This is a genomic window from Streptomyces sp. NPDC017056 (genome assembly GCF_044332485.1).
Classification (GTDB): Bacteria; Actinomycetota; Actinomycetes; order Streptomycetales; family Streptomycetaceae; genus Streptomyces.
The window spans coordinates 166,884-263,488 of sequence record NZ_JBIRPD010000012.1 but is presented as its reverse complement, the minus strand read 5'-3'; the positions used below and the strand labels follow the sequence as shown (position 1 = coordinate 263,488).

Genomic DNA, 96,605 nt, shown 5'->3' with positions numbered 1-96,605 from the left:
GGCTTCCGGTGAAGGAAGCTGTCGGTTCGAATTCGAATCCGATTCCCCGTCGGAGGGGGTTGTTCGCGCCTTCCGGCGTGATCACTACTTTAGCGGTTTCGCCCGGTGACTCATAATCGAGTCGGCGGTTCGAATTCCGGCATGCCGAAATTGTTCCCGTTCGGGAGTCGTGCAGTAGTGATTGTGCCGCCGGTGCGGCGTGAGGGGCTGTCGCGGTGCCTGTCGGCGCCGTGGCAACTCGGAGAACACTACACGAGGGCTCGGAGCGCTTCAAACCCGTGCGCGGGGGGCGGCTCGGGGCGTAGCGTGGTCCGCATGACCTCGCATGCGCTCGTACAGCAGTGGTGGCCCGCCTGACGGCGGCCGCCCCCCAGTGCATGCAGACGACGGCCGCCGCTTTCGGCGGCCGTTTCGCGTATCTCCTCGCAGCCGGCCGGCGGGTGCGGCGGTCCCGGGACCAGTTCGGGAGACGAGAGATGACGCGGATCTTCAGTGGTGTGAAGCCGACGGGGCACCTGACCCTGGGGAACTACCTGGGGGCCCTGCGCCGCTGGGCGGACGAGGACCAGCACCGGGCCGAGGCGCTGTTCTGCGTCGTGGACCTGCACGCGCTGACCGTGGACCACGATCCGGCGCGGGTGCGCAGGCTCAGCCGGCAGGCCGCCACGCTGCTGCTCGCCGCGGGCCTGGATCCGCGGCTGTGCACGTTGTTCGTGCAGAGCCATGTCGACGAGCACACGCGGCTGGCGTATCTGATGGAGTGCACGGCCTCCGACGGCGAGATGCGGCGCATGATCCAGTACAAGGAGAAGGCGGAGCGCGAGCGGGCGCGGGGCGGGAGCGTACGGCTGTCGCTGCTGACGTATCCGGCGCTGATGGCCGCCGACATCCTCGCGTACGGGACGCACGAGGTGCCGGTGGGTGAGGACCAGACGCAGCACGTGGAGCTGACGCGGGACCTGGCGGTGCGGTTCAACCAGCGGTACGGGCAGACGTTCGTCATTCCCAGGACGACGCACCCGAAGGTGGCCGCGCGGGTGATGGATTTGCAGGACCCGACGTCGAAGATGGGGAAATCGCACGCCCGTACCGCGGGGATCGTCTATTTGCTGGACGAGGCAGAGGTGGTGCGGAAGAAGGTGATGCGGGCCGTGACGGACGCGGGGGCGGATGTCGTGTACGACCGGGCGGAACGGCCGGGGGTCGCGAATCTGCTGGATGTGCTCGCGGCGTGCGTCGGGGGTGACCCGGTGGGGCTGGCCGAGGAGTACGACTCGTACGGCGCGCTGAAGAAGGACGCGGCCGAGGCGGTCGTGGAATTGCTGCGTCCGGTGCGTGAGCGGCATGCCGAGCTGGTCGCGGACCCGGGATATGTGGACTCCGTCCTGCGGGACGGGGCCGAGCGGGCCCGGGCCATGGCGCGGCCGCGGGTGGACGCGGCGTACCAGGCGGTGGGGTTGCTGCCGGCGAATTGAAGGGACGGCCGGAGGTGTGGCCACCGGCGTGTGGGGGTGGCACGTCGGTGGCCGGGAGGCGTGCGGCGCGGGTCAGCCGTTGCCGGAGGCCAGTTCGCGGCTGCGGTCGCGGGCCGCTTCGAGGGCGGCGATGAGGGCGGCCCGTACGCCGTGGTTCTCCAGCTCGCGGATGGCGTTGATGGTCGTGCCCGCGGGTGAGGTGACGTTCTCGCGGAGGGTGACCGGGTGCTCGCCGCTGTCACGGAGCATGGTGGCGGCGCCGATGGCGGCCTGCACGATCAGGTCGTGGGCCTTGTCGCGCGGCAGCCCGAGCAGGATGCCGGCGTCGGTCATCGCCTCGACGAGGAAGTAGAAGTAGGCGGGTCCCGAGCCGGACAGGGCGGTGGCCGCGTCCTGCTGGGTCTCCGGGACGCGGAGGGTCTTGCCGACGGTGGCGAAGATTTCCTCGGCGCGGGTGAGGTGGGCCGCGGTCGCGTGGGTGCCGGCCGAAATGACGGACATGGCCTCGTCGACGAGGGCGGGGGTGTTCGTCATGACGCGTACGACGGGGGTGGCGTCGGGCAGCCGCTCCTCGAAGAAGGCGGTGGGGATGCCGGCGGCGCCGCTGATGACGAGGCGGTCGGCGGGGGTGTGCGGGGCCAGCTCGGTCAGCAGCGTGCCCATGTCCTGCGGTTTGACGGTCAGGATGAGGGTGTCGGCGGACTTGGCCGCCTCCGGGTTGGTGACGGGGGTGACGCCGTAGCGGGTGCGGAGCGCTTCGGCGCGTTCGGGGCGGCGGGCGGTGACCATCAGGTCGGAGGGGGCCCAGCCGCCTCGGATCATGCCGCTGAGGAGGGCCTCGCCGATTTTTCCGGTGCCGAGTACGGCGACCTTCTGGGTCATGTTGCGGTTCACCTCGCCGGTGGGGCTGCGGATACGGGCGGCCGGGCGGGCCGCTGGATGCCCGGTCATCCTCGCATCGCGGGGTGGCGGAGGGCGGGGGCGTTCACGTTGTGGGCACGGCGGAGGCGAACGGGGCGGGGTCTTACGAGGCGGGGGGCCTATGGGGTGCGGCGGCGGAGGGTGGTGGTGCCGAGGGCGAGGACGACGAGGGCGCAGGCGGTGACGATGAGGATGTCGCGGAGGAAGGCGCCCGTGGGGGCTGGGTGGGCGAGGATTTCGTTCATGGCGTCGACCGCGTAGGACATCGGGAGGACGTCGGAGACCGCCTTGAGGACCGGCTGCATCGTGTCGCGCGGGGCGAAGAGGCCGCACAGGAGGAGCTGCGGCATCAGGACTGCGGGCATGAACTGGACGGCCTGGAATTCGGACGAGGCGAAGGCCGAGACGAAGAGGCCGAGGGCGGTGCCCAGGAGGGCGTCGAGGACGGCCACCAGGAGGAGCAGCCAGGGGGAGCCCGTGACGTCCAGGCCCAGCAGCCAGACGGACAGGCCGGTGGCCAGGGCGGACTGGACGATGGCGAGGGCGCCGAAGGCCAGCGCGTAGCCGCCGAGGAGGTCGGCCTTGGCCAGGGGCATGGCGAGGAGGCGTTCGAGGGTTCCGGAGGTGCGCTCGCGGAGGGTGGCGATGGAGGTCACCAGGAACATGGTGATCATCGGGAAGACGCCGAGGAGCGCGGCGCCGACGCCGTCGAACGTGCGGGGGTGCGCGTCGAAGACGTAGCGGAGCAGGGCGGTCATCACGCAGGGGACGGCCAGCATCAGGGCAATGGTGCGCGGGTCGTGGCGCAGTTGGCGCAGCACCCGGGCGGCGGTGGCCAGGGTGCGGGCCCCGGAGACGGGAAGTTCCGCGGGGGTCATGGGGTCGGCTCCGGGGAGTGAGGGGTGGCATTTTCGGCGGCCCGGGCCTCGTCGACGAGGCGGAGGAAGGCTTCCTCGACGGTGTCGGTGCGGGTGCGGGCGCGCAGCGCTCCCGGGGTGTCCTCGGCGAGGATGCGGCCCTCGCGCAGCAGGACCAGCCGGTGGCAGCGCTCGGCCTCGTCCATGACATGGGAGGAGACCAGGAGGGTGGCGCCGCGGTCGGCGGCGAGGCGGTGGAAGAGCTGCCACAGGTCGCGGCGGAGGACGGGGTCCAGGCCGACGGTGGGTTCGTCGAGGACGAGGAGTTCCGGGGTGCCGAGGAGGGCGACGGCCAGGGAGACGCGGCTGCGCTGGCCGCCGGAGAGGTGGCCGGCGAGGGTGTCGGCGTACGGGGCGAGGTCGACGTCTTCGACGGCGCGGCGGACGCTCTCCCTGCGGCCGGCGCGGGCGGCCCGGCCGGGGTGCAGGACCGCGGCGAAGTAGTCGAGGTTCTGGCGGACGGTGAGGTCGTCGTAGACGGCGGGTGCCTGGGTGACGTAGCCGATACGGGGGCGCAGGCGGGCGTGTCCCGCGGGCCGTCCGAGGACGTCGAGGGTGCCGGTGGCCTTGGCCTGGGTGCCGACGACGGCGCGCATCAAGGTGGACTTGCCGCAGCCGGAGGGGCCGAGGAGGCCGGTGATGCGGCCGTGCGGGACGTCGAAGGTGAGGTTGTCCAGGACGGTGCGGCGGCCGCGTACGACGGTGAGGGCGCGGGCCCGGACGGCGGGGTCCGTGGTGTCGGCGGGTCTGGCGGGGGTGGCCGGTTCCGCTGGTCCGGCCAGGCCGCGACCATAATTCATCATGTGTTGAATATGGCGCCGTACGCCTGGGCGCGTCAAGGCGTACGGCGCGCTCCGGCGACCGCCGGGGGGACGGGAACCGACCGCTCCCCTTCGCTGACTCAGCGTTTACATGACGGTTACACAGAGGCTCGCTCAATTCCCTGTCCTCCTGGACACAATGAAGTTGACTGCCCAACCACTGCCGGAGGGGGCCGACGTCATGCGCCGCGTGCTGCTGTTCGTCATGGCAGCGCTGCTGGCGTTCCCGGTCCGCTTCGACGGGGCCCACGGGCAGGCGGCCGGCGTCGGGGCCTCGGCACGGGTCGGCGCGCACGCCGCGAGCGCCGTCGTCCCGTACGCGCACGACGACCGCGATTCCGCCGACACGGCGACCGAGCGCTGCCCGACCGGACGCAGCGCACGCTCCGCGACCGGCATACCGGCCTCCCACCCCGGCGGCGACCAGACCAGGTGCGCGACCGACCCCACCGTCCCGCCGGCCGCCGCCCCGCACCCGACGGCCCCGGTCACCGGGTGCCGCGCCGTACCTCTGACGCGCTCGGGCCAGCTCCCCATAAGCCATCGCGTCTTCCGCTGCTGACCGACACCGGCACCGGTGCCGACGCCGGCACCCACGCCGCCGAGAGGTCTCCCGGCGGCGCCTGACCGCAGGCGCCCCCGGGCGGTCCCCCGTGCCCGCACGGCACACGGTTCACGGATCGCACGGATCGATCCGGGAATCCGCCTTCCCCGCCCGGCGCAGGTCAGCGCCGCGCGGTCCACCGCAACGCGCCGGAGGCATTCCCATGCAGAAAATCACCGATATACGCGCGGATTTCACCGCGTCCCTCGTCGTCTTCCTCGTCGCCGTCCCCCTGTGCGTGGGCATCGCCGTCGCCTCCGGAGTACCGGCCGAACTCGGCCTCGTCACCGGGATCGTCGGCGGCCTGCTCACCGGTTTCCTGCCCGGGAGCAGCCTCCAGGTCAGCGGGCCCGCCGCCGGCCTGACCGTCCTCGTCTACGAGGCGGTGCGGGAGTTCGGGCTCGGCGCCCTGGGCGCGCTGGTGCTCGCGGCCGGCGCGCTCCAGCTGGCCATGGGCGCGCTGCGGCTGGGGCGCTGGTTCCGCGCCATCTCGGTGGCCGTCGTCCAGGGCATGCTCTCGGGCATCGGGCTCGTCCTGATCGCCGGGCAGCTGTACGCCCTGACCGACGCCAAAGCGCCCGGCACCGGGCTCGCCAACCTCGCGGGCCTGCCGGAGCTGGTGGTCGACACGATCTGGTCGGACCAGGCGCTGACCGCGGCGGCGATCGGTGTCGGCACCATCGCCGTCCTGGTGCTGTGGCCCCGCTGGCGCCGCGCGGCCCGTGTACTGCCGGCCCCGCTGGCGGCCGTGGCGCTGGCCACCGCCACCGTGGCCCTCCTCGGCCTGCCGGTGGCCAGGGTCGAGGTCGCGGGGCTGGTGTCGGCCGTGCAGCCGCCGGGCGGCGCGGACTTCGCCCGGCTCCTGGAGGTCGGCGCGGTGGGCACCGTGCTGGCCTTCACGCTGATCGCGTCGGCGGAGTCGCTGTTCAGCGCGGCGGCCGTGGACCGGCTGCACGCCGGGCCGCGTACGGACTACGACAAGGAGCTGATGGCGCAGGGCGCGGGCAACGCGGTGTGCGGGCTGCTGGGGGCGCTGCCGATGACCGCGGTGATCGTGCGCAGCGCCGCGAACGTCCGGGCGGGGGCCAGGACGAAGGCGTCGCGGGTGTTGCACGGCGTGTGGCTGCTGCTGTTCGCGGCGGCGTTCCCCGCGGCGCTCGGCGTCGTGCCGCTGGCCGCGCTGGCGGGGGTGCTCGTGCACGCGGGTTTCAAGCTCATTCCCGTACGGGAGTTCGGGCCGCTGTGGCGCGAGCACCGGGGCGAGGCCGTGGTGTTGGCGGGGACCGCGGTGGCGATCGTGGCGACGAACATGTTCGAGGGGGTCGTCGTCGGCCTGCTGATGGCGGTCGCGAAGTCGGCGTGGGAGACCTCGCATGTGCACCTGGAGGTGTCGGGTCCTGAGGGCGGGCCCCTGTACGTACACGCTCTCGGCAACGCCACGTTCCTGCGGCTGCCCCGGCTGCTGGACCAGCTGGAGGCGCTGCCGCACGACCGCGACGTCGTGCTGGACCTCTCGGGGCTGCGGCATCTCGACCGTGCGTGCGCGGCGGCGCTCGGCAGTTGGGCGGAGCGGCGGCGGCCGGCGGACGAGCCCGGTGCCGGAGCCGCAGCAGTCCGGACATAAGGGTGGATAAGTACCGTTAAGTGGAAGGGGGCGGCGTTGCGGGGTCAAAGGGCCGTAGGGTCGGGGAGCTTGATCCACCCGCCCTACGACCCTAGGAGCCCCGTGATCCGCCGGCCTCTCCGCTACTGCGGTGCGACCGCCGCGCTCTCCGTCGCCCTGCTGCTTTCCTCCTGTACGAGCGCGTCCCGCCTGGACGGCACGCACGGCGCGGGCAGCGTGCAGGACCCGCTCTTCCGCGCCCTCGGCAACGGCGGCTACCAGGTCGGCCACTACGGACTCGACCTCGACTACGACGTACGCGGCGGCACCCTGGACGCCACCGCCGAGATCAGCGCCACGGCGCAGGCCGACCTCGCCTCCTTCAAGCTGGACCTCCAGGGCATGAAGGTGCACGGCGTACGGGTGGACGGCAAGGACGCCGAGTTCACCCGCAAGGGGCACAAGCTGACGGTCCGCCCGCAGGAGACCGTGAAGAAGGGCGCCACGTTCCGTACGACGGTCGAGTACGACGGCGAGCCCGAGGAGATGACGGACCCGGACGGCGCCACCGAGGGCTGGGTGCGCACGGAGGACGGCGCGTTCGTCGCGGGCCAGCCGGCCGGGTCCATGACGTGGTTCCCCGGCAACAACCACCCGGGCGACAAGGCCGCGTACGACTTCAAGATCACCGTGCCGGACGGGTACACCGCCGTCGCCAACGGCGAGCTGCGCGGCAGGAAGAGCGACAAGGGCCGGACCACCTTCGAGTGGCACAACGCCGAGCCGATGGCCACCTACCTCGCCACCGCGACCATCGGGAAGTTCACCGTCAAGGAGTCGCGCACGAAGGACGGGCTGCCCGTCTACACGGCCGTGGACCCGGCGGAGGCCAAGGAGAGCGCCGGGCCGCTGGGCAAGCTGGACGAGATCCTCGACTGGTCGGTGAAACGGTTCGGCCCGTATCCGTTCTCCTCCGCCGGGGCGATCGTCGACCACACGCCCGAGCGCGTCGACTGGGGCGCCCTGGAGACGCAGACCAAGCCCGTCTACGCCGGCGCGCCGGACGAGGGCACGGTCGTGCACGAGACCGCCCACCAGTGGTTCGGCGACTCGGTGACGCCGAAGACCTGGAAGGACATCTGGCTCAACGAGGGGTTCGCGCAGTACGCGGAGTGGCTGTGGGAGGAGGACAAGGGCGGCCGGACGGCGCAGCAGCAGTTCGACGCGCTGTACGCCACCGACGAGGACGACGAGGACATCTGGGGCTTCCCGCCCGCCGACCCCGGCAAGCCGGAGAACGTGACCGGCGACCCCGTCTACAAGCGCGGCGCCATGGTCCTCCAGCAGCTCCGGAAGGCCGTCGGCGACAAGGTCTTCTTCGGCATCTTGAAGGACTGGCCGAAGGAGCACCGCCACGGCAACGCCGACACCCGGGAGTTCGTCGACTTCTGCCAGGACCGCACGGACGTCGACCTGGAGGACCTCTTCGACGACTGGCTGTTCGGGGACGGAAAGCCGGACTGGGAGTACTGACCGGGCCGGAAGAACCGGGGACGTCCGGCCGCGGGTGGGACCGGCCGCCCCTCCCCTCACAGCGCGTCGAAGTCCAGGTGCGCCAGCTTGTCGGGGTTGACGACCGCGTCGGCCTCCGTGATCCGGCCCTCGTGGACCGTGAAGGCGATCACCGCGGTCTGCTCCCCCACCGGGTCGACGAAGACCAGGCCCGGCGCGCCGTTGACGTCCCGTACGAACAGCCGCATCGTCTCCGGGTCGAAGTTCCTGCCGACCAGCCCGCACGTGTACCGGGCGACCTTGTCGCGGCCCAGTACGGGGCGGCGGGCCGCGGTGACCCGGCCGCCGCCGTCCGTGCGCCAGATGACGTCCGGGTCCAGTACGGACATCAGCGCGTCCAGGTCGCCGGCGGTGACGGCGGCGAGGAACGCCTCGACGGTACGGCGGTGCTCCGCGCGGTCCACGGTGCGGCGCGGGGCGTCGGCCCGCACCCGCTTGCGGGCGCGCGAGGCGAGCTGCCGCACGGAGTCGGGCGTGCGGCCCACCACGTCGGCGATCTCCGGGAACGGGACGGCGAAGACGTCGTGCAGGATGAACGCGGTCCGCTCGGCCGGGGTGAGCCGTTCCAGGACGGTGAGCAGCGCCAGGCCGACGGACTCGTCCAGGGTGACCCGGTCGCCGACCGCGTCGTCGGCGCTCCCGGCGACGACCGGCTCCGGCAGCCACGGGCCGACGTACGTCTCGCGGCGGGCCCGCGCCGAGCCCAGCAGGTCGTAGCAGACCCGGCTGACGACGGTCGTCAGATAGCCCGCCGGGCTGGCCACTTCCGTGGTGCCGGGCAGGGCCTGCCAGCGCAGCCACGTCTCCTGCACGGCGTCGTCGGCGTCCGTGACCGTACCCGTGATCCGGTATGCGACCGCCCACAGCCGGCCCCGCTGCTCCTCGAACCGCGCGAGCCGCTCGTCCCTCGCCGCCTGCGTCACGTCGTCACTCCTTGTCCGTACGGGCCGCCGTGTACGGGCCCCCTGAGTCAGACGGTCCGGCGGGCCGGAGTGTGACAGTCACGTCGAGGGCGTACGGCTCCTCGACCGTCCCGTCCGGGAAGAGCTCCAGCAGTGCGGCGCGCTCGGCCTCCAGGACGGGGCGGGCCGCCTCGGGCCCGATCGCGGCGAAGTACGAGCGGCTGCCGAGCATCGCGAGGTGGGTCTCCAGCGGCACCCGGCGGGTCCAGGCCAGCTCGCGCGACTCGGGTTCCAGGCCGAGGCCGAGACCGCGGATCAGGTCCGGGGCGCGGGGTGCGACGCGGTCCACGTGGTAGCCGGGCAGCGCGCGCTCGATCCGGGCCTCCTGCTCCCGGCACCAGGCCACGCGCGGGTCCGGAACGTTCCACCAGACGGCGAGCGCACCGCCGGGCCGCAGCACCCGCATCGCCTCCGGGACCGAGCGGGCCGGCGCGGTCCAGTGCCAGGACTGGGCGTACGTGACGAGGTCGAAGCCCGCGCCGCCGGCGAAGGGCAGCGCGTCGCCGAGGGCGCGCACGAGAGGGGTGCCGGGGCCTGCTGCACGCAGCTCGGACGCCATCGCGGCGCCCGGCTCGACAGCCGTGACACCCGCGCCGCGCGCCGCCAGCAGCCGGGTCGCGATGCCCGTACCGGCGCCCACGTCGAGCACCCGGGCACCGGCGAGCGGCCGGCCGGCGAGCTCTTCGAGGGCGTCGAACAGCGCGGGCGGGTAGCCGGGGCGGGCGGCGGCGTACTGCGCGGCGACGGCATCGAAGGACCGGGCGAGGACCGGGCGCGTCGGCCGGTGGAGCGGCGGCTGCGGCATGCGGGCATGGTGCCTCGCGCGGCGGGGGCGCGGGTGGGATTTTCCGACGGTTTACCGTTCCCGGCACCCGGCGGCACGGTCCGCATGCCAAGCGCGGCGCGACCCGGCGGTACCGCGCACCGGCGCTGCTAGGCGCGCTTCTTCTTCGACGCCTTCGGTGTCTTCTTGGCTGCCGGGTTGCCCGTGCGGGTGCTGCGGCGGCGCTCGTGGCGCTCGCGTTCCGCCTCGTACTCGGCGCGCCGCACCGCCTCTCCCGGTGCCTCGACGAGGCTGCGGCAGAAGTAGGCGAGCAGCGAGCCGATGAAGCCGATGAGCAGCAGGCTCTGCCCGGACCTGTCGGCCGGGCGGTCGGCGGGCGCGTCGGCGGCGGCGCGGGTCAGGCGTTCCCAGGTGCGGCGGAACGCGACCGCGCTGCACACCGCGAAGCAGACCACGACCAGGACGTTGAGGAACGAGCCGACCTCGGCGATCTCCAGGCCCTGGAAGGCGAAGCGCAGCACCACCGCGCCCGCGGCGGCGAGCGCCAGGGAGCCGGCGGCGACCCCGGCCCGGCGCAGGCCGTAGCCGCCGTCGTGGTGCACCCAGGTCGTCCCGAAAAAGCGGATCGCGGCCGGCTCGGGTCCTGTCCGGTCCGGGGCGGGCCGTGTCTCGTCGCTCATGGTGTCGATTATCCCCGGCGGGCCCCGGCGGCCGTACGGCGCGGCCGCCGGGCCGGTCAGTTCGCGCAGAGCGGGGCCACGAAGCCGTCGCTGCCGGTGCGGACGTAGCTGTCCGAGACGTACTGGCCGGGGGCGATGCAGTCCCAGATGTCGTTGGTGCCGTACGGGCCGCTGACCTGCTCGCCGTGGCGCTGGCAGCGGATGGCGACCCGCGCCCCGTACGGGAGCTGCCGGACGAGGGAGGCGCGGCTGCTGGGGCCGCTGCGGACGTTGAGGCGGTAGCCGGGCGCGACGGGGTAGGTCACCGCGGCCGTGGCGGCGGCCGTGACCTCCTCCGTGCCGGCGCCTTCGACCGTGCCGACGGCGTTCTCCTGCGTGCTGGTCATGGTGTGCTCCCCCGTGGTGTCGTCCGGTGGCCCGAAGCGGCCGGTGCGCGGCCGCGGCCGTGCACCGCGCACGCTAGCAAGCCTCACCTGTCTCGTACGCACCATCGACTAGGCTCCGTGCGTCGCATCTGCGGCCCATGACACGGGGGTGGGGAGATGCCGCCGCTGCGCGGTTCCGGGGCGGACCCGGAAGCGGAACGTCCGCAGTACGCGGGCCGGTACCGCCTTGACGCGCGCCTGGGCTCCGGCGGGATGGGCGTCGTCCATCTGGCGCGGTCGTCGTCCGGGCTGCGCCTCGCGGTGAAGGTCGTGCACGCCGACTTCGCCCAGGACCCCGAGTTCCGCGGCCGGTTCCGGCAGGAGGTGGCGGCGGCACGGCGGGTGAGCGGCGCGTTCACCGCGCCCGTGGTGGACGCCGACCCGGATGCCGCCCTCCCCTGGATGGCGACCCTCTACATCCCGGGCCCGACCCTCGGCGACCACGTGAAGCGGAACGGCCCGCTGCCGCCCGGCGAGCTGCGGCGGCTGGCCGCCGGCCTCGCCGAGGCGCTGCGCGACATCCACCGGGCCGGCGTGGTGCACCGCGACCTGAAACCGGGCAACGTGCTGCTCGCCGCCGACGGCCCCAAGGTCATCGATTTCGGTATCTCGCGGCCCGCGGACAGCGAGATGCGCACCGAGACCGGCAAGCTGATCGGTACGCCGCCGTTCATGGCGCCCGAGCAGTTCCAGCGGCCGCGCGAGGTGGGCCCCGCGGCGGACGTCTTCGCGCTGGGTTCCGTGCTGGTGCACGCGGCGACCGGGCGGGGCCCTTTCGATTCGGAGAGCCCGTACATCGTCGCGTACCAAGTGGTGCACGACGAGGCGGACCTGACGGGCGTCCCGGAGGACCTGGCGCCGCTGATCCGCACCTGCCTGGCGAAGCGGCCGGCCGACCGGCCGACGCCGGACATGCTGATGCGGCTGCTGAGCACCGAGCTGCCGACGGAGGTCCACGAGGAGGCGGCGCAGGAGGCGGCGGCGTACGCCGGTCCGCCGGCGGCCGCCGAGGCCGTCGTGCCCGCGCAGGTTGCCGCGCCGCCCGGGCAGGACGGGACCACGCATGTACGGGGCCGGGAGGCCGCGCCCCCTGCGGAGAAGGCCGCCTCCGCTCCCCGCCGCCGCTGGGCGGTCTGGTCGGCCGTGGCCGCCGTGCTGGCCGGCGCGGGTGCCTTCGCGGGCGTACGGGCCCTGGGCTCCGAGGACGCCACGGCGCTCCAGACGCGTACGGCCGGCGCCACGGCCGCCGCCTTCCGCCCCTGGCACACCCCGCTGGTCGAGCGGCCCGCCGGCCACCCCGCCGAGATGCCCTTCTGCACCTACGGCGGGTCCGCCCTGTTCTGTGTCGAGCGGGGCCTGAAAGCCGGGCGGGTCGATCCGGAGAACGGCACCGTGTCGTGGCGGAAACCAGGCGAACCGGTGCGCAAGGGTGACACCCCGCCGGGCGCGCCGGTGTTCTCCGGCGGGCTGCTCTACGTGCGCTCCCCCGACGGCAAGCGGCTGGAGGCGCTCGACCCGTCGGCCGGCGGGAAGGGCGCGACGCGCTGGAGCAAGGACCTGACGGGGTACGACGCCGACATCCGGTTCGTGGGCGGCGCCCTTTTGCTGACCGCGCGCGACGGCATGGTCACCGCCCTGGACAGCGCCACCCACCGGGAGCTGTGGCACCACCGCTACCCGGCCCAGCCGCTGGGGCAGTTCACCGCGTACGGGGACGGCCGTACCGCGTACGCGGCCACCGTCGCGGCGGACGGCGCCACCACCATGGTCACCGCGATCGACCCGGCGCACGGCACGCTGCGCTGGGAGCGGCGGCTGCCGGGCTCGCTCACCCTGGCCGGTGCGGGCACGTCCGGCTCGGTCTACCTCACCGCGGCCGACCCGCTCGTCGTCACCCGTACCGCGGCCGTCGTCCGCTACGACCCCGGCACGCACCGGGTGCGGCGGCTGCCGCTGGGCGCGCCGGTGGACGACGCGGCGGCCGTGGTGCGCGGCGAGACGGTCTATCTGCTGGCCTCCGGCGGCACGCTCCAGGCGGTCGGCGACCGGCGCTGGAGCGTGGAGACGTCGGTGAGCCGGGCGTCGGCGCCGGTGCTCGACCCGAAGGGCGAGCGGCTGTACTTCACGGGCGCCGACGGCCGGCTGCTGGCCGTGGAGACCCGGCGCGGCGCGCTGCTCGGCCAGACCCCGCCCCGGCTGGCGACCGGCCGTACCGGCTACCTGGAGAAGCTGCCGGCGCCGCTGCCCGATCCGCGGCACGGCCGGGTGTACGCGGCGGCGCCGGACGGCACGGTGTTCGCCGCCGACACGGAGAACCCCGCCCGCTGGTGAGGCGGGCGGGGTTCCCGGCGAGCCGCCGGAGCCCGTGTCAGCCCAGTTTCGTCACGTCGCGCACCGCGCCCTTGTCGGCGCTGGTCGCCATCGCCGCGTACGCGCGGAGGGCCTGCGACACCTTGCGCTCGCGGTTCTTCGGCGCGTACACGCCGCCCAGCGCCGCGCGGCGGGCCGTCAGCTCCTCGTCGGCCACGAGCAGTTCGATCGAACGGTTCGGGATGTCGATGCGGATGCGGTCGCCGTCCTCGACCAGGGCGATGGTGCCGCCGGAGGCCGCCTCGGGCGAGGCGTGGCCGATGGACAGGCCGGAGGTGCCGCCGGAGAAGCGGCCGTCGGTGACCAGCGCGCACGCCTTGCCCAGGCCGCGCCCCTTGAGGAAGGACGTCGGGTAGAGCATCTCCTGCATGCCGGGGCCGCCCTTGGGGCCCTCGTAGCGGATGACGACGACGTCGCCCTCCTTGACCTGCTTGCCGAGGATCTTTTCCACGGCCTCCTCCTGCGACTCGCAGACCACGGCCGGGCCCTCGAACGTCCAGATCGACTCGTCCACGCCCGCGGTCTTCACCACGCAGCCGTCCTCGGCGATGTTGCCCTTGAGGACGGCCAGGCCGCCGTCGGCGGAGTAGGCGTGGGCGAGGTCGCGGATGCAGCCGCCCGCGGCGTCCAGGTCGAGGGTGTCCCAGCGCTCGGACTGGGAGAAGGCGGTGGCGGAGCGCTTGCAGCCGGGGGCCGCGTGCCACAGTTCGACGGCTTCGGGGGACGGCGACCCGCCCCGTACGTCCCAGGTCTTCAGCCAGTCCGCCATCGAGGAGCTGTGGACGGTGTGCACGTCCTCGTTGAGCATGCCGGCCCGGTACAGCTCGCCCAGGATGGCGGGGATGCCGCCGGCCCGGTGCACGTCCTCCATGTAGTACGTGCCGCCCGGCGCGACGTTCGGCGCGACCTTGGCCAGGCAGGGCACCCGGCGCGAGACCGCGTTGATGTCGTCCAGGTCGAACCCGAGACCGGCCTCCTGGGCGGCGGCCAGCAGGTGCAGGATCGTGTTCGTGGAGCCGCCCATGGCGATGTCGAGGGCCATGGCGTTCTCGAAGGCGGCGCGGGAGCCGATGCTGCGCGGCAGCACGGTCGCGTCGTCCTGGTCGTAGTACCGCTTGGTGATCTCCACGACCGTACGGCCGGCGTTCTCGTACAGGGCGCGGCGGGCGGTGTGGGTGGCCAGTACCGAGCCGTTGCCGGGCAGCGACAGGCCGATGGCCTCGGTCAGGCAGTTCATCGAGTTGGCGGTGAACATACCGGAACAGGAGCCGCAGGTCGGGCAGGCGTTGTCCTCGATACGGAGGATGTCCTCGTCCGAGACGTTCTCGTCGACCGCGTCGGAGATCGCGTTGATCAGGTCCAGCTTGCGGACGGTGCCGTCGACGAGGGTGGCGCGGCCGGCCTCCATGGGGCCGCCGGAGACGAAGACGGTGGGGATGTTCAGGCGCATCGCGGCCATCAGCATGCCCGGGGTGATCTTGTCGCAGTTGGAGATGCAGATCAGCGCGTCCGCGCAGTGCGCCTCGGCCATGTACTCGACGGAGTCGGCGATCAGGTCGCGGGACGGCAGGGAGTACAGCATGCCGCCGTGGCCCATGGCGATGCCGTCGTCGACCGCGATGGTGTTGAACTCGCGGGCGATGCCGCCGGCCTCCTTGATCGCCTCGCTGACGATCCGGCCGACGGGCTGGAGGTGGGTGTGCCCCGGCACGAACTCGGTGAAGCTGTTGGCCACGGCGATCACGGGCTTGCCGAAGTCCTCGCGCGCTACGCCCGACGCCTGCATGAGCGCGCGGGCGCCGGCCATGTTGCGGCCATGGGTGACGGTGCGGGACCTCAGCTCGGGCACGTGGATCCACTCCCTCGGGTGCGTGTACGTCTTTCGTACGCCCAGTGCGCGTACGTACGTGAATCAGTCGAGACTACGCCCCGGCTCCAAGATCTGGACAGCTTCTCCGGAATGTGAGACGGGTGACCGCTGGGCGGACACCGGCGGCGGGCGCGTCCGCCCGGGTCAGGGCCCGGTCAGATGCTGCTGCACCACCGGCGCCACCCGGGCGACGATCCGCTCCGGGTCGGCCGACGCCAGCGGCTCCAGCTTGATCACGTACCGCAGCATCGCCGTCCCCACCAGCTGCGCCGCCGCCAGCTCGGCCCGCAGGTCGGCGTCCGGGACCGCCAGCTCGGCGGCGATCCGGCGCAGCAGCTGGCGGGCGACGAGCTTGCGGAAGACCGCGGCGGCGGCGTCGTTGTTCAGGGCGCTGCGGACGATCGCCAGCAGCGGCTCGCGGGTGACCGGGTTCTCCCACACACCGAGGACGAAGCGGGTGAGCCGCTCCCCCACACCCTCCAGACCGCCTTCGAGGACGATTTCAGGCGCGCTCAGTGCGGGCGCGAAGGACATCTCCACGGCCGCTTCGAAGACCTGCTCCTTCGTGCCGTAGTAATGGTGGACCAGCGCCGGGTCCACCTCCGCCGCCTTGGCGATGCCGCGGATCGACGCCTTCTCGTACCCGCGCGCGGCGAACTCGGCACGGGCCGCGGTCAGGATGCGCTCACGGGCACCGGGGCCGTCCACGGCGTCCGTACGGGCCGGGCGGCCGCGCCTGCGGGCCGGGCCCGCGGGCCCGGCACCGGTACTGCCGCTCGTCACGACCCGGGCACCCACGTCGGCGACGCGAGGTGCAGCCGCGTGAAGGCCAGCGCCTCCGCGAGGTCCGCCTCCCGCTCGGCCGCCGACAACGCGCGCCGGGTGTTGACCTCCACGACGATGTGCCCGTCGAAGCCGGTGGCGGCCAGCCGCTCCAGCAGTTCGGCGCAGGGCTGCGAGCCGCGCCCCGGCACCAGGTGCTCGTCCTTGTTGGAGCCGTTGCCGTCGGCGAGGTGGATGTGCGCCAGGCGCTCGCCCATCCGGTCGACCATGTGCAGCGCGTCGCTGCGCGAGGTGGCGGTGTGCGAGAGGTCGACGGTGAAGTGCCGGTAGTCGTCCTTGGTCGGGTCCCAGTCCGGGGCGTACGCGAGCATCTCGCGGTCCCGGTAGCGCCACGGGTACATGTTCTCGACGGCGAACCGTACGTCCGTCTCGCTCTCCATCCGCCACACTCCGCGCACGAACTCGCGGGCGTAGTTGCGCTGCCACCGGAAGGGCGGATGGACGACCACCGTCGAGGCGCCGAGCTTCTCCGCGGCGTTGCGTGCGCGCTGCAGCTTCACCCAGGGGTCCGTGGACCACACCCGCTGCGTGATCAGCAGGCACGGCGCGTGCACGGCCAGGATCGGCACCCCGTGGTAGTCGGAGAGCCGGCGCAGCGCCTCGATGTCCTGGCTGACCGGGTCGGTCCACACCATGACCTCGACGCCGTCGTAGCCCAGGCGCGCGGCGATCTCGAAGGCCGTCGCCGTCGACTCCGGATACACCGAGGCCGTGGACAGGGCGACCTTCGCATCCGGGATGCGCACCACTGGCTCCGTCACGAGGGACAGGGTACGGGCCGCCGCCGGAGGGCGTCGGCCTCGCCCCTATCCCGGAGGCAGGTGGTCCAGGCGGCGCAGGATGACGCCTTCGCGCAGCGCCCAGGGGCAGATCTCCAGCGTGCGCACGCCGAACAGGTCCATCGCGGCCTCCGCCACCAGCGCCCCCGCCAGCAGCTGGGAGGCGCGCCCCTCGGAGACGCCGGGCAGCTTGGACCGCTCGGCGCCGGTCATCCCCGCCAGCCGCGGCACCCACTCCTCCAGCGCCTTGCGGTCCAGCTCACGCTGCGCGTAGAGGCCCTCGGCCGAGCGGGCGGAGCCGGCGATACGGGCCAGCTGCTTGAAGGTCTTGGACGTGCCGACGACGTGGTCGGGCGTACCGAAACGCGTGAAATCGCTCACCACCCTGGCGATTTCGGCCCGCACCCGCTTGCGCAGGGCCCGTATGTCCTCCGCCTCCGGCGGGTCGCCGGGCAGGTCGCCCGCGGTGAGCCGGCCCGCGCCCAGCGGCAGCGACACCGCCGCGTCCGGCTCCTCGTCCAGCCCGTACGCGATCTCCAGCGAGCCGCCGCCGATGTCCAGGACCAGCAGCCGCCCGGCCGACCAGCCGAACCAGCGGCGGACCGCGAGGAACGTCAGCCGGGCCTCGTCCTCGCCGGACAGCACCCGCAGCTCGACGCCGGTCTCCCGGGCGACCCGGCGCAGCACCTCCTCGCCGTTGGCCGCCTCCCGGATGGCGGAGGTGGCGAACGGGAGCACGTCCTCGACGCCCTTGTCCTCGGCGACCTCGACCGCCGCCCGTACCGTCGCCACGAGCCGTTCCACGCCCGCGTCGCCGATCGCGCCGTCCTCGTCGAGGAGTTCGGCCAGCCGCAGCTCCGCCTTGTGCGACCAGGCGGGCAGCGGACGCGCTCCCGGGTGCGCGTCCATCACCAGCAGATGGACCGTGTTCGAACCCACATCGAGGACTCCGAGTCTCATACGTTGAACCTACTGCGACCTGGCCGGGAACCGACGGCGAGCCCACCGCCCGGAAAGAACTTCGGCAGGTGCCGGTCGCTTTAGGCTGGAGTAGTGGCTAAGACGAACAAGGCGAAGCAGGAAAAAGCCCTGAAGAAGGCAGGAAAGCAACGCGCTCGGGAGGCGCGTGCGGCGCAGGAGGCGCAAGGGGCTCGGGCCGACGAGGTCGGCGGCCTGGACTTCGCCCGCGCCTGGGTCACCTTCCCCGACCCCGCCGACGACGAGCAGGTCTTCCGGTGCGACCTGACCTGGCTCACCTCCCGCTGGACGTGCATCTTCGGCAGCGGCTGCAAGGGCATCGAGGCGGGGCGCGCGGACGACGGGTGCTGCACGCTCGGCGCGCACTTCTCCGACGAGGAGGACGAGCAGCGGGTCGCGGAGCACGTGGCGCGGCTCACGCCCGACCTGTGGCAGTTCCACGACGTCGGCACCTCCACCGGCTGGACCCAGGAGGACGAGGACGGCGACCGCCAGACCCGGCGCTGGAAGGGCTCGTGCATCTTCCAGAACCGCCCCGGCTTCGCGGCCGGCGCCGGCTGCTCGCTGCACATCCTCGCGCTGCGCGAGGGCCGCGAGCCGCTGGAGACCAAGCCGGACGTCTGCTGGCAGCTCCCGGTCCGGCGCACCTACGACTGGATCGACCGCCCCGACGACACCCGCGTCCTCCAGGTCACCATCGGCGAGTACGACCGCCGCGGCTGGGGCCCCGGCGGCCACGACCTGCACTGGTGGTGCACGTCGGCGACCTCCGCACACGGCGCGGGCGAGCCGGTCTACGTGTCCTACGGACCCGAACTCACCGAGCTGATGGGCAAGGAAGGCTATGCCCGCCTGGTGGAACTCTGCGAGGAGCGCCTGGCGGCCACCCTGCCGATGGCCCCGCACCCGGCGGACCCGGGCCCGGCGGGGGGCGCCTGCCGGTAGCCGGTGCCCCGGCGCCGCCCGGCGGGCCGGGGACGGTCATCCCGGCGGCTCCGGCGCGCTCGGCGAGGGGCTCGGGCCCACCGTCGGCTCCCCGGTCGTGGGCGCGGGCGTCGGCGAGGCCGGTGGCGTGGGCGGCTGCGACGGCCCGCTCGTCGGCGGGACCCCGGTCGGATCGGGCCGGGGCCCCGGCCCCGTCGGTCTTCCCGGGCCGGGACCGGGGTCCTCGCCCCCCTTGCCCCATCCCTCCAGCGTCACCACGGTCCCTCCGGGCGCCAGGAGAATCCGGGCGTTCCAGTACCCGTCGGGCTCCCGCTCGTGGTCCACGGACACCACGACCGTGGCGGTCTGCCCCGGCCGCAGCACTCCGGCGGTGGCGCTGAGCCGCAGCCACGGCGCGCCGGGCCGCGCCGACCAGTGGACCGGTGTCCCGCCGGACGCGGTGAGCGTGACGAGCGTGCTGCCGCCGCGCGGCTGCGCCGTGACGGTCAGCCGTCCGGGCCCGCTGCCGGAACGGTCGGTCTCGCCGGGCCGCAGGGGCGCGCCGTCGGCGCCGACGACCTGGACGGAGAGGTCGTGCCAGCCGCTCGCCGCGGCGAGGTACGGGGCGGGGGGTGTCCGGGCGCTGCCCGTGTTCTCGTACGGGTCGCCGCCGAGCGGTCCCCCGCCGTCCGATTCGTGCGCCGTCACCGCCGGGCCTTCGCGGCCCTCGCCGGTGAGGGGCGCGCCCCGGTAGGCGGCCCACAGGGCGAGCACCGGCGCGGCCAGCACGGTGGCGACCACGGTGGTGGTCACGGCGCGGGTGCGCAGCCGGCGCCTGCGGGTGCCGGGGTCCTTGGGCCCGACGGGGAATCCGCGCCGGTCGTAGCGAGGAGAACCGTTTACGCCGCCCGTGCGCCCCGTACGCCCCGAGCGCGGGAAGAGGCCCGCGCCCGCCCCGCGCTCGGCACGCCCCGAGCGCGCTTCCCGAGCCGCCTCCAAGGCCGCACACACCGCGGCGCGCGGGGCGGTGACCAGCGGTAACGTGCCGTGGTCGGCGGGCGCCGTACCGGGCCAGGGCCCGTGCGCGGTGGCCCGCTCGGCCGTACGGCGGCACTCGGCGCAGTCGTCCACGTGCCGCACCAGCTCCCGGCGCAGCGCGACACCCAGCAGCATCTGGGTGTCGCCCGCGAGCTGGGCGACGTCGGGACAGCGGCCGAACTCGACGACGGCGAGCGCGGCGCGGGTGCGCTCGACCTCGCAGGCGGCGGCGGCCAGGAGGGTGCGGGTGGCGACGAGGTCGCCGCCGAGGACCGCGGCGACCTCGTGGGGCGCCAGGCGGTGACGCACCGACAGCTCCAGCGCCTCGCGCTGCTCGGGTGTCGTACCGGCGGCCTCGGGCCAGGCCAGTGCGGCCAGTTCGCGCTGGCGGCGGGTGCTCAGGGCGGCCGAGGTGCCCGTGCCGAACGACGTTGTTTCCGGCGACGTTTCCGACGACGCTTCCGGCGACGTTTCCGCGCCGGGCGGGGACGCGCCGGACGGCGTCCCCCCGCCCGCCCCGGGGTACGCGCCGCTCCGCGGCGTCTGCTCCGCCAGCTGCCGCAGGCAGGCCCACCGGGCGAGCGCGTACAGCCAGGGCCGGTACAGCCCGTCGTCCGGCGGCCGGCGGCCGTGGTGCCGCTCGGCGACGGCGAGCACCTCGCCGAGGACGGCGGTCGCCGCGTCGTGCTCGCACAGGACGGACAGGCAGTAGGTGAACAGCCCGTCGAGGTGGGGCTCGTACCGCTCGGGGAGCGGCGGCCTGCCGGGCCGCGGGTCGCCGTCGAGCGCCCGGTGCGCGCCGGTGTCGTGCGTGGGGTGATCGGACCTGCTGCTCATCACCCGGCGACGGTAGGCGGATGATGCAGGCACTATCGCGCCGCACGGACACTTTTAATCCATACGGGTGACGTTCTCCCTCAAAAGGGGACAGTAAACCCCGCTTTCGCCTTCGATTCCCCTCACCACACCCCGCTCAGGGCGCCGACACGCCGCGCCCCCCCGCGTACCGCGCCCCTGCCCGCGGCGGCCTCCCGCCCGCGCTGTCACACCCCGCCACTACGGTGAACACCATGGCGACTCGTAAATCCTCGGCCAAGGAGCGGCCCTCGTACCGCTGCACCGAATGCGGCTGGACCACCGCGAAGTGGCTCGGCCGCTGCCCCGAGTGCCAGGCGTGGGGCACGGTCGAGGAATTCGGCGGCGCGCCCGCCGTCCGCACGACCGCGCCGGGGCGGGTCACCACCGCCGCGCTGCCCATCGGCCAGGTCGACGGCCGCCAGGCCACCGCCCGCTCCACCGGCGTCGACGAGCTGGACCGCGTGCTGGGCGGCGGCCTGGTGCCCGGCGCCGTGGTGCTGCTGGCCGGCGAGCCGGGCGTCGGCAAGTCCACCTTGCTGCTGGACGTCGCGGCGAAGGCGGCGAGCGCCGACCACCGCACGCTGTACGTGACGGGCGAGGAGTCCGCGAGCCAGGTCAGGCTGCGCGCCGACCGTATCCACGCCATCGACGACCACCTCTACCTCGCCGCCGAGACGGACCTGTCCGCCGTCCTGGGCCACCTGGACTCGGTCAAGCCGTCCCTGCTGATCGTGGACTCCGTGCAGACCGTCGCCTCCCCCGAGATCGACGGCGCGCCCGGCGGCATGGCGCAGGTCCGCGAGGTCGCGGGCGCCCTCATCCGGGCCTCCAAGGAGCGCGGCATGGCGACGCTGCTGGTCGGCCACGTCACCAAGGACGGCGCCATCGCGGGCCCCCGCCTCCTGGAGCACCTGGTCGACGTCGTACTGAATTTCGAAGGGGACCGGCACGCCCGGCTGCGCCTGGTGCGCGGTGTGAAGAACCGCTACGGCACCACCGACGAGGTCGGCTGCTTCGAGCTGCACGACGAGGGCATCACCGGCCTCGCCGACCCGTCCGGCCTCTTCCTGACCCGCCGCGACGAGCCCGTGCCCGGTACGTGCCTGACGGTCACCCTGGAGGGCCGCCGCCCCCTGGTCGCCGAAGTGCAGGCGCTGACGGTCGACACGCAGATCCCGTCGCCGCGGCGGACCACCTCGGGGCTGGAGACCTCCCGCGTCTCGATGATGCTGGCCGTCCTGGAGCAGCGCGGCCGGATCGCCGCCCTCGGCAAGCGCGACATCTACAGCGCCACGGTCGGCGGCGTGAAGCTGACCGAGCCGGCCGCCGACCTCGCCGTGGCGCTCGCGCTGGCCAGCGCCGCCAGCGACAGCCCACTGCCGAAGAACCTGGTCGCGATCGGCGAGGTGGGCCTGGCGGGCGAGGTCAGGCGGGTGACGGGCGTACAGCGCCGGCTGGCCGAGGCGGCGCGGCTCGGCTTCACCCACGCCCTGGTCCCGAACGACCCCGGCAAGATCCCGGCGGGCATGCGGGTGCTGGAGGTGGCCGACGTCGGCGAGGCGCTGCGCGTGCTGCCCAAGCGGCCGCGCCGCGAGGCACCGCGCAAGGAGGCCCCCGTCGAATAGCGCGGTCGCCGGTAGACTTTGCCCCGGTCTCGCCTGTCAACGAAAGTCATGCCGTCGGCCCGCGCAGCTCACCGGCTGCGTGACCAAGGCATCTGCCGGGCGGCCTGCGGCACCGACAGACCTTGCGACTAAGGAGTGCAGTGGCAGCCAACGACCGGGCATCGTCGTCTGGTGGCAGGTCCGGTTGGGGGCCGCCCACCCGGAGGTCGGGCGAGAGCGGCACGGAGGGCCTGATGCGGGCCTCGCTGAGCGCCGTGGCGCCCGGCACGGCCCTGCGGGACGGCCTGGAGCGCATTCTGCGCGGCAACACGGGCGGCCTGATCGTCCTGGGTTTCGACAAGACCGTCGAGTCGATGTGCACCGGCGGCTTCGTGCTGGACGTGGAGTTCTCGGCGACCCGGCTGCGCGAGCTGTGCAAGCTGGACGGGGCGCTGGTCCTGGACAAGGACATCACCAAGATCCTGCGGGCCGGTGTGCAGCTGGTCCCGGACGCCTCCATCCCCACCGAGGAGACCGGCACCCGCCACCGGACCGCGCAGCGCGTCTCGATACAGGCCGGGTTCCCGGTCGTCTCGGTCAGCCAGTCGATGCGGCTGATCGCGCTGTACGTGGACGGTGAGCGCCGCGTCCTGGAGGAGTCGGCGGCGATCCTGTCCCGCGCCAACCAGGCCCTGGCGACCCTGGAGCGCTACAAACTCCGGCTGGACGAGGTCGCCGGCACCCTGTCGGCGCTGGAGATCGAGGACCTGGTCACGGTCCGGGACGTCACCGCGGTCGCGCAGCGGCTGGAGATGGTGCGCCGCATCGCGACCGAGATCGCCGAGTACGTGGTCGAGCTGGGCACGGACGGCCGGCTGCTCTCCCTCCAGCTGGACGAGCTGATCGCGGGCGTCGAGCCGGAGCGCGAGCTGGTCGTGCGCGACTACGTGCCCGAGCCGACGGCCAAGCGGTCCCGTACGGTCCAGGAGGCGCTGTCCGAGCTGGACGCCCTCAGCCACGCCGAGCTGCTGGAACTGCCCATCGTGGCCCGCGCGCTGGGCTACAGCGGTTCGCCCGAGACGCTGGACTCGGCGGTCTCGCCGCGCGGCTTCCGGCTGCTGGCGAAGGTGCCGCGGCTGCCGGGCGCGGTCATCGACCGGCTCGTCGAGCACTTCGGCGGGCTGCAGAAGCTGCTCGCGGCGAGCGTGGACGACCTCCAGGCCGTGGACGGCGTCGGCGAGGCCCGCGCCCGGTCCGTGCGCGAGGGCCTGTCCCGGCTCGCGGAGTCCTCGATCCTCGAACGGTACGTGTAAGGCGGGCCGCGTAAGCCCGGTCATGCCGGGAATCCCGGAGTGGCCGGCGTGCCCTCCGACGTGCGGGGGCGGGGTGCCTTTCGGCAAGGGGCGACGCTGGGTGGCTCTACACTCACAGCGTTCTGTCTGATCGTCACTCAGAGAAGGCACCTTCCTTGCGTATAGCTCGCATAGCCACGGTCCTCGGTGGTATGACCGCCGCGACCCTGCTCACGATCGGCAATGCCTCGGCCGTCATTTTCAGCGTCGAGAAGGCCGACGACGGGCCGTGGCCGACCAGTCCTTCCTCCCTGTCGTGCGTGCACAACTCCGTCGGGAAGGCGTGCTTCCGCAAGGACGGGGACTGGTTCGAGATCGTCGACGAGAAGAAGGACGGGCACGCGACCCTCGTCGCCTGGCGCAGTATTTATCCCGAGTCCCAGGCGACCATTCGGCAGGGAACCATCTGGAACACAGCCGGTTACCAGACGTATCGGTACAAGAACAAGAAGTTCGAGAACGGCTGGGTCCTCGAGTTCCGGATCTGCGCGGGCGAGTGGGGCAACAAGCACGTGATCGACAGCACCTGCAGTGGGTGGAAGACGACCAAGTCCTGAACCGCGCGCCGCGGTGAGCCCGGGCGGCCGGGAACCGCAGCCGTGCGCGGGCCTCGCGAGCGGGGCCCGGTTCCCGGGCCCCGGCACGCCTCACAGCTCCCGCAGGAACGCTTCCTCACGCTCCGGTGCCAGCCCGGTCGTCTTGCTGTCGGTACGCAGCGGCGCCTCGCCGCCGAGTTCCCGCAGCCACTCCCAGGTGGCGGCCACCGTCTGCGCCACCGGCCGGCAGCGCAGTCCCGCGCCGTGGACCTTGGCGGCGTTGCCGCAGTGGATGGCGTCGTACAGCTCGCCCGGCGGCAGCCAGACGGGCAGTTCCGTCCAGGGCGCGAGGCCGGCCGCGAGGATCTTCTCCGGCTCCGCCCAGCGCAGTTCGGCGTCGGACCCGGTGACCTTGACGCAGGACTCCAGCAGTTCGCCCATCGTGGCGTGGCCCGGCTCGCTGATGAGGTTGTACGGGCCTGACAGCCCGGTCTCGACCGCGTGCAGAATCCATTCGGCGAGGTCGCGGACGTCGATGTACTGAAGCCCCAGGTCGCGCGGGCCCGGCGCGAGCACGGGGCCGCCGCGGGCGATGCGCGTCAGCCACCAGGGCAGCCGGCCGAGATTCTCCCCGGGGCCGAGGATCAGCCCGGCGCGGGCCAGCAGCGTCCGGTCCTCGCCGAAGGCCGCCAGCGCGGCCAGTTCACCGCCCCGCTTGTCCTCGGCGTACGCCACCGAATCCGCGTCCGGCGAGCCCTCCACCAGCCGGCTTTCCTCGGTGTGCCCGGGGCCGGCCGGCGGCGCGTACACCGACCCGGTGGACACGTACACATACCGCCCGGCCCGGTCGGCCAGCAGCCGGGCCGCGTCGCGTACCGCGGTCGGCGCCCCCTTCCAGGTGTCCACCACGACGTCCCACGTGCCGTCGGCGAGCGCCCCGAGGGTGGCCGCGTCGGTGCGGTCGCCGTGCAGGACCGTCGTGCCCGGCGGCGCCGCGTGCTGCCCGCGGTGGAACACCGTCACCTGCCAACCGCGCGCCAGGGCCGCATCGGTGACCGCGCGCCCCACGAACTCCGTTCCGCCCAGCATCAGTAGCCTCATACGGCCGACTGTGCCCGATCATGGACGGACGGAAAACGGCTGCACGCTCACAGCGCAATCGCGGACCGGGTACCCGTCAGCTTTCGGCCAGCGTGAAGGGCGTGCGCACCGAAGCCAGGCCGCCCACCTTGGCCTCGGCGACGTACGCGCCCGGCCCGACCGGAGCGGCGTTCGGCGTCGCGCACTCGGAGTCGCTGGGCCTGCGGTCCCACTCCACGGTCCGGGTGACCGAGCCGCCCGCCGGCACCTGCACCAGCGCGGTGCTGCCCGCGCCCGGCGGGCAGTCGCCGGAGGCCCACACCCGTTCGTCACCGGACTTCGCGGTGATCGTGAGCGCCGCCGACCCGCGGCCCAGGTCCACCTTGCAGGTCTGGTCGCCGGAGTTCTCGACCGTGACCTCGAACTTCGGCCGCTCGCCGGGCGCGTAGGTGCTCTTGAGGCTGCGCAGCTTCAACTCCGTGTCGGATTCGACGCAGTTCGGGAGCGCCGCGCCGGCCGGTACGGTGACGGCGCCGCCGCCCTCGCCCAGGGCGGAGCCGCCGCCGGACCTCGCGGACCCACCGCTGCCGCCCGTGCCGGCACCCGAGCCGCCGGATCCGCCCGAACCGCCGGAGCCCGTGCCGGACCCGCCGCCGCTGCCCGACTCGTCCCGGCCGCCGGGTTTTTGGTCGATGCCGGAGTCCGTCGCGTTCGGCCCCGGGGTGATGGACGTCGCGGGGCCGGGACCGCCGGGCCCCTTGCCCTCGGCGCCGGTCTCCCCGTCGCCGCCGCTCCAGTTGAGGGCCCAGACCACCAACAGGACCAGCAGGGCGAGGACGGCCAGCGCAACGGCCCTCCGCCGCCAGTAGATGGAGGAGGGAAGCGGCCCGATCGGATTGCGCAGAGATCCCACGCGGAAACTCTACGAGAGATCACCTGTCACACCGGCCAGTACCCGCCGCACGAAGCTGCAACTTTTAGCATCATCAGCCTGGAAGGGGGGCGCTGCGGGGCCGCGCTCTGTGATCACTTCGTGATCCACTGCGGTTCCCGGCCGCGCGCGGGCCCGGATTCCGTCGGGATACGCCCCTTCTGGTCATCCAGGTGCGGCTTTCCCGTAACAGTCCGTACCGTATGCGTTCATGTACAGCACCGATCTCTATCGCGACGTCACCGACTTCGCGCACGACACACCCGGCTGGATTCATTCGCTGGCCGCCGGCGGTACGGAGGGCGGCATCCTGCTGCTCATGGCGCTGGCCGTCCTGGGCTGGTGGCGCTCCCGCAAGGGGGAGGAGCGGCTGGTCGCGCTCGCGGTCCTGGTGCCGGTGGCCACGGCGGTCGCCTACCTGGTGAGTGAGGTCGTCAAGAGCTTCGTGGACGAGGAACGGCCCTGCCGGGCCGTGGCGGGCGCCGCCGCCTCCATAGTCCAGTGCCCCCCGCAGGGCGACTGGTCCTTCCCGAGCAACCACTCCACGATCGCGGCGGCGCTGGCCGTCGGCATCGTGTTCGCGTGGCGCGCGGCGGCCTGGCTGGCGCTGCCGGTCGCGCTGCTGACGGGCTTCTCGCGGGTCTTCGTCGGCGTGCACTACCCGCACGACGTGGTGGCGGGCCTGGCGCTGGGCACGCTGACCGCCACGCTGTGCGTCACGCTGCTCGCCCGGCCGCTGACCACGGTGGTGGAGCGCATGAGTACGGGGCGCTGGAAGATCCTGGTGCGCGCATAAAACGTTTCTTCGGTGGACCTCCGGCGACTCCGGCAGGTCCCCGGCAGGCTGGGGGCGTCCTACGGGATGCCCCCGTTTCGTTTCCCTCGTACTGCTGCCCCCCGTACCGCTTGCCGCCTGTGCCGCTAACCTTCGCGCCCCTCCGGCGCGTGCCACTCCTCCTTGTGCCCGAACCCGCGGCCGTTGTCGATCAACCTGAGCCAGTCCGGGCGCACTTCCCACAGCGCGGTGCGCTCCAGCGCCGCGCCGAGCCGTTCGTCGGCCGCGACGAACGGGAAGCGCTCCAGATACGTACGCCAGCCCGCCGCGCGGTCCGCGCCCGCCAGCGGCCGGACGACGCCCCGGCCCTGCACCCCGGTCAGCCCGGTCCACTCCTGCCCGTCGCGCTGGGCCGTGAAGGCGACGCGGGCGCCGGGGCCCGCCTCCGACGCGCGGGCGAACGCCCGGCCGTGCCGGGTCGACTCCGCGGTGACCAGGACGAGCGCGGGCAGCGGCCCGTCCGCTGTGGCGTAGAGCACGGCGCACGCCTGCGGCCCTTCGGCGTCGGTGTACGCGAGCGTCAGCGTCGTGTGCACCGCCAGGGCCCGGCGGATCGTGTCGGGACAGTCGCTCGCCGTGGTCATCGCCGCTCTCCCGCAGGTCCCGTCGTCATCCACACCATGGGGACATCCTCGCCCCCGCCGCCGCGCGGGACGCGGACGCCCCCTTCCGCGCCCTGGTGGGCGCGCCGGGACGTTCCCGCGAGCGGGTGGGCGCATCGTGGCGCGGGCCCGGCGCGTTTCACGGCGGAGCGCCGCCGTGCCAGGATCGGCCATGCCATGACTTCCACTCCTGCTGCCTCCGCCGCCACCGCCGCCGCCAACGAAGCAACCGAAGGGGCCCGGCTGCACGGCCCCGTCACCGACTGGTTCGACGAGCACGCCCGCGATCTGCCCTGGCGCCGCCCCGAGGCGGGCGCCTGGGGCGTGATGGTGAGCGAGTTCATGCTGCAGCAGACGCCGGTCAGCAGAGTGCTGCCGGTGTACGAACAGTGGCTGCAACGCTGGCCGCGCCCCGCGGACCTGGCCGCCGAACCGCCAGGGGAAGCAGTACGCGCCTGGGGCCGTCTCGGCTACCCGCGGCGCGCGCTGCGCCTGCACGCCGCCGCCTCCGCCATACAGGAGCGCCACGGCGGTGACGTGCCGCGCGAGCACGGCCAGCTCCTCGCGCTGCCCGGCGTCGGCGAGTACACGGCCGCGGCCGTCGCGTCCTTCGCGTACGGGCAGCGGCACGCGGTGCTGGACACCAATGTGCGCCGCGTGTTCGCGCGCGCCGTCGAGGGCCGGCAGTACCCGCCGAACGCCACCACGGCCGCCGAACGCAAGCTGGCCCGCGCGCTGCTGCCGCAGGACGAGGAGACCGCGGCGAAGTGGGCTGCCGCCACGATGGAGCTGGGCGCGCTGGTGTGCACCGCCCGCGGCCCCGAGTGTGTGCGCTGCCCGATCTCCGCGCAGTGCGCCTGGCGGCTGGCGGGCTCGCCCGCGCACGACGGCCCGCCGCGCCGCGGCCAGACGTACGCCGGTACGGACCGCCAGGTGCGCGGCAAGCTGCTCGCCGTGCTGCGGGAGGCCGTCGGTGCCGTGCCGCAGGCCGTGCTGGACGCGGTCTGGGACGAGCCGGTGCAGCGGGCGCGGGCACTGGACGGCCTGGTCGCGGACGGCCTGGTGGAGCCGCTGCCGGGCGGCTCGTACCGCCTGCCGCTCGGCCGGAGCACGTCCTGATGACGGCACCGTGACGGCGGGCCGGGCGCCGAACGCCCTGCGCACAGGGCCATAGCCCTTCCGGCCGCCCCCTGCTGTCCCCCGGGAGGATGACCCCGTACGGCCCTTGTCCGCCGGAGGTACGACCCCCGGCGGGCTGTTACACAACCGACGGTTTTCCGTGCACTCCCTGTGGGGCCCACGCACACTACGCCGCAACACCCCCTCCGTAGCGTCTTCCCCGTGCTGGAGATGACTGCCAGCGCGGTCAACGTGGGGAACGCAAGCGGATCGGAGGCGTCGGGATGGCGACCAGCGGCGGCAAGGTACTGGACTTCGAGGAGTACGTGCGGACGCGGCAGGAGGCCCTGCTGCGCAGCGCCCGGCGCCTGGTACCCGACCCGGTCGACGCCCAGGACCTTCTCCAGACGGCCCTGGTCCGCACCTACGGGCGCTGGGACGGCATCGCGGACAAGTCCCTCGCCGACGCCTACCTCCGCCGTGTCATGATCAACACCCGTACGGAGTGGTGGCGCGCCCGCAAGCTGGAGGAAGTGCCCACCGAGCAGCTCCCGGACGCGAGCGTCGACGACGGCACCGAGCAGCGCGCCGACCGCGCGCTCCTGATGGACATCCTCGGCGTGCTCGCGCCCAAGCAGCGCAGCGTCGTCGTGCTGCGACACTGGGAGCAGATGAGCACGGAGGAGACCGCGGCGGCGCTCGGCATGTCCACCGGTACGGTCAAGAGCACGCTGCACCGGGCCCTGGCCCGGCTGCGCCAGGAGCTGGAGAATCGCGACATCGACGCGCGCATGCTGGAGCGCGGCGAGCAGGAGCGGGAGCGGTGCGCGGCCTGACCGGCTGCGGTACCGGCGGCTTAGCCAGAGGGACTGTGAGCGGGAGCGGTTTGACCAGGAACAGGTTGGCCGGCGGCAGTACGGCACGGTTCCGGTCCGCACGGACCGGAACCGGACACGTGAAGAGCGGAGCGGCCATCGCCGGGGTGGCCGCCGTCTCGCTGCTGCTGGCCGGCTGCAACCCGGGCGGCGAGGGCGTAAGGACCGAGGGCACGGCGAGCAGCACGCCCGCGCCCACGGGCCGGTCGGCCCACGCGCCGTCCCCGTCGCCCTCGGCGTCGGTCGCGTACGAGAAGGTCGACGCGGTCGAGCTGATGAAGCACGACCCGAAGGTCGGCGCGGACGTCAAGAAGTCCCTGGCGAAGCCGTGCGCCGCGGACGAGTACCCGGTCGAGGTCACGTACGCGCCGCTCACCCACGGCAAGGACCCGGACGTCGTCGTCAACGTGATGACCTGCGCGGATTCCGTCGGCATCGGCTCGTACGTCTACCGCAAGAACGGCTCTTCGTACGACAATGTCTTCACCAACGAACAGCCTTCGGTGTACGCGGGCGTCAACAAGGGCGAGCTGGAGGTCTCCAAGCAGACCTACGACTCCGGCGACAAGGTGTGCTGCGCTTCCGGCGAGGATGTGATGACCTACCGCTGGACGGGTAGCCGGTTCGTCGAGTACGCCCGCTACCACACCGACTACAGCAAAACCGGGAGCACGGAATCCGCGTCCCCGGAACCGGCACCGGAGGATTGAGAACACCGCATGGCCGATACCCATGTGCTCTTCGTCGAGGACGACGACGTCATCCGCGAGGCGACGCAGCTCGCCCTGGAGCGGGACGGCTTCGTGGTCACCGCCATGCCCGACGGGCTGGCGGGCCTGGAGGCGTTCCGGGCCGACCGTCCCGACATCGCCCTGCTCGACGTGATGGTGCCGGGCCTGGACGGCGTCAGCCTGTGCCGCCGCATCCGCGACGAGTCGACCGTGCCGGTGATCATGCTGTCGGCGCGGGCCGACTCCATCGACGTGGTGCTGGGCCTGGAGGCGGGCGCCGACGACTACGTCACCAAGCCCTTCGACGGCGCCGTGCTGGTCGCCCGGATCCGCGCGGTGCTGCGCCGCTTCGGGCACGCCTCGGGCCCCGACGGCGCGGGCGCCGCGGCCTCGGACGCCCCCGAGCCGGCCGAGGCCGTGCTGCGCTTCGGTGACCTGGAGGTCGACACGGAGGGCATGGAGGTGCGCAAAGGCGGCCAGCCGGTCGCGCTGACACCGACCGAGATGCGCCTGCTGCTGGAGTTCTCCAACTCGCCCGGCACGGTCCTCTCCCGCGACCGGCTGCTGGAGCGGGTCTGGGACTACGGCTGGGGCGGTGACACCAGGGTCGTGGACGTCCACGTCCAGCGGCTGCGCGGCAAGATCGGACAAGACCGGATCGAGACCGTCCGCGGCTTCGGTTACAAGCTGAGAGGCTGACTCCTGCGGTGGTCAGGCTCGCCCTGCGTACCGGGCTGCGGTGGAAGCTCAGCGCCGCGATCGCGCTCGTCGGAGCGCTGGTCGCGATCGCGCTGAGCCTCGTCGTGCACAACGCCGCCCGCGGCTCGATGCTGGACAACAGCCGCGACGTGCAGACCGAACGGCTCAACTTCACGCAGAAGATCTACGAGTCCACGCACCAGCTGCGCTTCGGCGCGAAGCTGGACGACCCGGCGCTGCCGAAGGAGCTGCGGGACGAGGTCGCCAAGGGCAAGCGGGCGACCTACCTGGAGGACACCGGCCAGACCACGCCCAAGGTGTGGGCCGCCGCGCCGGTCGCGGGCGGCCGGGTGCTGTCCATCCAGGGCTACTTCCCCGACCGGTTCGCCGTCCTGGACGACCTCGACCAGGCGCTGCTGATCGGCTCGACGGCGGTCGTGGTCGGCGGCTGCGCGCTCGGCGTGCTGATCGGCGGGCGGCTGTCCCAGCGGCTGCGCAAGGCGGCGGCCGCGGCCGGCAAGCTGGCCGACGGCGACACCTCCGTACGCATCCGCGACGAGGTCGGCGGCCGGATCCGGGACGAGACGGACGACCTGGCGTGGGCGGTGGACGCGATGTCCGACGCGCTCCAGAAGCGCATCGAGGCGGAGCGCCGGGTGACCGCCGACATCGCCCACGAGCTGCGCACCCCGGTCACCGGGCTGCTCACCGCGGCCGAACTGCTGCCGCCGGGACGCCCGTCGGAGCTGGTGCGGGACCGGGCGCAGGCGATGCGCACGCTCGTCGAGGACGTCCTGGAAGTGGCCCGGCTGGACGGCTACGCGGAGCGCGCCGAGTTGCAGGACGTGGCGCTCGGCGAGTTCGTCACCCGGCGGGTGCGGGCCCTGAACCCCGACATCAAGATCGAGATCCTGCGGGACGCCGAGGTCTCCACCGACCCACGGCGCCTGGAACGCATCCTGGGCAACCTCATCGCGAACGCGGCCCGGCACGGCAAGCCGCCGATCGAGGTGACCGTGGAGGGGCGGGTCGTGCGCGTACGCGACCACGGCACGGGCTTCCCCGAGGCCCTGCTGCGCGAGGGCCCCAGCCGCTTCCGCACGGGCAGCAGCGACCGGGCGGGCCGCGGCCACGGGCTCGGCCTGACCATCGCCGCGGGCCAGGCCAGGGTCCTGGGCGCCCGGCTCACCTTCCGCAACGCCGACGAGCTGACGGACGGGTCCACGGGCGCGGTGTCCGTGCTGTGGCTGCCGGAGAACGCTCCCACGAACACGGGCAGCTTCCCCGTCATCCAGCTGCCGGACCGGTGAGGGACGGCGGCCACCCGGCCGTCCGGGGCCGCCGCGCCCGGCCCACCGCCCTCGGCGCGGTGGCTACTCCACGCACTCCCCCCAGTCCTTGCCCAGGTCGAGCTGCTCGTTCTGCTGGGTCAGCGAGAACCAGTTGCCGGAGTCGTCCCGGAAAATCGCCTCGGTGCCGTACGGGCGCTCCTGCGGCTCCTGGAGGAACTCCACGCCCTTGGCCTTGAGCGCGGCATAGTCGCCCCTGACGTCGTCCGTGGCCAGCACCCCGGCGCCCATCAGCCCCTTGCCGACCAGCTGCCGGAGCGCCTCGCCGGACTCCGGGTCCATGCCGGGCGGGCCGGGGACCATCAGCGTCAGCTCCATGTCCGGCTGGTCCTTGGCGCCGACGGTCAGCCAGCGCATGCCGTCCTCGCCGCCCATCCGCATGTCCGTGCGGACCTCCAGCCCGAGCTTCTGGGTGTAGAACTCCTTCGCCCGGTCCTGGTCCAGGACCCAGACGGTGGCGATGGCGAGTCCCTTGATCATGGCGTGCCTTCCGTTGTCTTGCGCGGTCCTCTTCACCGTAGGCAGCCCGTCCGCTACCCGCCTTCTTGAGAATTGCGGTCCTCCCGGCCCGCCCCGCCCCGGTCCTCGAAGCCCCGGCCCTCGAAAGACTTGGACCCGCCGGACCACAGCAGCGCATAGCAGCCCGGTATCAGCCCGGCGCCCTGTCCCACATGCCGCCGGCGGTACGCGCTCGGCGTCAGCCCCGTCTGCTCCTTGAAGCGGGCGGAGAAGGTGCCCAGGCTGCCGAAGCCGACCAGCCAGCAGATCTCCGTGACGGAGAGATCGGCCGTACGCAGCAGCTCCTCGGCCCGTTCGATCCGGCGGCGGCTCAGATACTGGCCGGGGGTCAGGCCGTACACCTGCTTGAAGGCCCGGATGAAGTGGAAGCGTGAATACCCGGCGTGGGCCGCCACCGCGCCCAGGTCCAGCGGCGAGGCCCAGTCGCGGTCCATGGCGTCCTTCGCCAGCCGCAGCTGGCGCAGCCGCGCGGGCGGCACGCGGGACACCGGCGGCACCGGGGCCGCGCCACCGCCGCCCGCGCGCCCGTCCCCCCGCTCGTCCCGCACCCCGTCACCGTTCACATTCCGATGCTGGCACGCGCCACTGACAACGGCCCGGCGGCAGCCTGCCGGCGGACACGGCAGCGGCCCCCGGCACGTACGCCGGGGGCCGCTGGCCAGGGAATTTCAGTGCCGGATCAGACGGCCTCCACCATAGGAGCCTTGCTCGCCTGGACCTCGCCGCCGTCCTGCGACCCTTCGGCCGGCTTGGCCGGGCCGCCGCGCAGCGGCACCTCCTTGAGGAACCAGGCCGCGGCGAAGCCGATGACGCTGATCAGCGCGCCCCACACGAAGACCTGGTGGGTACCGCCGGAGACCGCGTGCATGTAGGCGTCCCTGACCGCGGCCGGCAGCTGCGCCAGCTTCTTCGGGTCCATCTGGGCGCCGCCCGCGGTCGCGCCCGCACCCGCGGAGCCGAGCCGCTCGGTCATCACGTCCGTCACCCGGTTGTTGAAGATCGCCCCGAAGATCGCGACACCGAAGGAGCCGCCGATCGTACGGAAGAGGGTGGCGGACGAGGAGCCGACGCCCATGTCCTTCATCTCGACGCTGTTCTGCGCGATCAGCATCGTGGTCTGCATCAGGAAGCCCATGCCGGCGCCGAGCACCGCCATGTACACACCCGAGGTGAAGCGGGTGGTTTCGGTGTCCATCAGGGACAGCAGCGCGAGCCCCGCGGTGATCAGCGCGCCGCCGCCCACCACGAACATCTTGTACTTGCCGGTGTTGGTGGTGACCCGGCCCGCGACCAGCGAGACCGCCATCATCGCGAGCAGCATCGGCAGGAGCAGCAGGCCCGAGTTGGTGGCCGAGGCGCCCTGCACGGTCTGCTGGAACAGCGGCAGGAAGGTCATCGACCCGAACATCACGAAGCCGACCAGGAAGCCGATGACCGTGACGAGGCTGAAGTTGTTGTTGCGGAAGATGTGCAGCGGCAGCACCGGCTCGCGGACCTTGGTCTCGGTGAAGACGAAGGCCAGCAGGGCGACGACGCCGACCGCGCCGAGCCCGACGATCTGGGCCGACAGCCAGTCGTACTCGGTACCGCCCCAGGTGGTGATCAGGACCAGCGAGGTGATGCCGACGGTGAGCAGTACGGCGCCCACGTAGTCGATGCGCGCCTGTGCCCGCTTCTTGGGCAGGTGCAGTACCGCGGTCACCATGACCAGGGCGATCGCGCCCAGCGGCAGGTTGATGTAGAAGCTCCAGCGCCAGCCGAGGTGGTCGGTGATGGTGCCGCCGACCAGCGGCCCACCGATCATCGCGACGGCCATGACGCCGGCCATCATGCCCTGGTACTTGCCACGCTCCCGCGGCGGGATCAGGTCGCCGATGATCGCCATGACGCCGACCATCAGACCGCCGGCGCCCAGGCCCTGTACGGCGCGGAAGCCGATCAGCTGGCCCATGTCCTGGGCCATGCCGGAGAGCGCCGAGCCGATCAGGAAGATCACGATGGACGCCAGGAAGACGCCCTTACGGCCGTACAGGTCGCCCAGTTTGCCCCAGATCGGGGTGGAGGCGGCGGTCGCGAGCGTATACGCGGTCACCACCCAGGACAGGTGGCTCAGCCCGCCCAGTTCGCCGACGATCGTGGGCATCGCGGTGCCCACGATCATGTTGTCCAGCATCGCGAGCAACATCGCGATCATCAGCGCGAACAGCACCACGCGGACGCTGGCCGGCTGCTTCCCCCCGGCGTTCGCCGGTTCGGTCATGTCCCCCGTTGGGGTCGCTTTCTGTTGCGACATCCCCATCTCTGCTTCTCCCACTTACTTGCCGCCCGGCTAGTTGAGTACAGTGAAGAAGGTAAGCAACCAACTAGCCGGGCGTCAAGTAAGTTAATGGCGTCCGCCGGCCGGGACGACCGACGCAGGAGAACAGCAGCATGGGCACACCGCACGCGCGCAGGGGCAACACCCGCCAGCGCATCCAGGACATCGCCCTGGAGCTGTTCGCCGAACAGGGTTACGAGAAGACCTCGCTCCGCGAGATCGCCGAACGGCTGGACGTCACGAAGGCCGCGCTCTACTACCACTTCAAGACCAAGGAAGACATCGTCATCAGCCTGTTCCAGGACCTGGCGCGGCCGATCGACGAGCTGACCGAGTGGGCCGACCGGCAGCCGCGCACCCTGGAGACCAAGCACGAGATCCTGCGCCGCTACAGCGAGGCCCTGCGCACCGCCGAGCCCCTCTTCCGCTTCATGCAGGAAAACCAGGCGACCGTGCGGGACCTGAGCATCGGGGAAACCTTCAAGCAGCGCATGGTCCGGCTCACCGGGCTGCTCAGGGAACCGGAGGCGCAGCTGACGGACCAGGTGCGCTGCATCACCGCGATCTTCTCGATGCACGCGGGCCTGTTCGCCATGCAGACGCTCGAAGGCGACCCCGAGGACAAGCGCAAGGCCATCCTGGAGGTCGCCACCGAACTGGTCACCGCGGCCCAGCCGGGCCACGGCTGACGGCACCGGCGGCGGGGATCACACGCCGTCGCCGCGCGCCTTGAGGAAGCCGGTCGGCTCGACACCGGAGCCGTAGTCCGGGCCGGTACGGACCTCGAAGTGCAGGTGCGGGCCGGTCGAGTTGCCGGTGCTGCCGGACTTGGCGATCTCCTGGCCGGTCTCCACCTTCTGGCCCGGCTTCACCTCGGTGCTCGTCAGGTGCGCGTACTGGGTGTACGTACCGCTGTCGTGCTTGATCACGACCGCGTTGCCGTACGCGGGGCCGTCGCCGCCGCCGTTCGGGCCCGCCTTGATCACGGTGCCCCCGTGCACGGCGTGCACGGCGGTGCCGCTCGGCACCACGAAGTCCTGACCGCTGTGGTTGTGCGACCAGTGCTTGCCCGCCAGGCCGAACGTCATGCCCAGCGTGTAGTCGTCCACCGGCTTGACCCAGGAGCGGGCCTTCTCCTCGGCCGCCTTCTTGGCCTTCTCGGCCTCCTGCCGCTCCGCCTCGGCGGCCTTCTTCTGCGCGTCGGCCTGCGCGCTCACCGAGGAGCCGAGGTCCGCCGTCAGCCCGTCCAGGGCGAGCGACCGGTCGTCGCCGCCCGCCGCCAGCGCCACTCCGGCACCCATGGCCGCGGAGACGCCCAGGCCCGCCGCGAGCACGGTGGCGCGGGTACGGAGAACGGACTTCTTCGACAGGCGGTGCAGGGGGTGGTGCTTCGTCATACGGGAACTACCTCCGGGAAAGGGCGGGAAAGAGCGAGTCCCGGCCGTCGACCGGGAGCGCCCCACCTTGGTAACCCGAATCCGACAAGCTGCCAATAGGCGTTACTACTACCTCATCCCGTACCAAAAGCCGGGGAAATAAACCACACCGACTACCCTCGGCCCCAGGTCTCAAACCTCGCGCCCGCCGCCCCTTCCGGGCCGCCAGGCGACTCCCCCACCGGGCCGCTGACCTGTGCCTTTGCCCTCCTCCGGCAGGTGATCCCGTACACCGGGACCGTGCCCGTCCCCGGCCCGTGTCCACCGCACCCGCGATGCCCCGCCGTTTCCCGCAAAGCGTCCACTATTCCGCGTAGTGGGCACGGATCGCCCTGTGCGGCATGTCACCGGGCCCCGGGTTCCTTCCGCTTCCGCGCGGGTCTTAAGAGTGTCCGTATCGGGACCAATGGCCTCCCGAACGCAAGAAAGCGAAAAGAAGCCGACACCGCCCTCACCGGACGGTGGTTCCCCCGGCAGCCCAGGCCCCCGGAGGCCCTGTCTCCCCTAGGCTTGAAGCCCACAACGCGCGGCCCGGCCGGCGTTGCCCAGGTGATGGGGGATCACCGATGGACCCGATGATCGTCACTGCCCGCCTCGCGCCCAAAGTCGTCGCCCCGCTGGTCAAAAAGCTGTTCGTCCGCGAAGGGCCCGGCGCCGCACTCGTGGACAAGCCCGTACGGATCTCCGGCCTGCTCTCCTTCAAGGGCGAGAAGCGCACCCTCGGCGAACGGGACGTACGACGGCTCGCCGCCAAGCTGGTCGAGCGGGCCGTCACACCACCAGACCACGGCACGAACGGGCACGAGCGGCCCGTCGCAGCCGACGAGGAACGGGCGGTGACGGACGCGCTCACCCGCACGCTCTGGGCCCTCGGCGAGATCGACATGGACGTCGCCCAGGCCGCCCGCCTGGAAGCCGCCGACTTCGCCCGGCAGCTGTGCCGGGCGGCCCCGGGCGCCACCCGCGAGCTGACCCACGACGGCACCGAACTGCACGCCATCCTCGTGGGCACCGCCGCGCTGCACATCCTGCACTTCTTCAGCCAGCGCGCCGCCTTCGTCCCCCGCACCCTCGTCGAGCAGAGCCGGCAGCTCGCGGACATCGGGGACACCCTCGGGGCGCTGAGCGACCGGCTGCCCTCCAGGTCCGCCGAGGACGCCGCCTTCGAGGCCCGCTACGCCCACGACACCGCCGTCCTCCACAACCACCTCACCATCTTCGGCATCGACCTCGCGCACTCCCCGGACAGCTGGCCGCTGGACGCCGCCTACCTGGGCCTGCGCTGCGAAGCCGAGCCGCAGAGCGCGGAAGGCGGCACCACCCCCGAACCGGCCGTCCCCGCGGAGCAGGCGCTCTGCGGCCTGTGCCGGATCCTCATCCGGGGCGTGGCCGGCTCCGGCAAGACCACGCTCCTCCAGTGGCTGGCCGTCGCCACCGCCCGCGACGAGCTGCCCGCTTCGCTGCGCCGCGCCCTGCACGGCCGCGTCCCCTTCCTGCTGCCGGTACGCCGCTTCGCCCGCGACGGCTTTCCCAGCCCCGGCACCTTCCTGGCCGCCGTCGGCTACCCGGGCGCCGAGGCCCAGCCGCCGGGCTGGGCCGACCGCGTCCTGCGGGCCGGGCGCGCCCTGCTGCTGATCGACGGCGTGGACGAGGCGCCGGAGGACGAGCGCGAGGCGCTGCGCCGCCTGCTGCGCGACTGGACCGCCCTGTATCCGGGCAACGTCTGGATCGTCACCTCCCGCCCCTCCGCCGTACGCGCCGACTGGCTGACGGACGACGGCTTCGCCGAACTGTCGCTGGCCCCGATGAGCCGCGAGGACATCGCCGCGTTCATCCAGCGCTGGCACCGTGCGGCGGCCCAGCAGGAGCCGGAGGACCTCGACTGCCTCGCGGGCTACGAACACACCCTGCTCAACGCCGTACGCATCACCCGGGACCTTGGCAGGCTCGCCACCAACCCGCTGATGTGCGGCATGCTCTGCGCGCTGCACCGCGACCGCCGCGGCTATCTGCCCAACGGCCGCAAGGAGTTGTACGACGCGGCCCTGTCGATGCTGCTGGAACGGCGGGACCGGGAGCGGGCGATGGGCACCACGGACGGCATCGACCTGCCGCGCCAGCCCAAGATCCAGCTGCTCCAGAAGCTGGCCCACTGGATGCTCGTCAACGGGCGCTCGGAGATGGACCGCGCGATCGCCGTGGACACGCTCGCCCAGCACCTGCCCGCCATCCCGGACGCCGCCCGCCAAGGCGGCCCCGAGGAGATATACCGCCACCTGCTGAACCGGACCGGGCTGCTGCGCGAACCGTCCCCGGACACCGTCGACTTCGTGCACCGCACGTTCCAGGACTTCCTGGCCGCCCGCGCCACCGTCCAGCGCCACGACTTCGGGCTGCTCCTGAACCACGCCCACCTCTCCGAGTGGGAGGACGTCATCCGGATGGCCGTCGCCCTGGCCCGCCCCGACGAGTGCGCCGCGCTCCTCAACGGCCTGCTGGCCCCGCGGCCCGGCATCCGGGCCGCGGAGGCCCGGCACCGCAAGCTGCTCGCCGCCGCCTGCGTGGAGCACGCCACCGAACTGGACCCCGAGGTACGCCACCGGGTGCGGCGCTTCACCCGCGACATGGTCCGCCCCAGCACGGCGGCCGGTGCCCGCGCGCTGGGCTGGATCGGCCCGATCGTCCTGGAGATGCTGCCGGACCCGGCCGAGGTCTCCGAGGGCGAGGCGTACCTGCTCGCCGTCACGGCCACCTCCATCGCCGACGACATGGCCATCGACTACCTGACCGGGCTGCGCAAGCGGACGGAGCTCGACCTGCGAATGCAGCTGGCGGGCGCCTGGCGGCGGTACGACACCGCCCGCTACGCCCGGGAGGTCATCGCCCACCTCGACCCGGACCAGCTGTACTTCCCGGTGGCGGACGTGGAGGAGCTGCACGCCCTGCGCCGGCTCGGCGGCCGGCCCTACCTCCAGATCGCCGGGCGTTTCTCCGCGGCCGAGCTGATCGGCGGCATCGCGCCGGCGGACGGCCTCAGACGGCTCTGGCTGGCCTACGACCTAGGGATCTCCATGGAGTGGCTGGCCGCCTTCCCCCGGCTGGAACTGCTGACGGTCGGCGGCCGGCTGCCGCGCGTCACCGGCGTACCGGACGGCGTTCACGTCGTGGAACTGTGATGTCACAGCCGAATGGGCGTTACGGGCTCGCATTGCCGGGCTCGTAAAGCCTCGGCGCCTTGGAGTTACCGGGTCACCGGAAGTCCCGGGCGCACCGGAATATGTCCGTCCGCATTTCCCGTCCCGGTACGCCGGGCACCGCGGAAAGGTCTTTTCCCTTTACCGCCGGGTTTCCCGCCGCGATTCATGCCGGAGGCAAAACCGCGGGCCTGCCGTACCCGGCCGCGCCCGCTCATGACAAACGCCGCGGCCCGGAACCTGAAACAGGTTCCGGGCCGCGGCGTAGCCGTAGCGGTCAGGCGCCGGGCGCCCGGTCCGTCACGCGTCCTTCGACAGGTCCGGGCCGCCGGCCGCGGACTCCACGGGCGGGGCGTCGGGCAGCGCCGACTTCTCCTCGCCGCGGAAGGTGAACTTGGCGTTCTCGCCCTCACCCTCGATGTCGACGACCACGATGTGGCCGGAGCGCAGCTCGCTGAAGAGGATCTTCTCCGAGAGAGCGTCCTCGATCTCGCGCTGGATGGTCCGGCGCAGCGGGCGGGCGCCCAGCACCGGGTCGTAGCCGCGCTTGGCGAGCAGCTTCTTGGCCTCACCGCTGAGCTCGATGCCCATGTCGCGGTCCTTGAGGCGCTCGTCCACCTTGGCGATCATGAGGTCGACGATCTGGATGATGTCTTCCTCGGTGAGCTGGTGGAAGACCACCGTGTCGTCGACACGGTTGAGGAACTCGGGCCGGAAGTGCTGCTTGAGCTCTTCGTTGACCTTGTTCTTCATCCGCTCGTAGCTGCTCTTGGTGTCGCCCTGGGCGGCGAAGCCCAGGTTGAAGCCCTTGGAGATGTCCCGGGTCCCGAGGTTGGTCGTCATGATGATGACCGTGTTCTTGAAGTCCACCACCCGGCCCTGGGAGTCGGTCAGGCGACCGTCCTCCAGGATCTGCAGCAGGGAGTTGAAGATGTCGGGGTGGGCCTTCTCCACCTCGTCGAACAGCACGACCGAGAACGGCTTGCGGCGCACCTTCTCGGTGAGCTGGCCGCCCTCTTCGTAGCCGACGTAGCCGGGAGGCGAGCCGAAGAGCCGGGAGACCGTGTGCTTCTCGCTGAACTCCGACATGTCGAGGGAGATCATCGCGTCCTCGTCGCCGAAGAGGAACTCGGCGAGCGTCTTGGACAGCTCGGTCTTACCGACACCGGACGGACCGGCGAAGATGAACGAGCCACCGGGGCGCTTCGGGTCCTTGAGACCGGCCCGCGTACGGCGGATGGCCTGCGAGAGCGCCTTGATGGCGTCCTTCTGGCCGATGACGCGCTTGTGGAGCTCGTCCTCCATCCGCAGCAGCCGCGAGGACTCCTCCTCGGTGAGCTTGAAGACCGGGATGCCGGTCGCCGTGGCCAGGACCTCGGCGATCAGCTCGCCGTCGACCTCGGCGACGACGTCCATGTCGCCGGCCTTCCACTCCTTCTCCCGCTTCGCCTTCGCGGCCAGGAGCTGCTTCTCCTTGTCGCGCAGGCCCGCGGCCATCTCGAAGTCCTGCGAGTCGATCGCGGACTCCTTCTCCCGGCGCACGTCGGCGATCTTCTCGTCGAACTCGCGGAGGTCCGGCGGCGCGGTCATCCGGCGGATGCGCATCCGGGAGCCGGCCTCGTCGATCAGGTCGATCGCCTTGTCCGGCAGGAAGCGGTCGGAGATGTAGCGGTCGGCCAGCTGGGCGGCCTGGACCAGGGCCTCGTCCGTGATGGAGACGCGGTGGTGCGCCTCGTAACGGTCGCGCAGGCCCTTGAGGATCTCGATGGTGTGCGGCAGCGACGGCTCCGCGACCTGGATGGGCTGGAAGCGGCGCTCCAGGGCCGCGTCCTTCTCCAGGTACTTGCGGTACTCGTCGAGCGTGGTCGCACCGATGGTCTGCAGCTCGCCTCGCGCCAGCATGGGCTTGAGGATGCTCGCGGCGTCGATCGCGCCCTCGGCGGCGCCCGCACCCACCAGGGTGTGGAGCTCGTCGATGAACAGGATGATGTCGCCGCGGGTGCGGATCTCCTTGAGCACCTTCTTCAGGCGCTCCTCGAAGTCACCGCGGTAGCGGGAGCCGGCGACCAGGGCGCCCAGGTCCAGAGTGTAGAGGTGCTTGTCCTTGAGGGTCTCGGGCACCTCGCCCTTGACGATGGCCTGGGCCAGGCCCTCGACGACCGCCGTCTTGCCGACGCCGGGCTCGCCGATGAGGACCGGGTTGTTCTTGGTACGGCGGGACAGCACCTGCATGACCCGCTCGATTTCCTTCTCGCGCCCGATGACCGGGTCGAGCTTGGTCTCACGGGCGGCCTGCGTCAGGTTGCGGCCGAACTGGTCCAGGACGAGCGAGGTCGAGGGGGTGCCCTCGGCCGGGCCGCCTGCGGTGGCGGCCTCCTTGCCCTGGTAGCCGGAGAGCAGCTGGATGACCTGCTGCCGCACCCGGTTCAGATCGGCGCCCAGCTTCACGAGGACCTGGGCGGCGACGCCCTCGCCCTCGCGGATCAGGCCGAGCAGGATGTGCTCCGTACCGATGTAATTGTGGCCGAGCTGAAGGGCCTCGCGGAGCGACAGCTCCAGGACCTTCTTCGCACGGGGGGTGAAGGGGATGTGACCGGACGGGGCCTGCTGCCCCTGGCCGATGATCTCCTCCACCTGCTGGCGGACCGCCTCGAGCGAAATCCCGAGGCTCTCCAGGGCCTTAGCGGCGACACCCTCACCCTCGTGGATCAGGCCCAGGAGGATGTGCTCGGTGCCGATGTAGTTGTGGTTGAGCATCCGGGCTTCTTCCTGAGCCAGGACGACAACCCGCCGCGCACGGTCGGTGAACCTCTCGAACATCGTTAATCGCTCCTCAGAGCGGTCAGGCAGTTAGGGGTCGGTCCCCTCCCTGTCCTTCCGCATGCTAGTCCCGTGGGACGGGACAGCTCATTCCAACTGCCGACATCCGTCCGGATCACCCCCGCTTCGGCGGGGAAATCTGCTGCCGAACAGCCGACATCTGCTCCAACCCGATGGTGCGAGACGATGTTCCCGCAGGCCAGGCATATACGCCCTGGGGCAGTACGCCCGTGGCGAACGCGACCTCCGCCGACACGCCCGCCCGGAGTCCGCCGCCACCCCGGAAAAGGCGCTGCGAACGCCGCTGCACCGTCTCTTCCCACTGGGAATGTCCTACCCGCTGCCACTGACACTCCATGCGGCGCAGGCCCGTTCCATCCGCTACGGGCGAACACCCGAACGCCTTCGAATACGCCGTCACGCCCCTTCCCGCCCCTCCCGCGGCCACGGCACGTGTCCGCATGCCAACCCAGCGTAACTTCTCGGGGTTTCGCGAGTTGCACGGGTATGGCCGTCGCGCTGCCGCGCTCCCGTTCCCCTCTCACTGCCGTGCGGCAGTGGTACGAGGACGAGCTGCGCTGGCCGACCGCCGGCGGGGAGCCGGTCCAGCTGCTGACCGGAGTGCGCTTCGACGCCCTCGACCTGCCCGCCGACGCGGGCCGGGCCGTGCTGGCACGGGTGGGCCCCACGGGACCCGTGGCGATCGACCGCAGCGGCACCGCCGGTCCCAGAATGCTCGTGCTCGTGGCCGCCGGGGCCGCGGAGGAACTGCCGGAGTTTCTGGAATGGCTGGAATGGGGCTCGCTCGGGCTGGATCTGACCGCCCGCGGCGCCGGGGACCGGATGCCCGCACCGTCACCGCCCCCGCCACACTCCCGGTGGCCGTACGGAACCGGCCCGCGGGAGGCCGCGGGGTGGGTGCGGCCTCCCGAGCCGGGATGCGAGGTCGAGGCGACTCTGCCCACCACGGGGACAGGGGCAGGGCGCGGGGGCCGCGGTGCTCCCCAAGCGGGTCGCCAGGGGCGCGCCCCCGACCTCGTACGACTCGTGAGCGCGGCGGCGACGGAATGCCACCGGGCCCGTTTGCTGCGTCAAACTCGAAGACAAACGGATCGCGGGTACGGCGATCAGCCGTTGGCCTTCTCGAACGCCTCACGGATCTCCGCGGGCACACGGCCGCGGTCATTGACGTTGTAGCCGTTCTCCTTGGCCCACGCACGGATCTTCGCGGTGTCCGGGCTGCCACCGGAGGTCGCCCGCGCCTTACCGCGGCCGGCGGAACGGCCACCGGTCTTGCGGCCCGCCTTCACGAACTCGGCAAGCGACTCGCGCAGCTTCTGCGCGTTGTCGTCGGACAGGTCGATCTCATAGGACTTGCCGTCGAGGGCGAACGTGACGGTCTCGTGGGCCTCGCCGCCGTTGAGGTCGTCGACAAGAAGAACCTGAACCTTCTGTGCCACCGGTTTCCCTTTCATCGAATGCGGATTACGACGGAAAGCAAACCGCTTTTCCGGGAAAAACACAAACCCTTGGGTGGGGTTCAGTTGCTCGGCAGCCGGGGAACGCTTGCTTCCACAGTCATGAGATAGGGGCGCGATTCGGACATAGAACGCTGATCACAGGTGCAGAAGCATGCGGCTGTTGCCCAGGGTGTTGGGCTTCACTCGTTCGAGACCGAGGAACTCGGCAACGCCCTCGTCATAGGAACGCAGCAGCTCGCTGTAGACATCGCCGTCGACGGGCGTCTCACCGATCTCCACGAACCCGTGCTTCGCGAAGAAGTCCACTTCGAAGGTGAGGCAGAAAATGCGCCGCACTCCGAGCCAGCCGGCGGTGCGCACCAGCTTGTCGAGGACGAGGTGGCCGACACCGGTGCCCTTGAGCTGCGGGTCCACCGCCAATGTGCGCACTTCGGCCAGGTCTTCCCACATGACGTGCAGGGCCCCGCAGCCGACGACCTCGGCGTCCTGGTCCCGCTCGGCCACCCAGAACTCCTGGATGTCCTCGTAAAGCGTCACGGTGGCTTTGTCCAGCAGGATGCCGTCCGGTGAGTAGGAGTCGATGAGCCGGCGTACGGCCGGTACATCGCTGGTCCTGGCACGGCGGACGGTGAGCCCATTTGATAGCGACGGCATGCGGCGACGCTATCGCCCCGAGTCGCCGGGTCCCGCCCGGGGTACTTCCTGCGCATCCGCTTCCCGCGCTTCGGCGCCATCCGGGAGTCCGGCGGGTTCCCGCGGGTGTTCACCGGGGCCTTCGGCTGCGGGTTCCGCTCGGTCCGGCCGTTCCGCCGGTCCGGGCGGTTCGCGTTCGGTGCGCGCCTCTTGCGGCGGCGCGGGCGCGGGTTCCGCCGGTTCGTCGGCCTGCACCATGCGTACGGCATCCCGCAGGGCGTGGCGCTGTTCCGGCGACATCATGCCGAAGAAGGCCACGAGAGCGGCCGCGGGGTTGTCACTTGCGGACCACGCCTCGTTCATCAGTGCGGCCGAGTAGGCGGCACGAGTGGAGACCGCCTCATATCGATAGGCGCGCCCTTCGGCTTCCCGGCGCACCCAGCCCTTCTGATGGAGGTTGTCCAATACGGTCATCACCGTCGTGTAGGCGATCGACCGTTCCTTCTGCAGATCTTCCAGGACTTCCCGAACGGTGACCGGGCGGTTCCACTCCCACACCCGCGTCATGACCGCGTCTTCCAGATCACCCAAGCGTCGTGGCACACCAGCACAATAGTGGGAGATGTCACGAATGCCGGTTATAACCGGTTGCTTTACGCCGGAAAAAGCAGGTAAGGCCCGAGACGCACAATCTCGGGCCTGACCAGACGTTCACGGTGCGCAAGGCCGGTCAAACGATCGAAACAAACGATCGGGACCGCGCTCCGGCACCGGTCAGGCGCCGTGGGCCTTGGGCTCCTGACGGGCGCCCTCGGCGCGGGCCAGCGCGGCGTCGACGGCCGCGTCCTCCTTGGACTTGTTCTCGCCGCCCTGGCTCTTCACGATCGTCACGATGAGCGCGACGAACGCCACGGCCATCACCACGGGCGGTACCAGCGCTGCGACGTAATCCATGACCAGGGGCCTCCTTCGGGCGTGAGGCTTCCAGAGTACGCAGCGCTCACGCGGAACGGGCCGCGGGGGGCGGCGTCGGCCTGCGGCGCGGCGGGAACACGTCGCCCGGCGTGGGCACCGGCCTGCCGGGCCGCGGCGCCTTCGGCTGCGGGTGCGGCACGGGCCTGGGCGCCGGGTCGGGCTCGCCGGCGGTCCGGCCGCCGGGGAGGGCGCGCAGCCGGGCCCGTACGGACAGCTCGGCCAGGTTCTCGCAGCGGCGCAGCAGGGCGGTACGGCGCGCGCTCTCGGCCGGGCCCTGCCGCTGGGCGCACAGGGAGCGCAGGGCGGCGAGGTCGGCGGCCCCGGGGTCGTAGCCGACCGCCAGCGCCTCCTGGAGCTGCTCCAGATACCCGCTGGCGGAGCCGGGCAGGGCCTCCCGGTAGCGGGCGAGGTCGGCGAGGAGAAAGGCGCGCAGACGGCCGCCCTCGCGCGCCGCCTCGTCCACGGCCTCGGCCAGCCGCAGATACTCCTGGACCTCCTGGGCGCCGTCGGCGTCGTAGGCCGCCGGGGCGTCGGCGGCACCGGTGGTGTGGCGGGTCGGCTGGAGGGCGGCGGCGAGGGCGCGGCGGAGTACGCGCAACTCGTCGGCGCTGAAGGCCATACCGCCGCGGGATCCGTATGGCATAGGCATGGGGGTGACCTTACGTCCCTGGCGGACAAAATCCGCTTAATACCATTAGAACGGTGCAAGTGTCGCGCAACCAGCTTTAGCGAACAAAAGCCACTTGGGCCCGATTGATGGGCCAAATTCCGCCAAAACCGCCCAACCGGGCCATTCGCTCCGCCGGTTCGCCGACACCCGCACCCGTACCCGTACCCGGAACCGTACGTTCCGTACGGCTCAGCCCCGGGTGACGTTGCGCTCGTACACCAGGCGCAGCCCGATCAGCGTGAGCCACGGCTCGTGCTCGTCGATCACGGAGGACTCGCCGAGCACCATGGGCGCCAGCCCGCCGGTGGCGATCACCGTCACGTCGTCCGGGTCCTTGGCCAGTTCCCGCGCCATGCGCTGCACGACGCCGTCGACCTGGCCGGCGAAGCCGTACAGGATGCCGGACTGCATGGCCTCGACGGTGTTCTTGCCGATCACGCTGCGCGGCCGGGCCAGCTCGATCTTGCGCAGCTGGGCGCCCTTCACGCCGAGGGCCTCCACGGAGATCTCGATGCCCGGCGCGATCACACCGCCGACGTACTCGCCACGCGCGCTGACCGCGTCGAACGTCGTGGCCGTACCGAAGTCGACCACCACGGCCGGGCCGCCGTACAGCTCCACCGCCGCCAGCGCGTTGATGATCCGGTCGGCGCCGACCTCCTTGGGGTTGTCCATGAGGATCGGCACGCCCGTCTTGACGCCCGGCTCGACCAGGATGGCCGGCACGTCCCCGTAGTAGCGCCGGGTGACCTCGCGCAGCTCGTGGAGGACGGAGGGCACGGTGGAGCAGATGGCGATGCCCTCGATGCCGTCGCCCAGCTCCTCGCCCAGCAGCGGGTGCATGCCCATCAGGCCCTGGAGGAGCACGGCCAGTTCGTCGGCGGTGCGGCGGGCGTCGGTGGAGATGCGCCAGTGCTCGACGATCTCCTCGCCGTCGAACAGGCCGAGGACGGTGTGGGTGTTGCCTACGTCGATGGTGAGCAGCATGTCCGTCAGCGCTCCTCGCGCAGGTCGAGACCGATGTCCAGGATCCGGGAGGAGTGCGTGAGCGCGCCCACGGCCAGGAAGTCCACCCCGGTTTCGGCGTACGTACGGGCGTTGTCCAGGGTGAGCCGTCCGGAGGACTCCAGGATCGCCTTCCCGGCCACCAGCGTCACCGCCTCGCGGGTCAGCTCCGGGGTGAAGTTGTCCAGCAGGATCAGGTCGGCGCCCTCGGCGAGGATCGGCGGGATCTGGTCCAACCGGTCGACCTCCACCTCGATGGGCACGCCCGGGAAGCGGTCGCGTACGGCCTTGAACGCCTCGGCGATGCCGCCCGCCGCGACGACGTGGTTGTCCTTGACCAGGGCCGCGTCGGACAGCGACATGCGGTGGTTCACGCCGCCGCCGCAGCGCACCGCGAACTTCTCCAGGGCGCGCAGGCCGGGCGTCGTCTTACGGGTGTCGCGGACCTTGGCGCCGGTGCCCTCCAGGGTGTCGGCCCAGGCGCGGGTGGCGGTGGCGATGCCGGACAGCCGGCACAGCAGGTTCAGGGCGCTGCGCTCGGCGGTGAGCAGGTCGCGGGCGCGGGTGGTGACGCTCAGCAGCTTCTGGCCGGCCTCGACGCGGTCGCCGTCCTCCACGTGCCGTTCGACCTCGAACTCGGCGGTGCACACGATGGACAGCACGGCCTCGGCGACGCGCAGACCGGCCACCGTGCCCGCCTCGCGCGCCGTGAAGTCGCCGGTGGCGACGGCGTCTTCGGGGACGGTCGCGACGGTGGTGACGTCCACGCCCTGGTCGAGGTCCTCCTCGACGGCCATGTGGGCGATGTCCTCGACCTGTACGGGGTCCAGGCCGGCCTTGACCAGGAGCGCCGCGAGGTCGGGGTCGAGGCCGCAGGCGAGCGGGTCGAGTTCGTAGGCGTCGCCGGCGCCGCAGCCGCAGGAGTCGCCGCAGCCGCCGCCCTCCGGGGCCTCGGCCTCCGGACGGCCGATCTGGTGCAGGGGCAGGTCGTCGGGGGTGCTCACTGGTTCGGCTCCGTTTCGGGCGCGGGTGCGGCGGTCGTCGCGGGGAAGGCGGCGGTGTCGGTGGTACGGAAGTGCAGGGTGTGCGGCGGGCGGTGGGTGGCCAGGAAGTGGCGCCGCCAGGTGGCGTCGTCCCGGTCGGCGTGGTCCTCGCGCCAGTGGCAGCCGCGGGTCTCCTCGCGGCTGCGGGCACTGCTGACCAGTACCCGGGCGACCATCAGGAGGTTGGTGGCCTCCCACGCCTCGACGCCGGGCTCGGCGGGCTTGGGCCCGTCGGCAGGGGCCGGGTCGGCGGCGGCACTCTGCATCCGTACCAGCGCGGTGAAGGCCCCGGCGAGGCTCTCGGCGGAGCGCAGCACCCCTGCCCCGGCGGTCATGGTCCGCTGGATCACGGTCCGCGCCTCGGGGGCGAGCAGCGGTACGGGGGCGGCGGTGGGCGCGACGGCGGGGCCGGGCCGCCGGACGGGCGCGGCCGTGATGTCGTCCGCGATGCGCTCGGCGAAGACCAGCCCCTCCAGGAGGGAGTTGGAGGCGAGCCGGTTGGCGCCGTGCACGCCGGTGCACGCGACCTCGCCGCACGCGTACAGGCCCGGCACGGTCGTGCGGCCGTACAGGTCGGTCCGTACGCCGCCGGAGGCGTAGTGCGCGGCGGGCGCGACCGGGACCGGCTCGGTGACCGGGTCGATGCCGTGGGCGCGGCAGGCGGCGAGGATGGTCGGGAAGCGCTGCTCCCACATGGCGGCGCCGAAGTGCCGGGCGTCCAGGTACATGTGGTCGGTGCCCTGCTCTTGGGCGCGGCGCATGATGGCCTTGGCGACGATGTCGCGCGGGGCCAGTTCGGCGAGTTCGTGCTGCCCGACCATGAAGCGGGTGCCGCCGGCGTCCACCAGGTGGGCGCCCTCGCCGCGCACCGCCTCCGAGATCAGCGGCTGCTGGCCCTCCGCGTCCGGGCCGAGGTAGAGCACCGTCGGGTGGAACTGGACGAATTCGAGGTCGGAGACCTCGGCGCCGGCGCGCAGCGCGAGGGCGACGCCGTCGCCGGTGGAGACCGCCGGGTTGGTGGTCGCGGAGAAGACCTGGCCCATGCCGCCGGTGGCCAGGACGACCGCGGGGGCGTGCACGGCGCCCACGCCGTCGTGCTGTCCCTCGCCCATCACGTGCAGCGTGACGCCGGCCGTGCGGCCCTCGGCGTCCATGAGCAGGTCGAGGACGAGGGCGTTCTCGATCGTGCGCAGGCCCTGGAAGCGGACGGCGTCCACCAGGGCGCGGGAGATCTCGGCGCCGGTCGCGTCGCCGCCCGCGTGCGCTATGCGGCGGCGGTGGTGCCCGCCCTCGCGGGTGAGGGCTATCTCGTCGGTGCCGGGCGCGGTGTCGAAGCGGGCGCCGGTGGCGATGAGGCGGCGTACGGCGTCCGGGCCCTCGGTGACCAGGGTCCGTACGGCGGCCTCGTCGCACAGCCCGGCGCCCGCGACGAGGGTGTCCTCCAGGTGCTGTTCGGGGGTGTCGCCCTCGCCGAGCGCGGCAGCGATGCCGCCCTGGGCCCAGCGGGTGGAGCCGTCGTCCAGGCGGGCCTTGGTGACCACGACGGTCCGGCGGCCGGCGGCGGCGCAGCGCAGCGCGGCGGTCAGCCCGGCGACCCCGGAGCCGACCACGACGACGTCGGCCTCGATGGACCAGCCGGGGGCGGGGGCCTGGAGGCGGAGGGCGGGGGCGGGGGTGCCGGTGCCGTTCATCGGGGCGCTCCGAACGTGAGGCGGATGTTGTCGATGAGGCGGGTGGTGCCGACCTTGGCGGCGACCGCGAGGACGGCCTCTCCCTCGTACGTCTCGGGGACCTCGGTGAAGTCGGCCGGGTCGACGAGCGCCACGTAGTCCAGCACGAGCGGCGGTTCGAGGCGGGCGGCTTCCTGAAGGACGGTACGGGCGGCGGCGCGCGCCACCGAAGGGCCCCGCAGCGGGGTCGCGACGGCGTGCGCGAGGGCGTGCGCGTCGGCCGCCGCGCGGTCCTCACCGAGGGCGGCCAGCGCCGCCGAACGGTCCTGGGCCTGGCGGGCCGTGTGGGCCCCGTACGCGGCGCGGTCGCGCAGCGCCTCCTCTGCGGCGAGCCGGTCGCGGGCCGCGAACAGCGCCCGGGACAGTGCGAGCGCGGTACGGCGCTCGGCGGCCGAGAGGTAGCGGTTGCGGCTGGAGAGCGCCAACCCGTCCTCCTCGCGGACGGTGGGCACGCCGACGATCCGTACGCCGAAGTTCAGGTCGGCCACCATGCGCTCTATGACGGCCAGTTGCTGCGCGTCCTTCTGCCCGAACAGCGCCACGTCGGGCCGCGTGAGGTGCAGCAGCTTGCCGACGACGGTCAGGACGCCGTCGAAGTGCCCCGGCCTGCTGGCGCCCTCCAGGAGGCCGCCCATGGGACCGGCGGATATCCGGACCTGCGGGGCTCCTCCCGGGTAGACCTCGTCGGCGGACGGCGCGAACACCGCGTCGGCGCCGGCCTCGACGGCCAGCGCGAGGTCCGCCTCCAAGGTGCGGGGGTAGCGGTCGAGGTCCTCGCCGGCGCCGAACTGGAGCGGGTTGACGAAGACCGTGACGACGACCTGGCCGTCCGGCCCGACGCGGTCGCGGGCGGTCCTGACCAGCGTCGCGTGCCCTTCGTGCAGGGCCCCCATGGTCATCACGACGGCCCGCTCGCCGGGGCGGCGCGAAAGGCCGCGCAGCTCGGACGCGGTGTGCACGAGGCGGGTGCGCGGGGCGTTCATCGTTCGCCTTCTTCGGGGGCGCCGCCTGGCGGGTCTTCGCGGTGGTCGCCGGAGGACCGGGCGGCGCCGTCGCCGGCGTTCGACAGGACGCCCAGCAGGTCCTCGGCCAGCTCCGGCTTCAAAAGGCCGTGCGCCAGGGCGCGGTCCGCGGTCGTACGGGCCATGGCCAGGTATCCCGCGACGCTCTGCGGGGCGTGCCGGCGCAGCTCCGCGACGTGGGCGGCGACGGTGCCCGCGTCCCCGCGCGCCACCGGCCCGGTCAGGGCGGCGTCACCGGAGCGCAGCGCGTTGTCCAGCGCCGCGCCCAGCAGCGGGCCGAGCATCCGGTCCGGCGCGCCGACCCCGGCGTCCCGCAGCAGTTCCATGGCCTGGGCCACCAGCGTGACCAGGTGGTTCGCGCCGATCGCGAGGGCCGCGTGGTAGAGCGGCCGGGCGGCCTCCTCGATCCACTCCGGCTCCCCGCCCATCTCGATGACCAGCGCCTCGGCGGCCATCCGCAGGGGGTCCGGCGCCGTGACCCCGAAGGAGCAGCCGGCCAGCCGCTGCACGTCGACCCGCGTGCCGGTGAAGGTCATGGCGGGGTGCAGGGCGAGCGGCAGCGCGCCGGCGCGGGTGGCCGGGTCCAGGACGGCCGTGCCGAACCGGCCGGAGGTGTGGACGAGCAGCTGGCCCGGCCGTACGGCACCGGTCTCCGCCAGGCCGGCGACGAGCCCGGGGAGGGCGTCGTCGGGCACGGTCAGCAGCACCAGCTCGGCGCGCCGGAGCACCTCGGACGGCGGGACGACCGGCACGTCGGGGAGCAGGGCGGCCGCGCGCCGTACGGACGCGTCGGAGACGCCGGAAACGGCGACCGGCCGGTGCCCGGCGAGCTGCAACGACGCGGCGAGGGCAGGCCCGACGCGACCGGCTCCGACGACTCCGACGGTCAGCCGGGCGGGGCGGTCCTGGGCCTCGGTGGGTGGGGTTGTGTTCACGCGGCGATGGCCTTCCGTTCCAGTCCGCGGGGGGTACCGGACGATTCGTTCGCCATGCTACGCGAGTGTTCACGGCGGCCCTCAGGGCCGTACGCAAGGTGAGACGGGCGTCTCGCAGCGCGGCTGCGGCCGTGCCGCGCGGGGCCTGTGCGCCTGCCCGCCGGAGTTATCCACAGGGGTCGCCGAGGCGGGCGAGATCCGTCATGGTGGGGGTGGAAGCGGCGGAGGAAGCGAGGGGAGGGTGGGGCAGCGGCCGGGACGGGGCGGGGTGCGCGGAGCGGGTGAGCCGTACGGGACGCCAGGCCAGAGCGCGGCGTGCGGCGCGCCGGGCGCGGGCCAGCGGGCGGTCTTCCGGCGGGGTGACGACGGCCTGGAACCGCAGCCACAGACGGACTTCGCGAAGCGCCCGGACGTCGCCGGTTCCGGGGTGGGCGGGCGCGGGCTCGCCGTGCTGGGCGGCCCGGTAGGCGTCGAGCATGTGCTGCTGGGATGCGTTCATGGGCACCACAGTGAGGCTGCCCCGCGGTCGGCGGCCCATCGATTGACGGGAGCCGTCAATCGATGGCGTCGCAGGTCACGGGCGCACGCATGATGGGAGGTACGCCGGGCGGTGTTCCGGTCGGCGCAGGTTGACGACGGGTCCTGGCCGGGTGGCCCGGACGGCGGATGCGGCATCCGGACGGGGAGGGGACGGGCACATGAGTGTCTGGATCGATGTGGCGGGGCTGCCCGCCGAGCGCGTGGTGTTCAGCCCTTCACCACTCGCCGAGCTGGGCACCGCGCTGCACGCGCTCGCCGAGCCCGCACACCACCCGGGCCTGCACGGCTGGACGACCGCGACGACCAGCGCGCTCAAACCCGACCTGGCCGACCGGCTGCACGAGACGGACTTCCTGTGGGGCCCGACCTTCTCGGACATCTCGATGCCGTTCGCCGCGCTGGCGGACGCCGCCGGGCAGCCCGGCGCCACGCTCGCCGAGGACCTGGACCTGCTCGACCGGCTCGACGACGAGCTGTATGTGGACGCCGCGCTGGAGATCTCCTGCACCAGCACGTTCAGGCTGGGCGGCCCCTCGCCGCTCGTGGACGCCGAGTCCCGCCGGATGGCGCTGGAGCGGGCCGCCGCGCGGGGCCCGCGGCAGGCCGAGTTCGCCCGGCGGCTGCTCGCCGACCCGCCGGGCGTACGGGCCTGGCTCCGCCGCCTGTTCGAGGATTGCGACCAGGCGTTCTTCGCCGACGTCTGGAAGCGGGTGCGGGTCCAGCTCGCCGCCGACGCGCGGCACAAGGCCGAGGTCCTGCGCCACAAGGGACTGGCCGAGGCGCTCGCGGAGGTGTCGCCCGCGGTCTCGTTCGACGAGAACCGCTCCCGCGTCGTCGTCGACAAGCTGATCCACGGCCACACCACGGCCCTGGACCCGGCGGTCGGCCCGGGGATCACCTTCATCCCCACCTCGTTCGGCTGGCCGCACCTGCTGGTGCTGCACGCGACGGGCTGGCGCCCGGTGATCCACTACCCCGTGGCGGCGCCGGAGCTGACCGGCCCCGCCTCGACCGCCCTGCTCGAATCCCGGCTCGAAGCGCTCGCCCACCCGATGCGCCTGCGGCTGTGCCGCAACCTGGCCCGCACCGCCTACACCACCGGCGAGCTGGCCACCGCGCACGGCATATCCGCGCCCGAGGTCTCCCGGCATCTGGCCATCCTGAAAAAGGCCGGGCTGCTCCAGACGCGGCGCCGCGGCCGGTACGTCCTGCACCAGCTGGACGTCCAGGTGGTGGCGCGCCTGGGCAGCGACTTCCTGGAGGGCGTCCTGCGCTGAGGCGTTGCCGTACCGGCCTGGGCACACGTACCGGCCGGGGCACGCGTCCTGTACGGGGTGCTCGTCCCGTACGGGGCACGCGTCCCGCACGGGGGCGCTCGTCCCGTACGGGGGCGTTCGTCCCGTCAGTTCTCCTGGAGGAACTTCTTGGCGAGATCGTCGCCGCGGGACACCGCGTCGCTGTGGCTCTCGATGGGGGACGCCTGCGAGTTCTTGAACAGGATGTAGGTGACGCCGGATTCGGCACCGCCGGTGGCCGGGTCGGGGTCGATGCCGAGGCCCTTGGCGGCCGCGTACGACGCCTCACCGATGATCTTCTCGGGCCCGCTGTCGCCGACGACCGCGTACTCGACCTTGTTCTTGTAGATGATGGCGACGATGCCGCCGCCCTTGATGCCCGCGGACTCGAAGTTCCAGATGCCGCTGACCGAGGGGACGACGACATACGGCAGCTTCTCGGCGTTCAGCGGCTTGCCGTTGGACTGGTTCCAGCGGGTCTCCGGCTGGAACCAGGGGTCGGTGTCCTTGTTGCACTTGGCCGTGACCTGGCCGTCGCAGTCGATGTCCATGTCGGCCTTCCAGAACACGGCGCCCTTCTTGCCGCAGACCGGGACGGTCGCCGGAGTCTCCTCGTCGGTGCGGTACTTGCCGTTGGAGATCTGCGAGCAGTTGGTGACCTTGGCGAGCAGGTCGGCGGCGCTGACCGAGCCCTCCGTGACGCCCGGCCGCGCCGCGGCGGCCTGGGCGGGGGGCTGGGCGGTGGCGGGCAGCGCAGCGGCGGAGAGCAGCGCGGTCGCGGAGGCGGTGGCAAGGGCGAAGGTACGTCTGCGCACAGCGAGACCCCTCTGTTAGGAAAGTTTCCTTACCGAGCGCGCCCAATCTGCTCCCCGCGCCCCCTCCCGTCAACCCCGCACCCCGCCCAACTCGCGCCCCGACAGCCCCATTTGCGCCAGGCACCGTAGCTCCGCACGCCAAGCGCCGCCGCTCCGCACGCCAGGCCCCTCCCCTGCCCACGCCAAGCACCGGCACCATCCACACCAGGCGTCGCCGCTACGCGCTCGCGCCGCCGTTACGCGCTCGCGCCGCCACCGGCCCGTACGAGCCCCGTCTCGTACGCGAGCACCACCGCCTGCACCCGGTCCCGCAGCTCCAGCTTCGTGAGGATGCGGCCCACGTGTGTCTTGACCGTGGCCTCCGACAGCACCAGCTGCGCGGCGATCTCCCCGTTCGAGAGCCCCTGCGCGACCAGCAGCAGCACCTCCCGCTCGCGCTCCGTCAGCCGCCCGAGCTCCGGGCGGACGGGCTCGGCCCCGGTCGCCGGCAGCATCGGCGTGAACCGGTCCAGCAGCCGGCGGGTGGTCGAGGGCGCGACCACCGCGTCGCCGCTCTGGACCGCGCGGATGGCGGCCAGCAGTTCGCTCGGCGGCACGTCCTTGAGCATGAAGCCGCTGGCCCCGGCCTTGAGCGCGGAGAAGGCGTACTCGTCCAGATCGAAGGTGGTCAGGATTAGCACCTTCGGCGCGTCCTCCTGCTGCCCGCCCCCGCAGATCCGGCGGGTGGTCTCCACGCCGTCCAGGTGCGGCATGCGGACGTCCATCAGGATGACGTCGACCTTGGTGTGCCGGAGCACCTCCAGGGCCTCGACCCCGTCCCCCGCCTCGGCGACGACCTCCATGTCGGGCTGCGCGGCCAGCACCATGCGGAAGCCGGTGCGCAAGAGCATCTGGTCGTCGACGAGCATTACGCGGACAGTCATGGCAGGAGGTCCCTTTCAACGGCGGTGCGGGCGGTGGAGCCGGTGGTTCCGGCTCCGGGAGGGCCGGCCGTCGGCGGCGCGGCAACAGGGTACGTACGCGAGCGGAGCGGCCGCAGCGGGCCGGGGCCGGGGGCCGCGGCCCGCCTCACCGGCCCGACTTGAGCGGCAGCACCGCGCTGATCCGGAAGCCTCCTCCCGGCCGCGGGCCCGCGTCCAGGCTGCCGCCGACCATCCCGACCCGCTCGCGCATGCCGATGAGCCCGTGGCCGAGGCCGTCGGCGCCGCCGCCCGAGTACAGCTCGTGCTGGGCGCCCCGCCCGTCGTCCTCGACCAGGAGGTCCAGCTCGGCGTCCTGGTAGGAGAGGCGGACCGTGGCGCCGACGTCCGGGCCGCCGTGCTTGCGGGTGTTCGTCAGCGCTTCCTGCACGATGCGGTACGCGGTCAGTTCGACGCTGCTGGGCAGCGGGCGCGGTTCGCCCGCCACCCGGAAGTCGACGGGCAGTCCGGCCCCCCGCACCTGGTCGATGAGGTCCGCGAGCTGTTCGACGCCTGGCTGCGGTACGTACTCGCCGCCTTCGGGCTGCTCGCCGGTGCGCAGCACGCCCAGCAGGCGGCGCATCTCGGCGAGCGCCTGCCGCCCGGTGTCGGAGATCGTCTCCAGTGCCTGCTTGGCCTGTTCGGGCGCGCTCTCCAGGACGTACGCGGCGCCGTCGGCCTGGACCACCATCACGGACACGTTGTGCGCGACGACGTCGTGCAGCTCGCGGGCGATCCGGGCGCGCTCGGCGGCCACCGCGATCCGCGACTGGGTCTCGCGCTCCTTCTCCAGCCGGGCGGCCTTCTCCTCCAGCTGGGCCCAGTACGCGCGGCGGGTGCGTACCGAGTCGCCGAGCACCCACGCCAGCACGAAGGGGACGGTGAACAGGCCCGTGATGAACAGGGCCTCCGGGATGCTGCGGAGTGTGGGCCCGTTGCCGAACCGGACGACCGAGAGCACCGGGCCGATGAGGGCCCCGGCGAGGGCGACGCGGGAGGCCCAGCGCTGCGTACCGGAGGCGACCGTATAAATGATCACCAGCATCGAGAAGTCGGACAGGTTGGGCGGGATGTTGCACGCCAGCTGCACGGTTCCGGCCACGACCGCCAGCAGCAGCATCTTCCCGGGCGCCTTGCGCCGCAAGGCCACGACCACGCACAGCGAGACGGCGAGGCACAGCTTGACCGCTGTGTTCAGGCCGCTGTGCGCGGTCGCGGACGACACCAGCTCCAGACTGTTGAAGCCGAACAGGAGGACGGCCCAGAAGGTGTCCACTCCTGTCGGATGCCTGCGGAAGAAGTCGTAGAGACGCTGCACGTAACCCAGCGTAGGCAGGGCGTATAGGTGTACGGGTCAACCGGACGGGCGATCCTGCGCGCCGCGAGTACTCCGCAAGGTGGAGACCGGGTGCCACCCGGGTCGCGGTGCCCTCGGGGCGCACCCTTCCCCTCCAGGTCAACGGGTGCCGCGGACCGCTTACCGTGGTGCGGTGACACATGACTGGTGCGGCTGGCGGGACGCCACTGAGCGGGCGCTGTACGGTCCCGGCGGCTTCTACACCAGGGGCGAAGGCCCCGGCCCCGCCGGGCATTTCCGTACCTCCGTGCACGCCTCCCCCCGTTACGCCCAGGCGCTGGCCACGCTCCTGGGCCGCGTCGACGCGTCTCTCGGGCACCCCGGAGAACTGGCGCTGGTGGACGTGGGCGCCGGGCGCGGCGAACTGCTGACCGGCGTACTCGGGGCGCTGCCGGAATCCGTACGCGCCCGCGTGCGCCCGTACGCCGTCGAACGCGCCCCCCGACCCGCCGGCCTCGACGACCGCGTCACCTGGCTCGCCGAGCTGCCCGCCCCCGGCTCCCTGACCGGCCTGCTCTTCGCCAACGAGTGGCTCGACAACGTCCCGGTCGACGTCGCCGAGACCGACGAGGCCGGCGTCCCGCGCCGCGTCCTGGTGCGCGCGGACGGCACCGAACGGCTCGGCGACCCCGTGACCGGCGCGGACGCCGCGTGGCTCGCCCGGTGGTGGCCCGCACCGTACGACGGCCCCGGGCTGCGCGCCGAGATCGGCCACCCCCGGGACACGGCCTGGGCCCGCGCGGTCCGCACCCTGCGCGCCGGCCTCGCCGCCACCGCCGACTACGCGCACACCCGCGACACCCGCCCGCCCTACGGCACCCTCACCGGCTTCCGCGACGGCCGCGAGGTACGCCCCGTACCCGACGGCAGCTGCGACATCACCTCCCACGTCGCCCTGGACGCCTGCGCTGGCCCCGGCGCCGAACACCTCACCCAGCGGCAGGCGCTGCGCGCCCTCGGCGTCGACGGCAGCCGCCCGCCCCTCGCCCTCGCCTCCAGCGACCCGGCCGCCTACGTACGGGCCCTCGGCTCGGCGGGCGCGGCGGCCGAGCTGACCGACCCGGCGGGCCTGGGCGCCTTCGGCTGGCTCCTGCAACCGGTCGGCGGCAGTTGTACGGGGCTGCTCGCCCCCTGAGAGCCTGCGTCGTCACCCCGCCACACCGAACTGCAAGACTGTCCCCATGACGGAGACCACGGTCGGCATCGGCGGCGCGGCGGAGAGCACCGACATGGTGCTGAACATCGGCCCGCAGCACCCCTCCACGCACGGCGTGCTGCGGCTGCGCCTCGTCCTGGACGGCGAGCGCATCCAGCACGCCGAACCCGTGATCGGCTACATGCACCGCGGCGCCGAGAAGCTCTTCGAGGCGCGCGACTACCGGCAGATCATCATGCTCGCCAACCGTCACGACTGGCTGTCGGCCTTCTCCAACGAGCTGGGCGTCGTCCTGGGCGTGGAGCGGATGCTCGGCATGGAGGTCCCCGAGCGCGCCGTGTGGACCCGTACGCTCCTCGCCGAGCTGAACCGGGTCCTCAACCACCTGATGTTCCTCGGCTCCTACCCCCTGGAGCTGGGCGGCATCACGCCCGTCTTCCACGCCTTCCGCGAGCGCGAAGAGCTCCAGAACGTGATGGAGGAGATCTCCGGCGGCCGGATGCACTACATGTTCAACCGCGTCGGCGGCCTCAAGGAGGACCTGCCGGCCGGCTGGCTCGGCCGCGCCCGGCACGCCGTCTCCGAGGTCCGCTCCCGGATGGACGTCTTCGACCGGCTGGTTCTCGGCAACGAGATCTTCCGCGGCCGTACCCGCGGCATCGGCGTGCTGAGCCGCGAGGCGGTGCACGCGTACGGCGTCTCCGGGCCGATCGCCCGCGCCTCCGGCGTCGACTTCGACCTGCGCCGCGACGAGCCGTACCTCGCGTACGCGGAACTCCAGGACACGCTGGAGGTGGTGACCCGCGAGGAAGGCGACTGCCTGGCCCGCTTCGAATGCCTCCTGGACCAGACCCACAACTCCCTGGACCTGGCCGACGCCTGCCTGGACCGGATCGCGGACCTGCCGCCGGGGCCGATCAACCAGCGCCTCCCGAAGGTCCTCAAGGCGCCCGAGGGCACGACCTACGCCTGGACCGAGAACCCGCTCGGCATCAACGGCTACTACCTGGTCTCCAAGGGCGAGAAGACCCCGTACCGCCTCAAGCTGCGCTCGGCCTCGTACAACAACATCCAGGCGCTCACCGAGCTGCTGCCGGGCACCCTGGTCGCCGACATGGTCGCCATCCTCGGCTCGCTCTTCTTCGTGGTCGGCGACATCGACAAGTAGCCGCGCGGGCCGGGGCGCGCGCTACGTACGGGTCCGCGGGCGCTCCCGGTGCCACGCGGTGACGCCCAGCTTGCCGGTGGTGCCGAGGTCGACGTGTTCGCGCACGGTCTGCGGCCCGCCGCCGCCCTCGGCCGGTGTGATGTCCAGGAAGGCGCCGTTCGTGGCGGGCACCGTCGCGTCCGTGACCAGGTTGCGCCACATCAGTACGGCCACGGCCCGCTCGCCCGGCTTGAGCGTCAGCGGTTCGGGGCCGACGTCGTCGACGACGTCCGAGCCGTGGCTGATCTTCACGTCCAGCGGCTTGCGCTGCTCGTCCAGCACGCGGATGCCCGCGTAGCCGTTGACCTCGTAGGGGCGCGTCCCGCAGTTGGTCAGGGTGATGTTCATGGCGCGGGTGCCCATGGCTGCGTCCACCTGTGAACCCTTGATGACGACGCCGCTCCCCGGGCAGGCGGGCGCGGACGCGGAGGGCTTGGCCTCCGGGGCCGTCCGCGGCTTCGGCGCGGGCTCCGCCGAACAGCCGGCGGTGGCCAGCGCCGCGGCGGCGAGCACGGCGGCAAGCGCGTTCCGTACCGCCGGCTTGTCCACTGCCCCACCCCGCGCTGTCACCCGTCACTGATCGCCCGTCAGCGTACCCGCCGAAGCAGTGCCCGCCGGTCGGACGGATTACCGCGTGGCCTTAAGAGACCTCAGGTGCCGCCGCAGCACCGCCCGCTGGGCTTCGGGGGTGACGTACTCGGGCTCCAGCATCGCCCGGAGGTTGAGCCCGTCCAGCAGGGCGGACAGCCGCAGGACCTCCAGGTCGACGTCCAGGTCCGCCGGCAGGCCGCCCGCCTTCTGCGCCTCGCGCAGCACCCGGGACAGCAGAGCCCGCGTCCCGGTTTCCATCTCGACGGCGCAGACCCGCAGTTCGGGACGGGTACGGGCCGCGCCGCAGAACGCCGCCCAGAGCACCGCTTCCCGGTACCGCTCGTCGTCCAGGGCGAGGAACTCGCCGATCAGCTCCTCCACCTCGGCCGGGCGCTCGTGGTGCGCCGCCGGGTCGAGCAGGCGGTCCACGTGCGCGCGTACGCGCCGGTCGATGCGCGCGCTCAGCTCCCGCATCGTGAAGAGCAGCAGTTCGTCGTGGTCACGGAAGTAGTGCCGCACCGATCCGACGGCCAGTCCGGCGGCTTCGGCGACGTTGCGCAGCGAGGCGCCTTCCACCCCTTCGCGTGCGACGACGCGCAGGACGGCGTCGGCGACGGCCTGGCGGCGGGCCTCAGGGTCAACGATCTTCGGCATATTGCCATTGTGGCACGACCGAGCTAAATTGTTTTTGGCACGCCTGAGCTAAATAAGGCCCGCGCTCCGGCGCTCGGGCCACACCAAGGGGGAACATCAGTGAACGGCTGGCTGCTCGCGGCGATCGTCGCCGTGGTCCTCGTCCTCGTGATCGCCAAGCGCCTGAAGGGCGAACCGGTCACCGTACGCGACCTGTTCGCCGGCCCGGCCGTCCTGACCGGCCTCGGCGTCCTCTTCGTCACCAAGGCCGACGACGTGACGGGAACCGACATCGCCTGGGTGGTCCCCGGCGCCCTCCTGGGCCTCGCCCTCGGCGCCGCGCGCGGCCTCATGGTCCGGCTCTTCGAACAGGACGGCACCTTGTGGCAGCGCTACACGGGCCGCACCTTCCTCGTCGTCGTCGCGTCGCTGCTGGTGTCCGCGGGCTACGGGGTCTTCGCCGAGCACATGGGCATGCACGCCAGCGCGCGCCCGGTCCAACTCACCATCGGCGTCAGCTTTCTGGGCGAGTCCCTGATGATCTACTACCGCGGACGGAAAACGGCCGTACCGTTCGCGCCGGAGGCACCCTCTCTTGACCTTCGCGGCCTGCTCGGACGCCGGCACCGGTAGCGGACGCCGCGGTACGGCGGCCCGGGCTCAGGCGGCGGCGAGCAGGGCGGACGCCACCGCCTTGGCGCGGTGGGCAGGCGCCGCCGAGCGTTCGCGCAGGGCGGTGACCTGGGCTCCGTCGATCAACAGCACCAGCTGCTCGGCCAGTTCCCGCGTGGCGCGGGTGTACCCGGCCTCGGCGAGCAGCCCGGCGACGTACGAGGCCAGCGTGCGCTTGTGGGCGGCGGCGGCACGGTGCGCCGGGCTGGCCGGGTCGGCGATCTCCACCATCGTGTTGATGGCGGCACAGCCGCGGTAGTCGTCGGACCCGAAACGTTCGGCCAGGGCGTCGAAGAGGGCGAGCGGCGTGCCGCCCCGCTCGGCGACCGCGGCGTGCAGCCAGTCGAACCAGCGCTGCCCATGGCCGTCGACCACCGCCACGACCAGGTCGTCCTTGCTCGCGAAGTGCCGGTAGAACGAGGCCCGGCCCACCCCGGAGGCGGCGAGCAGCCGCTCGACGCCGACGGCGCGGATGCCCTCGGCGTAGAAGAGTTCCTCGGCTGCCCTGACGAGTCGTTCGCGGGCGTTGGTCGGCATACGGCCACGATAACCAACCTTGACTCCCAACGGAACCGATCGGTACCGTCTCGCCATCCCACCAGACGGTACTGATCGGTACCATTTCGGAGTCGGAGACCACATGCCCGGCAACAGCGCGCCCCACCCCGCACCCCAGCCAACCGGCGCGACCGGCTCAGGCGGCTCAGGCGGCTCAGGCGGCTCGGGCGGCTCGGGCGGCTGGCGCGTTAACGCGACGCTGCTCGCCCTCGGCACGTTCGTGGTCGGCACCGACGCCTTCGTGATCGCCGGCGTCCTCCCCGGAATCGCCGCCGACCTGCACATCGGGCTCGGCGCCGCCGGTCAGCTCGTCACCGTGTTCGCCATCGCCTACGCGGTGCTCTCACCCCTCCTGGCGGCGTGCACCGCAGGCTGGTCCCGGCGTGCCGTCCTGCTCACGGCGCTGATCGTCTTCGCACTCGGCAACGCGGCCACCGCCCTCGCCCCCACCTACCCCGCCGCGCTCGCCGCCCGCGTCGTCGCGGCGGCCGGCGCCGCGCTCTACACCCCGAACGCCTCGGCCACCGCCGCGGCGCTCGCCGGCGAGACGGCACGCGGACGCGCCTTCGCGCTCGTGAACACCGGCCTGACCTCCGCACTGGTCCTCGGGGCGCCGCTGGGCACCGCCGTCGGCGGCGCATACGGCTGGCGGACCACGATGTGGCTGGTCACCGTCCTGCCCCTGCTCGTCATACCGCTGCTCGCCGCCCGCCTGCCGCGCGTACGCATCGACACACCGCGCGGCCTACGCCGCCGACTGGCGCCGCTGGCGGACCGCGGGGTCCTCTACACGCTGGTGATCACCGTCGTGGTGTTCGTCGGGATCTACCTGCCCTTCGAGTACATCAGCGCGGTGTACGCGCCGGTGCTCGGCCGCGGCGACGGGGGCGTTGACGGAGGCGGCGGCGGGGGCCTGGCGGCCGTGCTGCTCCTGGTCTTCGGCCTCACCGGTACGGCGGGGAACCTGGTCGCCGGGCACCTCGCCGACCGGTTCGGGCCCCGGCGGGTGGTGCTCGCCGCCGCACTCGCGCTCGCCGCGGTCTTCGCACTCGTACCGCTGTGCAGGGACTGGCTGCCCAGCGCGCTGGTCGCGGTGGCGGTGTCCGGCTGGGTGTCGTTCTCGGTGACCACTCCGCAGCAACACCGGATCGCCGCGCTCGCCCCGCAGGCGCAGGCCGTGGTCGTCTCCCTGAACGCGGCCGCCATCTACCTGGCCGTGTCCCTGGCGGGCGGGCTGGGCGGCCTCGGGCTGGAGACGGTGGGCGCGGCCCGGCTGCCCTGGCTGGCCGCCGGATTCGCCCTGGCCGCCGCCGCACTGACGGCAGTCCACCGCCCACGCGCGGAGCGGAAGGCTCGGGAGGCCGGAGTGGCTTGAGGAGGCGGGAGTGAGTTGGGAGGCGGGAGCGGCTTAACGGCCGCCCCCGCGTCCCCTACGTGTACGTGCTGTACGTGCGGAACGGTCGGTCAGGAGGACACGGCGCTGCGCAGTTCCGCCATGTCGATCTGCTCGGTCTCGTCGTGGGCGGTCAGGTCGATGACCTCGCCCGAGGCCGCCTCCCCGTCCTCCGCCGCGCCGTCCGTGCTGTCCGCCGCCTTGGAAGCCGTCCCGGAAGCCGTCTCGCCAGCCGCCTCGGCAGCCGCGCCCGGCTCCCGTTCGGCGGCGGGCTTCGCGTCGTCCGTCGTACGGGCCTGGCCGCGCGCCGACTGCTCGGCCACCGCCTCGTCGCCGACCACGTCGGCCAGGTCCTCCTCCAGCTGCCTGACCGGCTTGGGCCGCCGCGTCACGGTCGACGGGCCTCCCGCGGCCGGGGCGGCGCCCGCTACGGCGCCGGTGCCCGTGGCCGTACCGAAGAAGTCGAAGCCGCCCTGCGCGCGGGAGGCGGGCACGCTCCGGCCCGCCACGGGCGCGACGACGGCCGCGGCAGCGGGCACCGGCCGCAGGCCGTGCGCCACCGGCGCGGTCGCCTCGGCGGCGTCCCGGCCCTCGACGGCGTCCCGGCCCCGGACCGTACGGTTCTCAGCCGTGCGGTCCTCAGCCGTGCGGTCCTCGGCCGTACGGTCCTCGGCCGTGCGGGCAGGCTCGCGCGGCGCCGGCACGGTGTCGCGGGCGGTCTTCTCCCCGCTGGTCTCCCGGGCGCTCTCCCCGGCGGTCTCCCCGGCGGTCTCCTGGGCGGCGGCCTGACGGGCCGGGACCTGGTCGGCCGCTGGCTCCGTGGCCGCCACGGGATTCCCCTGGCCGTCCTCACCGTCCTGGTCCTGCGCGCGCTCCGCCTGGCGGGCCGCGTTGCGCGGCAGGTGCCGCAGCGCCTCGGCCGCCCGGTGGTACATCACCGTGGTGAGCGCGCCCGGCGCGGCCTCCGACGGGTCCGCCGAGGCCCCGGACGTCAGCTCCCCGGCCGGGCCGCCCGCCTCGATCGCGAGGAGGCGGCGGCCTTCCAGGGCGCTGGCACGCTCGGTCTCGGCGGTGGCGTAGCGGCGCAGCAGCTCGGCGTGCTCGCTGCGCAGGCGGGCCAGCTCGGCCCGCTTGGACCGCAGCTTGGTGTCCAGCCTGCCGCGGATCTCGCGGGACTCCTCAAGATCCGTTTCGAGCTCGGCTATCCGCTCGTCGGTCTTCCACTCGTCCCGCACCCGGGCCTTCTTCAGCTCGGCGACGCTCTTGCCCGCCGTACGGTCCCAGGTGCGCAGCAGCACGGAGCCGGTGACCGCGGCGGCCGCCGCGCCCGTGGCGAGCACGCGCTGTACCAGGTCATCACCGACGAACCAGGCGCCCGAGGCGCAGACGACGGAAGCACCGGCGACCGTCACTGGGGGAAGAAGCCGGTGCAGGGGTGGCGAATGGCGGTGGCGTCCTCGTGGCATGGCCTGAAACTTACCGTGCGTGCGGAGCTTATGGGGCCCCGCCCGCCGATCCGTATCCCGGTGGTTACTTCTTCACCAGCCCCTTCGACTCCAGAAATGCGCTCGCGACATCAGCGGGCTTCTGCCGTTCGGCGTCGACCTTGCGGTTCAGCTCGATCAGATCGCCGGTCGTCAGCTTGTCCGTGAGCTTGCCGAGAGCCGTCTCGATCTCCTTGTCGCCGGCGCTCCCGGCATTCACCACGGGCAGCACGTTGTCGGCATTCTGGAGCTTCTTGTCGTCCTTCAACAGCACCAGTCCGAAGTTGTCGAGCGTGGCGTCCGTGGTCGTGGTCAGCACCATCTGGTCCGTGCCGTCCTTGACGGCCTGCTTGGCCTGCGGGGTGCCGACACCCTTCGGGTCGATGCCCGTCACGTCTATCCCGTACGTCTTCTCCAGACCCGGCTTGCAGTACGGCCGTGTCTCGCACTCCTCGCCCGCCGCCAGCTTGATCTTCTGCTGGGACCGGCCGAGGTCGGAGAGCGTCTTGAGGTGGTAGCGGTCGGCGAATTCCTTCGTCACCGCGAACGCGTTCTGGTCCGTCGCCTTCCCGGCCGGCAGCACCTTCAGTCCGCGGGGCGTGGCGAGCGCCTTCAACGCCTCGACCGTCTTGCCGATGTCGCTGGAGGCGACGGGCTTCGGGTTGGGGCCGTTCTTCTTGGCGTTGAGGAATTCGGCGAGGGTCGAGGCGTATTCCGGCACGACGTCGATCTGGCCCTTCTCCAGCGCCGGTTCGTACAGCTCGCGATTGGCGAGAGTCTTGACGGTGGCGTGGTATCCCGCATCGTTAAGGATCTTGGAATAGATCTCGGCGAGCACCTTCGACTCGGTGAAACCGGCCGACCCGACGACGATGTCCCCCTTCCCGCCACCGCTCTTCGCGCCGCCCTTCTCCTCCAGGCTCTTGCCCCCGCACGCGGCCAGCCCGCCGGCCAGCGCGAACACCGCGCCCGCGGCCAGCGCGGTACGGGCCGCGCGGCGTGTACGGGCCGCGCCTGCCGCGCGGACGGCGCGCGCGGCACCGAATGTCTTGTGGCTGTCCTTGGCCTGATCCTGATCCTGGCCCTGGTTCATACCGGTTCACCATCCAGTGGGAGAGAAGGAAAAAGTCTGTGTACGGGGACGTGGGCCGGTACGTACGGCCGGCCTGGCGCGGCCCCGCACCCGGCCGGCGGCCGCCGTCAGGCCGGGCTCGCGGCCGCGGACGCGTCGCCACCCGGCGTACGCGTCGTGCGCGACCGCCCCCGCCGCATCGGGTCGAAGGCCCGGTCCGTCAGCACCAGCAGCCCTTCGACCACCAGCGCCAGCACGGCCACCAGCACCGCGCCCGCCACCACCTGCGGCGTGTTGTAGTTGCCGAACCCGGCGGTGATGATGCGGCCGAGGCCGCCACCACCCGCCAGCGCGGCCAGCGTCGCCGTGGCCACGACCTGGACGCCGGCCGACCGCAGCCCCGTCATGATCAACGGGTACGCGAGCGGCAGCTCGACCCGCAGCAGCACCTGCGGCCCCGACATGCCCATCCCGCGCGCCGCCTCGACCACGTCCCGGTCGGCCTCCCGCATGCCCACATACGCGTTGGTCAGCAGCGGCGGCACCGCGAACAGCACCAGCGCGATGATCGTCGGCCAGTCCCCCGCCGTACCGAGCGGACTGAGCGTCAGCAGGACCAGTACGGCGAACGTCGGCACCGCGCGCCCGACATTGGAGATGTTGACCGCCAGTGCCCCGCCCTTGCCGATGTGGCCCAGGTACAGGGCGACCGGCAGGGCTATCAGGCAGGAGATCGCCAGGCACATCGCACTGAGGTAGACGTGCTCGCCGAGCCGGTGCCACACCCCCTTCTCCCCCGCCCAGTTGGCCGAGGTCGCCAGCCAGTCCCACGCTCCGGTTATCGCGTCCATCGCCTCAGGCCACCGCCTTCTTCGCCCGACCCGCCGACCGTTGCTCGCGCCGCGCGCGGGCCCGCGCCCGAGCCTGCGCCCGGGTCCACGGCGTCAGCAGCCTTTGCAGACCTATCAACAGGACGTCGGCGACCACCGCCAGCAGCACGCACAGCACCGAGGCCGTGAGCACCTCCGCCTTGAAGAAGCCCTCCATGCCGCTGGATATGAGGTTGCCGAGACCGCCGTAGCCCACCACGGCGCCGATCGTCGTCATCGCCACCGTCGAGACCGTGGCGATGCGCAGACCCGCCGTCAACGCGGGCAGCGCCAGCGGGAGTTCGACGCCGAAGAGCAGCTTCACGGGGCCGTACCCCATGCCGCGCGCCGCCTCGCGCACCTCCTGCGGCACCGAGTCCAGCCCCGCCAGGATGTTCCGCACCAGGATGGTCAGCGAATACAGCACCAGGCCCGTGACGACCACGGCGGCCGAGACCCCGAAGACCGGTGTCAGCAAGGCGAACATCGCCAGCGAAGGAACCGTATACAAGATCGTCGTCAGCCCGAGCACCGGACCGGCGGCGGCCCGCCAGCGGCGGGCCACCAGCGCCAGCGGAAAGGCGATCAGCAGCCCTATCAGCACCGACACGAGCGTGATGCCCACATGCTGGACGGTCGCGTCCAGCAATTCCCGGCTGCGTGTCCGGACGTACTCACCGCAGATCCAGTCGTTCGCCTCAAGGCAGCCCTGCGCACTCACCCGCGGTCACCTCCCCCGCCCTGTCGCTCACATTTTCGGTGACTGTCTGCGACCCTATCCCCCACCACTGACAATCCGACCGGCCCGCCATCCAGTCGTAACAAGACACACGCGACGGGACGGATACCGCGGGTAGGAGCCGGGAAGCACAGCGCGCCTACCCGGCCGGCGACCGTCCACACTGGGGAACCCACCATGATCCGTTTCGAGCACGTCACCAAGAGCTACGCCGACGGCACCACCGCCGTCGACGACCTCTCGTTCGAGGTCGCGGAGGGCGAGCTGGTCACGCTCGTCGGGCCGTCGGGCTGCGGCAAGACCACGACGATGAAGATGGTCAACCGGCTCATCGAGCCGACGAGCGGTCACATATACCTGGACGGCGCGGACATAGCGACCATCGATCCCGTCGAACTGCGCCGCCGCATCGGCTACGTCATCCAGCAGGTCGGCCTCTTCCCGCACAAGACCGTGCTGGACAACACCGCGACCGTCCCGCACCTGCTCGGCTGGCCTCGCAAGAAGGCCAGGGACCGCGCCGCCGAACTCCTCGACCTGGTCGGCCTCGACCCGTCGCTGCACGGAGACCGCTACCCCGACCAGCTCTCCGGCGGCCAGCGGCAGCGCGTCGGCGTCGCCCGCGCGCTCGCCGCCGACCCGCCCGTGCTGCTGATGGACGAGCCGTTCGGGGCGGTCGACCCGGTCGTGCGCGAACACCTCCAGACGGAGTTCCTGCGGCTGCAGTCCACGCTTCACAAGACGGTGCTCTTCGTCACCCACGACATCGAGGAAGCGGTACGGCTCGGGGACCGCATCGCCGTCTACGGGGCGGGGCGCGTCGAGCAGTTCGACACCCCGGCCACGGTGCTCGGGGCGCCGGCCACCCCGTACGTCGCGGAGTTCGTCGGGGCCGACCGGGGGCTCAAGCGGCTGTCGGTGACGCCGATCGAGACGGGCGACCTGGAGCAGCCGCCGGTGGTCCGGCTCGACGACGACGCCGCGCGGGCCGCGGCGCGGCTGGCCGAGGAGGGCGCGGCGTGGGCCGTGGTGCTCGACGCGGACGGCGGGCTGCACGGGTGGGTCTCGGCGGTGGGACTGGGCGCCGCGGGCCCCGAGGGCGCCGCGGGGCAGGAGAAGGCCGGAGGCGAGGTGCGGGACCACGCCCGGCGTATGGACGCGTGGCTGCCGCTCGGCGCGCCGCTGAAGCAGGCGTTCAGCACGATGCTCCAGCACGACGCGGGGTGGATCGCGGTCCTGGAGGGGGAACGGTTCCTCGGTGTACTGACGCCGGCGTCGCTGCACGCCGCGCTGCGGCGGTCCACGGCGGCGGACGCGGGGCACCTGGCGCGGGACGAGGTCGTGGTGGAGAGCGTGCCGGGCGCGTAGCCACACCGGGGAGCGGGCGGCAGGGGCGGCCGGGCCGGGCTCACATGCCGCGGTCCGGGCCGCTCCACGGCACCGGCCGTTCGCCGGCGGTCATCGGGAGGCGGCACAGCCGCACCGGGCCGGGGTAGAAGGCGGAGCTGTTGGGCCCTGCCATGTCCTCGCCGATCAGGTAGCGGTGAAGCCACTCGGCGAAGCTCATGTCGTACCGCGCCCAGCCGCCGTCCTCGTACCCGATCAGGAGCCACGGGGCGGGCCCGCACGCGTCGACGAGGAAGACCTCCTCCCCGCGGTCGGTGCCCGCTAGGGGCCACAGCCCGTCGCGGGTGCCGAAGCTCAGCTCCTCCAGCCCACACAGCAGGCGCGGGTCCTCGTCCGCGCTCAGGCCCTCCCAGTCCACCTCGGACCAGGCCAGGACCGAGTCCTGTATCCACCGGCCCAGGTTCCAGCGCTCGGTTGCCGGGTGGTGCAAATACAGGTGGCTGTTGAGGTGTACGGGGGCGTACGCGTCCACGAGGGTCCGGAAGTCGGACGGCAGCCGGAAACCGAGTTCCGCGTGCAGCCGCTCCCAGGCGGCGGGGTCCGCGTAGCGGTTCTCGGCAGGGCCGAGCATCGCCATGACGGCGGCCAGATGATCGGTCACGGTGTTCCGCCGGCTCCTAGGCCGGGCTTGCCCCCGCCTCGTCGTCGTCCTCCGGGAGCTTGCAGACGCGCTCCAGGAAGATGGCGGCCACCACCACCGCGGCGCCCGCGAGGACCGAGAAGCCGGCGTAGATGGCCTGGTCGCGGCGGGGGTCGACGTCCAGTCCCGCGGTCAGCAGGAAGACGCCGACGCCGCCGTAGAGGCCGGACACCAGGGAGGCCACCAGGGCGCTCGCCTGGCCGAAGACGACGGCGCGGGCGGCGACCAGCGGGTCGACGCCCTTGGCGCCGGCCCTGCGCTCGCGCTGGGCGTTCAGGCGGGCGCGCAGGGACAGGGCGGTGGCGGCCAGTACGGCGGCGATCAGGGCCAGCACGACGGGGGCCGCCAGCGGCACGCTGGGCAGCGTGCCGAAGGAGTCCCACATCCGGGCGCCGGCCCACGCCAGCACCCCGGCCGCCAGGAACAGCCCGACCAGCACCTTGATGTGTAGCTGCTTCACCGAGCGTTCGCCCCTCGTGCCCTCGTCCTCGTACGTGTGCGGATCGTGTGCCGGCCGGTACGGACCGCGGGCCGGTCCGTACGTCCGCAGAGCCTAACGGCTACTCCGGCAGCCGAAGTTCCAGGTCGGCGCGCGGCATGACGCCGTCGCGGCCGACCGCCGAGAGCAGCTCGACCACCGCGCCACGGCCCGGAACCTCCGCCTCCGGGTCGATGTCGTGCCACGGCACCAGGACGAAGGCGCGCTCGTGGGCCCGCGGGTGCGGCAGGGTCAGCAGCGGGTCCTCGGAGACGACGTCCTGGTACGCGAGGATGTCGACGTCGATGGTGCGCGGGCCCCAGCGCTCGTCGCGGACGCGCTCGAATGCCTCCTCGATCGCCTGCCCGCGCTCCAGCAGCGAGGCGGGCGGCAGCGTCGTCTTGATGAGCACCACGGCGTTGAAGTACGTCGGCTGGGACGCGGGCTCCACGCCCCACGGCTCGGTCTCGTACACCGGCGAGACGGCCTTGACCCGCACGCCCGGGGTGTCCTCCAGCGCGTCGATCGCGCCCTGGATGGTCTCCAGGCGGTTGCCCAGGTTGCTGCCGAGGGAGATCACGGCGCGTTTGGGGTTGGAGAGCGTCACGTCCGCCGCGTCCACCCGCTCCACCACGGAGGCGGGCACCGGCTGTACGGTCGGGTCACTGCTGGTCATACTCGGCTCCGGGTGATGGTGATGGTCACGTCGTCAAAGGGGACGGTGATCGGGGCGTCCGGCTTGTGGACGACCACCTCCACCTCCTGCACCCCCTCGTGCTTGAGGCACTGACCGGCGATGCGCTCCGCGAGCGTCTCGATGAGGTCGACGGGCTCGCCTTCGACGACGGCCACGACCTCCTCCGCGACGACGCCGTAATGCACGGTCTTCGCGAGATCGTCGGTCGCCGCCGCCGGGCGGGTGTCCAGGCCCAGCACCAGGTCCACGATGAAGGTCTGGCCCTCCTCGCGTTCGCGGGGGAACACCCCGTGGTGCCCTCTGGCCTTCAGCCCACGCAGCGCGACACGATCCACGCGAATCACACTCCCACTGGTCCCATTGGCACCTCTGGTACCACTGATCGTCGGAATCCGGGCGGGGCCAGAGACTCGTCCGGCACGCCGCCCTGTCATCGAATCTACCTGCGAGCACCGACAGCGCTTGCCCACGGGGGCCATGGACAAGGCCCCGCACGACTGCTACCCGGCGCCGCCGGGGCGGTCGAGCAGCCGTCCGCGCGGCCACTTACCCGCCGCCCCGCGGTCCCACCCCTACCCGTGGGCCACTTGGCTCGAACGGGTGCGCCGTAGTCGACCCTGCTGACGCTTTCCGCTGACGACCCCGGCCGAAGCCGTCCTCCGAGGTGGCCGGAGGACATCCGCACCCCGTCCACGGCAGGTTCCCGCGACGCCCGCGAAACCTCGCGAAGTCTTCACGCGGGTTTCACGTTCACATCCCGCCGCCCACACCCCCGGCGCCGGGCCCCTCCCCGTCGCCGTCCTCCCCGTCCTCGTCCTCGTCGTCCCGGTCCGCCAGCACGGGAGAGCCGTGGTGGGACCAGACCCGCCAGCCCTCCTCCGTGCGCCGGAAGACGTTGGTCGCGACGACCAGCTGGCCGATCAGCGGGCCGACCGAGCCGTCCTCCTCGGCAGGACCGCCGCTGAGAATGTTCTCCGTACAGGTCACCAGCGCGGTGTCACCGATGACGTCGATCTCCACATCCGTCAGGAAGAACTGGATGTACTCGGTGTTCGCCATGATCAGGGCGTACGAGCGCAGCACCTCGCCGCGCCCGCGCAGCACCGGCCAGCCCGGGTGCACCACGCTCACCTGGCCGTCCAGCCACATCTCGGACATGGCCGCGTGATCACCGCGCTCCATGGCCTCGTACAGGTCGGTGTTCGCCTGTTCGACCAGCTCGACGTCCGTCCGTGGACTCACACCGCTCCCGTCGCGTCCGCCGCACCCGCGGCGCCCGTCACCCTCGTCGCATCCGTCGTGCCCGCCGCGCCCTCCACGGCCCTGGCCACCCGTACCGCGTCCGCGCTCGCGCGCACCTCGTGCACCCGCACCGCCCAGGCTCCCTCCCGCGCGACGATCGCCGACACCGCGGCCGTCGCCGCGTCCCGCTCACGGGCCGGCGGCGGGGCGGCCTGCGCGTCCCCTGCCAGCACCCTGCCCAGGAAACGTTTGCGCGAAGCGGCCACCAGCAAGGGACGGCCCAGCTCCCGCAGCCGCGCCAGATGCGCGATCAGCGCGAGGTCGTGCCCTGCCTCCTTGGCGAAGCCGAGACCGGGGTCGACGAGGACGCGCTCGGGGTCGATGCCGCCGTCGACCGCCCGCTCCAGGCTCCGGCGCAGCTCCCCGACGACCTCGGTGACGACGTCCCCGTACACCGCCCGGTTGTTCATGTCGATGGACCGGCCGCGCCAGTGCATGACCACGAACGGCACCCCGGCCGCGGCCACCACCGGCACCATCGCCGGGTCGGCGGCGCCCGCGCTTACGTCGTTGACCAGCCGCGCGCCGGCCGCCACGGCCTGCTCGGCGACCGAGGCCCGCATGGTGTCCACGGACACCAGGGCGCCGGCGGCGCACAGCTCCCGTACGACGGGGACGACCCGGCGCAGTTCCTCCGCCTCGTCCACCCGGGCCGCGCCGGGCCGCGTCGACTCGCCGCCCACGTCCACCAGGTCGGCGCCCTGCGCCACCAGGTCCAGGCCGTGCTTGACGGCCAGCTCGGTGTCGAACCACTGCCCGCCGTCGGAGAACGAATCGGGCGTCACGTTCACCACGCCCATCACCGCGCAGCGGTCGAAGTCCGGAAGTCCGGCCACCCGGCCGCGCAAGGTACTCATGCGACCAGCCTAGGGCGCGCGGGGAAACGCGGCGCCGCCCGTCCCCCGGAGGGAACGGACGGCGTGCGGGTACGGGGCAGGTCGAGCCTGCGGTTCTTACGCTGCCCGCTCGACCTCGTCCGCGCTGATGCGGTCCTCGTTGTGCGCGCACGGCTGCGGCTCGGCGGCCTTGCGGCGGCGCAGCACCCGCGGCAGCTCCAGGTACCCCTCGGCCTGGAGGGTGGCCAGGCCGATGCGCGGGATGTCCCGGCTGTTGCGGAAGACCACGAAGCGCGGCTCCCAGCGTGGCTGGAACTTGTCGTTGAACTTGTAGAGCGACTCGATCTGGTACCAGCGGGACAGGAAGATCAGCACGCCGCGCCAGACCCGGACGACCGGCCCGGCGCCCAGCTTCTCGCCGCGCTCCAGAGAGGAGCGGAAGACCGCGAAGTTCAGCGACACCTGCTTGATCTTGAGGTCGGGGGCGGCCTGGAGGGAGGCCACGATCAGCAGCTCGTTCATGCCGGGGTCGGCGGAGCGGTCGCGGCGCATCAGCTCCAGGGAGATGCCGTCCTTGCCCCACGGCACGTAGTGCTGCATCGCCTTCAGGTCGCCGAACGGGCCGGGCTCCTCGCCCTCCGTTGGGGCCAGGTGAGCGGTGGCGATCACCGCGTCGCCGTCCCGTTCCGCGTCGATCCGGCCCAGCGCCATGGAGAAGCCGCGCTCGTCGTCGGTGTCCCGCCAGGCGTTCGCGGCCTCCTGGATACGTGCCAGCTCCGCCGGCTCCAGGTCGCGCACCCGGCGCACCCGGGTCTCGTACCCGTTGCGCTCGATGCGCTTGACCATCTGGCGTACGTTGCGCATCGAGCGGCCCGTGAGAGTGAAGTCGGCGACGTCCACGATCGCCTCGTCGCCCAGCTCCAGCGCGTCCATGCCGGTCTCGCGGGTCCAGACCTGGCCGCCGGTCTCGCTGCACCCGTGTACCGCCGGGGTCCAGGAGTGCGCCCGCGCCTCCTCCATGAAGCGCTCGATGGCGCCCGGCCACGCCTCCACGTCGCCGATCGGGTCACCGCTGGCGAGCATCACGCCCGATATGACCCGGTAGCAGACCGCCGCCTTGCCGGTCGCCGAGAAGACCGCGCCCTTGTCGTGACGGAGGGCGAAATATCCCAGGGAGTCCCGGCCGCCGTGCTTGGCCAGCAGCTCGCGCAGCCGCTCCTCGTCCTCCGCGGTGAGCCGGGCGGCCGGGTGCTCGGGGCGGAAGGCCAGGTAGGCGGTGGTGGCGACGGTCAGCAGGCCGAGGGCGCCGAGCGAGTAGCCGACGGTGTAGTCGACGTTGTTCACGTACCGGACCGGGCCCTCGAAGCCGAAGAGGCCCCACATGACGTGCTTGAACCGCTCCCACACCGACGGATCACCGATGATCTTGTGCGGGTGGGAGTTCACGATGACCAGGCCGAGGCCGAAGCTGATGCCGCCGAGGGCGACGAAGTTCAGCAGGGCCTTCACCCGGCTGCGCGGGTCCGGCAGCGCCTCGAAGGCGCGCCGGTGCCACACCAGGAAGGCCAGCAGGGCCAGCGAGAGGACCGCTCCGACGACGGAGTGCCGGTAGACGAGCTGGGCCGCGATGCCCACCGGGAGCAGCGAGACGGCCGCCACCCAGGCGCGGCGCTTACGCCGTTTGAGGCCGTGCGCGAGCATCAGGAGCAGGATGCCGACGACGATGGAGGAGGCCGCCGCCAAAGCGCTCACGGTGCCCGGCAGCACCTCGGCCAGGGCGTGCAGCCTGCTGTGCCGGAACCGGGGGAAGAGCCCGGCCACCAGGTTCAGCAGTCCGACGACCGCTCCGGCCGTCCCTACCAGCGGCGGCACCTTTTCCGGGCGGGGGCCGCGCAGCCAGCGTGGCGGACGCCACGCAACCGTCCCGGACTTTTCGCCATCTAGCCTGTCAGACATTACTTTCCCGTCGCCCCGGTCGAGAGAACGTGCGAGTCTTAGTCGCAGCATCTGGACTTTTGCGCCCTGTATGACGGCGTTTCAGGGCCCGGGGTTCCACCTGCGGCACGGATGACCGGCCGCCCGGAAGAAAGCACCACATGGGTCTCACCAGCAAAAAAGTGCTACTCCTGGCCGTCTTTTTCGCGGTAGCGCTCTTTGTTCTCACCATCTGGCTGTGGCCACGCCTGTCCAGGGCCAACTGGCGCACGCTGCTCGGCCGCGTCGGCCTCCTGCTGGCCACACAGCTGTCGATCTTCGCCGCGATCGGCCTCGCGGCGAACAATTCGTTCGGTTTCTACGCATCGTGGGCCGACCTGTTCGGTCAGGAGCAGGAACCGGGGGTGGTGACCAATTACGAGACCGGCCCGAACGGCACCAAGCTGAAGACGCTCGGCAGCGAGCACGTCAGCGTGCCCGGCGGGTCCAAGCCGCATGTGGGCGGCCGGATAGACAAGGTGCTGTTGCAGGGCGAAAAGTCCAAGATCAACAGCCCGGCGTTCGTCTATCTGCCGCCGCAGTACTTCCAGGCCAAGTACGCGAAGAAACGCTTCCCCGCTTCCGTGGTGCTGACCGGCTACCCGGGCACCGCGCAGGCCCTCTACAAGAAGCTGCACTTCCCGCAGACCCAGCACGAACTGGTCCGCAAGAACAAGATGCAGCCGACCATACTCGTGATGATGCGCCCGACCGTCGCGCCGCCGCGGGACACCGAGTGCGTGGACATCCCGAACGGCCCGCAGACCGAGACCTTCTTCACCCACGACGTGCGGCACGACATAGCCAGCCACTACCGGGTCGGCACCGACGCCGCGAACTGGGGCGTCATAGGCGACTCCACGGGCGGCTACTGCGCCCTGAAGATGCCGATGCGCTACCCGAAGGCGTTCTCCACCGGCGTGGCCCTCTCCGGCGCGTACAAGGCCCCGATCGACGCCTCGACCGGCGCCCTGTTCGGCGGCGACAAGCAGCTGGAGCGGGAGAACGACCTGCTGTGGCGGCAGAAGAACCTCCCCGCGGCGCCGGTGAACCTCCTCGTCACCTCCAGCAAGCAGGGCGAGGAGAACTACAAGGACACGCTGAAGTTCATCCAGCAGACCAAGTCGCCCGGCCGCGTCGCGTCGATCATCCTCGACAGCGGCGGCCACAACTTCAACACCTGGCGCCGTGAGATACCCGCCGCCTTGGAGTGGATGGGCGGCCACCTCAAGGCGTGACGCCACGCCCCCGGAGGCGGGGCACGTACGAAGCGGGCGGGGCCCGGTGGATAGTCCACCGGGCCCCGCCCGCTTCGTCGTACGCCACAGGCCCTCAGCGCGCCAGTATCAGGCTCATCGCCTCGGCACGGGTCGAGGCATCCCGCAGCTGGCCGCGGACGGCCGAGGTGGTCGTCTTGGCGCCCGGCTTGCGTATCCCGCGCACCGACATGCACATGTGCTCGGCCTCGATCACCACGATGGCGCCGCGCGCCTCCAGGATGCGCATCAGGGAGTCCGCGATCTGGGTGGTCAAACGCTCCTGCACCTGGGGGCGGCGGGCGAAGACCTCGACCAGGCGGGCCAGCTTGGACAGCCCGGTGATCTTGCCGTTGTCGGCCGGGATGTAGCCGACGTGCGCCACTCCGTGAAACGGCAGCAGGTGGTGCTCGCACAGCGAGACGATCTCGATGTCCTTGACCAGGACCATCTCGTCGTGCCCCAGGTCGAAGGTGGTCGTCAGGACGTCCTCGGGCTCCTGGCGCAGCCCCGCCAGGATCTCCTTGTACGCGCGCGCCACACGGGCCGGCGTCTCCAGGAGACCCTCGCGGTCCGGGTCCTCGCCGACGGCGATCAAGAGTTCGCGTACGGCGTTCTCGGCGCGCTTCTCGTCGAACTCGCCGATCTTGCCGTCGCCGTCCAGCGTCACCGGATCGGTCATCTTGTGCCTCGTTCCTGGTCCCAGTTGCGCCCGCTCCACAGGCGGAGTACCACACGTCCAGGCTAGAACCCGTGAGGCGCGGCTTTCATTCCGGGGCCGGTGTGGGTCCGCACGGAAACCGGCATCCGGGGCACCTCACGACGAAGACCGGGTCCGTACGGAACGTTCCGTACGGACCCGGTCTCCTGCCGGGCGGACCCGGTCATCGTCCTGTCGTCACCGCTCGCGGAGCGGTCAGCCCTCGGGGTTCTGCTCCTCGGGGGCCTCGGTCTTCTCGGTCGAGACACCGGAGGCCGAGGGGGCCGAGCCGTTGGCCGGCGCCAGCTCCTTCGGCGACAGCACCGGCGGGCGCGTCGACGGCGTACGCCGCGAGGAGCCGGTCCACGCCGGGCGGGCCGGGCGCTTGACGATGTGCTTGAAGACCTCGGCGACCTCTTCCTTGTTCAGGGTCTCCTTCTCCAGGAGCTCCAGAACCAGGTTGTCGAGGACGTCGCGGTTCTCGACCAGGATCTCCCACGCCTCGTTGTGCGCGGTCTCGATCAGCTTCTTGACCTCTTCGTCGACCAGCGCGGCGACCTCTTCGGAGTAGTCGCGCTGGTGACCCATCTCACGGCCCAGGAACGGCTCGGAGTTGTCGGAGCCGAACTTGATCGCGCCGAGCCGCTCGGTCATGCCGTACTGCGTGACCATGGCGCGGGCCGTCGCGGTCGCCTTCTCGATGTCGTTCGCGGCGCCCGTGGTCGGGTCGTGGAAGACCAGCTCCTCGGCCGCGCGGCCACCGAGCATGTACGCCAGCTGGTCGAGCATCTCGTTGCGCGTGGTCGAGTACTTGTCCTCGTCCGGGAGGACCATGGTGTAGCCCAGGGCCCGGCCGCGGGACAAGATCGTGATCTTGTGAACCGGGTCCGAGTTCGGCGAAGCGGCCGCGACCAGGGCGTGGCCGCCCTCGTGGTACGCGGTGATCTTCTTTTCCTTCTCGGACATGATCCGGGTCCGCTTCTGCGGACCGGCCACCACGCGGTCGATCGCCTCGTCCAGGAACTTGTTGTCGATCAGCTTGGCGTCGCTGCGGGCCGTCAGCAGGGCGGCCTCGTTCAGCACGTTCGACAGGTCGGCACCGGTGAAACCGGGGGTGCGCTTGGCGACGGCCGTCAGGTCGACGTCCGGCGCGACCGGCTTGCCCTTCTGGTGGACCTTGAGGATCTCCAGGCGGCCCTGCATGTCCGGGCGGTCGACGGCGATCTGCCGGTCGAAGCGGCCGGGGCGCAGCAGCGCCGGGTCCAGGATGTCCGGGCGGTTCGTGGCGGCGATCAGGATGACGCCGCCCTTCACGTCGAAGCCGTCCATCTCGACGAGGAGCTGGTTCAGCGTCTGCTCGCGCTCGTCGTGACCGCCGCCGAGGCCCGCGCCGCGGTGCCGGCCGACGGCGTCGATCTCGTCGACGAAGACGATCGCCGGGGCGTTCGCCTTGGCCTGCTCGAACAGGTCACGGACCCGGGAGGCACCGACACCGACGAACATCTCGACGAAGTCGGAGCCGGAGATCGAGTAGAACGGGACGCCCGCCTCGCCGGCGACGGCGCGCGCGAGCAGCGTCTTGCCCGTACCGGGCGGGCCGTACAGCAGCACACCCTTGGGAATCTTGGCACCGACGGCCTGGAACTTCGCCGGCTCCTGGAGGAACTCCTTGATCTCCTGGAGCTCCTCGACGGCCTCGTCCGACCCCGCGACGTCCGAGAACGTCGTCTTCGGCGTGTCCTTGGTGATCAGCTTGGCCTTGGACTTCCCGAAGTTCATCACCCGGGAGCCGCCGCCCTGCATCTGATTCATCAGGAACAGGAAGACCACGACGATCAGTACGAACGGGAGCAGCGAGAGCAGCACGCCGACGAAGGGGTTCTGCTTCGACGGGGAGACGGTGTACCCGTCCTTGATCTCGCCGGTCTGGTACCTGGCCTGCAGGGTCTTGGCCAGATCGACGCCCTGGTCGCCGATGTAGCTCGCCTGGAGCTTGTTGGAGCCGTCGACCTTGTTGTCGCCCGACAGCTCGACCTTGATCTTGTTCTCGTCGCCGGTCGTCAGCTCGGCGGATTTCACCTTGTTGTCAGTGATCGCCTTGACGACCTGACCGGTGTCCACCGTCTTGTAGCCGCCGGACGAGCCGACGACCTGCATCAACACGACCACGGCGAGGACGGCCAGCACGATCCACATGACCGGCCCACGGAAGTATCGCTTCACGTCCATCCATACGGAGCCCTCTGAGCCCCGTCCCTCCTGCCACAGTGAGGCACAACAGCCCTGTGGAGGGCTGGTCGTGCGTACGGTGTATTACTGGCCCGAAAAAAGACTGACCTTCGGACGGTACCCCAGCATTGTCACCCGACGACGCCGCCCACGGTTAACAATGCAGCTTCGGATGCCGTTCTCCCTGCTCCAACGGCGGGAAACCCCACGGGGTTCCCGCCGCCGGGCACCGGCCGGTCCGGGCCCCCGGCCGCCGTGCGGGCGGCCGGGCCGGCGGCGCCGCTCAGCCGCCGTAGACGTGCGGCGCGAGCGTGCCGACGAACGGCAGGTTGCGGTACTTCTCCGCGAAGTCCAGGCCGTAGCCGACGACGAACTCGTTGGGGATGTCGAAGCCGATCCACTTCACGTCGATGGCGACCTTGGCCGCGTCCGGCTTGCGCAGCAGCGTGCAGACCTCAAGGCTGGCGGGCTCGCGCGAACCCAGGTTCGACAGCAGCCAGGACAGCGTCAGGCCCGAGTCGATGATGTCCTCGACGATCAGGACGTGCTTGCCCTTGATGTCGGTGTCGAGGTCCTTGAGGATGCGCACCACTCCGGAGGACTGGGTGCCCGCGCCGTACGACGACACGGCCATCCAGTCCATCGTCACGGGGTTGGACAGCGCGCGCGCCAGGTCCGCCATGACCATCACCGCGCCCTTGAGGACGCCGACGATGAGCAGGTCCTTGCCCGCGTACTCCGCGTCGATCTTCGCAGCCAGCTCCGCCAGCTTCGCGTCGATCTCTTCCTTGCTGATGAGCACCGACTGAAGGTCGGAGCCCATGTCCTTGTCGTCCACCCGTGCCACTCTCGCTCGGTTCGGTGTCGTGAGACTCGTGAAGCGGGGCGGTGCCCATCGGTGTCCTGCGGCTCAGCCCTGCCGGATCACCAGTCTGCCACCCTGCCGTCGCACACCCACGCGCCCGGGGAGGTTCACGGTCCCCTGCCCGCGCCAGCCGGTGATCAGCCGGTCCACTTCCTCGATGTGGCGGGCGAAGAGCGAACCGGCCGGGGCACCGGCCGAGATGGCGGCCCTGCGCAGCACCCGGCGGCGGACCGCGGCGGGCAGCGCGTACAGCCCGGTGACGTCGAGGGTGCCGCGGTCGTCGAGGACCGTACGCTCCGCTTCGGCGGCCCAGGAGTCCAGCGCGTCGGCATCGTCCCGGGAGAGCTGGGCCGTACGGGCGAGGGCCTCCACGACGCCCTTGCCGAGCGCCTTCTCCAGCGCCGGCAGGCCCTCGTGGCGCAGCCGGGAGCGCGTGTAGAGCGGGTCGGCGTTGTGCGGGTCCTCCCACACGGGCAGCGACTGGATCAGACACGCCTTGCGGGCGGTCTGGCGGTCGACCTCCAGAAAGGGGCGGCGGTAGCGCCCGCCGCGGCCCGTCTTCGCCGCCATACCGGACAGCGAACGGGTGCCGGAGCCCCTGGCGAGACCCAGCAGGACCGTCTCTGCCTGATCGTCGCGGGTGTGGCCGAGGAGGACGGCGGCGGCGCCGTGCCGCTCGGCGGCGGCGTCCAGCGCCGCATAACGGGCGTCCCGGGCGGCGGCCTCGGGCCCGCCGGCCCGCCCCACCTCGACGGCGACCGCGTCGACCGGGTCGAGGCCGAGGGAGCGCAGGCGCGCGACGACCTCGGCCGCGCGGGTGTCGGAACCGTCCTGCAGGCCGTGGTCGACGGTGATGCCGCCGGCCCGTACGCCCAGCCTGGGGGCCTCGAAAGCCAGCGCGGAAGCGAGTGCCATGGAGTCGGCGCCGCCGGAGCAGGCGACGAGCACGAGCGGGGGCTCGTCCGGCGCGGCGGGCGGCAGCGGCGCCCCGGCGGACACGAGCGGCGCGCCGACGGGGCGGCCAGGGGCCGGGACCTGCGAGGAGTGGTGGTTCAGTACGTCGTGAAGCACGCGGCGGACCGCCACGCGTATCGCGGCGACCGCTGGATGGGGACCCATGTCCGTTTCCAATCGTCAGCTGAGGGCCTGGACCCGTACACGGCCCTTCGTCACACAGAGTGCCTAGATGGTGACAGAGGCGAGCCGTTCCCTGAGCATTGCACGCCTATCCTTCGCTCACGGTCCCTCAGAAGAGTGACAGCAGGGAGCGTTCACCCGCCCCGCAGTGCGCCCAGCTCACAACTCCGCCCCGCGGGGCCACACCCCCCTAGCGGTGCACCCGCGCGACCCAGTCCGCCGGTTTGGCGATCTCCTGCTTCGTCGGGAGGGTGTTCGGCGACGTCCACACCCGGTTGAAGCCGTCCATGCCGACCTCGTCCACCACGGCCCGCACGAACCGCTCGCCGTCCCGGTACTGGCGCAGCTTCGCGTCCAGCCCCAGCAGCTTGCGCAACGCCTGGTCGAGCCGGCCCGCGCCGCTCGCGCGCCGCTTCTGGAACTTCTCCCGGATCTCGGCCACCGACGGCACCACGTCCGGACCCACGCCGTCCATCACGTAGTCCGCGTGCCCCTCCAGGAGAGACATCACCGCCGTCAGCCGGCCGAGGATCTCCCGCTGCGCCGGAGTCTGCACCAGATCCACGAAACTGCGGCCCCCGTCGTCGCCCTCCTCGCCCTCGGGACGGCCGCCGGTCAGCGACTGGGCCGCCTCCCGCAGCCGCTCCAGCAACGTGCCCGGGTCGATCTCGGTCTCGCCCAGGAAAGACTGGATCTCGCCCTCGATGTGGTCACGCAGCCACGGCACGGCCGTGAACTGCGTACGGTGCGTCTCCTCGTGCAGGCACACCCACATACGGAAGTCGTGCGGATCCACCTCCAGCTCCCGCTCGACGTGGACGATGTTCGGGGCGACCAACAGCAGCCGGCCACCCTGCGCCGCGGCCGGCAGATCACGGGACGCGGGCGCGAACGTCTCGTACTGGCCGAGGACCCGCGAGGCCAGGAACGACAACAGCATGCCCAGCTCGACACCGGTCACCTTGCCGCCCACGGCACCCAGCACCGCGCCACCGGGCATGGAGGAACGACGCTCCTCCATCTTCTGCAACAGCGGCTTCAACACCTCCCGGAAGCCCGCCACATTCGCCTTGATCCAGCCGGGCCGGTCCACCACCAGTACGGGCGTGTCGTGCCCCGCCCCTGGCTCACCCTCCCCCTCCGGCTGCACCATGCGGGTGAACGCGCGCACATGCTCCTCGGAGGACTTCGCATGCCGCCGCAACTCGGCCACGATCGCCCGCGCCTCGTCCCGGCTCACCTCTGGCCCCGGCCGTACGAACCGGGTCGCGGTCGCTACCGCGAGATTCCAGTCGACCATCTCCACACCACCGATGCTCGTCATGGGTTCACGGTACGTGGGCGCATCCGCTGGGGGTAGCCGACGGCCTGCGGCGCTGGAGCGATGATCGGTGCCGGTCCGATTGCGGGTGCCGCGCCGTTCGCGCCTGCGGCGGGCGGTGGCCGCGGTGCGCTGCGCTGGGCCGGGTCGCATTCACAGTGCCGCGCCGTTCGCGCCTGCGGCGGGCGGTGGCCGCTGCGCGGGGCTGTCGGGTTCGGGGGCGGGCCTGCGCGGCAGGCCGCTCCGGCCCGCCCCCTTCCGTGGAGGGGTGAATTCGAAGGTTGGCGGGGGTTGGTCTCGGTGGTCGGCTGCCGGTCGTGGTGGGGCTCAGCGGCACCCGCAGTTGGCCACCTCTGTGGCCAGGCGGTCCAGTGCCTGTTGGGCGGCCTGGGGGTCGGTGGTGTTGTTGGTCATGAAGGCGAAGACCAGGAGGCGGCCGTCGGTGTCGACGACCGTGCCGGCGAGGGTGTTCACGCCGGTGAGGGTGCCGGTCTTGGCGCGTACGGTGCCGGCGCCCGCCTTTTCGCCCGTGTAGCGGCCGCTGAGGGTGCCGGTGAAGCCGGCGACCGGCAGGCCGGTGGCGATGGGGCGGAGTTCGGGGTGGCCGGGGGCGGTGGCCAGGACGAGGAGGCGGGAGAGCAGGGTCGCGGACACCTTGTCGGTGCGGTCCAGGCCGCTGCCGTCGGCGAAGACGGCGTCCGTCTGCGGGAGCTTGAGGCGGGCCAGCGTCTTGCGCACGGCCCGGCCCGCGCCTTCGAAGCTGGCCGGTTCGCCGGTGGCGAGGGCCGTCTGGCGGGCGAGGGCCTCGGCGATGTCGTTGTCGCTGTGGGTGAGCATCTGTTCGACGAGCGCGGCGAGCGGCAGTGAGCGGGTGGTGGCGAGCCGCGGTGCCTTGGCCGGGACCTTGGTCGGTACGGGGGCGCCGTCGACCGTGATGCCGCGGTCCTGGAGCAGGTGCGCGAAGGTACGGGCGGCCGCGGCGGCCGGGTCGGTGTCGCGGGGTGCGGGGCCGTGCTCGGAGCGGTCGAGGCGCGCCTCGTCGGCCATGAGGGGGACGACGGGGGCGATGTTCTCGTTGGGGCTGATGGGGTGCAGGCGGGGGCCCGTGTAGGCCGAGGTGTCGTATCCGAGGCGGACCTTGGTCGGGCCGCGCTTCTTGAGCGTACGGGCCGTGTCGTCGGCCAGTGTGCGCAGGCTGGCGGGCCGGTCCTGGGCGTCCTCCGTGGACGCGCGGGCGGTCAGGGTGGGGTCGCCGCCGCCCACGAGGACGACGCCGCCGCCCGCGTCCGCGACGACCGAGGTGTCGATGCGGTGTTCGGGGCCGAGCGTGGAGAGCGCGGCGGTGGCGATGGCCAGCTTGACCGTCGAGGCGGGGGTGGCCGCCCGGCCGGGTTCGGCGCCGAAGAGCTCGCGGCCGGTCGCGGCGTCCACCACGGAGGCGGTGCGGAGGGAGCCGAGCGCCGGGTCCTTGAGGAGCGGCGTGAGCCGGTCCGAGAGGGCCTGCGCGGTGGGGAGCGGCGGGGTGCCGGCGCCGAGCGCGGGGAGTACCGGGGGCGCGCTGGGTGGCCCGTCCGGGGCGTGACGCTCGCCACCCGTACCGCCGGCGGCGGCTGCGCGGGCCCGCTCGGCCGTACGCTGGCCGGAGTCCCAGGGCCCGGCGGCCGTGACCGCACCGGCCGCGACCACCAGGCCCAGGACGGTGGAGCTCGCCGTCAGCCGTACGGTCTGCCGCTGCTGCTTGGAGGCGGCCCACCAGGCGGTTCGGGCGGAGCCCATGGCGGACCGGGAAGCGGAACGCGCCGATCCGGTCGCCGTACGGGTCGCGGACACGGCGGCGGACCCCGCCGACCGCGCCGAGCGGGCACAGCGTTGCGCCGACCGTCGCGCTGACTGCCACCTGACCTGCCACGACCTGGTCTCCGGCACCTAGGACCAGCCCCTTTCGCCACCACACACCTGCGTGGGGGACACTTAATCACCAGACGTATGTGTTGATCATGGAGGAGCCACCCGTGGAGTTCGACGTCACCATCGAGATCCCGAAGGGTTCGCGGAACAAGTACGAGGTGGACCACGAGACCGGACGGATCCGTCTGGACCGTCGCCTCTTCACCTCGACCAGCTACCCCGCCGACTACGGATTCGTCGAGAACACCCTCGGCGAGGACGGCGACCCGCTGGACGCGCTGGTCATTCTGGACGAGCCGACGTTCCCCGGATGCCTCATCAAGTGCCGCGCCATCGGCATGTTCCGGATGACCGACGAGGCCGGCGGCGACGACAAGCTGCTGTGCGTCCCGGCGTCCGACCCGCGCGTGGAGCACCTGCGGGACATCCACCACGTGTCGGAGTTCGACCGCCTGGAGATCCAGCACTTCTTCGAGGTCTACAAGGACCTGGAGCCCGGCAAGTCCGTCGAGGGCGCGGACTGGGTCGGCCGCGCCGAGGCCGAGGCCGAGATCGAGGCGTCCTTCAAGCGCCTTGAGGCGCAGGGCGGCGCCCACCACTGAGCCTGCGGCTCGGGTGAGCGGTGAAAGGGCGGCACTCGTCGGTCGGGTGCCGCCCTTGCGCTGTTCAGGGATCGTGCGTACGCGCTAGAAGCCCCGTGTTCGCTTCGCCGCGCGGCGGTCGCCCGGCTCCTCCTGGGTCGCGCCGGGCGACTTCATGAAGAGGCGGGCGATCTCGCCGCCGAGGTTCACGCCGACGGCGATGGCCAGGGCCAGGGAGGCGGCCTTGATGAGGGACGAGACGCCGGGGCCGATGTCGCCCTGGGCGAAGTTGAGCAGGCCGAAGTAGGTGGCGCTACCGGGCAGCAGCGGCCCGATCGCGGCGGTGACGTACGGGAGCGCGGATGCGTACCGGTAGCGGCTGAGGAGCTGCCCGAAGAGGCCGACGAGGCCGGCCGCGATGGCGGTGGCAGGCACCGCGTTCATGTTGCTGACGTTGGCGAGCGCGCCGTACACGACCCACGCGACGCCGCCGTTGAGGGTGGCGAACAGGACGGTGTGACGTTCCTGCTGGAGCAGGACGCAGAAGGCAAGCGCCAGCAGCATGGCGGCGACGATCTGCACCGGTGGGTCGTTGAACAGGGCGAACCCGGCCGCCGGGTAGAGGTACTCCGGATTGAGCTGGAGCCCGATGTAGAGCGCAGCGAGCACGCCGATGACGATGCCGACGATCAGGTAGCCGACTTCCAGCAGGCGTGCCGAGGCGGTGATGTAGTAGCCCGTCAGGCCGTCCTGGACGGCGGCCACCAGCGCCCGCCCGGGAATCAGCGCGAAGAGGCCACCGGTGATCACCGCGGACGCCTGTACGGCGACGTGCGAGAAGCTGAGGGCGACCCCTATGGCGGCCGGCGGCATGGCCGCCACCACGAACTGGTAGAACTCCGGCAGCCCGCGGCTGGAGGCGAGCCAGGCCAGCCGGTCGCCGAGCATCGAGCCGATCGCGGCCGCGATGAAGACGATCGGCCCGCCGCCGACCAGCATGCTCGCCGCGCCGGACAGCAGCCCGGAGGCGAGGGTCAGCGCCCAACTCGGGAAGGGGTGGCGGTTACGGCGGATTTCGGCCAGGCCGCGGTACGCCTCCTCCAGGGTGATGCCCTCGGAGGTGATCTCGTCGACGAGGCGGAACACCGCGGACAGCCGGGTGTAGTCCACGCCGCGCCGCCGTACCGTACGGCTGGCCGTCACCGGGTCGTCGACCAGCGACGGCTGGTAGGAGATCGACAGCAGGGTGAAGGTGACGGTCGGCTCGACCCGCTCCAGCCCGTAGGCGTGCGCGACGCCGAACATCGCGGCTTCCACGTCCTCCGCGCCCTCACCGCCCGCCAGCAGGATCTCGCCGATACGCAGCGTCAGGTCCAGCACGCGCGGTACGGCGGGGCCGCTCTCCTCCGCGCGCTCCGCCCGCTCGGGGACGGGCCGCTCGCCGACCGGCATGCGCAGCATGGTGCGCATGCGGTCCTGCCAGGGCGTCTCCTTGGTGAGGCTGATGACGGGGATGCCGTGCGGCGGCGTGAAGGCCGGCCAGCCGGCCGGGGTCCGGTCGGGCAGCTGGTGCTGTCCCGTGGTGCTGCTGGTGCCGGCGGGCTGGGTGAAGGCGGAGCCTTCCGGCTCGGCCGGGGCCTCCGGTTTCAGGCCCTCCGGGAGGGCGAACTCCGAGGTGGGGTGCTCCTCCTCGGTGACCTGCGGGTAGGGCACGCCGAGGGGCGGGGTGAAGGCGCTGCGCGCCTCGTCCGACTGGGGCTTGCGGTCCTCGGTCTGGTCGCTGCCGCCGTTCTTGCCATTTCCGGCGCTCTGCGCGCCCCTGACGCCGTTCACGCCGTTCGTCCTGTTCGTGCCGTTGGTTCCGCGCTGGCCCCGTTGTGCGTCCGACGCCACGTCTCTTCGCTCCTCGTACGCCTCCTGCCGACCGTCAGGAACACGATGCCTGATGGTCGGCTGGGGCGCGCGGGGCGGGGCCCTTTCTGAGGTTCTTCTGCGCTGCGGGTTACCCCTGCGCACCAGGAGAAACCCGAGACTCGGATCTTCCTGGAGGGCCGCGAAACGGAAGGAAACCTTCCATTTCAGCGCGGCCGGTTTTGGCGGGTCCTGGCCTCACACGGCGGTGGCCGCCCGCACCGTCACGCGGTACGGGCGGCCACCGGCCGGGGCCTGGAGGTCACCGCTTCGCGTGCCGCCCGCGCCGGCCGTCGTTGGCGGGCCGTGCGGGCGCCTGCACGGCGCCCACCGGGTCGTACGGCGCCCGGTCTGCGGCCTTCTTGTTCTTGCCGCGGGCGCGCAGGTACTCGATGGCGATCGGGACGACCGAGACCAGCACGATCGCGACGAGGATCAGCTCGATGTGCTGGTGGACGAACTCGATGTTGCCGAGGGCGGCGCCGAGCAGGGTGACACCGGCCCCCCACAGCGCGCCGCCGATGAGGTTGAAGGTGATGAACGAGCGGTAGTTCATCTTGCTGACGCCCGCGATGATGGGCGTGAAGGTCCGCACGACCGGCACGAAGCGGGCCAGGATCAGCGACTTCGGGCCGTGCTTCTCGAAGAACTCGTGCGCCTTCTCCACGTTCTCCTGCTTGAAGAGCCTGGAGTCCGGGCGCTTGAAGAGCGCGGGCCCGACCTTGCGGCCGAAGAGGAAGCCGGCCTGGTCGCCGAGGACCGCCGAGACCACGACGAGCAGGCACACCAGCCACAGCGGCGTGTCCAGCTTGTTGGTCGTCACCAGCAGGCCGGTGGTGAACAGGAGCGAGTCGCCCGGCAGGAAGAACCCGATCAGCAGGCCGGACTCCGCGAAGACGATGATCAGCACGCCGATCAGCCCGAACGTGCCGATCAGGTAGTCCGGGTCCAGCCACTGGGGGCCGAGCGCGAGAGTATTCACGGGGTGAAAGCTCCTGGGTCGAGGGCGCCGGATCGTGCGGTGCGACGGGGGTACAGGCGCAGTGTGCGGCCCAAAGCTATCAACGCCGGATGAATGGGCTTGGTTCCAGCCGTCCCGTAACGGCCCCGGCGGGCCCGGCACGGCCGCCCCGGCGGCCGCGGCCGCCTCTCGCGCACCATGCCCGGACACCACCCCGCGCGTACCCGCGTCCCGCCGCACGCCGTGAGACGCTCCCCACGAGGAGCCGGCCCCCGGCGGGCTCACCGTACGGAGGGACAGGACACACGATGGGCATCGAGGAATTCGGCGGCGGCCAGGCCGCGCAGGCCGACGTGCTGGTGGTGACGACCAACGACGTCCCCGGATACGAGGTGCAGCGGGTCATCGGCGAGGTCTTCGGCCTGACGGTGCGCTCGCGCCACCTGGGCAGCCAGATCGGGGCCGGCCTGAAATCGATGGTCGGCGGCGAGTTGAAGGGCCTGACGAAGACGCTCGTGCAGACCCGTAACCAGGCGATGGAGCGCCTGGTGGAACAGGCGCGGTCCCGGGGCGCCAACGCGGTCCTGATGTTCCGCTTCGACGTGACGGAAGCGGCGGACGTGGGCACGGAGGTCTGCGCGTACGGGACCGCCGTGGTGATCGCCCCGAAGGCGGGCTGAATACGTCGTAACGGTGCCGTTGCGACCGTACGGGCCAGGGGGCGCGCTCCCCTGCCCCGTACGACTCAACCGTTGCGGGCCGCGTTGGCGACGATCGCGTCCCGCAGGTAGACCGCCAGGCCCGGCCGGATGGCCTCGTAGGTGGCGGTGAAGCGCTCGTCCGCGACGTACATCTCGCCGAGGCAGGTGTGCATCTCGTGCGAGCAGTCGTAGTAGCCGGACGCGATGGTCCGGCGGTGCTCCTCGGCCACGTCCATCGCCTCCGCCGAGTCGGCCGGCACCCCGCGCTCCATCGTCTCGGCCATCTTCCGGTGAACGGCGTCGAACTGCTCCGTCACCCGCTTCCAGTCCTCTTTGGTGTACGAGGCCGTCCGCCGCTGCGACTCCTTGTACGCGTCGGTGCTCCCCCAGCGCTCGCGCACCTCGTCGGCGTACTCGTCCGGGTCGAAGTCCCCGAACACCTCGAACTTCTCCTCGGGCGTGAGATTGATCCCCATCTTGCGTGCCTCCATGGCGTGTTCGACGGCGGCGGCCATCGCCTGGAGCTTGCCGATCCGTTCGCTCAGCAGCGCGTGCTGCCGCCGCAGGTGCTCCTGCGGGTCGGCGTCCGGATCGTCCAGGAGAGCCGCCACCTCGTCGAGCGGGAAACCGAGCTCCCGGTAGAACATGATCTGCTGGAGCCGGTCGAGGTCGTCCTCGCCGTAGCGCCGGTGGCCCGCGTGGTTGCGCTCGCCCGGCACCAGCAGCCCGATCTCGTCGTAATGGTGCAAAGTACGCACCGTCACACCGGCGAACCCGGCAACCTGCCCTACGGAGTAGCCCACTGCCCCCGCCCTCCTTCTCGGTACGCGCTCCACGATGAATCCTCACGCCACGTGAGGTGCAAGTCCGTATACCGGAAACCTCTGGGGCCAATGGGACGTGAGTGGCATCCTGCCGCCATGCTGGGGATAACCGATCTTCCGACCTACTTGGCGGGCCTCGCGCTCATCGTCCTGCTGCCGGGGCCGAACTCGCTGTACGTCGTCTCCGTCGCGGCCCGACGCGGCCCGCGCGTCGCCTACCGCGCCGCGGCCGGCGTCCTGTGCGGCGACACGATCCTGATGACACTGTCGGCAGGCGGCGTCGCCTCGCTCCTCCAGGCCAGCCCCGTCCTCTTCGGCATCGTGAAATTCGCCGGCGCGGGCTACCTGACCTGGCTGGCCGTCGGCATGCTGCGCGGCGCGTGGTCCCTGTGGCGCAACCGCGAGGCCGCCAAGGCCCTGCGCAAGAAGTCCGCCGAGACCCCGAAGCCGGCCGCGGAACGCCCCTACCGCCGCGCCCTGGTCATCAGCCTCCTCAACCCCAAAGCCATCCTTTTCTTCATCTCTTTCTTCGTCCAGTTCGTCGACCCGCAGTACGCCCACCCCGTGCTCTCCTTCCTCACCCTCGGCGCCTGGGCCCAGCTCTTCAGCCTCACCTACCTCTCCGTCCTGATCTTCAGCGGCACCTACCTCGCCGCCACCTTCCGCCGCCGCAAGCGCCTCACCGCCGGCCTCTCCGCAGCCGCCGGCACCGCGTTCCTGGGCTTCGCGGCGAAGTTGTCCCTGGCCGGCACCGGCTGACCCGACGGGCGCGGCCCGCTACAGCCCCGCCCAGCCCAGCCTCAGGTCACGGGAGTGCTCGCGTGTGCCGGGTGCAGGGGGGCGCTTGCCACCCCTGTTGCCCGGCCGCTGAGCGTGGCGTCCAGGGTTTCCTGGGCAGTACGCATCGCCTCGGCGTACTTCGGCTCGTACATGCGCTGCCAGGCCACGTCGGGGGCGACCTGCTCGACCCGGCTCATCACCCACCAGATGTTGCCGAACGGATCCCGCACCCTGCCGCCGCGGTCCCCCCACGCGCTGTCCGCCGCCTCGGTGACCACCTGTGCCCCGTGCGCGACCGCGGCGGCCATCGCGGCGTCCGCGTCCGGGACGTAGACCCGCAGCAGCGCGGGCATCACCGGCCAGTCGGCACGCCGGTCGAAGGCCAGCACGACCGTGTCACCGACGCGTATCTCGCCGTGGCCGATGGTGCCGTCCTCAACCGCCACCCGCGCGAGCTCTTGGCCGCCGAAGGCCGCGGCGACGAAGTCGAGCAGCGCGCCGGTGTCGTCGGTGACCACCCACGGCGCGACGTTCGTGTAGCCCTCGGGCGCAGCGTGGTTCATCGTTCTCGTCCCCTTCTTCGGCGGTGCGTGACGGGACGACACTAAGGCGCTTCTAGGACCGTTTCGGTCCTACAGGCGACAGCCACCCGGCTACGGCGCCGCAAGCGCATGCCGGCGCCGCCCGGCCGGGCAGGTTGCCGGGCGGCGCCTGGCGGACCGGCCGGCCGGGGCCGGGCCGGTCCGTACCGGCTCAGACCGCCGCGGCCTCGATGAGGACGTACAGGTCCGGAGCCGGCAGCGGGGTGACGCCGGTGATCTTGAAGCCGGCCGTGGCGCACAGTTCCTCGAAGTCGGCCCGGGTGCGCTCCCGGCCGCCCACGTTCACCAGCATGTTCAGGTCACTCAGGTAGGCCAGGGCGGACGCGCCCGGCTGCACGGTGTCGGCGAGCACCGGTTCGACGATCAGCAGCCGCCCGTCCGCGGGCAGTACGTCCCGGATGTGACCCAGGATGGCCGCGCACTGCTCGTCGTTCCAGTCGTGGATGACGCTCTTCAACATGTACAGGTCGCCGCCCGGCGGCGCGGCCGTGAAGAAGTCGCCGGTCTCCAGTGTCACGCGGTCGGCGACGCCCTCGGCGGCCAGTTTGGCGGCGGCCTGGGCGTGCCCTTCGGCGGAGTCGTAGATCACCCCGCGCGGTGCCGGGTGGGCCCGCAGAACGGCGGCGAGCAGGGTGCCGTCCCCGCCGCCCACGTCCACGATGGTGGAGAAGCGGCCGAAGTCGTAGTGCGACGGTACGTCCTGCGCCGCGATCCTGGTGCTCTGGCCCATGGCGGCGTTGAACACCTCCGACAGCTCCGGCTTGCCCTTGAGGTGGCTGAAGAAGTCCGTACCGAAGATCGAGTCGAAGGCGGGCGCGCCGCTGCGGACGCTGTCCTCCATGCGCTCCCTGGCCCGGGTCATGACCGGCTCGCTGAAAATGCGGGCCAGCGCGGCCAAGGAGTCCCGGGCGTCGCTGCGCAGCAGCGCCCCGGCAGCGGTGGCCTCGAAGACGCCCGGCTCGTGTTCGACCAGCAGATCCAGTCCGGCCAGGCCGCGCAGCAGGCGCAGCGTGGCCTGCGGGTGGGTGCCGGACGCGGTCGCCACATCGTCCGCCGTACGGGTGCCGTCGCCGATGCGGTCGAAGACGCCGAGCCGGACGGCGGCGCCGACGGCGTACGTGGCCAACTGCCCGAACAGCAGCTGGGAGACGGTGCTTCGAGCCGCGCGTGCCGATGTCGCCCGTTCCTCGTTCGCTTCCACGTCCGCTCCTTCGGGTCGCCTCGGACGCCGTTTCCGCACCGGTCGGACGGCCGGGAAACGGCACGGCGGGTCCGGCGGATCCGCACCCCCGTCAACGCGTAAGTTAGGTAAGCCTAAGTTCGTGGACCGGCCCGCGCAATACCTGTACGGAACAGTTGTCAAACCCGCACCCAACCGGGTTGTTGGCACTCCGTCCACTGTGCTCCACGACGGGGCGCGCCACACCTCGTCACCCGCACGAGTGGCGCTACGGTCGTTCACGGGACGCGTGGCCACGAACGCGTACACGATCCGGTACATGGGAGCACCAATGGCCGCAGAAGCCGAGTACCAGCAGGGAGAGCGTGCCACCCCGGACAGCTGGATGTACCCGCCGCCCGATGGCTGGACGTACGACCAGGTGAAAGAGCTGACCCTGCCGTACGACTGGGAACTCGTGGACGGGAAGATCGTGGTACGTGGAGCGACCAAGTGGTGGCACGACCTGGTCCGGGACGAGTTGTACTTCCGGCTCCGGAGTGCTCGGGTGGAGCCCTTCGGCGTCAACGTCGAGCGGTGGACCATGCTCGACGAGCGCAACGTCCCGAAGCCGGATGTGATCGTCTTCGACAAACGTGGTCTCGACAGCAGAACCCTTCACTGCACCCCCGCGCAGAACACCGTGCTCGCCGTCGAAGTAGTCTCGACCGGCTCCCGCCAGCACGACCGCTTCCTCAAGCCGGGCCTGTACGCCGAAGCCGGCATCGACTACTTCTGGCGCATCGAGCGGGACGAGGACGACTTGCCCGTGGTGCACGAGTTCTGGCTGCACCACGAATCGGGGGTCTACGTGCCCAGCCCCGAGCGCCCCGTCCATACCGGCAAGTTGGCCACGAGCCTCCCGTTTCCCGTCGACGTCGACCTGCGGGACCTCATCGAGGCATGAGCGGCCCCCTCACCTCCCCATCCTCCCGAACCTCCCCACCGCCAGCGGAAAAAACACCGCGAGCAGCGCCAGCGGCCAGGCCACGGCGAGGAGTTCCGCGTGCTGGGAGGCCCAGCTTCCGTCCGCCCAGCGCGGGTTGCCGAAGAGTTCGCGCACCGCTCCCGCCGTCGCGGACATCGGGTTCCACTCGGCTACCGCGCCCAGCCAGCCGGGCATGGACGCCTGGGAGACGAACGCGCTGGAGAGGAATCCGACGGGCCAGACCAGGATCTGTACGGCCTGGACGAGTTCCGGTTTGCCGGCCACCAGGGCCAGGTGGATGCCGATCCACAGCATCGCGAAGCGCAGCAGGAGCAGCAGCCCCACCGCGTACAGCGCGTCACCGAAGCCACCGTGCCACCGCCAGCCCATGGCCAGCCCGGCGCCGATCATCACCAGCAGGCTGACGGCCGACTCCAGCATGTCCAGGACGCTACGGCCGATCAGCACGGCCGACGGGGCCATCGGCATGGACCGGAAGCGGTCGATGACGCCCTTGTTGAGGTCCTGCGTGACCGCGACCATCGTCGCCTCCAGGCCGAAGGCCATGGTCAGCGCGAGCATCCCGGGGACCAGGAACTCCTTGTAGTCGCCGCCGCCCGGCAGCGCCATGCCGCCGCCGAGGAAGTACCCGAACATCACCAGCATCATTACGGGGAAGACCAGGCCGACGACGACCTGGACGGGCTGCCGGGCCCAGTGTGCGAGCCCGCGGCGGGTCATGGTCCAGGAGTCTGCAACGGCCCACCCGGCGGTACGCATGGCGGTGCGGGGCGCCGGTGCCGTAGCGGTGCTCATACGGTCGTCTCCTCCTTGGCGGGCCGGTGGGTGAGGTGCAGGAAGACCTCGTCGAGGGTGGGGCGGCGCAGGGCGATGTCCTGCGCGTCGATGCCGGCCGCCGCCAAGGCCCGTACGGTCTCGGTGAGTGCGGCCATCCGGTCGGTCACGGGCGCGCTGACGCGCCCCGCGTCCTCGTCGGCGACGGCGGGTCCGGCGGCGGTCTCCAGGACCGCCACAACGCGCGCCAGGTGGGCCGGGTCGTGCAGGACCACGTCGATCCGGTCGCCGCCGACCTCGGCCTTGAGTTCGTCGGCCGTGCCGTCCGCGATGACCCGTCCGTCGTCGATGACGGAGATGCGGTCCGCGAGCTGGTCCGCCTCCTCCAGGTACTGCGTGGTGAGCAGGACGGTCGTCCCGCCGCCGACCAGGGAACGCACCGCGTTCCACACCTCGGTGCGGCCTCGCGGGTCCAGGCCGGTGGTGGGCTCGTCGAGGAAGAGGATGCGCGGCGACATGATCAGGCTGGCGGCGAGGTCGAGACGGCGCCGCATGCCGCCGCTGTACTTGGCGACCGCCTTCTTGCCGGTGTCGGCGAGCGAGAAACGTTCCAGCAGCACGCCTGCGCGCGCGGCCGCCGCGCGCGCTCCCAGGTGGTAGAGCCGTCCGAACATCTCCAGGTTCTGACGGCCGCTGAGGTTCTCGTCCACGGCGGCGTGCTGGCCGAGCAGCCCGATCCGTACGCGTACCTCGTCGGGTCGGCGCCGTACGTCGAAGCCCGCGACGCGCGCGGTCCCGCCGTCGGGGCGCAGCAGGGTGGAAAGGATGCGTACGAGCGTGGTCTTGCCGGCGCCGTTGGGGCCGAGGATCGCGTGGACGGTGCCGCGGGGCACGGTCAGGTCGAGGCCGTTCAGGGCGGCTTTCCCGCCGTACTTCTTGGTCAGCCCTTCGACGAGGACGGCGGGGCCGGAGTCGGGTGCGGGAGGTGGAGTGGGAGCGGGGCCGGGCGAGGCGCTGGGCAAGAGGCCCTCCGAAGACAGTAGGCAAGTTTGACTACTCGCCCGAAGCTAAAGCACGAAACCCCACTAGTCAAACTTGATTAAGCGGAGTCCGGGGACTCCGGACCGCGCTGCGGGTCCGGCTCACCCGTCGCGTACGGGTTTTCCTGGCCTTCCGCGAGGATGCCGACGAACGGCTCTCCCTCGCCCGCGAAGACGTACGCGCCGCTCTCGATCCGGTCGATCAGCCCGCGCGTCCACTCCGCGCCGCCGTCCGCCGAGTGCACCCACATGTTCATGATCTCGCCGATGTGGCCGAGCTGCTCCGGGCCGCCCTCGGGCGTGTAGTACTCGGTGACCGAGTTCCGCCACTCCTCCAGGCCGCGCACCCGCTCCTTCAAGAGGGCCACCGCTTCCTCCCGGGGCAGGTCGACGATGAACCCGATCGCCGCGCTCAGCTCGTCCACCTTGCGGTCGTACTGGGACAGGGACTCGCGCAGCAGCTTGAAGAACTCCTCCGAGCCCGCTTCGGTCACCTCGTACTCCGTACGGGGTGGTCCGCCGGCCGGGCTGGGCGCGATGTCGTGCGCGAGCAGCAGTCCTTGCTTCGCCATCTGTTTCAGCGCGTGGTAGATCGACCCGGGCTTGGCGTTGGACCACTCGTGGGCGCCCCAGTATTCGAGGTCGTTGCGCACCTGGTAACCGTGCGCCCGCCCGTGCTGGCGCACGGCCCCCAGAACCAACAGCCGGATCGCCGACATCGTTTCCTCGCATCCTTCACACTCGCGCTGCGGCCAGCCTAGACCCGCCCTCTAATCAAGTTTGAATACCCGCCCTGCGCGCTTTAAGCTACCCGGCATGGCCGAGACCGTGATTCCGATCCTCCCGTGCCGCTCCATCGACGAACTCCTGGACTTCTACCGGGCCCTCGGATTCGAGGTGACCTCCTACCAGAAGAGTCCCAACCCCTACTGCGGCGTCCGCCTCCGCGGCATCGAGCTGCAGTTCTTCGGAATGAAGGCGTACGACCCGACCAACTCGTACAGCACCTGCTACGTCCTGACCGACGACGTGGACGGCCTCTACGAGTCCTTCCGCGCCGGCCTCAAAGCAGCGCTCGGCAAGGTGCCGACCCGGGGGCTGCCGCGGATCGGTGCGCTCAAGGACATGTCGTACGGCGTGCGGCAGTTCCTGATGACCGACCCCGGCGGCAACTGCATACGCATCGGCCAGCCGATCGCCGACAGCTTCGAGTACTCGGCCGTCCCCAAGGAGCGGTACGCGCGCGCCCTCCATCAGGCGACGCTGCTCGGCGAGTCCAAGGGCGACCACGCGGCGGCGGCCCGCGTCATCGACCGGGCGCTGGCGAAGGACGAGGCGCCGGGCGGCGGCCCGACACCCTCCCAGCTCCTGCAACTCCTCGTACTGCGGGCCGAGATGGCGGCGCAGACGGACGGCCCGGCGGCGGCAGCGCCGTGGCTCGACCGCGCGGACGCGGTCGAGCTGAGCGAAGCGGACCGGGCAGCGGCACGCGACACGCTGCGCCGGGCCGTGGACCTGCGCGCCGAAGAGGGCTGACGGAGCGGCCGCCCGGCCCGAGGGGTCCGGGCCCGTGGGACCTTCAAGGGGCTTTCAGCCCTGCGCCGCACGCTCCTCGTCGACCAGGGTGAAGGCGGTCTTGCCGTCCAGGGATTCGCGGATGACGTCCGCGTGCCCCGCGTGCCGGGCGAACTCCTCGATCAGGTGCAGGAGGAGCCAGCGCATCGACTGCTCGGCCTTCGGCGGGAACCAGGGCGCCTCGGGCAGCGGGAAGGTGCCGTTCAGGTCCGGCAGGGACGTGATGAACTGCTCGGTCTTGCGCGCCGTCTCCTCCCAGGCCGCGAGTATGGACGCGACCGTCTCCGCGCCCTCCAGCTCGAAGCTGAGGTGCCAGCTGTCCATGTCGCGTACGACGCTCGGCGGCACCTGCCGGGCCATTTCCAGCCACTGGAGTTCGACCTCCGCGACGTGCTTGAGCAGGCCGGACAGGGACAGCTCGCTGGCGGACGGCTTGCGCGCGGCCTGCTCGTCGGTCAGCCCGAGGACGGACCGGCGCAGGCCGCCGCGCTGCGCCTCCAGGAAGGCCAGGAGCGCGCCGCGCTCGTCACCGTGGGCTTCGGCCAGTACGTGAGTGGGCATGAGGTCCGCCTTTCGCCAGGGACCGGCGGCGATGGTGCCGCGGTCCGACACCCACGAAGTTACGCAGCATTGCGGACAGGTGCGGTCCTAGATCGAAAGAAGTCCGCGGCGGCGCGCCGC

94 protein-coding genes are annotated in these 96,605 nt (G+C 72.0%); 31 read left to right on the top strand and 63 right to left on the bottom strand.

All coding sequences use genetic code 11. The features are described from left to right. Window positions 1-476 precede the first annotated feature (476 nt). On the top strand, window positions 477-1,475 hold the full coding sequence (trpS, locus tag ACH4OW_RS23760; protein WP_398029927.1) for a tryptophan--tRNA ligase: 999 nt from the start codon (window positions 477-479) through the stop codon (window positions 1,473-1,475). A 72-nt stretch (window positions 1,476-1,547) separates the two neighbouring features. Here trpS and proC read toward each other — a convergent pair whose 3' ends face one another. The 3 genes from proC to ACH4OW_RS23745 form a co-directional block, all read right to left on the bottom strand. Beyond that, entirely contained in the window at window positions 1,548-2,357 is an 810-nt protein-coding gene (proC, locus tag ACH4OW_RS23755; RefSeq protein WP_360136802.1) for a pyrroline-5-carboxylate reductase, read from the bottom strand. Between the two features lie 158 nt (window positions 2,358-2,515). Beyond that, window positions 2,516-3,274, bottom strand: coding sequence for an ABC transporter permease (locus tag ACH4OW_RS23750; protein WP_398029926.1), 759 nt, complete (start codon window positions 3,272-3,274; stop codon window positions 2,516-2,518). After that, on the bottom strand, window positions 3,271-4,116 hold the full coding sequence (locus ACH4OW_RS23745; protein WP_398029925.1) for an ABC transporter ATP-binding protein: 846 nt from the start codon (window positions 4,114-4,116) through the stop codon (window positions 3,271-3,273). Before ACH4OW_RS23745 ends, ACH4OW_RS23750 begins: the two co-directional genes overlap by 4 nt. A gap of 163 nt (window positions 4,117-4,279) precedes the next feature. Here ACH4OW_RS23745 and ACH4OW_RS23740 point away from each other — a divergent pair, with 163 nt between their 5' ends. The 3 genes from ACH4OW_RS23740 to ACH4OW_RS23730 all read left to right on the top strand — a co-directional run bounded on the left by ACH4OW_RS23740 (window position 4,280) and on the right by ACH4OW_RS23730 (window position 7,874). Further along, the gene (locus ACH4OW_RS23740; RefSeq protein ID WP_398029924.1) at window positions 4,280-4,696 is read left to right on the top strand and encodes a hypothetical protein; all 417 of its coding nucleotides are present in this window, start codon (window positions 4,280-4,282) and stop codon (window positions 4,694-4,696) included. Window positions 4,697-4,901: 205 nt separating this feature from the next. Beyond that, the gene (locus ACH4OW_RS23735; protein ID WP_398029923.1) at window positions 4,902-6,362 is read left to right on the top strand and encodes a SulP family inorganic anion transporter; all 1,461 of its coding nucleotides are present in this window, start codon (window positions 4,902-4,904) and stop codon (window positions 6,360-6,362) included. A gap of 102 nt (window positions 6,363-6,464) precedes the next feature. Then, on the top strand, window positions 6,465-7,874 hold the full coding sequence (locus tag ACH4OW_RS23730; protein ID WP_398029922.1) for a M1 family metallopeptidase: 1,410 nt from the start codon (window positions 6,465-6,467) through the stop codon (window positions 7,872-7,874). Window positions 7,875-7,930: 56 nt separating this feature from the next. Here the strand turns inward: ACH4OW_RS23730 and sigJ are convergent, their stop codons facing one another. The 4 genes from sigJ to ACH4OW_RS23710 all read right to left on the bottom strand — a co-directional run bounded on the left by sigJ (window position 7,931) and on the right by ACH4OW_RS23710 (window position 10,725). Beyond that, window positions 7,931-8,836, bottom strand: coding sequence for an RNA polymerase sigma factor SigJ (gene sigJ, locus ACH4OW_RS23725; RefSeq protein WP_398029921.1), 906 nt, complete (start codon window positions 8,834-8,836; stop codon window positions 7,931-7,933). A 4-nt stretch (window positions 8,837-8,840) separates the two neighbouring features. Then, the gene (locus tag ACH4OW_RS23720) at window positions 8,841-9,680 is read right to left on the bottom strand and encodes a class I SAM-dependent methyltransferase (RefSeq protein WP_398029920.1); all 840 of its coding nucleotides are present in this window, start codon (window positions 9,678-9,680) and stop codon (window positions 8,841-8,843) included. Between the two features lie 128 nt (window positions 9,681-9,808). After that, window positions 9,809-10,339: a hypothetical protein gene (locus ACH4OW_RS23715; protein WP_398029919.1), complete on the bottom strand. Its 531-nt coding sequence runs from the start codon at window positions 10,337-10,339 to the stop codon at window positions 9,809-9,811. Window positions 10,340-10,395: 56 nt separating this feature from the next. Then, window positions 10,396-10,725 carry an SH3 domain-containing protein gene (locus ACH4OW_RS23710; RefSeq protein ID WP_360136788.1) on the bottom strand — a complete coding sequence of 110 codons (330 nt, stop codon included), beginning with the start codon at window positions 10,723-10,725 and terminating at the stop codon, window positions 10,396-10,398. 156 nt (window positions 10,726-10,881) lie between these two features. Between ACH4OW_RS23710 and ACH4OW_RS23705 the strand changes: the two genes are divergently transcribed. Further along, complete coding sequence (locus ACH4OW_RS23705; RefSeq protein ID WP_398029918.1) at window positions 10,882-13,095, top strand: PQQ-binding-like beta-propeller repeat protein; 2,214 nt, start codon at window positions 10,882-10,884, stop codon at window positions 13,093-13,095. Between the two features lie 37 nt (window positions 13,096-13,132). Here ACH4OW_RS23705 and ilvD read toward each other — a convergent pair whose 3' ends face one another. From ilvD to ACH4OW_RS23685, 4 genes are all read right to left on the bottom strand, one after another. Then, window positions 13,133-14,983, bottom strand: a complete 1,851-nt coding sequence (gene ilvD, locus ACH4OW_RS23700) for a dihydroxy-acid dehydratase (protein WP_360136786.1) — start codon at window positions 14,981-14,983, stop codon at window positions 13,133-13,135. Between the two features lie 165 nt (window positions 14,984-15,148). Continuing rightward, complete coding sequence (locus ACH4OW_RS23695; RefSeq protein ID WP_398029917.1) at window positions 15,149-15,787, bottom strand: TetR family transcriptional regulator; 639 nt, start codon at window positions 15,785-15,787, stop codon at window positions 15,149-15,151. Continuing rightward, window positions 15,784-16,596 carry a sugar phosphate isomerase/epimerase gene (locus tag ACH4OW_RS23690; RefSeq protein ID WP_360136801.1) on the bottom strand — a complete coding sequence of 271 codons (813 nt, stop codon included), beginning with the start codon at window positions 16,594-16,596 and terminating at the stop codon, window positions 15,784-15,786. The genes ACH4OW_RS23695 and ACH4OW_RS23690 overlap by 4 nt, the downstream gene beginning before the upstream one ends. Window positions 16,597-16,653: 57 nt before the next feature. After that, entirely contained in the window at window positions 16,654-17,586 is a 933-nt protein-coding gene (locus ACH4OW_RS23685; protein WP_360136784.1) for a Ppx/GppA phosphatase family protein, read from the bottom strand. A 93-nt stretch (window positions 17,587-17,679) separates the two neighbouring features. Here ACH4OW_RS23685 and ACH4OW_RS23680 point away from each other — a divergent pair, with 93 nt between their 5' ends. Then, window positions 17,680-18,549 carry a hypothetical protein gene (locus ACH4OW_RS23680; protein WP_360136783.1) on the top strand — a complete coding sequence of 290 codons (870 nt, stop codon included), beginning with the start codon at window positions 17,680-17,682 and terminating at the stop codon, window positions 18,547-18,549. 36 nt (window positions 18,550-18,585) lie between these two features. On the opposite strand, the gene ACH4OW_RS23675 is transcribed toward ACH4OW_RS23680, so the two are convergent. Beyond that, window positions 18,586-20,403: a sigma-70 family RNA polymerase sigma factor gene (locus ACH4OW_RS23675; RefSeq protein ID WP_398029916.1), complete on the bottom strand. Its 1,818-nt coding sequence runs from the start codon at window positions 20,401-20,403 to the stop codon at window positions 18,586-18,588. 233 nt (window positions 20,404-20,636) lie between these two features. Between ACH4OW_RS23675 and radA the strand changes: the two genes are divergently transcribed. The 3 genes from radA to ACH4OW_RS23660 all read left to right on the top strand — a co-directional run bounded on the left by radA (window position 20,637) and on the right by ACH4OW_RS23660 (window position 23,937). Beyond that, complete coding sequence (gene radA / locus ACH4OW_RS23670; protein WP_360136781.1) at window positions 20,637-22,049, top strand: DNA repair protein RadA; 1,413 nt, start codon at window positions 20,637-20,639, stop codon at window positions 22,047-22,049. 140 nt (window positions 22,050-22,189) lie between these two features. Then, window positions 22,190-23,341 (top strand): DNA integrity scanning diadenylate cyclase DisA, encoded by a 1,152-nt coding sequence (disA, locus tag ACH4OW_RS23665; protein ID WP_398029915.1) that lies wholly within the window; start codon window positions 22,190-22,192, stop codon window positions 23,339-23,341. Between the two features lie 191 nt (window positions 23,342-23,532). Beyond that, a complete protein-coding gene (locus ACH4OW_RS23660) occupies window positions 23,533-23,937 on the top strand; it encodes a hypothetical protein (RefSeq protein ID WP_360136779.1) in 405 nt (134 codons plus the stop codon). 90 nt (window positions 23,938-24,027) lie between these two features. On the opposite strand, the gene ACH4OW_RS23655 is transcribed toward ACH4OW_RS23660, so the two are convergent. Further along, window positions 24,028-25,017: an NAD-dependent epimerase/dehydratase family protein gene (locus ACH4OW_RS23655; RefSeq protein ID WP_398029914.1), complete on the bottom strand. Its 990-nt coding sequence runs from the start codon at window positions 25,015-25,017 to the stop codon at window positions 24,028-24,030. A 76-nt stretch (window positions 25,018-25,093) separates the two neighbouring features. Then, window positions 25,094-25,909: a hypothetical protein gene (locus ACH4OW_RS23650; RefSeq protein ID WP_398029913.1), complete on the bottom strand. Its 816-nt coding sequence runs from the start codon at window positions 25,907-25,909 to the stop codon at window positions 25,094-25,096. Between the two features lie 229 nt (window positions 25,910-26,138). On the opposite strand from ACH4OW_RS23650, the gene ACH4OW_RS23645 reads away from it, so the two are divergent. Next, on the top strand, window positions 26,139-26,723 hold the full coding sequence (locus ACH4OW_RS23645) for a phosphatase PAP2 family protein (RefSeq protein WP_360136776.1): 585 nt from the start codon (window positions 26,139-26,141) through the stop codon (window positions 26,721-26,723). A gap of 125 nt (window positions 26,724-26,848) precedes the next feature. Here ACH4OW_RS23645 and ACH4OW_RS23640 read toward each other — a convergent pair whose 3' ends face one another. Continuing rightward, the gene (locus ACH4OW_RS23640; protein ID WP_398029912.1) at window positions 26,849-27,346 is read right to left on the bottom strand and encodes a pyridoxamine 5'-phosphate oxidase; all 498 of its coding nucleotides are present in this window, start codon (window positions 27,344-27,346) and stop codon (window positions 26,849-26,851) included. 195 nt (window positions 27,347-27,541) lie between these two features. Here ACH4OW_RS23640 and ACH4OW_RS23635 point away from each other — a divergent pair, with 195 nt between their 5' ends. The 5 genes from ACH4OW_RS23635 (at window position 27,542) to cseC (ending at window position 32,098) form a co-directional block, all read left to right on the top strand. Continuing rightward, on the top strand, window positions 27,542-28,483 hold the full coding sequence (locus ACH4OW_RS23635) for an A/G-specific adenine glycosylase (protein WP_398029911.1): 942 nt from the start codon (window positions 27,542-27,544) through the stop codon (window positions 28,481-28,483). Between the two features lie 284 nt (window positions 28,484-28,767). Continuing rightward, complete coding sequence (locus ACH4OW_RS23630) at window positions 28,768-29,319, top strand: SigE family RNA polymerase sigma factor (RefSeq protein ID WP_030023568.1); 552 nt, start codon at window positions 28,768-28,770, stop codon at window positions 29,317-29,319. A gap of 119 nt (window positions 29,320-29,438) precedes the next feature. Continuing rightward, entirely contained in the window at window positions 29,439-30,068 is a 630-nt protein-coding gene (locus ACH4OW_RS23625) for a hypothetical protein (RefSeq protein WP_360136773.1), read from the top strand. A gap of 9 nt (window positions 30,069-30,077) precedes the next feature. Further along, window positions 30,078-30,788 (top strand): two-component system response regulator CseB, encoded by a 711-nt coding sequence (gene cseB / locus ACH4OW_RS23620; protein WP_360136772.1) that lies wholly within the window; start codon window positions 30,078-30,080, stop codon window positions 30,786-30,788. Window positions 30,789-30,796: 8 nt separating this feature from the next. Beyond that, a complete protein-coding gene (gene cseC / locus ACH4OW_RS23615) occupies window positions 30,797-32,098 on the top strand; it encodes a two-component system sensor histidine kinase CseC (RefSeq protein WP_360136771.1) in 1,302 nt (433 codons plus the stop codon). A gap of 63 nt (window positions 32,099-32,161) precedes the next feature. On the opposite strand, the gene ACH4OW_RS23610 is transcribed toward cseC, so the two are convergent. From ACH4OW_RS23610 to ACH4OW_RS23600, 3 genes are all read right to left on the bottom strand, one after another. Then, window positions 32,162-32,617, bottom strand: coding sequence for a VOC family protein (locus tag ACH4OW_RS23610; RefSeq protein ID WP_398029910.1), 456 nt, complete (start codon window positions 32,615-32,617; stop codon window positions 32,162-32,164). A gap of 53 nt (window positions 32,618-32,670) precedes the next feature. Then, on the bottom strand, window positions 32,671-33,090 hold the full coding sequence (locus tag ACH4OW_RS23605) for a helix-turn-helix transcriptional regulator (RefSeq protein WP_398029933.1): 420 nt from the start codon (window positions 33,088-33,090) through the stop codon (window positions 32,671-32,673). A gap of 245 nt (window positions 33,091-33,335) precedes the next feature. Further along, window positions 33,336-34,916 carry an MDR family MFS transporter gene (locus tag ACH4OW_RS23600; RefSeq protein ID WP_398029909.1) on the bottom strand — a complete coding sequence of 527 codons (1,581 nt, stop codon included), beginning with the start codon at window positions 34,914-34,916 and terminating at the stop codon, window positions 33,336-33,338. 170 nt (window positions 34,917-35,086) lie between these two features. Here ACH4OW_RS23600 and ACH4OW_RS23595 point away from each other — a divergent pair, with 170 nt between their 5' ends. Beyond that, on the top strand, window positions 35,087-35,662 hold the full coding sequence (locus tag ACH4OW_RS23595) for a helix-turn-helix domain-containing protein (protein WP_360136768.1): 576 nt from the start codon (window positions 35,087-35,089) through the stop codon (window positions 35,660-35,662). A gap of 18 nt (window positions 35,663-35,680) precedes the next feature. Here ACH4OW_RS23595 and ACH4OW_RS23590 read toward each other — a convergent pair whose 3' ends face one another. Continuing rightward, entirely contained in the window at window positions 35,681-36,370 is a 690-nt protein-coding gene (locus tag ACH4OW_RS23590; RefSeq protein ID WP_360136767.1) for a M23 family metallopeptidase, read from the bottom strand. Between the two features lie 605 nt (window positions 36,371-36,975). Between ACH4OW_RS23590 and ACH4OW_RS23585 the strand changes: the two genes are divergently transcribed. Next, entirely contained in the window at window positions 36,976-39,585 is a 2,610-nt protein-coding gene (locus tag ACH4OW_RS23585; protein ID WP_398029908.1) for an NACHT domain-containing protein, read from the top strand. A 318-nt stretch (window positions 39,586-39,903) separates the two neighbouring features. Here the strand turns inward: ACH4OW_RS23585 and ACH4OW_RS23580 are convergent, their stop codons facing one another. Beyond that, on the bottom strand, window positions 39,904-42,423 hold the full coding sequence (locus ACH4OW_RS23580) for an ATP-dependent Clp protease ATP-binding subunit (protein WP_073760604.1): 2,520 nt from the start codon (window positions 42,421-42,423) through the stop codon (window positions 39,904-39,906). Between the two features lie 186 nt (window positions 42,424-42,609). Here ACH4OW_RS23580 and ACH4OW_RS23575 point away from each other — a divergent pair, with 186 nt between their 5' ends. Then, the gene (locus ACH4OW_RS23575) at window positions 42,610-43,620 is read left to right on the top strand and encodes an SCO3374 family protein (protein WP_398029907.1); all 1,011 of its coding nucleotides are present in this window, start codon (window positions 42,610-42,612) and stop codon (window positions 43,618-43,620) included. Here ACH4OW_RS23575 and ACH4OW_RS23570 read toward each other — a convergent pair. The 11 genes from ACH4OW_RS23570 to ACH4OW_RS23520 all read right to left on the bottom strand — a co-directional run bounded on the left by ACH4OW_RS23570 (window position 43,551) and on the right by ACH4OW_RS23520 (window position 52,416). Continuing rightward, complete coding sequence (locus tag ACH4OW_RS23570) at window positions 43,551-43,883, bottom strand: Lsr2 family protein (protein ID WP_360136798.1); 333 nt, start codon at window positions 43,881-43,883, stop codon at window positions 43,551-43,553. The genes ACH4OW_RS23575 and ACH4OW_RS23570 overlap by 70 nt on opposite strands. Before the next feature lie 156 nt (window positions 43,884-44,039). Next, complete coding sequence (locus ACH4OW_RS23565; RefSeq protein WP_360136765.1) at window positions 44,040-44,558, bottom strand: amino-acid N-acetyltransferase; 519 nt, start codon at window positions 44,556-44,558, stop codon at window positions 44,040-44,042. Window positions 44,559-44,567: 9 nt separating this feature from the next. Further along, the gene (locus ACH4OW_RS23560; protein ID WP_398029932.1) at window positions 44,568-45,104 is read right to left on the bottom strand and encodes a BlaI/MecI/CopY family transcriptional regulator; all 537 of its coding nucleotides are present in this window, start codon (window positions 45,102-45,104) and stop codon (window positions 44,568-44,570) included. A gap of 207 nt (window positions 45,105-45,311) precedes the next feature. Continuing rightward, window positions 45,312-45,491, bottom strand: a complete 180-nt coding sequence (locus ACH4OW_RS23555) for a hypothetical protein (RefSeq protein WP_003982975.1) — start codon at window positions 45,489-45,491, stop codon at window positions 45,312-45,314. A 46-nt stretch (window positions 45,492-45,537) separates the two neighbouring features. Further along, a complete protein-coding gene (locus tag ACH4OW_RS23550; RefSeq protein WP_360136763.1) occupies window positions 45,538-46,161 on the bottom strand; it encodes a hypothetical protein in 624 nt (207 codons plus the stop codon). Between the two features lie 210 nt (window positions 46,162-46,371). Then, window positions 46,372-47,169 (bottom strand): type III pantothenate kinase, encoded by a 798-nt coding sequence (locus ACH4OW_RS23545; protein WP_360136762.1) that lies wholly within the window; start codon window positions 47,167-47,169, stop codon window positions 46,372-46,374. A 5-nt stretch (window positions 47,170-47,174) separates the two neighbouring features. Beyond that, window positions 47,175-48,191, bottom strand: a complete 1,017-nt coding sequence (gene nadC, locus ACH4OW_RS23540) for a carboxylating nicotinate-nucleotide diphosphorylase (protein WP_398029906.1) — start codon at window positions 48,189-48,191, stop codon at window positions 47,175-47,177. Next, complete coding sequence (locus ACH4OW_RS23535) at window positions 48,188-49,921, bottom strand: L-aspartate oxidase (protein ID WP_398029905.1); 1,734 nt, start codon at window positions 49,919-49,921, stop codon at window positions 48,188-48,190. The genes nadC and ACH4OW_RS23535 overlap by 4 nt, the downstream gene beginning before the upstream one ends. After that, on the bottom strand, window positions 49,918-50,943 hold the full coding sequence (panC, locus tag ACH4OW_RS23530) for a pantoate--beta-alanine ligase (RefSeq protein WP_398029904.1): 1,026 nt from the start codon (window positions 50,941-50,943) through the stop codon (window positions 49,918-49,920). Before panC ends, ACH4OW_RS23535 begins: the two co-directional genes overlap by 4 nt. Continuing rightward, complete coding sequence (locus ACH4OW_RS23525) at window positions 50,940-51,917, bottom strand: DUF2520 domain-containing protein (RefSeq protein ID WP_360136758.1); 978 nt, start codon at window positions 51,915-51,917, stop codon at window positions 50,940-50,942. The genes panC and ACH4OW_RS23525 overlap by 4 nt, the downstream gene beginning before the upstream one ends. Before the next feature lie 166 nt (window positions 51,918-52,083). Continuing rightward, window positions 52,084-52,416 (bottom strand): hypothetical protein, encoded by a 333-nt coding sequence (locus ACH4OW_RS23520; protein ID WP_398029903.1) that lies wholly within the window; start codon window positions 52,414-52,416, stop codon window positions 52,084-52,086. A gap of 199 nt (window positions 52,417-52,615) precedes the next feature. Between ACH4OW_RS23520 and ACH4OW_RS23515 the strand changes: the two genes are divergently transcribed. Then, the gene (locus tag ACH4OW_RS23515) at window positions 52,616-53,734 is read left to right on the top strand and encodes a DUF5937 family protein (RefSeq protein ID WP_398029902.1); all 1,119 of its coding nucleotides are present in this window, start codon (window positions 52,616-52,618) and stop codon (window positions 53,732-53,734) included. A 125-nt stretch (window positions 53,735-53,859) separates the two neighbouring features. Here the strand turns inward: ACH4OW_RS23515 and ACH4OW_RS23510 are convergent, their stop codons facing one another. From ACH4OW_RS23510 to ACH4OW_RS23500, 3 genes are all read right to left on the bottom strand, one after another. Next, window positions 53,860-54,567 carry a glycoside hydrolase family 75 protein gene (locus ACH4OW_RS23510; RefSeq protein ID WP_398029901.1) on the bottom strand — a complete coding sequence of 236 codons (708 nt, stop codon included), beginning with the start codon at window positions 54,565-54,567 and terminating at the stop codon, window positions 53,860-53,862. Window positions 54,568-54,803: 236 nt separating this feature from the next. Next, window positions 54,804-55,490 carry a response regulator gene (locus tag ACH4OW_RS23505; RefSeq protein WP_398029900.1) on the bottom strand — a complete coding sequence of 229 codons (687 nt, stop codon included), beginning with the start codon at window positions 55,488-55,490 and terminating at the stop codon, window positions 54,804-54,806. A gap of 145 nt (window positions 55,491-55,635) precedes the next feature. Further along, complete coding sequence (locus ACH4OW_RS23500; RefSeq protein ID WP_398029899.1) at window positions 55,636-56,844, bottom strand: sensor histidine kinase; 1,209 nt, start codon at window positions 56,842-56,844, stop codon at window positions 55,636-55,638. Window positions 56,845-57,016: 172 nt separating this feature from the next. Between ACH4OW_RS23500 and ACH4OW_RS23495 the strand changes: the two genes are divergently transcribed. Next, on the top strand, window positions 57,017-58,018 hold the full coding sequence (locus ACH4OW_RS23495) for an SAM-dependent methyltransferase (protein ID WP_398029898.1): 1,002 nt from the start codon (window positions 57,017-57,019) through the stop codon (window positions 58,016-58,018). Window positions 58,019-58,064: 46 nt separating this feature from the next. Then, window positions 58,065-59,207, top strand: coding sequence for an NADH-quinone oxidoreductase subunit D (locus ACH4OW_RS23490; protein WP_360136751.1), 1,143 nt, complete (start codon window positions 58,065-58,067; stop codon window positions 59,205-59,207). A 21-nt stretch (window positions 59,208-59,228) separates the two neighbouring features. Here the strand turns inward: ACH4OW_RS23490 and ACH4OW_RS23485 are convergent, their stop codons facing one another. Together ACH4OW_RS23485 and ACH4OW_RS23480 are read right to left on the bottom strand one after the other, a co-directional pair. Continuing rightward, window positions 59,229-59,795 (bottom strand): DUF4232 domain-containing protein, encoded by a 567-nt coding sequence (locus ACH4OW_RS23485; protein ID WP_398029897.1) that lies wholly within the window; start codon window positions 59,793-59,795, stop codon window positions 59,229-59,231. Between the two features lie 78 nt (window positions 59,796-59,873). Then, complete coding sequence (locus ACH4OW_RS23480; protein ID WP_398029896.1) at window positions 59,874-60,491, bottom strand: TetR/AcrR family transcriptional regulator; 618 nt, start codon at window positions 60,489-60,491, stop codon at window positions 59,874-59,876. Between the two features lie 99 nt (window positions 60,492-60,590). Between ACH4OW_RS23480 and ACH4OW_RS23475 the strand changes: the two genes are divergently transcribed. Beyond that, window positions 60,591-61,103 carry a DUF1453 domain-containing protein gene (locus ACH4OW_RS23475; RefSeq protein ID WP_398029895.1) on the top strand — a complete coding sequence of 171 codons (513 nt, stop codon included), beginning with the start codon at window positions 60,591-60,593 and terminating at the stop codon, window positions 61,101-61,103. A gap of 27 nt (window positions 61,104-61,130) precedes the next feature. Here ACH4OW_RS23475 and ACH4OW_RS23470 read toward each other — a convergent pair whose 3' ends face one another. Further along, window positions 61,131-61,679, bottom strand: a complete 549-nt coding sequence (locus tag ACH4OW_RS23470; RefSeq protein ID WP_360136747.1) for a TetR/AcrR family transcriptional regulator — start codon at window positions 61,677-61,679, stop codon at window positions 61,131-61,133. 103 nt (window positions 61,680-61,782) lie between these two features. On the opposite strand from ACH4OW_RS23470, the gene ACH4OW_RS23465 reads away from it, so the two are divergent. Then, on the top strand, window positions 61,783-63,075 hold the full coding sequence (locus ACH4OW_RS23465; RefSeq protein WP_398029894.1) for an MFS transporter: 1,293 nt from the start codon (window positions 61,783-61,785) through the stop codon (window positions 63,073-63,075). An 89-nt stretch (window positions 63,076-63,164) separates the two neighbouring features. Here ACH4OW_RS23465 and ACH4OW_RS23460 read toward each other — a convergent pair whose 3' ends face one another. The 4 genes from ACH4OW_RS23460 to ACH4OW_RS23445 form a co-directional block, all read right to left on the bottom strand. After that, complete coding sequence (locus tag ACH4OW_RS23460) at window positions 63,165-64,505, bottom strand: hypothetical protein (protein WP_398029893.1); 1,341 nt, start codon at window positions 64,503-64,505, stop codon at window positions 63,165-63,167. Window positions 64,506-64,623: 118 nt separating this feature from the next. Beyond that, window positions 64,624-65,670 (bottom strand): ABC transporter substrate-binding protein, encoded by a 1,047-nt coding sequence (locus ACH4OW_RS23455; protein WP_398029892.1) that lies wholly within the window; start codon window positions 65,668-65,670, stop codon window positions 64,624-64,626. Between the two features lie 107 nt (window positions 65,671-65,777). Next, window positions 65,778-66,500, bottom strand: a complete 723-nt coding sequence (locus tag ACH4OW_RS23450) for an ABC transporter permease subunit (RefSeq protein ID WP_360136743.1) — start codon at window positions 66,498-66,500, stop codon at window positions 65,778-65,780. A gap of 4 nt (window positions 66,501-66,504) precedes the next feature. Continuing rightward, window positions 66,505-67,239 carry an ABC transporter permease gene (locus tag ACH4OW_RS23445; protein WP_360136742.1) on the bottom strand — a complete coding sequence of 245 codons (735 nt, stop codon included), beginning with the start codon at window positions 67,237-67,239 and terminating at the stop codon, window positions 66,505-66,507. Window positions 67,240-67,434: 195 nt separating this feature from the next. On the opposite strand from ACH4OW_RS23445, the gene ACH4OW_RS23440 reads away from it, so the two are divergent. Beyond that, window positions 67,435-68,625, top strand: coding sequence for an ABC transporter ATP-binding protein (locus tag ACH4OW_RS23440; RefSeq protein WP_398029891.1), 1,191 nt, complete (start codon window positions 67,435-67,437; stop codon window positions 68,623-68,625). Window positions 68,626-68,665: 40 nt separating this feature from the next. Here the strand turns inward: ACH4OW_RS23440 and ACH4OW_RS23435 are convergent, their stop codons facing one another. The 7 genes from ACH4OW_RS23435 to ACH4OW_RS23405 all read right to left on the bottom strand — a co-directional run bounded on the left by ACH4OW_RS23435 (window position 68,666) and on the right by ACH4OW_RS23405 (window position 74,573). Next, entirely contained in the window at window positions 68,666-69,265 is a 600-nt protein-coding gene (locus tag ACH4OW_RS23435) for an SMI1/KNR4 family protein (RefSeq protein WP_398029890.1), read from the bottom strand. Window positions 69,266-69,281: 16 nt separating this feature from the next. Next, window positions 69,282-69,764, bottom strand: coding sequence for a DUF3180 domain-containing protein (locus ACH4OW_RS23430; protein WP_360136739.1), 483 nt, complete (start codon window positions 69,762-69,764; stop codon window positions 69,282-69,284). A 100-nt stretch (window positions 69,765-69,864) separates the two neighbouring features. Beyond that, complete coding sequence (gene folK / locus ACH4OW_RS23425) at window positions 69,865-70,458, bottom strand: 2-amino-4-hydroxy-6-hydroxymethyldihydropteridine diphosphokinase (protein ID WP_360136738.1); 594 nt, start codon at window positions 70,456-70,458, stop codon at window positions 69,865-69,867. Beyond that, window positions 70,455-70,814, bottom strand: a complete 360-nt coding sequence (folB, locus tag ACH4OW_RS23420; RefSeq protein WP_030019216.1) for a dihydroneopterin aldolase — start codon at window positions 70,812-70,814, stop codon at window positions 70,455-70,457. Before folB ends, folK begins: the two co-directional genes overlap by 4 nt. 415 nt (window positions 70,815-71,229) lie before the next feature. Next, entirely contained in the window at window positions 71,230-71,721 is a 492-nt protein-coding gene (locus tag ACH4OW_RS23415) for a nuclear transport factor 2 family protein (RefSeq protein ID WP_360136737.1), read from the bottom strand. Continuing rightward, window positions 71,718-72,638, bottom strand: a complete 921-nt coding sequence (gene folP, locus ACH4OW_RS23410) for a dihydropteroate synthase (protein ID WP_360136736.1) — start codon at window positions 72,636-72,638, stop codon at window positions 71,718-71,720. Before folP ends, ACH4OW_RS23415 begins: the two co-directional genes overlap by 4 nt. A gap of 96 nt (window positions 72,639-72,734) precedes the next feature. Next, entirely contained in the window at window positions 72,735-74,573 is a 1,839-nt protein-coding gene (locus ACH4OW_RS23405) for a phosphatidylglycerol lysyltransferase domain-containing protein (protein ID WP_398029889.1), read from the bottom strand. Between the two features lie 140 nt (window positions 74,574-74,713). Between ACH4OW_RS23405 and ACH4OW_RS23400 the strand changes: the two genes are divergently transcribed. After that, window positions 74,714-75,829: an alpha/beta hydrolase gene (locus ACH4OW_RS23400; protein ID WP_398029888.1), complete on the top strand. Its 1,116-nt coding sequence runs from the start codon at window positions 74,714-74,716 to the stop codon at window positions 75,827-75,829. Between the two features lie 94 nt (window positions 75,830-75,923). Here ACH4OW_RS23400 and folE read toward each other — a convergent pair whose 3' ends face one another. The 6 genes from folE to dacB form a co-directional block, all read right to left on the bottom strand. Beyond that, complete coding sequence (gene folE / locus ACH4OW_RS23395; protein ID WP_360141503.1) at window positions 75,924-76,529, bottom strand: GTP cyclohydrolase I FolE; 606 nt, start codon at window positions 76,527-76,529, stop codon at window positions 75,924-75,926. 234 nt (window positions 76,530-76,763) lie between these two features. Next, complete coding sequence (gene ftsH / locus ACH4OW_RS23390) at window positions 76,764-78,776, bottom strand: ATP-dependent zinc metalloprotease FtsH (RefSeq protein WP_360141506.1); 2,013 nt, start codon at window positions 78,774-78,776, stop codon at window positions 76,764-76,766. A gap of 283 nt (window positions 78,777-79,059) precedes the next feature. Further along, on the bottom strand, window positions 79,060-79,599 hold the full coding sequence (gene hpt / locus ACH4OW_RS23385) for a hypoxanthine phosphoribosyltransferase (RefSeq protein WP_030596434.1): 540 nt from the start codon (window positions 79,597-79,599) through the stop codon (window positions 79,060-79,062). 87 nt (window positions 79,600-79,686) lie between these two features. After that, window positions 79,687-80,760: a tRNA lysidine(34) synthetase TilS gene (tilS, locus tag ACH4OW_RS23380; protein WP_360141509.1), complete on the bottom strand. Its 1,074-nt coding sequence runs from the start codon at window positions 80,758-80,760 to the stop codon at window positions 79,687-79,689. Between the two features lie 208 nt (window positions 80,761-80,968). Continuing rightward, window positions 80,969-82,102 (bottom strand): zinc-dependent metalloprotease, encoded by a 1,134-nt coding sequence (locus ACH4OW_RS23375; RefSeq protein WP_360141512.1) that lies wholly within the window; start codon window positions 82,100-82,102, stop codon window positions 80,969-80,971. Window positions 82,103-82,426: 324 nt separating this feature from the next. Beyond that, window positions 82,427-83,875 carry a D-alanyl-D-alanine carboxypeptidase/D-alanyl-D-alanine-endopeptidase gene (dacB, locus tag ACH4OW_RS23370; RefSeq protein WP_398029887.1) on the bottom strand — a complete coding sequence of 483 codons (1,449 nt, stop codon included), beginning with the start codon at window positions 83,873-83,875 and terminating at the stop codon, window positions 82,427-82,429. Between dacB and ACH4OW_RS23365 the strand changes: the two genes are divergently transcribed. Both ACH4OW_RS23365 and ACH4OW_RS23360 read left to right on the top strand, forming a co-directional pair. Then, window positions 83,874-84,029: a hypothetical protein gene (locus ACH4OW_RS23365; RefSeq protein ID WP_398029886.1), complete on the top strand. Its 156-nt coding sequence runs from the start codon at window positions 83,874-83,876 to the stop codon at window positions 84,027-84,029. The genes dacB and ACH4OW_RS23365 overlap by 2 nt on opposite strands. Window positions 84,030-84,111: 82 nt before the next feature. After that, window positions 84,112-84,609, top strand: coding sequence for an inorganic diphosphatase (locus ACH4OW_RS23360; protein WP_004571927.1), 498 nt, complete (start codon window positions 84,112-84,114; stop codon window positions 84,607-84,609). An 84-nt stretch (window positions 84,610-84,693) separates the two neighbouring features. Here ACH4OW_RS23360 and ACH4OW_RS23355 read toward each other — a convergent pair whose 3' ends face one another. Both ACH4OW_RS23355 and ACH4OW_RS23350 read right to left on the bottom strand, forming a co-directional pair. Beyond that, entirely contained in the window at window positions 84,694-86,481 is a 1,788-nt protein-coding gene (locus ACH4OW_RS23355) for a threonine/serine exporter family protein (RefSeq protein WP_360138438.1), read from the bottom strand. A gap of 280 nt (window positions 86,482-86,761) precedes the next feature. Next, window positions 86,762-87,481, bottom strand: coding sequence for a DedA family protein (locus ACH4OW_RS23350; protein WP_398029885.1), 720 nt, complete (start codon window positions 87,479-87,481; stop codon window positions 86,762-86,764). Between the two features lie 287 nt (window positions 87,482-87,768). Between ACH4OW_RS23350 and ACH4OW_RS23345 the strand changes: the two genes are divergently transcribed. Continuing rightward, on the top strand, window positions 87,769-88,140 hold the full coding sequence (locus ACH4OW_RS23345) for a YbjQ family protein (RefSeq protein WP_360138444.1): 372 nt from the start codon (window positions 87,769-87,771) through the stop codon (window positions 88,138-88,140). Between the two features lie 65 nt (window positions 88,141-88,205). On the opposite strand, the gene ACH4OW_RS23340 is transcribed toward ACH4OW_RS23345, so the two are convergent. Beyond that, window positions 88,206-88,964: a MerR family transcriptional regulator gene (locus ACH4OW_RS23340; protein WP_360138447.1), complete on the bottom strand. Its 759-nt coding sequence runs from the start codon at window positions 88,962-88,964 to the stop codon at window positions 88,206-88,208. Window positions 88,965-89,081: 117 nt separating this feature from the next. Here ACH4OW_RS23340 and leuE point away from each other — a divergent pair, with 117 nt between their 5' ends. Beyond that, the gene (gene leuE / locus ACH4OW_RS23335; RefSeq protein WP_360138450.1) at window positions 89,082-89,744 is read left to right on the top strand and encodes a leucine efflux protein LeuE; all 663 of its coding nucleotides are present in this window, start codon (window positions 89,082-89,084) and stop codon (window positions 89,742-89,744) included. 41 nt (window positions 89,745-89,785) lie between these two features. Here leuE and ACH4OW_RS23330 read toward each other — a convergent pair whose 3' ends face one another. Both ACH4OW_RS23330 and ACH4OW_RS23325 read right to left on the bottom strand, forming a co-directional pair. Next, window positions 89,786-90,328: a VOC family protein gene (locus ACH4OW_RS23330; RefSeq protein ID WP_398029884.1), complete on the bottom strand. Its 543-nt coding sequence runs from the start codon at window positions 90,326-90,328 to the stop codon at window positions 89,786-89,788. A 190-nt stretch (window positions 90,329-90,518) separates the two neighbouring features. Then, window positions 90,519-91,568 (bottom strand): methyltransferase, encoded by a 1,050-nt coding sequence (locus tag ACH4OW_RS23325; protein WP_398029883.1) that lies wholly within the window; start codon window positions 91,566-91,568, stop codon window positions 90,519-90,521. Between the two features lie 310 nt (window positions 91,569-91,878). Between ACH4OW_RS23325 and ACH4OW_RS23320 the strand changes: the two genes are divergently transcribed. Then, window positions 91,879-92,493 (top strand): Uma2 family endonuclease, encoded by a 615-nt coding sequence (locus ACH4OW_RS23320; RefSeq protein ID WP_398029882.1) that lies wholly within the window; start codon window positions 91,879-91,881, stop codon window positions 92,491-92,493. 9 nt (window positions 92,494-92,502) lie between these two features. Here ACH4OW_RS23320 and ACH4OW_RS23315 read toward each other — a convergent pair whose 3' ends face one another. The 3 genes from ACH4OW_RS23315 to ACH4OW_RS23305 all read right to left on the bottom strand — a co-directional run bounded on the left by ACH4OW_RS23315 (window position 92,503) and on the right by ACH4OW_RS23305 (window position 95,068). Continuing rightward, on the bottom strand, window positions 92,503-93,330 hold the full coding sequence (locus ACH4OW_RS23315; protein ID WP_398029881.1) for an ABC transporter permease: 828 nt from the start codon (window positions 93,328-93,330) through the stop codon (window positions 92,503-92,505). Beyond that, window positions 93,327-94,331 (bottom strand): ATP-binding cassette domain-containing protein, encoded by a 1,005-nt coding sequence (locus ACH4OW_RS23310; RefSeq protein ID WP_398029880.1) that lies wholly within the window; start codon window positions 94,329-94,331, stop codon window positions 93,327-93,329. The genes ACH4OW_RS23315 and ACH4OW_RS23310 overlap by 4 nt, the downstream gene beginning before the upstream one ends. Before the next feature lie 77 nt (window positions 94,332-94,408). Continuing rightward, entirely contained in the window at window positions 94,409-95,068 is a 660-nt protein-coding gene (locus ACH4OW_RS23305; RefSeq protein WP_398029879.1) for a PadR family transcriptional regulator, read from the bottom strand. 97 nt (window positions 95,069-95,165) lie between these two features. On the opposite strand from ACH4OW_RS23305, the gene ACH4OW_RS23300 reads away from it, so the two are divergent. Then, entirely contained in the window at window positions 95,166-95,885 is a 720-nt protein-coding gene (locus ACH4OW_RS23300) for a bleomycin resistance protein (protein WP_398029878.1), read from the top strand. A gap of 54 nt (window positions 95,886-95,939) precedes the next feature. Here ACH4OW_RS23300 and ACH4OW_RS23295 read toward each other — a convergent pair whose 3' ends face one another. Continuing rightward, window positions 95,940-96,485 (bottom strand): DinB family protein, encoded by a 546-nt coding sequence (locus ACH4OW_RS23295; protein ID WP_398029877.1) that lies wholly within the window; start codon window positions 96,483-96,485, stop codon window positions 95,940-95,942. Between the last annotated feature and the right edge of the window lie 120 nt (window positions 96,486-96,605).

What these genes read in the sequence shown, in the direction of transcription:
- ACH4OW_RS23505 (WP_398029900.1), bottom strand. Translation starts at nt 55,490, where the DNA reads ATGACTGTCCGCGTAATGCTCGTCGACGACCAGATGCTCTTGCGCACC.
- ACH4OW_RS23470 (WP_360136747.1), bottom strand. Translation starts at nt 61,679, where the DNA reads ATGCCGACCAACGCCCGCGAACGACTCGTCAGGGCAGCCGAGGAACTC.
- ACH4OW_RS23550 (WP_360136763.1), bottom strand. Translation starts at nt 46,161, where the DNA reads ATGCCTATGCCATACGGATCCCGCGGCGGTATGGCCTTCAGCGCCGAC.
- ACH4OW_RS23595 (WP_360136768.1), top strand. Translation starts at nt 35,087, where the DNA reads ATGGGCACACCGCACGCGCGCAGGGGCAACACCCGCCAGCGCATCCAG.
- radA (WP_360136781.1), top strand. Translation starts at nt 20,637, where the DNA reads ATGGCGACTCGTAAATCCTCGGCCAAGGAGCGGCCCTCGTACCGCTGC.
- panC (WP_398029904.1), bottom strand. Translation starts at nt 50,943, where the DNA reads ATGAACGCCCCGCGCACCCGCCTCGTGCACACCGCGTCCGAGCTGCGC.
- ACH4OW_RS23515 (WP_398029902.1), top strand. Translation starts at nt 52,616, where the DNA reads ATGAGTGTCTGGATCGATGTGGCGGGGCTGCCCGCCGAGCGCGTGGTG.
- ACH4OW_RS23735 (WP_398029923.1), top strand. Translation starts at nt 4,902, where the DNA reads ATGCAGAAAATCACCGATATACGCGCGGATTTCACCGCGTCCCTCGTC.
- ACH4OW_RS23635 (WP_398029911.1), top strand. Translation starts at nt 27,542, where the DNA reads ATGACTTCCACTCCTGCTGCCTCCGCCGCCACCGCCGCCGCCAACGAA.
- ACH4OW_RS23480 (WP_398029896.1), bottom strand. Translation starts at nt 60,491, where the DNA reads ATGCCGAAGATCGTTGACCCTGAGGCCCGCCGCCAGGCCGTCGCCGAC.
- ACH4OW_RS23405 (WP_398029889.1), bottom strand. Translation starts at nt 74,573, where the DNA reads ATGTCTGACAGGCTAGATGGCGAAAAGTCCGGGACGGTTGCGTGGCGT.
- ACH4OW_RS23520 (WP_398029903.1), bottom strand. Translation starts at nt 52,416, where the DNA reads ATGAACGCATCCCAGCAGCACATGCTCGACGCCTACCGGGCCGCCCAG.
- ACH4OW_RS23300 (WP_398029878.1), top strand. Translation starts at nt 95,166, where the DNA reads ATGGCCGAGACCGTGATTCCGATCCTCCCGTGCCGCTCCATCGACGAA.
- ACH4OW_RS23705 (WP_398029918.1), top strand. Translation starts at nt 10,882, where the DNA reads ATGCCGCCGCTGCGCGGTTCCGGGGCGGACCCGGAAGCGGAACGTCCG.
- ACH4OW_RS23590 (WP_360136767.1), bottom strand. Translation starts at nt 36,370, where the DNA reads ATGACGAAGCACCACCCCCTGCACCGCCTGTCGAAGAAGTCCGTTCTC.
- hpt (WP_030596434.1), bottom strand. Translation starts at nt 79,599, where the DNA reads ATGGGCTCCGACCTTCAGTCGGTGCTCATCAGCAAGGAAGAGATCGAC.
- ACH4OW_RS23440 (WP_398029891.1), top strand. Translation starts at nt 67,435, where the DNA reads ATGATCCGTTTCGAGCACGTCACCAAGAGCTACGCCGACGGCACCACC.
- ACH4OW_RS23710 (WP_360136788.1), bottom strand. Translation starts at nt 10,725, where the DNA reads ATGACCAGCACGCAGGAGAACGCCGTCGGCACGGTCGAAGGCGCCGGC.
- tilS (WP_360141509.1), bottom strand. Translation starts at nt 80,760, where the DNA reads ATGGGTCCCCATCCAGCGGTCGCCGCGATACGCGTGGCGGTCCGCCGC.
- ACH4OW_RS23455 (WP_398029892.1), bottom strand. Translation starts at nt 65,670, where the DNA reads ATGAACCAGGGCCAGGATCAGGATCAGGCCAAGGACAGCCACAAGACA.
- ftsH (WP_360141506.1), bottom strand. Translation starts at nt 78,776, where the DNA reads ATGGACGTGAAGCGATACTTCCGTGGGCCGGTCATGTGGATCGTGCTG.
- ACH4OW_RS23640 (WP_398029912.1), bottom strand. Translation starts at nt 27,346, where the DNA reads ATGACCACGGCGAGCGACTGTCCCGACACGATCCGCCGGGCCCTGGCG.
- ACH4OW_RS23320 (WP_398029882.1), top strand. Translation starts at nt 91,879, where the DNA reads ATGGCCGCAGAAGCCGAGTACCAGCAGGGAGAGCGTGCCACCCCGGAC.
- ACH4OW_RS23585 (WP_398029908.1), top strand. Translation starts at nt 36,976, where the DNA reads ATGGACCCGATGATCGTCACTGCCCGCCTCGCGCCCAAAGTCGTCGCC.
- ACH4OW_RS23630 (WP_030023568.1), top strand. Translation starts at nt 28,768, where the DNA reads ATGGCGACCAGCGGCGGCAAGGTACTGGACTTCGAGGAGTACGTGCGG.
- ACH4OW_RS23400 (WP_398029888.1), top strand. Translation starts at nt 74,714, where the DNA reads ATGGGTCTCACCAGCAAAAAAGTGCTACTCCTGGCCGTCTTTTTCGCG.
- ACH4OW_RS23295 (WP_398029877.1), bottom strand. Translation starts at nt 96,485, where the DNA reads ATGCCCACTCACGTACTGGCCGAAGCCCACGGTGACGAGCGCGGCGCG.
- ACH4OW_RS23715 (WP_398029919.1), bottom strand. Translation starts at nt 10,339, where the DNA reads ATGAGCGACGAGACACGGCCCGCCCCGGACCGGACAGGACCCGAGCCG.
- ACH4OW_RS23600 (WP_398029909.1), bottom strand. Translation starts at nt 34,916, where the DNA reads ATGACCGAACCGGCGAACGCCGGGGGGAAGCAGCCGGCCAGCGTCCGC.
- ACH4OW_RS23580 (WP_073760604.1), bottom strand. Translation starts at nt 42,423, where the DNA reads ATGTTCGAGAGGTTCACCGACCGTGCGCGGCGGGTTGTCGTCCTGGCT.
- folE (WP_360141503.1), bottom strand. Translation starts at nt 76,529, where the DNA reads ATGACCGATCCGGTGACGCTGGACGGCGACGGCAAGATCGGCGAGTTC.
- proC (WP_360136802.1), bottom strand. Translation starts at nt 2,357, where the DNA reads ATGACCCAGAAGGTCGCCGTACTCGGCACCGGAAAAATCGGCGAGGCC.
- ACH4OW_RS23685 (WP_360136784.1), bottom strand. Translation starts at nt 17,586, where the DNA reads ATGAGACTCGGAGTCCTCGATGTGGGTTCGAACACGGTCCATCTGCTG.
- ACH4OW_RS23450 (WP_360136743.1), bottom strand. Translation starts at nt 66,500, where the DNA reads ATGGACGCGATAACCGGAGCGTGGGACTGGCTGGCGACCTCGGCCAAC.
- ACH4OW_RS23535 (WP_398029905.1), bottom strand. Translation starts at nt 49,921, where the DNA reads ATGAACGGCACCGGCACCCCCGCCCCCGCCCTCCGCCTCCAGGCCCCC.
- ACH4OW_RS23345 (WP_360138444.1), top strand. Translation starts at nt 87,769, where the DNA reads ATGGGCATCGAGGAATTCGGCGGCGGCCAGGCCGCGCAGGCCGACGTG.
- ACH4OW_RS23330 (WP_398029884.1), bottom strand. Translation starts at nt 90,328, where the DNA reads ATGAACCACGCTGCGCCCGAGGGCTACACGAACGTCGCGCCGTGGGTG.
- dacB (WP_398029887.1), bottom strand. Translation starts at nt 83,875, where the DNA reads ATGGGCTCCGCCCGAACCGCCTGGTGGGCCGCCTCCAAGCAGCAGCGG.
- ACH4OW_RS23375 (WP_360141512.1), bottom strand. Translation starts at nt 82,102, where the DNA reads ATGACGAGCATCGGTGGTGTGGAGATGGTCGACTGGAATCTCGCGGTA.
- ACH4OW_RS23610 (WP_398029910.1), bottom strand. Translation starts at nt 32,617, where the DNA reads ATGATCAAGGGACTCGCCATCGCCACCGTCTGGGTCCTGGACCAGGAC.
- ACH4OW_RS23490 (WP_360136751.1), top strand. Translation starts at nt 58,065, where the DNA reads ATGACGGAGACCACGGTCGGCATCGGCGGCGCGGCGGAGAGCACCGAC.
- ACH4OW_RS23660 (WP_360136779.1), top strand. Translation starts at nt 23,533, where the DNA reads ATGACCGCCGCGACCCTGCTCACGATCGGCAATGCCTCGGCCGTCATT.
- folP (WP_360136736.1), bottom strand. Translation starts at nt 72,638, where the DNA reads ATGAGTACCTTGCGCGGCCGGGTGGCCGGACTTCCGGACTTCGACCGC.
- folK (WP_360136738.1), bottom strand. Translation starts at nt 70,458, where the DNA reads ATGACCAGCAGTGACCCGACCGTACAGCCGGTGCCCGCCTCCGTGGTG.
- ACH4OW_RS23545 (WP_360136762.1), bottom strand. Translation starts at nt 47,169, where the DNA reads ATGCTGCTCACCATCGACGTAGGCAACACCCACACCGTCCTCGGCCTG.
- cseB (WP_360136772.1), top strand. Translation starts at nt 30,078, where the DNA reads ATGGCCGATACCCATGTGCTCTTCGTCGAGGACGACGACGTCATCCGC.
- trpS (WP_398029927.1), top strand. Translation starts at nt 477, where the DNA reads ATGACGCGGATCTTCAGTGGTGTGAAGCCGACGGGGCACCTGACCCTG.
- ACH4OW_RS23655 (WP_398029914.1), bottom strand. Translation starts at nt 25,017, where the DNA reads ATGAGGCTACTGATGCTGGGCGGAACGGAGTTCGTGGGGCGCGCGGTC.
- ACH4OW_RS23720 (WP_398029920.1), bottom strand. Translation starts at nt 9,680, where the DNA reads ATGCCGCAGCCGCCGCTCCACCGGCCGACGCGCCCGGTCCTCGCCCGG.
- ACH4OW_RS23365 (WP_398029886.1), top strand. Translation starts at nt 83,874, where the DNA reads ATGGCGGACCGGGAAGCGGAACGCGCCGATCCGGTCGCCGTACGGGTC.
- ACH4OW_RS23555 (WP_003982975.1), bottom strand. Translation starts at nt 45,491, where the DNA reads ATGGATTACGTCGCAGCGCTGGTACCGCCCGTGGTGATGGCCGTGGCG.
- ACH4OW_RS23605 (WP_398029933.1), bottom strand. Translation starts at nt 33,090, where the DNA reads ATGGACCGCGACTGGGCCTCGCCGCTGGACCTGGGCGCGGTGGCGGCC.
- ACH4OW_RS23675 (WP_398029916.1), bottom strand. Translation starts at nt 20,403, where the DNA reads ATGAGCAGCAGGTCCGATCACCCCACGCACGACACCGGCGCGCACCGG.
- ACH4OW_RS23745 (WP_398029925.1), bottom strand. Translation starts at nt 4,116, where the DNA reads ATGATGAATTATGGTCGCGGCCTGGCCGGACCAGCGGAACCGGCCACC.
- ACH4OW_RS23305 (WP_398029879.1), bottom strand. Translation starts at nt 95,068, where the DNA reads ATGTCGGCGATCCGGCTGTTGGTTCTGGGGGCCGTGCGCCAGCACGGG.
- ACH4OW_RS23560 (WP_398029932.1), bottom strand. Translation starts at nt 45,104, where the DNA reads ATGACGCGGGTGTGGGAGTGGAACCGCCCGGTCACCGTTCGGGAAGTC.
- ACH4OW_RS23645 (WP_360136776.1), top strand. Translation starts at nt 26,139, where the DNA reads ATGTACAGCACCGATCTCTATCGCGACGTCACCGACTTCGCGCACGAC.
- leuE (WP_360138450.1), top strand. Translation starts at nt 89,082, where the DNA reads ATGCTGGGGATAACCGATCTTCCGACCTACTTGGCGGGCCTCGCGCTC.
- ACH4OW_RS23315 (WP_398029881.1), bottom strand. Translation starts at nt 93,330, where the DNA reads ATGAGCACCGCTACGGCACCGGCGCCCCGCACCGCCATGCGTACCGCC.
- ACH4OW_RS23575 (WP_398029907.1), top strand. Translation starts at nt 42,610, where the DNA reads ATGTTCCCGCAGGCCAGGCATATACGCCCTGGGGCAGTACGCCCGTGG.
- ACH4OW_RS23465 (WP_398029894.1), top strand. Translation starts at nt 61,783, where the DNA reads ATGCCCGGCAACAGCGCGCCCCACCCCGCACCCCAGCCAACCGGCGCG.
- ACH4OW_RS23565 (WP_360136765.1), bottom strand. Translation starts at nt 44,558, where the DNA reads ATGCCGTCGCTATCAAATGGGCTCACCGTCCGCCGTGCCAGGACCAGC.
- ACH4OW_RS23750 (WP_398029926.1), bottom strand. Translation starts at nt 3,274, where the DNA reads ATGACCCCCGCGGAACTTCCCGTCTCCGGGGCCCGCACCCTGGCCACC.